Genomic DNA, 92740 nt, shown 5'->3' with positions numbered 1-92740 from the left:
TGATAGGTCGGGTGTGTAAGTGTAGCGATACATTGAGCTAACCGATACTAATGAACCGTGAGGCTTAACCTTACAACGCCGAAGCTGTTTTGGCGGAGAGACAGACATCAATATCAGCTTGAACCAGATACATCATCACGCGGAATGCGGGGTGATAACAGAATTTGCCTGGCGGCAACAGCGCGGTGGTCCCACCTGACCCCATGCCGAACTCAGAAGTGAAACGCCGTAGCGCCGATGGTAGTGTGGGGTCTCCCCATGTGAGAGTAGGGAACTGCCAGGCATCAAATTAAGAACGCAGTCACAGTAATGCTGTGAAGGGTTCAAGAAATAAAGTGTGCTGATATGGCTCAGTTGGTAGAGCGCACCCTTGGTAAGGGTGAGGTCCCCAGTTCGACTCTGGGTATCAGCACCAGTTTTAAAGGTTAAAGTTCGGCAGATAGAAAAGAATTTGTCTGGCGGCAAAAGCGCGGTGGTCCCACCTGACCCCATGCCGAACTCAGAAGTGAAACGCCGTAGCGCCGATGGTAGTGTGGGGTCTCCCCATGTGAGAGTAGGGAACTGCCAGACATCAATTAAAACAAAAGGCCCAGTCTTGCGACTGGGCCTTTTGTTTTATCTGTTGTTTGTCGGTGAACACTCTCCTGAGAGTAGGACAAATTCGTCGGGAACGAATTTGCACAGCACGCAGTGCTGCCCGGAGGGTGGCGGGCAGGAAGCCCGGCATATAACTGCCAGACATCAGAAAAGCAAAAAGCCCAGTCTATGACTGGGCTTTTTGCTTTTCTGCATTCTGAAATCTGAATATTGAACCTAATGCAGGCCCGGTAGCGTATCGCTACCGGGCAATGAGCTAGTGGATAACCTGAGAAAGAAACGCGCGAGTTCGTTCAGATTTAGGGTTGGCGAAGAACTGATCCGGTGGTGCCTGTTCCACGATCTCCCCGCGATCCATGAAGATAACTCTGTCTGCGACGGTTCTGGCAAATCCCATTTCATGAGTCACACACAGCATCGTCATACCGGATTGAGCCAGACCAATCATGGTATCCAGTACTTCTTTAACCATCTCCGGGTCGAGCGCAGAGGTTGGCTCATCGAATAACATGATTTTCGGCTTCATACACAGTGAACGAGCGATGGCGACGCGCTGTTGCTGTCCACCTGAAATCTGCCCTGGGAACTTATGCGCGTGCTCCGCGATGCGCACTCGTTCGAGGTAGTGCATGGCCAGTGCTTCTGCTTCTTTCTTCGGCATTTTCCTGACCCATATCGGTGCCAGTGTACAGTTTTGCAGAACGGTAAGATGTGGGAACAAGTTAAAGTGCTGGAACACCATCCCGACTTCCTGACGTACGCGCTCAATGTTGCGGATATCTTCGTTGAGCTCGATCCCATCGACTACGATCCGCCCCTGTTGATGTTCTTCCAGGTGATTGATGCAGCGTATGGTTGTTGATTTTCCTGAACCCGAGGGCCCGCATAACACAATGCGCTCGCCTTGTTTTACATTCAGGTTGATGTCTTTGAGCACATGGAACTGCCCGTACCATTTATTGACGTTTTCCAGCGTAATCATCGCATCCGCCGGTTGTAGTAATGTTTGACTCATAGTTTCCTCAATGCGGCGTACGCCCGGTGTTAAAGCGCTTTTCCAGATGTTGGCTGTAGCGCGACATGCTAAAGCAGAAGATCCAGTAGATCAGAGCGGCAAAGACATAGCCCTCGGTCGACATGCCGAGCCAGGCAGGATCGACGGTTGCCTGCTGAACACTACTGAACAGATCGAACAGACCGATGATGATCACCAGACTGGTATCCTTAAAGAGCGCGATAATGGTGTTAACCAACCCAGGTATTACCAGCTTCAGAGCCTGAGGCAGGATGACCAGTGCCTGTGTTTTCCAGTATCCCAGGGCAAGAGATTCTGCGGCTTCATACTGCCCTTTTGGCAAGGCCTGCAGTCCGCCACGAACCACTTCAGCGACATAGGCGGACTGGAACAGAATGACCCCAACCAGGGCCCTGATTAATTTGTCGATGCTGGTGCCTTCCGCCATAAACAACGGCAACATCACCGATGACATGAACAAAACGGTAATAAGCGGAACGCCGCGCCAAAACTCGATAAAGATTACTGATAGGATGCGCACGACAGGCATCGTCGAACGGCGCCCTAGCGCGAGCAGTATGCCGAGAGGCAATGCACCCGCAATCCCAACGGAGGCAATGATCAGCGTCAGCGTGAGTCCACCCCACTGCCGGGTTTCAACACGATCCAGCCCAAGAAAACCGCCATACAGCAGGAACCACACAACGATCGGATAGATAATTGCCCAGCAGGCGATATAGCGTCCACGGCGAGGCATGGCGTTCCAGAACATCGGCACGATACTGAACAAACCAATGACTAGTGCCAGGTTTATCCGCCAGCGCTGGTCGTGTGGGTACAGGCCATACATGAATTGCCCGAAACGCTGGTGAATGAAGACCCAGCAGGCCCCGGCTTTTGTACAGTCAGCTCGTGTAGTGCCTATCCAGTTTGCCTGCAGGAAAGCCCAGTTAATCAGAGGTGGGATGACCTCCCACAGCACCCAGATGCAAAACAGCGTCAATAGGGTGTTCGACCAACTTGAGAACAGGTTTTTGCGGACCCAGTTAATTGCCCGCCCTGAGCCGACACTGGCAGGGCGAGGAGGATGTGACAGAAGAGCTTTTGTCATCGTGACTCCTTAGCGCTCGATCAGTGCCATTCGGCGGTTATAGATATTCATCAGCAGCGAAATTGTCAGGCTGATAATGAGGTACACCGACATGGTTATCGCAATCGTTTCAATAGCCTGACCGGTCTGATTCAATACTGTTCCGGCAAAGAGCGACACCATATCCGGATAGCCAATTGCCGCTGCGAGCGACGAGTTTTTGACGATATTCAGGTATTGGCTGGTGAGGGGGGGAATGATCACCCGCAGAGCCTGAGGAATGATGACCTGGCGTAATGTGACCGGGTTCGGCAGGCCTAACGAGCGTGCCGCTTCATGTTGACCATAAGGTACGGCCTGAATGCCCGCGCGTATGATTTCGGCGATAAAGGCAGAGGTGTAGACGGAAAGTGCCAGTGTCAGCGCGGCCAGTTCCGGGATCAGCGCCATACCACCGCGGAAGTTAAATCCACGCAGTTCAGGGACATCCCAGTGTATCGCTGCGCCGAAAATCCAGTGCGCCAGAAGTGGCAAACATACAATCAGTCCGATCGCGACAGGCCAGGTTCTCCGTATCTGCCCAGTTTTGATTTGCAGGTTTTTGTTATAGCGGTAAAGCCCTGCGGAAATCATGACGGCGAGCAGAATCGCACCGGCAAAGGCCAACAATCCTTCCCCTAATTGAGGGGCAGGAATGTACAAGCCACGGTTGCTGAGAAAAACAAGATCGAAGGCATTAACCGCCTGGCGAGGCCCGGGAAGGTTACGCAGAACCGCGAAGTACCAGAAAAAGATCTGCAACAGCGGTGGGATGTTGCGGAAAATTTCGATGTACAGCGTGGAGAGCTTACGCAGCAGCCAGTTCTCTGAAAGGCGGGCAAGGCCAAGGAAAAAGCCGATGACCGAGGCGAAAACAATACAGAGCGCCGAGACCAGCAGAGTGTTCAGCAGCCCTACGATAAAGACGCGGCCGTACGTGTCTCCTTGTTGATAATCAATCAGATGCTGAACAATGCCGAACCCGGCGCTGCGATCGAGAAAGGCAAATCCTGACGTGATGCCGCGGTTGTTCAGGTTAGTAATGGTGTTGTGGATAAGATAGATAGCAATTACAGCAACCGCCACCACTGCGATTATCTGAAATAGCCAGGCACGAACCGTGGGGTTGGAAAAGGAAAGCTGTCCTTTTACGGTCAGGCGGCGATGAGACATAGTGAAACCTCAATAACCAGACTCTGGAGAGGGCATCGCCGAAGCGATGCCCGTTACTGCTCAACAATCAACGAACTGGCGGAGCGTATTGAATTCCGCCGTTGTTCCAGAGGTTGTTCTGACCACGTTTGATCTTCAGCGCGCTGCCTTCACCGACGTTGCGATCGAAGACTTCAGCGTAGTTGCCGACCTGTTTCACGATGTTGTAGGCCCACTTGTTATCGAGCTTCAGGTCTTTGCCAAAATCGCCCTCTTTGCCCAGCAGATGTGACATGTCCGGGGTTGAAGGATTCGCAAATTTCTCATCGACGTTTTTCGAGTTGATGCCCATTTCTTCAGCGTTGAGCATCGCGAACAATGTCCAGCGAACGATAGAGAACCATTCGTCATCGCCACGACGTACAACGGGTCCCAGAGGTTCTTTAGAAATGACTTCAGGCAGGACAATCCAGTCGCCCGGTTTGCTCAGCTTGATGCGCAGGGCGTAAAGCTGTGACTGGTCAGACGCCAGCGTATCGCAGCGACCAGATTCGAGCGCTTTTGCAGATTCGTCGGAGCGGTCAAAGGTTACCGGGGTGTACTTCATATTATTGGCTTTGAAGTAATCCGCCACGTTCAGCTCAGTATCTGTTCCCGCCTGAATACATACAGTCGCGCCATCAAGTTCTTTTGCACTTTTCAGACCCGCTTTATCGTGAGTCAGGAAGCCGATACCGTCGTAATAAGTCACGCCAGTGAAAGAAAGCCCCATGCCCGCATCGCGAGAAGAGGTCCAGGTGGTATTACGTGATAACAGGTCGACTTCGCCCGATTGCAGCGCGGTGAAACGTTCTTTCGCGGTCAGCGGGGTGTATTTCACTTTATTGGCATCACCAAACACCGCTGCAGCCACACCACGGCAAACGTCGACATCAATACCGGTAAATTTACCGTCGGCATCTGCATAGGAGAAACCCGGCAACCCATCACTGATACCACATTGCACAAAGCCTTTCTTTTTAACAGCATCGAAAGTGGTACCCGCATGTGCCTGAGTTGAGAGTGCAAACAGTACGCCCGCCGCAGTGAGGCTGGCGATCATCATCTTTTTCATAAAGCATCCTGTGTGGCGAAAAATTTATCGTTATAAATAATGACGTCCGGGAGAACGTCGAAACCTGTCTGTGGCCATGGCCATTTCCTCTAAAGCAAAGGGAATGCCAGAATTGCAACCACCGGCGAGTGGGTCGCTGCGGCGCAATAAAGTGAGTGTAGTCAGGAAAGAAAAAAGTAAGCGCCCCGGGATGGTGCAAAATTGAAACCTGTGCCACAAATCAGAGCGAAAAAGTTTCAGGATTGAGAGCAAAAAGGGAAATGATTTCGGAGGTTAATATTGGCGTGAAAATGAATGAGGGAATTAGTGTGAAATCGCTCACGAGTATTTATGTGAGTAATAAGTTTTCATGATGATAACGATGAATTAAAAAACGAAATTATTCTTTTTAAGAACGATGATCGCGCGATTTATTTACGTTCACCGGAGAGAATGCACCATGTTGAAGCAAAAGCGCGGGAAGCCCCGCGCTTCGGTGAAACTATTTGGTTAAGGCGACGATACCCAGTGTCAGCCCGGCCAGTGCTGCTGCACCACCGGCGATGGCGCCCGCCGTTTCCCAGTTATCCTGCGTGGTACCTTTCACACAGGTATTGGTATGAACCAGCCGCCCCTGATCGTCATAAACCGGCACGCAAGGTGAATCATGTGCGCAGCCTGCAAGCAGAGCGGTCAGCAATGCAACTGAAATCAATCTTTTCATCATAGTACCTCGATATCACGCCGCAGTAATGAACCTGTTGTTTTGCGGAATTGCGGCTATTTTATCACCGCGATGTTGACCCACCGAGGCGCAAATAGTCTCAATTTATTTGAACTGTAAACATCGTGGAGGATTTGTCGAATATCCCGCTAATTATGTAGAAAATATGCAGAACAAAATTCTATTCTGCGATTGAGTTATTAAACTAAAACACCAGCCAAAAGAAAAAAGGCGCGTTAAGCGCCTTTTAGCTAAGTTATCCTTTCGAGCCACTAAATCGTCTTCGGACCACCACAAAAAAGACAGGCACAAAGAAGATAGCGAGCAACGTTGCCGTTAGCATGCCACCCATCACACCCGTGCCAACCGCGTTTTGAGCACCACTCCCCGCGCCATCGCTGATAACCAGCGGCATAACGCCAAGGATAAATGCCAGTGAAGTCATGAGGATGGGGCGTAATCGCATACGCGACGCTTCAAGTGTGGCTTCAATCACGCCTTTGCCTTCTTTGTCCATCAGGTCTTTAGCAAACTCGACTATCAGGATGGCATTCTTCGCGGAGAGACCAATGGTGGTCAGCAGCCCCACCTGGAAGTAAACGTCGTTGTTCATTCCACGCAAAGATGCGGCAAGCAATGCACCTACAACACCCAATGGCACAACCAGCATGACGGAGAACGGTATCGACCAGCTCTCATACAGCGCAGCAAGGCACAGGAACACCACGATCAGCGAGATAGCATAAAGCGCAGGCGCCTGGTTGCCTGAAAGCCTTTCCTGATAGGACATGCCCGTCCAGTCATAGCCGATGCCTGACGGTAATTTGCCCGCGAACTCTTCCAGTAAGGTCATGGCCTCCCCGGTACTTTTGCCGGGAGCCGGTTCACCGATGATTTCCATCGAAGGTAAGCCGTTATAGCGTTCCAGGCGAGGAGAGCCATAAACCCAGCGCGCCGTTGTGAAAGCGGAGAAGGGAACCATCTCGCCGTTTGCACTGCGGGCGTACAGGCTGTTGATGTCATTCGGCAGCATACGGAATGGGGCATCGGACTGAACGTACACCTTTTTCACCCGGCCGCGATCGATAAAGTCATTAACGTAACTGCCACCAAGAGAAGCCGAGATAGTCTGGTTAATGTCTGATAACGACACGCCAAGCGCCTGTGCTTTTTCCTGATCGACGTCCAGCTTGTACTGTGGCATATCTTCCAGGCCGTTCGGTCTGACGCGAACAAACACGTCCGGATGCTCTTTCAGCATGCCAAGAAGCTGATTACGAGCCTGAGTTAACCCGGTATGTCCGAGTCCTGCCTGGTCGGTAAGCTCAAAGTCAAAACCGGTTGCCGTCCCGAGTTCAATGATGGCCGGCAGGTTAAACGGCATCACGACAGCGTCCTTAATCTGACCAAAGGCGGCCGTTGCCCGTTTAATGACGGCTTCTGCAGAATTCTCTTCCCCTTTACGTTCATCCCACGGTTTAAGGCTGATAAACGCCATCCCTGAGTTTTGTCCTTGCCCGCTGAAACTAAAGCCGTTAACGGTAAAGACACTGGCGACGTTGTCTTTTTCGTTTTCCAGATAGTAATGCGAGAGTGTTTCCAGGACCTTCTCAGTGCGTTGTTGCGTTGCGCCTGCGGGAAGCTGAACCATGGTCATAAAGACACCCTGGTCTTCTTCTGGCAGGAAGGAGGTCGGCAAACGGAGGAACAAAAGTGCCATGCCTATCACGATCACCACGTAGAGAATTAAATAGCGGCCAGTGCCGCGCAAAATCTTGCTGATGCTGCCCGTATAGTGATTAACGCTTTGGTCAAATTTGGTATTAAACCAGCCAAAAAAGCCACTTTTGGGTTGATGCGCCTCTTCAGAGTTTGCTTTTAACAACGTGGCACAGAGGGCTGGTGTCAATATCAGGGCGACCAGCACCGACAGCGTCATAGACGACACAATGGTAATGGAGAATTGGCGGTAGATAGCGCCGGTTGAACCGCCGAAAAACGCCATCGGGATAAAGACCGCCGACAGCACCATCGCGATCCCTACCAGCGCCCCCTGAATTTGATCCATCGATTTCTCGGTGGCTTCTTTCGGGGAAAGATTGTCTTCTGCCATCACGCGTTCAACGTTTTCGACCACTACGATGGCATCATCCACTAGCAGGCCTATCGCCAGTACCATGCCAAACATCGTCAACGTGTTGATGGAGTAGCCGAAGGCTGCCAGCACCGCAAATGTCCCCAGTAAGACGACAGGCACGGCGATGGTTGGGATAAGTGTTGCGCGAAGGCTTTGCAGGAACAGGTACATCACCAGGAAGACCAGCACGATGGCTTCAAGCAGAGTCTTCACCACTTCATGAATAGAAATTTTCACAAAGGGGGTGGTGTCATAGGGGTAGACGACTTTCATGCCCGCAGGGAAAAACACCTGCAGTTCTGCGAGCTTGGTTTTGATTGCCTCAGCGGTGTCCAGTGCGTTAGCGCCGGTGGCGAGTTTAATCCCAAGACCTGTTGCAGGCTGGCCGTTGATCCTCGTCATCATGTTGTAGTTTTCGCCGCCCAGCTCGATTCGGGCAACATCTCTTAAGTGCACTCTTGAGCCGTCCTGATTGACTCTTAATGTGACGTTGCCGAATTCTTGCGGATCTTTGAGTCGCGTCTGGGCAATGATTGAGGCGTTAAGCTGTTGGTTGGGAAGTGATGGCACTCCGCCGAGTTGCCCGGCAGCAATCTGGTTGTTCTGCACTTTCAACTGATTAATGACATCGACTGGCGTCATCTGAAATTTGTTGAGAAGGGTGTCATTAAGCCAGATACGCATTGCGTACTGAGCACCAAACAGTTGGGTGTCTCCCACACCATTAAGCCGACTAACGGCATCTTTAACATTCGAAGCCACGTAATCGGAAATATCATCCTGGCTCATGGCTTTGTTATCAGTGACAAACCCTGCGACCAGCAAGTAGTTGCTGCTGGACTTCTTCACACTGATACCTTGCTGCTGAACTTCTTGTGGCAGTAACGGTGTGGCGAGCTGAAGCTTGTTTTGCGCCTGTACCTGGGCAATGTCCGGGTCGGTCCCCGACTGGAACGTCAGGGTTATCGTGACGCCGCCCGCTGAATCGCTGGTGGAGGACATATACATCAGGTTATCGATACCATTCATGTTCTGTTCGATAACCTGGGTCACCGTATCCTGCACCGTTTGTGCATCGGCTCCCGGATAGGTTGCCGAAATGGCGACGGCTGGTGGGGCAATCGTTGGGTATTGCGCGACCGGCAATTGCATAATCGCAAGGGCACCGGCCATCATCATAATGATTGCCAAAACCCAGGCGAAAATCGGGCGCTGAATAAAGAATCTGGACATTGTGGCCCCTGATTATTTCGCGGTGGCGAGTGTGGCTTCAGATTCCGCGTTTACCGCCGTGCCTGGATGGACCTTTTGCAAGCCGCTGATAATGACTTTTTCGCCAGGATTAAGCCCTTCGGTGACCAGCCATTGATCGCCAATCGCCTGAGTGGCCGTAATGGCTCGCGTTTCAGCCTCGTTTTTATCATTGACGATCATTACCGTGGCATCGCCACGTGGGGTGCGAGTGACGCCTTGTTGTGGCACCAGAATGGCGGCAGGCTGGACTCCTTCATCAATGCGTGCACGAACAAACATGCCAGGCAGCAATGCGTGATCGGGGTTCGGGAAAATAGCGCGTAGCGTAATCGAGCCGGTACTCTCATCGACGGTCACATCGGAAAATTGCAGGCTGCCTTTCTGTGCGTAAGGCTGGCCGTTTTCCATCACCAACTGAACGCTGTTGGTGTCACTGCCGTTCTGCAGGCTTTCCTGCTTAAGGCGCATAAAGTCATTACTGGATTGCGTAACATCGACATAAATGGGGTCGAGTTGCTGAACGGTTGCCAGCGCCTGTGCCTGTCCGTTGGTGACCAGCGCACCTTCTGTCACCGTCGATTTGCCGATACGCCCGGTGATAGGCGACGACACTTTGGTGTACGCCAGATTAATTCGGGCGCTCTCAACGGCGGCTTTGCCCGCGATCACGCTGGCATCCGCCTGGCGTGCGTTGGCAACGGCCTGATCGTAATCCTGACGGCTCACGTATTGAGTGCCGAGCAAAGGCAAATAGCGTTTTACCGTCAGATGCGCGATGGCCGCTGCGGCAGACGCTTTGGCTTCGTCCGCTTTCGCACTTTCCCAGGCTGCCTGATAGGTGGCGGGGTCAATCTGGTAAAGCGAGTCGCCAGCCTGAATATCGCCGCCTTCTGTGAAGTTGCGTTTCAGAATGATGCCGCTGACTTGTGGCCGCACTTCTGCAATGCGAAAGGCTGTTGTTCTGCCGGGTAATTCGGTCACGACGGAAAGCGGTGCGCGGGTGACCACGTGAACCACAACTTGGGGTGTCTGGTTGAGAGACTGTTTGTCCCCGGAATCATCGCAACCGTTAAGAAATAAAGTTGAGGTCAGCAAACTGAATAAAAGCGTAACCCTGGCGTGAGTCTTCATTGCAAGTCCTTAATAACTGATGGAGCGAAATCGCCGGAGACCGGTGAAAAAAAATTAAAAATAAGCGCGGTATAATACAAATAAAAACTTCGCTATGTCAGCCAGTAGAATTCTGGAAAGAAGAGCAACAGCACGCATACATAAAACACAGCGATGAAAACATTCATTGCCCGTTAGGATAATCCTTGATTCATTTTTTTGATCAATGATTGTGGGAATATTATATTTTAAAGTTATTGGTCTTAACTGGCTGGATATCCAAATCTGGAAAACAAATTGCTATGTGAAACGACATAATGCAAATATATTGCGTGTCCAGAGAGCAAAATGTCATGCAGGAACAAACCATGGTGAGGAAGACTAAAGCCGATGCGCTCATCACGCGCCAGAAGCTGATTGATGCGGCAATCGAACAATTTGCCAGGCGCGGTGTATCAGAGACAACGCTAACTGATATTGCTGATGCAGCAGGGGTAACACGTGGTGCGGTATACTGGCATTTTGCGAGCAAGGCCGAGATATTTAATGAAATATGGGCCCAGCAGTTTCCGTTGCGTGACATTATTAAACACAAATTGACACATGACGAAAATGAAAACCCTTTAGCTTTCATGCAGGAAAGTTTTACGGCTGCCTTGCAATATATTTCTCGCTCACCCAAACAGCAGGCATTAATGCAGATCTTGTTTCATAAATGTGAATTTAATTCAGACATGATAACAGAGACAGAGATACGTCACAGGATTGGGTTTAGCTATGAGATTTTGCACACGTTGCTTCGTAAATGTATAAGCAACGGCAGTCTGCCTGCAGAAACAAATATTGATCTGTCATTAGTTATTCTGCACAGTTTTTTCTCGGGCGTGCTGAAGAATTGGCTGCTGTCGCCAGAGCGACTTGATCTTTATCATCAGGCCCCTGAGTTGGTCGAAAGCATTATGAGTACGCTTCTCCCTCACCCTGCGATGCCAGTGATGAATATCAACACTCCATCGATGTACCACGCTCAGGTTGGGTGATTATCCTGCCTTTTGTTCGCGGGCAACAATCTCACTGGCACTGACAGGTTTACCTAATAGATATCCTTGCAGGGTGTTGCAGCCAAGCTGTGTCAGAAACTCCCGTTGAGCCGGTGTCTCAACCCCTTCCGCCACAACCCGCAAATTAAGCGTTCTCGCCAGAGCCACAATCGCCGAGACAATCGTGGCATCTTCACCCTCGCCATTCAGCTCCTGAACAAAGGCCCGGTCAATTTTCAGTTCGCATGCAGGCAGTCGTTTAAGATAGAGGAGGCTGGAATAACCTGTGCCAAAATCGTCGATAGACGCTTTCACGCCAAGCTCTGTCAGGCGAGTTAAGACTTCTACACTCTGCTCCGGATTGTTCATGGCCGTGGTTTCTGTCACTTCCAGAATGAGCATTTCAGGGGGAATGTGATGACGTGCAAGATTCGCCATGACGGTGTCTATCAGCTGCGGCTGTTCAAACTGTAATGCCGACAAATTGACCGCCATAGACCAGTTCAATTGGCCTTCTGCGCGCCACTCGGCTAACTGGCGACAGGCCTCATTAATGACCCAGTTGCCCATCGGAATGATGATCCCGGTTTTTTCCGCCAACGGCAGAAAGAGATCCGGAGAGAGCAATCCCTTGGTGGGATGCTCCCAGCGCAGCAGCGCTTCAAAGCCCATGATAGAGCCGCTGGAAGCATGAAACTTAGGTTGGTAATGCAGGCGCAACTCTTCACGCTCAACAGCGGCCCACAGATCGTTCATCAACTGCAACTGCTGTTGAGCAAACGTATTCATCGAAGGCTGGAAGAAATGATAGCCGTTCCGTCCGGTATGTTTGGTGTGATACATGGCCGCATCGGCGTTAAACATCAGTTCTCGATCGTTTTGCCCGTCGTGAGGATACAGCGCGATGCCAACGCTAAGCGTGACCACCAGTTCATAGGGCTCAATCATAAACGGTTTGTCGATAGCCAGAACCAGACTGCTGGCGAGGCGAGCTGCATCATCCGGAGCCGAAATTTCTGCCAGCAGGACAAATTCATCTCCACCGATACGTGCGAGGGTGAACTGTCCGTCCAGAGGGTGTTGCAGGCGCTCTGTCACGGCAATCAGCAGCTTGTCACCGACATCATGACCGAAGGCATCATTCACCGCCTTAAAGCCGTCCAGATCCATAAACATCAAGGCAAAGGGGCGATCTTCCCGAGTGGCTTTGCTAATGGCTTGTTCAAGGCGGTCTTCAAACAACACCCGGTTTGGCAGGCGGGTTAATGTATCCTGCAAAGCGAGTTGAGCGAGTTCCCGATTTGCTTCGGCGAGGGAAGAGGCCAGCAATGAAGTACGGGCCTGAAGTCGGGCATCAAGCATTGAAATCAGCAGGGTGATCCCGAGGATAAAGAGCGTCACAACGCTCACCAGTACTGCCAGCCAGTTACCGTCTACACCATGGTGAGCCATCTTGACCTGGTGGGGGAATGTGGCCGCCATCATGCCGGTGTAGTGCATGCCGGCAATGGCAATGCCCATCAATACGGCCGCGCCAAAACGCATGAGTGCGACTTGAGCGGCTTCTTGCCGCAAACGGAATGTGAGCCAAAGGGCAGCAAATGAGGCAAGAAGCGCGATGATGACGGATAGCGCGACCCAGCGATAATCCCAGACGATAGAAGGATCCACGTCCATGGCCGCCATACCGGTGTAGTGCATCAGCGCCACGCCGGTTCCCATCACTATTGCGCCTGGAATCAACCGTTTCAGCCTTAATTGATCAACGCTCACCAGCCACAAGGCAAACAGTGAAGAGGCCATCGCTACGACCATAGAGAGTGCGGTTAGCGCTGGGTCGTAGCTTATTGCCATGGCGGTATCCATGGCCAGCATACCGATGAAATGCATCGCCCATACGCCAATGCCCATCGCAATTCCGCCGCCGCTTAACCATAACCCAGCCGCCCGGCCCTGGCTTGTCGATACACGGCCCGCCATATTCAGCGCAGTCCAGGCGGCGAGAATGGCAATCACAAAGGAAATGGCGACCAGAATGGGGTCGTAATGGCTGGGCAGCATGGTGTCATCAACTCATTCACGGGATGTGAGGGCTGTGACATTACCATCGACCTTAAGGGACTCAAAGGGATTTAAAACCCTTATTTTAGCGTGGAATATCAGCATGTTCGCCGACGTTGTCGGCAAATTTTTATTCCAGACTGGAGCAGTTAACCAGCTTGAGGGGATTCACGGAATTCATGTTGCGGCATTTTTCACTTTCGGTTGATAACAGCTCTATCCACTGCATCAGCAGTCCATCGAACAGAAACATAAAGAGGGCGAAAACAACCAACCAGCCGTACTTACGAAGCATACCTGCACCTGAGAAGAGATTGCGTGAATGGCTGGCAATATACACGAAAAGCAACGTCTGGGAAGGGGGGAAAAGCGAGGGAATTTCAGGCATTAAAAAAGGCGCTTCCCCATGCCGAAGAGCGCCTTTTTAACCGTCATGAACGAAACTTAGTTCATGCCGTATTTTTTCAGTTTCTTACGCAGAGTACCACGGTTGATACCCATCATCAGGGCAGCGCGGGTCTGGTTGCCACGGGTGTATTGCATCACCATGTCCAACAGGGGCTGTTCTACTTCAGCCAGTACCAGCTCATAGAGATCATTCACATCCTGACCATTCAATTGAGCAAAATAGTTCTTCAGTGCCTGTTTAACCGAGTCACGGAGAGGCTTTTGAGTCACCTGATCCTGAGAGTTAACGGTAGAAACGGTCAGTACGTCAGAATTTACGCGTTGTTCGAACATAGTTCTGTCAGCTCTTTATTTCTGTTTACGCAAAATTTTCGAAGTATGCCTCCAACGCCTCCAGCTGTACGCTGGCATCCTCTATGGCGTTGAATGTGCGCCGAAACTGGTCATCTGGAGCGTGCTCCTGAAGGTACCAGGAGACATGTTTGCGCGCAATTCGGTACCCCTTTGCCTGACCGTAAAAGTCATGCAATTCCCGAACGTGTGCACAAAGTATGCGTTTCACCTCTGCCAGAGGCAGAGAGGGCAGCATCTCCCCAGTGTCCAGATAGTGCTGGATTTCCCGAAAGATCCAGGGTCTTCCCTGAGCCGCGCGTCCTATCATCAGGGCATCCGCCCCCGTATAGTCGAGCACAGCTCTGGCTTTAAGCGGGTCAGTAATGTCGCCATTCGCGATAATCGGAATGGAAACTGTCTGCTTAACTGCCCGAATACTGTCGTACTCAGCTTCTCCGTTAAACAAGCAGGCGCGAGTGCGTCCGTGAATAGTCAGAGCCTGAATGCCACAATCTTCAGCCAGTTTGGCAATCTCTACACAGTTACGGTGTTCCGGCGCCCAGCCAGTGCGAATCTTGAGAGTGACAGGAACGTCCACTGCTTTCACCACCGCGGTCAGGATAGACTGCACCAAATCCGGGTGTTGCAAGAGGGCTGAACCTGCAAGCTTGCGATTCACTTTTTTCGCCGGACAACCCATATTGATATCAATAATTTGGGCGCCACTTTCAACGTTAATACGTGCGGCTTCCGCCATTTCTTCAGGAACGCTGCCGGCAATTTGCACGGTGCGGATCCCGGGCTCGTCAATGTGCACCATCCGTAAACGGGATTTGTCGCTCTCCCACACTTGCGGGTTGGAGGACAGCATCTCAGAAACGGTTAAACCTGCTCCCATCTCGTAGCACAACGTCCGGAATGGTCTGTCAGTAATGCCAGCCATGGGCGCTGCGATCAGGCGATTTCTGAGCTGGTGGTGTCCGATGCGCATGAGTTAAGAAATGACCATACTGTGACTGCAAGGCGGCGTATATTACGCATTTTTTGCACGAGATGAAAGGCCAAACTTTGAGCAATCCTCTGTCGTAGATCAAGGAATCGCCAGTCGGTGGAAAGTGAAAAAATTAATCGCTATTTAAATCATTGCGTTATGCATAAATGGTGAATTTACATACAGACGCAATTTTGCGTAACTTCTCAATTTTTCCTGCAAGAAGGGGAGCAGAAAAGGGATAAGCTGCTGCATTAATCAGCAGATTATCCCGAATAGTGTGGGCCAGATCTCATTTCGTTGCTGGGCAGTGACGGCGTATTTCATCACTCACCCAGCGGAGAAAATCAGTTTTTACGCCCGGTAATCCGACACCATTCTTCCTTCTCCACCACCGGGTCGAGAGTGAAAAGCGGCGCATAAGCTTCGCAGACACTTTCTGCCTGGCTTGCGAGGATACCGGAAAGGCCCAACAGACCGCCCTCAACGGGCAGCACGCTGATTAACGGTGCCAGTTCACGTAATGGGCCTGCCAGAATGTTAGCGACCACCACATCGGCTTTCATGGCCTCTGGCTGGTCTTGTGGCAGATAGAGCTCCAGCTTGTCGGACACCCCATTACGTTCTGCGTTATCACGGCTGGCCTGAATGGCCTGCGGATCGATGTCGATCCCAATCGCTTTGGCCGCGCCCAGTTTCAGGGCGGCAATGGCGAGGATCCCGGAACCACAACCGAAGTCGATAACCGTCTTACCGTCAAGATCCAGACCATCCAGCCATTGCAGGCACAGGGACGTTGTCGGGTGAGTGCCGGTACCAAACGCCAGACCCGGATCGAGCATCACATTGACCGCGTTTACGTCCGGCACATCGCGCCAGCTTGGGCAAATCCACAGACGTTTGCCGAACTGCATCGGGTGGAAGTTATCCATCCACTCACGTTCCCAATCTTTGTCTTCAAGCTGTTCGATTTTGTGGACAAAGCCGACACCCAGCAGCGGATGGTTTTCAAGGATGGCCACCACTTCTTTCATGTCGGTTTCAGCATCGAACAGACCGATGACATCGGTATCGCCCCACAGGCGGGTTTCACCCGGCAGCGGTTCAAACACTGGCGTGTCATGGGTGTCCTGGAAGGTGATGGAGACGGAGCCCGCTTCCATCAACGCATCGCTCAGTTCCTCAGCGTTCGCGCCGGTGGTGTTTAATTTCAGTTGGATCCATGGCATGGCAAAACTCTTTTAATGATTAACAGTGATAGTCGGGGCTTGCGCCGCAGGACGACCAAAAAGGTTGCCGACAACAAAAGCCAGTAAACTTAGCAGCAGCGCCGGGACAATCGGGTGGAAGCCCAGGTACTGAATTTTCAGGGTGGCGAGCATGGCATAAACCACGCCGCCGACGATCATGGCGCTTAATGCCCCGGCGGCATTAGCACGCTCCCAATACAGACCCAGCACCAACGGCCAAAGGAACACGGCTTCCAGCCCGCCAAACGCGAGCAGGTTCAGCCAGATGATCATCTCGGGTGGACGCCAGGCCGCCAGCAGCAGCAGGGCGCCAAGTACCAGGGTAATCAGCGCAGACATACGTTTCAGACGCTTTTCATTCTGGAGCTGTTCTGGATGCAGGCTCAAATAGAGATCTTTGATGATCGTAGCGGAACTCTGCAACAACTGCGCGTTGATCGTCGACATGATCGCCGCCATCGGAGCAGCAAGGAAGATCCCGGCCGCAACCGGTGGCAGCACTTTTACCATCAGCGTAGGGATCACGAGATCCGGAACGGTGAGATCAGGAATCACCGCGCGACCCAGCGCACCCGCCAGATGCATACCCAGCATCAGTATCGCGACCACAATCGTGCCGATAATGATGCCCCGGTGTACCGCTTTGCTGTCTTTGTAGGAGATACAACGGACGGCGGTGTGTGGCAGGCCAATGACCCCGAAGCAAACCAGCACCCAGAAAGAGGTCATAAATGTCGGGGAAAGAATATCGTCTGCACCCTGCGGTGAAATTAGCTTCGGATCGATTTGCTCCAGCGTCTGAACCGCATGACCCAATCCTCCCGCTGCATGCACGACACCAATCAGCAACACGATGGTGCCAATCAGCATCACCAGCCCTTGCATGGAGTCGTTGAGCACGCTGGCGCGGAAGCCGCCAAAAGCTGTGTAGAGCGCAATGCTCACGCCGAAAATCAGCAAGCCTGTTTCGTAAGGAATGCCCGCAGCGGTTTCCAGCAGGCGCGCGCCGCCAATGAATTGCACGGTCATCGCACCGACAAAGGCGACTAACAAACTGAGACTGGCAAGCCACACCAGCAAGCGGCTCTGATAGCGAGCAAACAACATGTCGTTCAATGTGACGGCGTTATAGCGTCTCGCAAGAATCGCGAATTTTTTCCCCAGCACACCGAGAGACAACCAGACTGCCGGGAGCTGGATCATCGCCAGCAATACCCAACCCAGGCCGTATTTGTATGCCGCGCCTGGCCCGCCGATAAACGAACTGGCGCTGATGTATGTGGCCACCAGCGTCATCGCCAGCACAAAACCGCCCATTGAACGGCTGCCCAGGAAGTACTCATTCAGGAAGGTGCCGGTGGAGCGTTTCCGCATGGCATAGACCGACAAACCAAAGACCACTAACAGATAAGCGATAAGCGGCAGGATCACTTCAAGCTGCATCGTCGTCCTCCAGAGGAATCTCGCGATAGATGACTTTCACCATCGCCCAGCACAGCACGATAAACAGCAACGGCACTAACAAACAGGCCATCTCAAACCAGTGCGGCAGGCCCGTAAAGCCGATGAGTGAATTTGGTATGTAAGCACTCGCTAACCATGCGGCGAGATAGAGGAGGGTTAGCCACAACGCCCAGCGGGCTTCTTTGTGTGCCTGAACAAAACGCGCGTCCATAAGGCTCCCAGGGTCAATGTAAAGCGGGGATTGTACCTTAAGGGACTGGTTTTTTCAGGACATAAAAAAGGCCGGAGGATCCGGCCTTTTACGCTGAGCGGAGAATTACTTCTCGTACATACCGAGTTTTTTCTCCAGATAGTGGATGTTTGTCCCACCATGCTGGAAGTTCTCGTCGCTCATAATGCGCATTTGCAGATCAACGTTGGTTTTAATGCCGTCGATGATCAGCTCCTGCAGGGCGTTCTTCATGCGAGAAATCGCCACGTCACGGGTTTCCCCGTAGCAAATCAGCTTGCCGATCATTGAGTCATAGTACGGTGGCACAGTGTAGCCAGCGTAAATATGAGATTCCCAACGCACACCAAAACCACCTGGCGCGTGGAAACGGGTGATTTTACCCGGGCTCGGCAGGAAGGTGTTCGGATCTTCGGCGTTAATACGGCATTCCACCGCATGGCCACGAACCTGAACTTCTTCTTGCTTGATAGACAGCGGCTGGCCTGCAGCAATGCGCAGCTGTTCTTTGATCAGGTCAACACCGGTGATCATTTCGGTTACCGGGTGCTCTACCTGAATACGGGTGTTCATTTCGATGAAATAGAACTCGCCGTTTTCAAACAGGAACTCGAAGGTACCCGCACCACGATAGCCGATATCCACACAGGCTTTAGAGCAACGCTCGCCGATGTAGCGACGCAGTTCCGGGGTAATGCCCGGTGCTGGTGCTTCTTCGACGACTTTCTGGTGACGGCGCTGCATGGAGCAGTCACGTTCAGCCAGATAGATAGCGTTACCCTGGCCGTCTGCCAGCACCTGGATCTCGATGTGACGAGGATTTTCCAGGTATTTTTCCATGTACACCATGTCATTGTTGAACGCGGCTTTCGCTTCAGCTTTGGTCATGGAGATGGATTGAGCCAGTTCAGCGTCGCTGCGCACAACGCGCATACCACGACCGCCGCCGCCGCCAGACGCTTTGATGATAACCGGATAGCCAATGCGTTTAGCATGAGCACGGTTAGCATCCATATCGTCGCCCAGCGGGCCGTCAGAACCTGGTACGGTTGGGACGCCAGCTTTCTTCATTGCGGTGATAGCAGACACTTTGTCGCCCATCAGGCGGATGGTGTCAGCTTTCGGGCCGATGAAGATAAAGCCAGAGCGCTCAACCTGCTCAGCAAAGTTAGCGTTCTCAGACAGGAAGCCGTAACCCGGATGGATTGCCACCGCGCCAGTGATTTCAGCGGCGCTGATGATAGCCGGGATATTCAGATAGCTTTTTACGGAAGGAGCCGGGCCGATACAGACCGTCTCATCCGCCAGCAATACGTGTTTTAAATCGCGATCCGCAGTGGAGTGCACAGCCACAGTCTTGATGCCCAGTTCTTTACAGGCACGAAGAATACGCAGTGCAATCTCGCCACGGTTAGCGATGACAATTTTATCCAGCATGTTCGCCTCGTTACTCGATGACGACCAGCGGCTCGTCAAATTCTACCGGTTGACCACTTTCGACCAGGATAGCCTTCACGGTGCCTGCTTTGTCGGCTTCGATCTGGTTCATCATTTTCATGGCTTCAACGATGCACAGGGTATCACCCACGTTCACCTTCTGACCCACTTCGATGAATGCTTTCGCGTCCGGGCTAGGGGTGCGATAGAAGGTACCTACCATCGGGGAGCGTACGATGTGACCACTGATTTCAGCTTTTGCTGCTGGCGCTTCAGCTGCTGCTGGTGCGGCGACAGCCGGTGCAGCCTGCTGCTGCATCATTGGCGCAGCGTAAGCCTGTTGCATAACCGGGTAGCTGCCTGCTGGCGCTGCACGGCTGATGCGTACAGACTCTTCGCCTTCAGAAATTTCCAGTTCGGAGATGCCTGATTCTTCAACCAGCTCGATCAGTTTTTTAATCTTACGAATATCCATGAGTGGGTTCCGTACTCTTTGTTTAGTGTGATTGTGACAGGCGTTTGACCGCCGTCTGTAAAGCGTATGAATAGCCGTCAGCGCCTAATCCGCAGATGACGCCGGCAGCGATATCAGAGAGATATGAGTGATGGCGGAACGGCTCGCGAGCGTGCACGTTGCTCAGATGAATCTCGATAAACGGGATACTGACCGCCAACAGCGCATCGCGAATCGCCACGCTGGTGTGCGTGAAAGCGGCCGGATTGATCAGGATATAGTCAATCTTGTCTTTAGCCTGATGAATACGGTCGATAATCGCGAACTCCGCGTTGGATTGCAGATGGTCCAGCGACACATTCAGAGCGTCGGCCTCTGCGGTCAGTCGGTTAACAATTTCCGCTAACGTCAGGGTGCCATACTTCTCAGGCTCACGGGTGCCGAGCATATTCAGGTTCGGTCCGTTTAAAAGCAAAATGCGTAACTTGTCGGCCATTGTGCTGCTATCTCCTGCAATTCTCCGGTAAAAAACAAAATATACCTTCGATGCGCGCTTGTCACCTTTTCAGAGGCCTAAAACCCCCGTCAGGAAAACCAAAGTCGCACATTATAACGATTTCGTAGCAATTGGCAGCTAAATACTGGTCTTATCAGGGAAGATAATCAACCTCAGCCACGAAAAAGTCAGGCGTAGTGCGGGAAAACTGCGGGAAACTGCACATAATCGTGAATTAACGCCACCACATGCGGAACTTCTTATATCGGCATGCTAAAAGCACAAAAGCAGCCACCGCGTACAGAATCGGTTGAGGCGACAGGATCTTCACCGACCACAGATAATGAATCGGGGCGAGGATCGCCACCAGATAGACGAAGTTGTGCAACTTCTGCCAACGCGAACCCAGCTTTCGCTGCGCATACTGGAAAGAGGTGACGGCCAATGCCAGCAAAATGACCCAACTTATCAACCCTAACGTCAGATAAGGGCGGTTCACGACTTCCTGCCAGAGCAAACCCAGATTGTTAATCCCCAGTTCCAGCAAGGCGTAGCTGGTGAGATGCAGCGTCGCCCAGGCAAAACACCATACGCCCAACAGACGACGAGTACGAATCAAAAGGGGTTGTTTAGCGTAGCGCGCCAATGGGGAGACCAGCAAGGTAGCCAGTAGCAGTTTCAGAGCCATCTTACCTGTAAAGTGTTGAATGTCCTTGGCAGGGTCAGCGCTGAAATACCCCTGCGACCCGGCCCAAAACAGCCAGACAAAGGGTAAAAAGGCGGCGAGATGCAGAATGACCTTCAGCCACGTTATCTGTTTTGCTGTTAAACGCACTCAGAAATACTCCCGTAAGTTAAGACCGCGATACAGCGAAGCAACTTGATCCGCGTAACCGTTAAACAACAGCGTCGGCTGACGTTTCACATCCAGCACACCACCAGAACCGATGAAACGTTCAGAGGCCTGGGACCAGCGAGGGTGATCGACATGCGGGTTCACGTTGGCATAGAAGCCATACTCATCCGGCGCGGCCATATTCCAGGTACAAGGCGGCTGTTCCCTGGTCAGCGTAATGCTGACGATGGACTTAATCCCTTTGAAACCATATTTCCACGGTACTGTCAGGCGAATGGGGGCCCCGTTTTGTGGCGGCAGCGCTTTGCCGTACACGCCAGTGGTCAGCAACGTCAGAGGATGCATCGCTTCATCTATACGTAATCCTTCAACATAAGGATAAGCAAGCCCGCCGCCGATAAAGCGGTCTTTTTGCCCGGGCATTTGTTCAGGCGCATAAATGGTTTTGAAGGCGACAAATTTGGCCTCGCTGGTGGGTTCAACCAGGGCAAGCAGTTTATGCAGTGGAAAACCAATCCACGGCACGACCATCGACCAGGCCTCAACGCAGCGCATCCGGTAAATTCGCTGCTCCAGCGGAAAGCGTTTGGTTAAATCGTCGTGATCGAGCGTGATTGGCTTTGCCACCTCGCCATCAATCGTCAGCTTCCACGGGTCAGTAATCAGGCTTCCTGCATTGGCGGCAGGGTCGGCTTTATCGAGACCAAACTCATAGAAGTTGTTGTAACCGCTAACTTTGTCTTCGGGCGTCAGCGCGAGTTGATTTTGCCATTCAGCGGGGCGGGAAAATTCGAGCGGCTTGCCCGGAGGCGCAGGAGGACGATCGTTGCCTTTAAACCAGCTCAGCAAATCGGCGTGTGCCACAGAGGGAAGGGAAAGTGCAGTAGCGCTAATGCCCAACATCTTTAGCACCTGGCGGCGCTTAAGCATAAATACGGATTCTGCCGTGACATCGGCTTCCGTCAGTTTTTTCAATTTCATGGCATCCTCCATCATGCATTTTCCTAAGCATGATGGAGGCGGCCGATTAACGCGAATATGTCACGAAAATTTGAAGATTAGGCCACTTTTACCAGCGTGCGGCCCTGGATTTGGTTGTTCATGATTTTATCGGCATACTCCGGAGCCTGAGCCAGACTGATTTCCGTCGCGCTTTGGCTATAGAAGGAAGAAGGCAAATCTGCCACCAGACGCTTCCAGGCTTCAGCACGGCGCGCCGCTGGTGTCATGACCGAATCCACGCCCTGCAAACGGACGTTACGCAGAATAAAAGGCATCACGGTCGTTGGCAGCGCAAAACCGCCCGCCAGCCCACACGCCGCCACGCAGCCACCGTAATTCATTTGCGCCAGAACCTTCGCCAGCACTTTGTCGCCAACCGTATCGACTGCACCAGCCCAAAGCTGTTTTTCCAGCGGGCGAGTTTCGGCGAATTCGTCACGGCCCAGAATACGGCTAGCCCCCAGAGTGCGCAGATACTCGTGAGTACTTTCACGACCGGAAACAGCGACAACCTGATAACCCAGCTTGTGCAGCAGAGCAATAGCGGTACTGCCTACACCACCGCTCGCGCCGGTGACGACAATCTCGCCATCCTCAGGTTTAATGCCTGCGTCTTCCAGCGCCATTACGCACAGCATAGCGGTGAAACCCGCTGTGCCGATAATCATCGCCTGACGCGCATCCATCCCTTCAGGCTGCGGCACCAGCCAGTCGCCTTTCACGCGCGCACGCTGTGCCAAACCGCCCCAGTGATTTTCACCCACGCCCCAGCCCGTCAGCAGCACCTTTTGACCTGCGTGAAAGCGCGGATCTTCGCTGTGGTGAACAACACCGGCAAAGTCGATACCGGGAATCATCGGAAAATTGCGAATAATTTTCCCCTTCCCGGTGATGGCGAGGGCATCTTTAAAGTTCAGGCTGGACCACTGAATATCCACGGTAACCTCGCCCTGCGGGAGCTGGCTCTCTTCGATATCCTGGACCGATGCGAGGGTTTTACCGTCGTGCTGTTCTAAGATTAACGCCTGCATAATCCTTCCTCGGTTGCTGAATGATTGGAAAAAATTTTTTGATGACTATACTCGCTAACGGAAACACGATGCCGACTTATCGCAATAAATTGCCAGTTTCACTCACTCTGGTAGTATGCATGGTCCTTTTGACGTGCTAGTTAGTACTTACTCATTGTAGGGCGTCACAGCGGGTGTCCGGCTTGGTCGGGCTGTTTTTCATCAACGGAGTTAATACAGGGATGCGATTAACGACGAAATTTTCAGCTTTTGTGACACTGCTGACGGGCCTGACTATCTTTGTCACCCTGATAGGCTGCTCACTGAGCTTCTATAACGGTATTCAGTATAAAGTGGATTACCGCGCCCGTGCTGTGGCGACGGTAGTCGATTCCCGCCTGGTCAATACCCCTTTCAATCAGCTCGACAGTCAACTGGACGAAATTCTGGTGCCTGTGGACATTGTGCGTATCGATTTCGTCGTCAACGACAAAACGGTTTTTAGCCATTCGCGCAAAAGCAGCTATCGCCCGATGGGCAGTAATTATCAGTATCGCGAGCTCAGCGTGGAGTCGGTGAAGCACCCAGGCATGACCATTCATATGGTCTATCTCGACCCGATGGTGAACTACTTCCACTCGCTGTTAACGACGGCACCACTGACCATCGCCATAGGCTTTATGGTCCTGATTATCTTTTTCTCCGTGCGCTGGCTGCGAAATCAACTGTCCGGCCAGGAGCTTCTGGAGCAGCGTTCAACGCGAATTCTCAATGGTGAACGCGGCAATCAGGTGTACGGTTCCGTGCATGAGTGGCCAGCTCGAACCAGCAGTGCGTTGGACGCATTGCTCTCTGAAATTCAGTTTGCCGGTGAACAGCGTACGCGCCTCGATACCTTAATTCGTTCGTACGCCGCCCAGGACACCAAGACGGGTCTCAGCAATCGGATGTTCTTTGATAACCAGCTAGCCACGCTTCTCGACGATCAAGAGAAAGTGGGGGCTCACGGTATCGTCATGTTAATTCGCCTGCCGGAATTCGATCTGGTGAGAGACCATTTCGGAAGAAGTGCAGCAGAAGAACACTTCTTCACCCTCATTAATATGCTTTCCACTTTTATGATGCGCTATCCCGGTGCGCTGCTGGCTCGCTACCATCGCAGCGACTATGCCGTGCTGCTCCCGCATCGCACGTTGAAAGAAGCGGACAGCATTGCCTCCGGATTGCTGAAGTCGCTCGATGCCTTGCCAGCCACAAAAATTCTCGATCAGGATGACATGATGCACATTGGCATCTGCGCCTGGCGTAGTGGGCAAAGCACCGATCAGGTGATGGAACATGCGGATGCCGCCGTGCGTAACGCCGTACTTCAGGGCAGTAATAGCTGGGCTGTGTATGACGACACCTTGCCGGAAAAAGGGCGCGGCAACGTGCGCTGGCGAACCTTGATTGAACAGATGCTCAGCCGTGGCGGCCCACGTTTCTATCAAAAACCCGCCATTCACTACGATGGGCGAGTCCATCACCGCGAGCTAATGTGCCGCATTTACGATGGTAAAGAAGAAGTGATTGCCGCCGAATACATGCCGATGGTGCTGGAGTTCGGGCTGGCGGAAGAATATGACCGACTACAGATAACCCGTCTGCTACCTTTCCTCTCTTTCTGGCCTGAAGAAAACCTGGCATTGCAGGTCACGGTAGAATCCTTAATTCGTCCCCGATTCCAGCGCTGGCTGCGCGATACGTTGATGCAATGTGAAAAATCGCAGCGAAAACGGATTATTTTTGAACTTGCAGAGGCGGATGTTTGTCAACATATCAGCCGTTTACAGCCCGTCATGCGTTTGATTAATGCGTTAGGGGTGAGAGTCGTGGTGATTCAGGCTGGTTTGACGTTAGTCAGCACCAGTTGGATCAAGGAACTGTCGGTGGAACTCGTCAAGCTCCATCCGGGCCTGGTTCGAAATATCGAAAAACGCAGTGAGAACCAATTGTTAGTGCAAAGTCTCGTCGAAGCCTGTAAAGGTACTACGACGCAGGTCTTTGCGACCGGACTGCGCAGCCGAAGTGAATGGCAAGTGCTCAGAGAGTGTGGTGTGTTAGGTGGACAGGGCGATTTTTTTGCTTCGTCACAACCACTTGACACTAGCGTAAAAAAATATTCGCAAAGATACTCTGTTTGATCTGCCGTTTGCTGTGTTTTCACGTAGAATAACGCGCGCTGTTTCTCCCGGGGGTGTGCATGACTGCCCGCCGAAATGTTACAGACAACAAGCCAGTGATCGTCCTTTGAAAGGTTACAATGCAGGCGAGGAGTGCTGCGGTCCTGACGCTGTCAGGTCGAAATTGTAACAAAGGAAACGAACTGCACTAATTTTCACCGTAGCAGATGATTTTTGCGCCTTGTCGCTGCTGCGTGTGGTTGGTAAAGTAAGCGGATTTTGTTTCCGCCCCAGCTTTCAGGATTATCCCTTAGTATGTTGAAAAAATTTCGTGGCATGTTTTCCAATGACCTGTCCATTGACCTGGGTACTGCGAATACCCTGATTTACGTAAAAGGACAAGGCATCGTACTGAATGAGCCTTCCGTTGTGGCCATTCGCCAGGATCGTGCCGGTTCACCAAAAAGTGTGGCTGCCGTCGGTCATGAAGCGAAGCAGATGCTGGGTCGTACGCCTGGCAATATCGCGGCTATCCGTCCAATGAAAGACGGCGTTATCGCCGACTTCTTCGTGACCGAGAAGATGCTGCAGCACTTCATCAAGCAGGTTCACAGCAACAGCTTCATGCGTCCAAGCCCGCGTGTGCTGGTGTGTGTGCCGGTTGGCGCAACGCAGGTTGAACGTCGTGCCATTCGTGAATCCGCTCAGGGCGCTGGCGCTCGTGAAGTGTTCCTGATTGAGGAGCCAATGGCGGCAGCAATCGGTGCAGGTCTGCCGGTTTCTGAAGCAACCGGTTCTATGGTTGTCGATATCGGTGGTGGTACCACTGAAGTCGCGGTTATCTCCCTGAACGGCGTAGTGTATTCCTCCTCCGTACGTATCGGGGGTGACCGTTTCGACGAAGCCATCATTAATTATGTTCGTCGTAACTACGGTTCTCTTATCGGTGAAGCGACGGCTGAGCGTATCAAGCACGAAATCGGTTCTGCCTACCCTGGCGACGAAGTGCGTGAAATTGAAGTTCGCGGCCGTAACCTGGCTGAAGGTGTGCCACGTGGCTTCACCCTGAACTCCAATGAAATCCTCGAAGCCTTGCAGGAACCGCTGACCGGTATCGTCAGCGCGGTGATGGTTGCACTGGAACAGTGCCCGCCAGAACTGGCTTCCGATATCTCCGAGCGCGGCATGGTGCTGACCGGTGGTGGTGCGCTGCTGCGTAACCTCGACCGCCTGTTAATGGAAGAGACAGGAATTCCTGTCGTAGTTGCAGAAGATCCACTGACCTGTGTTGCCCGTGGCGGCGGCAAGGCACTGGAAATGATCGACATGCACGGCGGCGACTTGTTTAGCGAAGAGTAGTCAGCCTGAAGTCTGGGGCAGCGGTCGTGCTGCCCTTTGATTTCACTGACACGAGAATACGCATAGCCTATGAAGCCCATTTTTAGCCGTGGCCCGTCGCTACAGATTCGCCTTATCCTGGCGGTGCTGGTGGCGCTTGGCGTGATTATTGCCGACAGCCGCCTCGGTACGTTCAGTCAAATCCGAACGTACATGGATACCGCCGTTAGCCCTTTCTACTTTATTTCCAACGGTCCTCGTGAATTACTGGACGGCATCTCGCAGACTTTGGCTTCCCGTGACCAGCTTGAGCTGGAAAACCGTGCGCTGCGCCAGGAACTGCTGCTGAAAAACAGTGATTTGCTGATGATGGGCCAGTACAAGCAGGAAAACGCCCGTCTGCGTGAACTGCTGGGTTCTCCGCTGCGTCAGGACGAGCAGAAGATGGTCACTCAGGTGATCTCCACGGTGAACGACCCTTATAGCGATCAGGTGGTTATCGACAAAGGTAGCGTCAATGGCGTCTACGAAGGTCAGCCTGTGATCAGCGATAAAGGCGTTGTCGGCCAGGTGGTTGCGGTCGCGAAGTTGACCAGCCGCGTGTTGCTGATTTGCGATGCTACGCATGCGCTGCCGATTCAGGTACTGCGTAATGATATTCGTGTCATTGCTGCCGGTAACGGCTGTACTGACGATCTGCAACTGGAACATCTGCCAGCCAATACTGATATTCGCGTGGGCGATGTACTGGTGACGTCTGGGTTGGGTGGCCGTTTCCCTGAAGGCTATCCTGTTGCCGTTGTTTCCTCTGTGAAACTCGATACTCAGCGTGCTTACACCGTGATTCAGGCGCGTCCGACTGCGGGTCTCCAGCGTCTGCGCTATTTGCTGCTGTTGTGGGGAGCGGACCGTAATGGCGCTAACCCAATGACGCCAGAAGAAGTGCATCGCGTGGCCAATGAACGTCTGATGCAGATGATGCCACAAGTGTTGCCAGCTGCCGATTCGATGGGGCCGCCAGCACCTGTACCGCCGCCAGCAACAGGTATTACTCAGCCTGCACCTGCTGCCGCACCTGTTCCGCCTTCTTCAGGAGGGCAGTAGTGGCAAGTTATCGAAGCCAGGGTCGCTGGGTTATCTGGCTGTCGTTTCTGGTCGCCCTCTTGTTACAAGTGATGCCCTGGCCGGATGATCTGTTGGTCTACCGGCCAAACTGGGTTCTGCTTATTCTGCTCTACTGGATCTTAGCGTTACCGCATCGGGTCAATGTTGGCACAGGTTTCATTATGGGTGCCATACTGGATCTGATTAGCGGCTCTACGCTGGGCGTCCGCGCATTGTCCCTCAGCATCATTGCCTACCTGGTTGCACTGAAATATCAGCTGTTCCGCAACCTCGCGCTCTGGCAACAGGCGTTGGTGGTGATGATGTTGTCCCTTGCGGTGGATATCGTTGTTTTCTGGGCAGAGTTTTTAGTGATCAACGTCTCTTTCCGACCGGAAGTGTTCTGGAGTAGTGTTGTTAACGGTGTACTCTGGCCGTGGATATTCTTGCTGATGCGCAAGATCCGTCAGCAATTCGCTGTACAATAAAGGTTTCTATGACAATGCTTTATCTTGCTTCCGGCTCACCGCGTCGTCAGGAGTTGTTGACTCAGTTAGGTGTGCGTTTCGAACGTCTGCTGCCCGGCATTGAAGAGCAGCGTCAGCCGCAGGAAAGCGCTCAGCATTATGTGGTCCGCCTGGCGCGTGAAAAAGCACAGGCAGGTGTGGCGCTGGCGGCGAAGGATTTACCGGTACTTGGCTCAGACACCATTGTGGTGCTCAACGGTGAAGTGCTGGAAAAGCCTCGCGATGCCGAACATGCTGCCACCATGCTACGCCAGCTTTCCGGTCAAACGCATCAGGTGATGACCGCCGTCGCGCTGGCCGATCGCCTGCAAACCATTGATTGTCTGGTGACCACGGAAGTGACGTTCAGAGTATTGTCAGAAGACGATATCGTCGGGTATATCGCCAGCGGCGAACCGATGGATAAAGCAGGTGCATACGGTATTCAAGGGCTGGGTGGCTGTTTTGTCAGGAAGATAAAGGGCAGTTACCACGCCGTAGTCGGCTTACCGCTGGTGGAAACGTATGAGTTGCTGAGCAATTTTAACTCACTGCGTGAGCAAAGGGATAAACATGACGGCTGAATTATTAGTGAACGTAACGCCCTCGGAAACCCGCGTGGCTTACATTGATGGCGGTATTTTGCAAGAGATCCACATTGAGCGCGAAGCGCGCCGTGGGATCGTAGGCAATATCTACAAAGGTCGGGTGAGCCGTGTCCTTCCCGGAATGCAGGCGGCATTTGTAGATATTGGCCTGGACAAGGCCGCATTTCTTCACGCCTCAGACATCATGCCCCACACCGAATGCGTCGCCGGTGAAGAGCAGAAACAATTCACCGTTCGGGACATCTCGGAACTGGTGCGTCAGGGTCAGGATCTGATGGTGCAGGTGGTGAAAGATCCGCTGGGTACCAAAGGCGCGCGCCTGACCACTGACATCACTTTGCCTTCCCGTTATCTGGTTTTCATGCCTGGCGCTTCTCACGTCGGGGTTTCGCAACGAATCGAAAGTGAAGTTGAGCGCGAACGCCTGAAAAACGTGGTGACCGAATACTGTGATGAGCAGGGCGGTTTTATCATTCGTACCGCAGCGGAAGGCGTGTGTGAAGAAGATTTGGCTTCCGATGCCGCTTATCTCAAGCGCGTCTGGACGAAAGTCATGGAGCGTAAAAAACGCCCGCAGACGCGCTATCAGATGTACGGCGAGTTAGCGCTTGCCCAGCGTGTGCTTCGCGATTTTGCGGATGCCCAGTTGGATCGCATCCGCGTAGACTCCCGTCTGACCTTCGAATCGCTGATGGAATTCACGGCGGAGTATATGCCGGAGATGACCAGCAAGCTGGAGCATTACAGCGGTCGTCAGCCCATCTTTGATCTCTTTGATGTTGAGAATGAAATTCAGCGCGCGCTGGAGCGTAAAGTCGAGCTCAAATCGGGCGGTTATCTGGTTATCGATCAGACTGAAGCCATGACAACGGTCGATATCAACACCGGCGCCTTTGTTGGGCACCGTAATCTCGACGACACCATTTTCAACACCAATATCGAAGCGACCCAGGCCATCGCCCGCCAGCTTCGTCTGCGTAATCTCGGCGGGATCATCATTATCGACTTCATCGATATGAACAACGAAGATCACCGCCGCCGGGTGCTGCACTCGCTGGAGCAGGCCCTGAACAAAGATCGCGTAAAAACCAGTATTAACGGTTTTTCACAACTGGGTCTGGTCGAAATGACCCGTAAACGGACGCGCGAAAGTGTTGAGCATGTCCTTTGTAATGAATGCCCAACCTGCCACGGACGTGGCACCGTGAAAACTGTCGAAACCGTCTGCTATGAAATCATGCGTGAAATCGTGCGTGTGCATCATGCCTATGACTCCGATCGCTTCCTGGTCTACGCTTCTGCTGCAGTGGCGGAAACCTTAAAAGGCGAAGAGTCACATGCGCTGGCAGAAGTGGAAATCTTCGTGGGCAAACAGGTAAAAGTTCAGATTGAGCCGCTCTACAATCAGGAACAATTCGACGTAGTGATGATGTAGTTTGCTGGCTGCGACAAGGAGAGAAGCGTGAGGCGCTTGCCTGGAATCTTACTGATCACGGTGGCAACATTGATTGTTATCGTCGCGCTACTGGTCAGTGGCCTGCGTCTCGTATTGCCGCAGCTGGACAAATGGCGTCCGGAACTGCTCGAAAAAATTGCCCAATCCACCGGCCATCCGGTCGATGCCTCTCAGATTAAAGCCAGTTGGGAAAATTACGGCCCAACGCTTGAAGTCCGCGATATCAAAGCCGGTCTTCGTGATAACGGCCAGCTTTCCATTAAACGCGTCACCCTGGCGCTGGATGTGTGGCAAAGCCTGCTGCATTTCCGCTGGCAGTTCCGCGAGCTGACCTTCTGGCAGCTGCAAATCCGTACCAACACCCCACTGCAACATAATGACGGCAGCGGCAAGCTGAAAACGGACCGCATCGGCGATCTGTTCCTGCGCCAGTTCGACCAGTTCACGCTTCGCGACAGCCATCTCAGCTTCCTCACGCTTTCCGGGCAACGCGCCGAACTGGCGATCCCTCAACTGACCTGGCTCAATGGCAAGAACCGCCACCGCGCCGAAGGGGAACTCAGCCTCTCAAGTCTCACCGGGCAGCACGGTGTGATGAAAGTGCGAATGGATTTGCGCGATGAAAACGGTCTGCTGAACGAAGGGCGTTTATGGGTTCAGGCGGATGACATCGATGTTAAGCCCTGGTTAGGCCGTTGGATGCAGGACAACATTGCGCTCACTTCAGCGCGGTTTAGCCTTGAAGGCTGGATGACGCTCGATAAAGGCGACATCGCCAGTGGGGATGTGTGGCTGAAGAAAGGCGGCGCGAGCTGGGAAGGTGATAAACACCCGCATGACCTTTCGGTCGATAACCTGACCGCCCACTTATCCCGCGAAAAATCAGGCTGGTCCTTCCATGTGCCGGACACTCGCATTGCCATCGATGGCAAACGCTGGCCTCAGGGCGCGCTTGCCATGGCCTGGATACCCGATCAGGATGTGGGCGGCAAAGATAACGTGCGCAGCGATGAGTTACGCATCCGCGCGAGCAACCTGGAACTCAGCGGTCTTTCCGGGCTGCTGCCGATAGCGGAGAAACTCTCCCCTTCATTCGGTGACATCTGGGAAACCACACAACCTGCCGGGCAAATTGATTCTCTGGCGCTGGATATTCCTCTTCAGGCGACCGAAAAGACCCGTTTCCAGGCCGCATGGAGCAATCTTGGCTGGAAACAGTGGAAGCTATTGCCGGGTGCTGAACATTTTTCTGGCCGCGCGGAAGGTAGCGTAGAAAACGGTCAGGTTAACGTCAGCATGGAAAACGCCAAAATGCCGTACGAAACGGTGTTCCGTGCGCCGCTTGAAATCGCCAAAGGCGTGGCGAATTTGTCGTGGGTGAAGAATGACAAAGGCTTCATGCTGGATGGCCGTGATATCGACGTGCAGGCCAAAGCGGTGCATGCCCGGGGCGGTTTCCGCTGGCTGCAGCCTGAGGGCGATGAACCCTGGCTGGGTATTCTGGCGGGGATCAGCACTGATGATGGCAGCCAGGCCTGGCGCTACTTCCCGGAAAACCTGATGGGCAAAGAACTGGTCGATTACCTCAGTTCGGCCATCAAAGGCGGGCAGTCCGACAACGCGACGCTGGTCTACGGCGGTAACCCGCATTTGTTCCCGTATAAGCATAACGAAGGCCAGTTCCAGGTATGGGTGCCGCTGCATAACGCGACTTTCGCTTTCCAGCCGGACTGGCCTGCGCTGACCAACCTGAATATCGACCTCAACTTCCTCAACGACGGATTGTGGATGCAGGCCGACAAAGTGGCACTGGGCGGCGTGACAGCTTACAACCTCAATGCCGCCATTCCGGATTACTCGAAAGAGAAGCTGATTATCGACTCGCAAATCAGCGGGCCGGGCAAAGCTGTTGGCCCGTATTTTAAAGATACGCCGTTGAAAGATTCCCTCGGTGCAACGCTTGATGAGTTGCAGCTGGATGGCGATGTGAACGCTCGCTTACATCTCGATATCCCGCTTAATGGCACTCAGGTGTTAGCGAAAGGCGATGTGAAGCTCAATAACAACAGCTTGTTTATTAAGCCGCTCGACAGCACCTTAAAAAACCTCAGCGGGGGATTCAGCTTTGAGAACGGCGACCTGAAAAGTGGGCCAATGACGGCCAACTGGTTTAATCAGCCGTTAAAAGTCGATTTCTCCACGACGGAAGGGGCGAAAGCTTACCAGGTCGCGGTGAACATGGATGCCAACTGGCAGCCGACCAAAATGGGGGTTTTGCCCAAGCAGATAAACGATGCCGTCAGTGGCAGCATTCCGTGGCAAGGCAAAGTGGCCATCGAGTTGCCGTACAAAGGCAATGCCAGTTACAAAGTCGATTTAACGGGTGACCTGAAGAATGTGAGCAGTCGCTTACCTGCGCCTGTCGATAAAAAAGCGGGCGAACCGCTGCCGGTGAAATTAAACGTTGAAGGGGGATTAACCCGCTTTGATTTGACCGGCAGTGTCGGTGCTAAAGATCATCTCAATAGCCGCTGGCTGCTGAATAAGAAACTTACGCTGGACCGCGCTATCTGGGCTTCCGACAGCCGTAGCGTGCCGCCTTTGCCAGACACCGCTGGCGTAGAATTAAATCTGCCGCCGATGGACGGCGCGCAATGGCTGGCGTTGTTCCGTCAGGGCGCGGCCGATAGCGTGGGCAGTGCTGCCGCTTTCCCTGAACGGGTCACGCTGCGCACCCCTGCGCTGACCATGGCAGGACAAAAATGGAATAACCTCAGCCTCGTTTCCCAGCCAGTCCTGGGCGGAACGCAGATTGATGCTCAGGGGCGGGAGATTAATGCTTCGCTGACGTTACGCGACCACTTGCCGTGGCTGGCCGCCATTCGCTATCTCTACTATAACCCGTCGTCAACGACCTCAACGGGTGCGCCAGTAGGCAGCAATTTGTACAGCAAGAATCGTGTCGACTTCCAGGGCTGGCCTGATCTGCAATTGCGCTGTGCAGAGTGCTGGCTGTGGGGGCAAAAATACGGCCGTATCGACGGCGATTTTGCGATTAAAGGCAACACGTTATCGCTGGCAAATGGTCTGGTGGATACCGGGTTTGCTCGTCTGACCATGGACGGTGAATGGGTCAATGTGCCTGGCAGTGAACGTACTTCGATGAAGGGCAAACTGCACGGAGACAAGATTGATTCCGCGGTGAATTTCTTTGGCGTGTCGACCCCGGCGAAGGGCTCTTCTTTTGACTTCGACTATGACCTGCACTGGCGAGATGAGCCGTGGACGCCAGATGTCGCTTCCCTGAATGGCATTCTGAAAGCGCATCTGGGCAAAGGCGAATTTACCGATATCAGCACCGGTCATGCGGGCCAGTTGTTACGTCTGTTAAGTGTGGATGCGCTGTTACGCAAGCTGCGCTTCGACTTCAGCGATACCTTCAGTGAAGGCTTCTATTACGATTCCATTCGCAGTACCGCCTGGATTAAAGACGGTACCTTGCACACCGACGACACGCTGGTGGACGGTCTTGAAGCCGACATTGGCATGAAAGGGTCAGTGAACCTGGTGCGCCGCGAGCTGGATCTGGAAGCCATCGTGGCACCGGAAATCTCAGCCACGGTAGGGGTTGCCACCGCTTTTGTCATCAACCCGATTGTGGGGGCGGCGGTGTTTGCTGCCAGCAAAGTGTTGGGGCCGCTGTGGAGCAAAGTCTCCATTCTGCGCTACCACATCTCGGGTCCTATCGATCAGCCGCAAATCAATGAAGTCCTGCGCCAGGCGCGCGGGGATAAAAAGCAATGATTTGACGGGCGTTACAATTTACCTCACTCTCAATAGATAAAACTGATTTTCCGCGACCTTCGCGGCAACTAACGAGTAGCAAAACGATGAGTCTTAACCTGGTAAGTGAACATCTGCTGTCGGCGAATGGCCTGAGTCATCAGGACTTGTTTGCCATACTTGGCCAACTGACCGAGCGCCGTCTTGATTATGGCGATCTCTATTTCCAGTCGAGCTATCACGAATCCTGGGTGTTAGAAGACAGCATTATCAAAGACGGCTCGTACAACATCGATCAGGGTGTTGGCGTACGTGCCGTTAGCGGCGAAAAAACAGGTTTCGCCTATGCCGATCAGATTAGCCTGCTGGCTCTTGAGCAGAGCGCTCAGGCAGCGCGCACCATCGTGCGTGATAACGGCGATGGCAAAGTTCATGCGCTCGGCGCGAAAGAGCACACTTCGCTGTATACCAGCATCGATCCGCTGCAAAGCATGAGCCGCGAAGAGAAGCTCGACATTCTGCGTCGTGTGGATAAAGCGGCACGTGCAGCAGACAAGCGTGTGCAGGAAGTGTCCGCCAGCCTGACCGGCGTTTACGAACTGATTCTGGTCGCGGCGACAGACGGTACTTTAGCAGCGGATGTTCGCCCGCTGGTTCGTCTGTCGGTCAGCGTGCTGGTGGAAGAGGACGGCAAACGCGAGCGCGGCTCCAGCGGCGGCGGCGGTCGTTTTGGTTACGACTATTTCCTGGCCGATGAAAATGGCGACGTGCGTGCCGATGCGTGGGCAAAAGAAGCCGTGCGCATGGCGATGGTTAATCTCTCCGCCGTGGCTGCACCAGCCGGAACGCTGCCAGTGGTTCTGGGCGCAGGCTGGCCGGGCGTGCTGCTGCACGAAGCGGTAGGTCACGGTCTGGAAGGCGATTTCAACCGTCGCGGCACCTCCGTATTCAGCGGTCAGATGGGGCAACTGGTTGCCTCAGAACTTTGTACGGTTGTCGATGATGGCACCATGAGCGATCGCCGTGGTTCTGTGTCCATCGATGATGAAGGGACGCCGGGTCAGTACAACGTGCTGATCGAAAATGGCGTGCTGAAAGGCTACATGCAGGACAAACTGAACGCGCGCCTGATGGGCGTGAATCCTACCGGGAACGGCCGTCGTGAATCTTATGCGCACCTGCCAATGCCGCGTATGACCAACACTTATATGCTGGCCGGGAAATCGACCCCGCAGGAAATCATCGAATCTGTTGATTACGGCATCTACGCGCCAAACTTTGGTGGCGGCCAGGTCGATATCACTTCGGGTAAATTTGTGTTCTCAACCTCCGAGGCGTACCTCATCGAGAAAGGCAAAGTGACCAAAGCTGTGAAAGGCGCGACGCTGATTGGTTCCGGCATTGAAGCGATGCAGCAGATTTCCATGGTCGGCAATGACCTGAAACTCGATAACGGCGTCGGTGTGTGCGGTAAAGAAGGCCAGAGCCTGCCGGTTGGCGTAGGCCAGCCGACGCTGAAGGTCGACAACCTGACCGTCGGCGGCACAGCGTAATATCCCGTGCGGGCTTGCAGTGACTTGCAAGCCCGCTGGCTTTTTTTGACGGAGACCGAAGATGAAGGTCGTTCGCCATCAGCAAATTGTCACCCTTCTCGAACAAACCCAGACGCTCACGACAGATGAGCTGGCGGTTGCCCTCAGCGTCAGTAAAGAAACGGTACGTCGTGATTTAAGTGAACTGCAACAGCAGGGCAAAATCCAGCGTAGCCACGGGCGTGCACGTATTATTCGTCGCAATAATCAGGGAAATGAATCCCCGTTCCACACCCGTCTCAAAAGCCATTATGCCCACAAATCGGACATCGCCCGGCATGCGTTAGCCTGGATTGATGAAGGGATGACGATTGCGCTGGATGCCAGCTCGACCTGTTGGTTTCTGGCCCGCCAGCTTCCGGATATCGACCTGACTGTTTTCACCAACAGCCATTTAGTGTGCACTGAACTGGGTAAACGCGAACATATCAGGCTTATCAGCTCTGGTGGGCAGCTCCAGCGTGAATATGGTTACTACGTGAACCCGGCGCTGGTTCCGCAGATCAAAACGCTGGATATCGATCTGTTTATCTTTTCCTGTGAAGGCGTTGATCGTAGCGGGGTGATGTGGGATTCCAGTGCGCATAACGCCAGCTATAAATCGTTGCTGCTCAAGCGGGCATCACAATCTTTACTGCTGATGGACAAGAGCAAATTTAATCGCTCCAGCGAAGTGCGCATTGGCGCACTCGGTGAAGTGACGCACCTGATTTCAGATGTCGAGCCGGAACAGGTGCCCTAAGATTTTCCCCGACCGCTGATGCCCTGGAACTGTTTGGCGACGTCGACGAAATAGTCCGTCAGATAGTTGATACAGACCTGAACCTTGAGCGGCAGCTTATCTTTCTCGGTGTAGACAGCATAAACCGGGCGTGGGTCAGACTGATAGCGCGGCAGCAAGATCTCCAGCTCGCCACGATTGATCTCATTGATCACCCACATCAGCGGCACGAAGGCGATCCCGGCTCCGGCGGTCAGCCAGCGGTTGAGCGTCATCGGATCGTTGGTCACAAAACGGCCCTGAGGGATGAGCTTCGTGGAAAGGCCTTCCGGCGCAATAAGCTCAAACTCATTGTGCGGACGGATGCTGTATTCCAGCCAGGAATGGCTGGCGAGATCAGCCGGTTTTTCCGGTGTGCCGGCCTGTTGCAGATAACTTTTTGCCGCGCAAAGCACCATGGGCATGGAGCCCAGGCGGCGGGAGAATAACCCGGAGTCCTGAAGTGCGCCGACGCGAATCACCAAATCCAGGCCATCGGCAATTAAATCCGGCGCGGGGATGCCCGTGACCAAATTGACAGACAATTCTGGGTACTCTTTCAGCATTTCGGCAGTAATTTTTGCCAGCACATTTTGTGCCATGGTTGAAGAACAGCCAACCCGCAGCGTGCCAATCGGTGTGTTGTTAAAGGCATACAGCTGTTCGTGAACATCCTGAACTTCATGCAGCATTCGACGACAGCCCTGATAATAAATCTTACCGGCTTCTGTCAGCCCGATGCTGCGCGTGCTGCGGTTCAGCAGCTTAACTTGTAACTCATCTTCCAGCTTGGATACAGTCTGGCTTATTGAGCTAACGCTCATTTCCAGCTGTCTTGCAGCCGCGGTAAAAGAGCCCAGTTCCACCACTTTGGCGAAAACCGACATGCGTTTTAGTCGTTCCATTGTTCACTCTGACTTAAAAGTGATTTAGATCACATAATATAGATCACGTGATAACAGTTACGTTAATATACTGTTAGTTGAATAATTAAAGCTTCACTACTCTCACCTGCACTCTCTACATCAAGGTCAACATGAGTCTGTTTCCCGTCATCGTGATTTTCGGTCTCTCGTTTCCGCCGATCTTCTTCGAGTTGCTATTGTCGTTAGCCATTTTTTGGCTGCTTCGCCGGGTGCTTGTCCCTACCGGGATCTATGATTTTGTCTGGCATCCTGCGCTTTTTAATACTGCGCTGTACTGCTGTTTGTTCTATCTGATATCGCGCTTGTTCGTCTGAGGTCGCTGTGAAAACACTAACAAGAAAAATTACCCGTACGGCCATCACGCTGATTATGGTGGTGTTGGCCTTCATCGCTATTTTCCACGCCTGGGTCTATTACACCGAATCGCCGTGGACACGAGACGCCCGCTTCAGTGCGGACGTGGTGGCTATCGCGCCGGATGTCGCTGGGCTTATCACCGAAGTGAACGTCAAGGATAACCAACTGGTTAAGAAAAACCAGGTGTTGTTCACTATCGACCAGCCGCGCTACCAGAAAGCGCTGGAAGAAGCGGATGCTGATGTCGCCTATTATCAGGCGCTGGCTGCTGAAAAACGCCGTGAAGCGGGCCGTCGTAACCAGTTGGGGACCATGGCGATGTCTCGTGAAGAGATAGACCAGGCCAACAACATTTTGCAGACCGTTGAGCATCAACTGGCGAAAGCCCAGGCAACACGCGAGCTGGCACGCCTTGATCTCGAACGTACTGTCATTCGCGCGCCTGCCGACGGTTGGGTGACCAACCTTAACGTTTACACCGGTGAGTTCATCACCCGTGGTTCCACTGCCGTCGCGTTAGTGCAAAAGGGCAGCTTCTATGTGATGGCCTACATGGAAGAAACCAAACTCGAAGGCGTTCGTCCGGGTTACCGCGCTGAAATCACCCCGCTTGGCAGCACCAAAGTCATCAAAGGCACCGTCGATAGCGTGGCCGCTGGGGTAACTAACGCCAGCAGCAGCAGCGATGCCAAAGGCATGGCGACCATTGACTCTAACCTGGAGTGGGTGCGTCTGGCGCAACGTGTGCCGGTGCGTATTCATCTCGATGAACAGCAGGGCAATTTGTGGCCTGCAGGGACAACCGCCACAGTGATCATCACCGGCGCGAAAGACAGAGACACGAGCCAGATGTCTTTCTTCCAGAAGCTTGGTATGCGTCTGCGTGAGTTCGGTTAATCGTTATGGGCATTTTCTCCATTGCCAACCAGCACATTCGCTTTGCGGTCAAACTGGCCTGCGCGATTGTACTGGCGCTGTTTGTCGGCTTTCACTTTGAGCTTGAAACCCCACGCTGGGCCGTTCTGACTGCGGCCATTGTCGCGGCGGGCCCTGCGTTCGCCGCAGGCGGTGAACCGTATTCCGGTGCGATTCGCTACCGTGGCATGCTGCGTATCTGCGGAACGTTTATCGGCTGTATCGCGGCATTAACCATCATCATCCTGATGATCCGCGCCCCGTTGTTGATGGTGATGGTGTGCTGCCTGTGGGCCGGTTTCTGCACCTGGGTTTCCTCTCTCGTTAAAGTTGAAAACTCCTATGCCTGGGGCCTCGCAGGCTACACGGCGTTGATCATCGTGATCACCATTCAGAATCAACCTTTGCTCTCCCCACAGTTTGCCGTTGAGCGCTGTAGCGAGATAGTTATCGGGATTGTCTGTGCGATCGTCGCCGATCTGCTGTTTTCCCCGCGTTCCATTAAGCAAGAGATTGACCGTGAGTTGGATGCGCTGCTGGTGGCGCAATTTCAGCTTATGCAACTGTGCATCCGCCACGGCGACAGTGAAGAAGTGGATGCCGCATGGGCCGCACTGGTGCGCAGAACTCAGGCGCTGGAAGGCATGCGCAGCAACCTGCACATGGAATCCTCCCGTTGGGCGCGTGCCAATCGCCGTCTTAAAGCTCTGAATACTCTGTCGTTAACGCTGATCACTCAGGCGTGTGAAACCTACCTGATCCAGAACACCCGTCCGGAGTTTATTACTGAGGAATGGCGTGAGATGTTCGAAGTGCCGGTAGAAAACGTGCAGGATGTTCACAAGCAGCTCAAACGGATGCGTCGCATACTCGCCTGGACGGGTCAGCATGACACGCCCATTACGCTTTATACCTGGATTGGTGCGGCGACTCGCTATCAATTGCTGAAACGCGGCGTCGTGGGGAATGCCAGAATCAACGCGCGTGAAGAAGAAATTTTGCAGGGTGAAGCCGTGGTGAAAGTCGAATCTGCCGAACGTCACCATGCGATGGTTAACTTCTGGCGCACCACGCTTGCCTGCGCTTTGGGAACGCTCTTCTGGCTGTGGACAGGCTGGACGTCGGGCAGCGGCGCAATGGTGATGATTGCAGTGGTGACTGCACTGGCGATGCGCTTGCCGAACCCGCGAATGGTGGCAATAGATTTTCTGCTTGGCACCCTTGCTGCACTGCCGCTGGGGGCGCTCTATTTCCTGGTGATCATTCCTTCCACACAGCAAAGCATGCTGCTGTTGTGTATCAGTCTCGCAGTATTGGCGTTCTTCATTGGGATTGAAGTACAGAAACGTCGGCTGGGGTCGCTCGGCGCACTGGCCAGTACCATCAATATTCTGGTGTTAGACAACCCGATGACCTTCCACTTCAGTCAGTTCCTGGACAGTGCTCTGGGTCAGCTGGTGGGCTGTTTCCTCGCCTTTATGGTGATTTTGCTGGTGCGTGATAACTCTCAAGCACGCACGGGTCGGGTACTGCTGAATCAGTTTGTGTCCGCCGCCATTTCGTCGCTGACCACCAACAAAGCAAGACGTAAGGAAAACCATCTGCCCGCGCTGTATCAGCAGCTGTTTATGCTGTTGAACAAATTCCCCGGGGATCTGGCGAAGTATCGTCTGGCGCTGAACCTGATCATTGCTCATCAACGTCTGCGCGATGCTCCCGTCCCGGTGAACGATGATTTATCGGCGTTCCACCGTCAGCTACGACGGACTGCGGATAAAGTCATTTCGGCCAGCAGTGATGACAAACGCAGCCGGTATTTCGGGCGACTGCTGGAGGAGCTGGATATCTACCAGCAGAAGCTGGAGGTCTGGGAAGCGCCGCTACAGGTCACGGAGCCGGTGAAAAGACTCACCGGGATGCTGCGAAAATATCAGCATGCATTGACGGTGAATTAACGCCCGGTGGCGCTTTGCTTACCAGGCTACAGAATAGCCCTTGTAGGCCAGCGCAAACGAAGTGCCGCCGGGCAATGCTTCGCTCTGCAATCTGACCGACGCCAAAAGCGTCGGTTTTTTTATGGCTATACTTAACTGTTATCACAGGACACCACGGTCGGAGGAATCATGACAACGCAGGCACTCCAGGATAACGAACTTTTTCAAACGGGTTTTTTTGTTGATGGCGTATGGAAACCCCTCGAGACGACATTCGACGTCGTTAACCCGGCAACAGGAGAAGTGATAGCCAAAGTAGCGAAAGCAGGTAAGAAAGAAACCGAAGCCGCGATTGCTGCAGCAAGTAAAGCTTTCCCACTCTGGCGAGCGAAAACGGCGAAAGAGCGCTCTGAAATCCTCTCTCGCTGGTATCAGTTAATCATCGAGAACAAAGCCTGGCTGGGCAGATTGATGACCACCGAGCAGGGCAAGCCGATAAAAGAAGCGGAAGGCGAAGTAGAATACGCCGCAAGCTTTATTCAGTGGTTTGCCGAACAAGGCAAACGCGCAAACGGCGAAATCATTCCGCCTGTCAAACCCGGTTCCCGAATTCTGGCGACTCGCGAACCTGTGGGTGTCGTCGCGGCCATCACGCCGTGGAATTTCCCGATGGCAATGCTGACGCGCAAACTTGGTCCGGCGTTGGCTGCGGGGTGTACCGGGGTTATCAAGCCTGCCAACAATACGCCGCTTAGTGCCTTCGCCCTCCTGCAGTTAGCCAAAAAAGCAGGTGTTCCTGACGGTGTGCTGAATGCCGTGGCGGGTAATACCTCTGAGATCAGTGACGCCATCATGGCCAGTCACGAAGTGCGCAAGATTTCTTTCACCGGTTCGACGGCTGTGGGCAAAACGCTGGTGCGAAACGCGGCAGAGACAATGAAGAAAGTGTCGATGGAGTTGGGCGGCAATGCGCCTTACATCGTCTTTGAAGATGCGGACATTGATGCTGCAGTGAAAGGCGCGATTGCCAACAAGTTCCGAAATGCCGGACAGGTGTGCGTCAGTGTTAACCGCTTCTACATTCAGGAAAAGGTCTACGACGAATTTACCCGCAAGCTGGCAGACGCCGTGAATGGCCTGAAAGTGGGGAACGGAGCGGAAGAGGGCGTTGTGGTTGGCCCGTTGATCGAACCCGCTGCCGTCAAGAAAGTGCGTGAACACGTTGAAGATGCCGTTGCCAAAGGGGCTAATGTGCTCGCCGGGGGCAAAGCCCATGCGTTGGGCGGCAATTTCTGGCAACCAACCGTTTTAGGCGATTGCAGCGATAACATGCAGTTAGCTCAGGAAGAAACCTTTGGCCCGGTAGCAGCCTGCTTCCGTTTCACCAGTGAGGAAGAAGTTATCCAGCGTGCGAACAACACGCCGTTTGGCCTCGCCGCTTATTTCTATACTCAGAATTTACAGCGGGTCTTCCGGGTCTCACAGGCGCTGGAAAGCGGCATGATCGGGATTAATGAGTGTGCCGTATCCACAGAGCTGGGGCCTTTTGGTGGCGTGAAGGAGTCCGGGCTTGGCCGTGAGGGATCGGTGTTAGGGCTGGATGAGTTTTTGGAAGTCAAAACCCTGCATCTTGGGGGATTATAAGCGAATACAAAGGGCGGCCTGCGCCGCCCGTCTGGGGCGAGGCGGGGCATGCATGAAAAGCTATACCTTTGATTTCAACCATATCGGCAATCAAAACGATTTTTACCGTGAGTTTACCCGCACGTTTTCCCTTGCCGGGGTGCCGATTCGCGATCTTGATTCACTCTGGGAAGCCGTGACCAACAGTCAGTTACCGCTGCCACTGGAGATAGAGTTTATCCATCTTGACGAGGCACAGCACCGACGCTACGGCGCGCTCATATTGCTGTTTGATGAAGCGGAAGAAGAGCTGGAAGGGATGCTGCGTTTTAACGTCCGGCATAAATAAAAAAGCCCCCGACAGGCGGGGGCAAGTCGTCAGTAAGACGACGAGGGTTTATTTGTACAGCTCAGCTGTAGCGTGCCAGGTATCGCCTGAACGCGCTTCGATAATGCGGTAGGAGGAAGCCCCTTCTTTTTCAGCTTTAGCAGCCAGTTCATGACGCATGTCCATTGGCGCGCTACCCACCTGAGAAACAGAGACGGTACCCATGGATTGCAGGTTTTGTGCCTGCTCTGCGCTAACCTGATGAACAGCTGCACCGGCGCTGAAAGAAAGAACAGATGCCAGACCCAGGGATGCGATAATCATTGCGTTTTTCATAATCTTTACCTCAATTCATTGATACGCGGCGAGAAGGTTTGAACTGCTTTTTTTATGCCTGGTGCCGCGGGTTTACATTCGGATTTTGCTTCTGACTATAAAGAAAACTTATTTGTACAGCTCTGCAGTGGCGTGCCAGCTTTTACCGGTGCGTGCTTCGATGATGCGGTAAGAAGAAGCACCTTGTTCCTGGGCTTTTTGATCCAACATCTGATGCATGTCCATCGGAGAAGAACCAACGGCACCGACAGAAACAGTCCCCATCGCCTGGCGATTAGCGGCCTGATCTGCATTGATAGAATCTGCTGCAAAAGCGCCGAAAGAGAGAACAGAAAGGATGGTCAATGCGCTTACAGTGGTTTTGATTTTCATAATATTCACCTCGTCGAATTTTTTATCAGGGTCTTGTTTCGTGACCCTCATCACAAAATCAAGTATACACTAATCACTCAAAAAATTAATACCAGGCTAATGATTGCCCGTGTAATTAAATGTCAAAAAACGTCATTTTTATAACTAAAAGGCATTAAAAATGGCAGGGAATGCAAAAGTGACCCTATTAAAAATAAGAAAATCATAGAGATAGATAGATTTGATATTTCGTGCGATTTTGCTAACGAGATTCACTGGATGAATACATTAAGGCAGTGAAACGCACTTAATGTTAAAGAAAAGGGAGTTTTATGTAGCGTTTCGGTGCGTTGGGAAGGACGGAGACTCTCCGGCGCTAACCGGAGAGGGGCACTTAAAGTTCTTGCTCGAACAACACCAGAATGGCTTCGTACAGATCTTTTACGGTGAAGCCGCGTGCGGGGGTGGTGAAGATAGTGTCATCGCCAGCGATGCTACCCAAAATGCCTTCTGCTTTACCCAAAGAATCCAGCAGACGGGCAATCAATTGTGCAGCGCCCGGGCTTGTGTGGATGACCACTACGGCATCGTTATAGTCGATGTCCAGCACCAGGTTTTTCAGCGGGCTGGAAGTGGTTGGAACGCCCAGCTCAGCGGGCAGGCAATAAACCATCTCCATTTTGGCGTTGCGGGTGCGGACTGCGCCGAACTTCGTCAGCATGCGGGAGACTTTAGACTGATTGATATTATCAAAGCCTTCTTCCTGCAATGCCTGGACGATTTCGCCCTGAGAACTGAATTTTTCTTCTTTAAGCAGCGCTTTAAACGCTTTGACTAATTCTTCTTGCTTAGACGAGCTTCGCATAAGTCACCCATTTCATGGCGGTAAAAACAACATTATTATGCATATGAATGAATTTTTATGCAAATTATCTGCCATCAACAAGGCTGAAATAATGTTATGAAAGGGAACGATTTTATCAAAAATCGTTATCAAGAAACATGCTTTCGTCACGGCGCGATAATAAGGGTAAAAGTAAATCAATTGTTATCAAAATGATGTTGTTTTGCCCAACTTGCTGGGTGTATTGTAACCAGTAGTCGACTGGTTACGCCGTCGCGTAAAGCCTGATTCAGGCGGTAAAGTGAGCGATAACAACGCAATGCTGCGGGGAACGCCGCATTCTGTCACACCGCTTGTTGTTATTGTTTACCTTGTGAATTAAGGTTGCCGCAACGGAGTTTCGGTAGATGAAACTAACCATAATAAGGAGTTTAGGATGAAAGTCGCAGTCCTCGGCGCAGCTGGCGGTATCGGCCAGGCGCTTGCCCTACTACTTAAGACCCAACTGCCTTCCGGCTCAGAACTCTCCCTGTATGATATCGCGCCAGTCACACCTGGTGTGGCGGTAGATCTCAGCCATATCCCGACAGCGGTCAAGATCAAAGGCTTTTCCGGCGAAGACGCAACACCTGCGCTGGAAGGTGCGGATGTGGTGCTGATTTCTGCCGGTGTCGCGCGTAAACCAGGGATGGATCGTTCCGATCTGTTTAACGTCAACGCTGGCATCGTGAAGAATCTCGTGCAGCAGGTTGCTAAAACTTGCCCGAAAGCCTGCATTGGGATCATTACCAACCCGGTCAACACCACGGTCGCGATTGCAGCAGAAGTGCTGAAGAAAGCGGGCGTTTACGACAAAAACAAACTGTTTGGCGTCACCACGCTGGATATCATCCGCTCAAATACTTTTGTGGCGGAACTGAAAGGCAAACAACCAACCGACGTTGAAGTGCCGGTTATTGGCGGTCACTCAGGTGTGACTATTCTGCCGCTGCTGTCGCAAATTCCAGGTGTGAGCTTCTCCGAACAGGAAGTGGCAGACCTGACTAAGCGTATCCAGAATGCAGGCACCGAAGTGGTGGAAGCAAAAGCCGGTGGCGGCTCCGCGACACTGTCTATGGGTCAGGCGGCTGCTCGCTTTGGTCTTTCCCTGGTGCGTGCACTGCAGGGTGAGAAAGGCGTCGTTGAGTGTGCTTATGTTGAAGGTGACGGTGAACATGCTCGTTTCTTCTCACAGCCGCTGCTGCTGGGTAAAAACGGGGTGGAAGAGCGTCAATCTATCGGCAAGCTGAGCGCGTTTGAACAACACGCGATGGAAGGCATGCTCGATACCCTGAAGAAAGATATCGTGCTGGGCGAAGAGTTTGTGAACAAATAAGCCTTTTGCCAGTAAAGAAGAACCGGAGCCTGTGCTCCGGTGAGAGTGATGACAAACCTCTAACGAATGAGATTCGTCATAGGGTACCGAATAAAAAACAAGGAAAATCAATTTATTGATTTTCGGCTGATAACCACAAAGAAGGAAAAACCACGCTTTTTCCTTCTTTGTCAGCAGTCTGACCGGAGCCTGTGCTCCGGTTTTTTTATGGCTGTTAGTTGGTTGCGGGATATTCCTGAATGGTGACTTTGAGCGTCAGCTTCTTATCATCGCGCATGACCACAACAGGGATAACGGAGCCAGGGCGAATTTCGGCCACCTGATCCATTGTCTCCAGCGCCGATACAGCCGGTTTGTCATTTACAGTGACAATCACATCGTTCACCTGAATGCCCGCTTCTGCCGCCGGGCCACCTGCTGCGACTTCATTCACCACAATGCCCTGAATCTGATCCAGTGCGCCACCCTGAGCGTGGAGCGGGGCAATTTCACGCCCGCTAATTCCGATATAACCACGAATGACGCGCCCATCACGAATCAGCTTATCCATGATTTTTGTCGCCAGCTGGAAAGGAATGGCGAAACCAATGCCTTCCGGTGTTTCGCCATCGTTGCTCTTATCAAAGGAAAGGGTGTTGATACCCATCAGTTCGCCGAGCGAATTGACCAGCGCACCACCGGAGTTGCCGTGGTTGATGGAGGCATCCGTTTGCAGGAAATTCTGCCGACCTGATGGGTTCAGGCCGATGCGCCCGGTGGCGCTGATAATGCCCTGAGTGATGGTTTGGCCCAGGTTATACGGGTTACCAATCGCCAGCACGACATCACCGATATGCGGAGTACGTTTGGGATTGATGGGAATAACGGGCAAACCGCCGTTGGCAGTGATTTTCAGGACTGCCAAATCAGTCAGAGTATCAGAACCGACCAGCAACGCTTCAAACACTCGTCCGTCCTGCAACGCGACGATGATCTGGTCGGCATCGTTAATCACGTGCTTGTTAGTAATGATGTACCCGCGCTCGTCCATAATCACACCCGACCCCAGGGTCAACATATTATGGCTGGTGTTATTTAACGCACGGTTGTAGACGTTCACCACGGCAGGTGCTGCACGTTTCACCGCTTGATTGTAGCTGGCAGGGGACTCGTCCGTACTGTCATACGGCGCTGTGGACAGCGGATTAAATTGACGCAATGACGGCATGGCGGCCAACAGAATGCCACCCACAATACAACCAATCGCGACGGAGCGTAGGAGCTTTACAAGCATGATGCCTTTATCACTGGTAAGGAAACAGGCGCAGCATACCATGAGTTTTTCGGGCATCACCCAGAGGATGCCCGAAAAATTTCACTTAACGCAGCAACAGATAGATACTTTCATTGCCGCGCATCACGTTGAGCGCAATGATCGCGGGTTTTGACTCCAGAACTTTGCGCATTTCGGCAATCGACTGAACTCGCTCACGGTTGATGCCGATGATGACATCATCTTTATGCAACCCAACCTGGGCCGCCGCGCTGCCTTTCACTACGTCATCAAGCACGATACCTTTAGTGCCATCTTTCATCTGGCCATCGCTCAATGACGCACCTTGCAGAGCAGGGGTGATCAGTTCGGCACTGGCGGTAGAGGAGGTGCTTTTATCCAGCGTGACTTCCACATCCAGTGGTTTGCCTGCGCGCAGTAAGCCCAGTTTAACCTTTGTACCCGGTTCGGTGGTGGCAATCCTTGAGCGCAATTCTGCGAAGCTATTTAGCGGTTTACCGTTCAGGCTGACTATTACGTCACCTGATTTAATGCCTGCTTTAGCTGAACCAGAACCTGGCAGGACTTCACTGACAAACGCCCCGCGCTGAATATCCAGATTGAAGGCTTTCGCGATATCAGCGGTCATTTCCATGCCTTTGATACCAAGCAGGCCACGCTTAATTTCGCCAAACTGAATCAGCTGTTTTGCCAGAGTAATGGCCATGTTGCTGGGAATGGCAAAGCCGATGCCGACACTGCCACCGGCGGGGGCCAGGATCGCGGTATTGATACCGACCAGTTCGCCATTAAGATTCAGCAGCGCGCCGCCGGAGTTGCCGCGGTTAATGGAGGCGTCGGTCTGAATGAAGTTTTCCAGACCTTCCAGATTGAGGCCGCTGCGCCCTAAAGCAGAAATAATGCCTGAAGTGGCAGTCTGGCCCAGGCCAAACGGGTTGCCGACCGCAACGGCAAAATCACCGACGCGAAGTTTGTCGGAATCGGCAATAGCGATTTGTGTCAGATGATCGGCTTTTTGCAGTTGCAGCAGCGCGATATCGCTTTGATCGTCGCTTCCCACCAGTTTGGCCTCAAACTCTCGCCCGTCGTTCAGCTGTACGCTGATTTTCTGCGCCTGATTCACGACGTGATTGTTGGTCAGCACATAGCCTTTTGCCGCATCAATAATGACGCCTGAGCCCAGACCTTCAAACGGTTGAGGCTGATCGGTTGGTGCGTCATCACCAAAATATTTCTTCAGTTCATCAGGAACTTGACCGCCAGGGGCGGGTGATGCGGTGCCTTCAACCTGCACGCTGACCACCGCAGGAAGCACTTTCTCCAGCATCGGCGCAAGGCTCGGTGGTTGGCCTTGTCCCGGGACCACGGCAGGCAGAGAGGCAGACACGGGCGCAGCAGCGCCAAGAGACAGTCCAACACTTAACGCTAACGCACTCAATAATAAGGTTTGTTTTTTCATTGATGCTGGCTCTCATTACCTGAGGAGGAGAAAGAAAAAATGCCCATAAACAGCCCGATGTTATTGAATTTTCGGACGCCTAACAATGAGGTGATGACTAAATAATAGCTGGGAAGGGGGGGAAGAGGCGGGCGCAGGAGTCGCGCCCGTAAAAAATAGTCAGAAAGGCGGTGATCAGTCGCGTTTAACGCCGCTGCGCAACAGACCGGATGCGCCATCTGAGTAATCGCGTGGCATCTGAACCGGCGCCTGATCGTTGCTGGCTTCAGATTCCGCCAGACGATTGCGGAATGGATTTTCCTCTGCGCTCATTTCCGGCAGCAGGTTGCTGGAGCTTTTCGCCATGTGCTGATACAGCTGGCGGTAATCATGCGCCATATTGTCGAGCAGCTCGGCGCTGCGGGCAAAGTGGCTGACTAACTCTTCACGATATTCGTCCAGCTCTGCTTTGTTCTTTTCCAGTTCGTATTGCAGGGCTTGTTGCTGGCGTAACTTGCGGTTGCCAAAGCGCATTGCGACGGCGCCAATGATGATACCGACGACTAAACCAATTAGCGCATATTCCCAGGTCATGAACTTCTCCCGTTGTTTTGTGGTTCCGTAGGGTGGCAAAAAGGCTCCTCGCCTGCGCCCGATAGTGCCACTATAACCGCTATTTCCTTAGAAGTGGAATCCTGGCGTATCATCGCGTAGTGTAGAACGGCCTTTTTTTCGACAACCGTGAACTGCGGCACGTTGCTTTTCAGGAAATAACAACAACTTATGCAAAGCATGACCCCCACATCGCGATACCTTCAGGCGCTCTCAGAGGGCTCCCATCAGCCGGACGATGTCCAGCGCGAGGCCGTCTCCCGGCTCGATGTTATCTACCAGGAATTGATGACCCGACCTTCCACCACGCCAGCAGCCAGCAGCGGCGGTTTACGTGCGAAATTCGGAAAGCTCCTGGGGAAACGAGACTCGACGACAACCGTCACGCCGGTTCGTGGCTTATATATGTGGGGAGGCGTCGGGCGCGGCAAAACCTGGCTGATGGACATGTTTTACCTGAGCCTGCCAGGTGAGCGTAAGCAGCGTCTGCACTTTCATCGCTTTATGCTGCGAGTGCATGAGGAACTCACGGCGCTACAAGGGCATAGCGATCCGCTGGAAATTGTGGCCGACCGATTTAAAGCCGAAACTGACGTGCTCTGTTTTGATGAGTTTTTTGTCTCAGACATTACCGATGCGATGCTGCTTGGCGGGTTAATGAAAGCCCTGTTCTCCCGCGGCATTACGTTGGTGGCGACCTCCAATATTCCGCCAGACGATTTATACCGTAATGGTCTGCAGCGCGTGCGTTTCCTGCCTGCCATCGACGCCATCAAAGAGCATTGCGACATCATGAATGTGGATGCGGGTATCGATTACCGTCTGCGCACGCTGACTCAGGCGCATCTGTGGCTTTCGCCGCTGAACGACGACACGCGCCAGCAAATGGACAAACTGTGGCTGGCTTTGGCGGGGGCTAAGCGTGAAAACGCGCCAACGCTGGAAATCAATCATCGGCCACTGGCAACGCTTGGGGCGGAAAACCAGACGCTGGCGGTTTCGTTCGCTACCCTTTGCGTTGATGCCCGCAGCCAACATGACTACATCGCGCTTTCACGGTTGTTCCACACGGTCATGTTAATTGACGTACCGGTGATGACGCCGCTGATGGAAAGCGAGGCCCGCCGCTTCATTGCGCTGGTGGATGAATTCTACGAACGCCACGTCAAACTGGTGGTGAGCGCAGAGGTGCCTTTACATCACATCTACCAGGGCGAGCGCCTGAAATTTGAGTTCCAGCGCTGCCTTTCACGCCTGCAAGAGATGCAGAGTGAGGAATACCTGAAGCGTGAGCATCAGCCTTAGTGCGCCACCCTCTCCTTATGGGAGAGGGGCTGGGAGTGGGGGCATCAGGCCGCACAAATCAAATGGTCGAAAACCTTGCGACTATTCGCATTTAGGGGTCGATCTTTGACCGTGACTTCTCTATAATCTTGCGACCCCACGTTACGAGAAGGTTTTTTTCCCAAAACTTTCTATGTGCTGGCATAGGCTATTCGAAGGGGTAGGTTTGCCGGACTTTGTCGTGTGAGCCTCAACTTTTAAACGTTTGGGTGTTCACCAACGTGTAACTTATTTATTTGGGTAAGCTTTTAATGAAAACTTTTACAGCTAAACCAGAAACCGTACAGCGTGACTGGTATGTTGTTGACGCGACCGGTAAAACTCTGGGCCGTCTGGCTTCCGAACTGGCTCGTCGCCTGCGCGGTAAGCATAAAGCGGAATATACTCCGCACGTAGATACTGGTGATTACATCATCGTTCTGAACGCAGAAAAAGTTGCTGTAACCGGCAACAAGCGCGAAGACAAAGTGTATTACCATCACACCGGTCACATCGGTGGTATCAAAGAAGCGACCTTTGAAGAGATGATTGCCCGCCGTCCTGAGCGTGTGATTGAAATCGCGGTTAAAGGCATGCTGCCAAAAGGCCCGCTGGGTCGTGCGATGTTCCGTAAACTGAAAGTTTACGCGGGTAACGAGCACAACCACGCGGCACAGCAACCGCAAGTTCTTGACATCTAATCGGGATTATAGGCAATGGCTGAAAATCAATACTACGGCACTGGTCGCCGCAAAAGTTCCGCAGCTCGCGTGTTTATCAAACCGGGCAGCGGCAAAATCGTTATCAACCAACGTTCTCTGGAACAGTACTTCGGTCGTGAAACTGCCCGCATGGTAGTTCGTCAGCCGCTGGAACTGGTCGACATGGTTGAGAAACTGGATCTGTACATCACTGTTAAAGGTGGTGGTATCTCTGGTCAGGCTGGTGCGATCCGTCACGGTATCACCCGCGCTCTGATGGAGTACGATGAGTCCCTGCGTGGCGAACTGCGTAAAGCTGGCTTCGTTACTCGTGATGCTCGTCAGGTTGAACGTAAGAAAGTCGGCCTGCGTAAAGCACGTCGTCGTCCTCAGTTCTCCAAGCGTTAATTGTTTTCTGCTCAGGCAGAACAATTGGCGAAAAAACCCGCTTCGGCGGGTTTTTTTATGGATAAAACAGGCGTTATCCACAATGGTTGTCGTTCTTTTCCGGCCTTTTTAAGCATTTCCAGAATCCCCTCACCACAAAGCCTGCAAAATCTGGTAAACTATCATCCAATTTTCTGCCCAAATGCGGGTGATTGGTCATTTTTTGTTTTGTTCGTGAACAGGAATGTCGTTCGACGCTTACAGGGCTTCACATCTGGCTGGCCGCGTGTTGTGGCTGGTAGCAGTAAAAATTCTTACTATACCTGGAGGTTTTCATGGCTGTCGCTGCCAACAAACGTTCGGTAATGACGCTGTTTTCTGGTCCTACTGACATCTATAGCCATCAGGTCCGCATTGTGCTGGCCGAAAAAGGTGTCAGCTTCGAGATTGAGCACGTGGAAAAGGACAATCCACCTCAGGATCTGATTGACCTCAACCCGAATCAAAGCGTCCCGACACTGGTAGATCGCGAGCTGACCCTTTGGGAATCTCGCATCATTATGGAATATCTGGATGAGCGTTTCCCCCATCCGCCGTTAATGCCGGTTTATCCGGTGGCGCGTGGTGAAAGCCGTCTGTACATGCACCGCATCGAGAAAGACTGGTATTCGCTGATGAATACCGTCATGAACGGTTCTGCGGCGCAGGCTGATGCTGCCCGTAAACAACTGCGTGAAGAGCTGCTGGCGATTGCGCCGGTCTTCACTCAGAAGCCGTACTTCCTGAGCGATGAGTTCAGCCTGGTCGATTGCTATCTGGCTCCGCTGCTGTGGCGTCTGCCGGTCATGGGCATCGAACTGGTCGGTGCGGGTTCCAAAGAGATGAAAGCGTATATGACTCGCGTCTTCGAGCGTGATTCCTTCCTCGCTTCCTTAACTGAACCCGAGCGTGAAATGCGCCTCGGTCGGGGCTAACTGAATGGATGTGTCACAACTGACACCGCGCCGTCCTTATCTGTTGCGGGCATTCTATGAATGGCTGCTGGATAACCAACTGACGCCACATCTGGTGGTCGACGTGACGTTGCCGGGTGTTCGCGTACCGATGGAGTACGCGCGTGACGGACAAATCGTTCTGAATATTGCACCACGAGCCGTGGGCAACCTGGAACTGGCGAACGACGGAGTGAGCTTTAACGCTCGCTTCGGCGGGGTGCCACGTCAGGTTGAAGTGCCTCTGGCAGCAGTGCTGGCGATTTATGCTCGTGAAAACGGTGCGGGAACCATGTTCGAGCCGGAAGCGGCGTACGACGAAGAGGCTCCCCACGTGAATGACGACGCTGAAATCGGTACTGAAGGTGAAACGGTGATGTCAGTGATCGACGGCGATAAGCCTGATCACGACGATGACAACGATCCTGATGACACGCCTCCACCGCGTGGTGGGCGTCCGGCGCTTCGCGTCGTGAAGTAATCTACTCTAACAGGCCCGTTTGGGCCTGTTAGATTGCTGACAAAGAAGGAAAAAGCGTGGTTTTTCCTTCTTTGTGGTGAGCAGCCGAAAATCAATGAATTGATTTTCCTTTTTTTTTGTTCTGCCACCCATGACAAAACGGTACTCGTTAGAGGTTTGTCATCAGTCTCACAGGCCCGTTTGGGCCTGTTTTGTTTTGTGCCTCATTTCACCTGCCTAAAAATCCTGTGTTACTATCACTTTGTTGTCACTTACTGTCACCTGGCGCCAGGAACCGCAATGAACGCATTTGATCCTCAGGAAGAAGAGACCTCTGAAACCATCGGCCGCAGTCTGAGCCGACGTCCGTTGGCGCGTAAAAAGCTGTCGGAGATGGTCGAAGAAGAGCTGGAGCAAATGATCCGCCGTCGTGAGTTTGCCGAAGGTGAGCAGCTTCCTTCCGAGCGTGAGCTGATGACTTTTTTCAATGTGGGGCGTCCTTCCGTGCGTGAGGCCTTAGCCGCGCTCAAACGTAAAGGTCTGGTGCAGATCAACAATGGTGAACGCGCCCGCGTGTCGCGACCTTCGGCTGATACCATCATCAGCGAGCTGTCCGGCATGGCGAAAGATTTTCTCGCGCACCCTGGTGGCATTGCCCATTTCGAACAGCTGCGTCTGTTTTTTGAATCAAGCCTCGTGCGTTATGCCGCTGAACACGCCAGTGACGAGCAGGTAGAGCGTCTGGCCAAAGCACTTGAACTCAACAGCCAGTCACTGGATGACAATGCGTTGTTCATCCGTTCAGACGTTGAATTTCACCGCGTGCTGGCGGAAATCCCCGGTAATCCTATCTTCATGGCAATCCACGTAGCATTGCTCGACTGGCTGATTGCCGCCCGTCCGAAAGTCTCCGATCAAGAACTCTATCAGCACAATAACGTCAGCTATCAGCAGCACATTGCGATCGTCGAGGCTATCCGCCAGCGAGATCCAGAAGAAGCTGATCGCGCTTTGCAAACCCATCTGAATAGCGTTTCTGCCACCTGGCACGCCTTCGGCCAAAACAAAAAGAAAAAGTAGCCCAACGATCCTGACGATCGTTTAGTGAAGCAGATCGCAATATAAGCGTTCTGTATAAGGTGCTGCATAAATGATCTGGTATAACAGGTATAAAGGTATATCGTAAAAACACTCCAGTCATTCATTGAGGTATCTATGGCAAAGCAATTACGTGGCGTAATGGCCGCACTCCTGACCCCGTTCAACACCCAGCAGGCACTGGACAAAGAGAGCCTGCGCCGCCTTGTGCGGTTCAACATTCAGCAGGGAATTGATGGGCTTTACGTGGGAGGATCGACGGGCGAGGCCTTTGTACAGAGCCTGGCCGAGCGTGAACAGGTGATGGAAGTTGTGGCTGAAGAGGCGAAAGGCAAAATCACCTTAATCGCCCATGTGGGTTGTGTCAGCACGGCGGAAAGTCAGCAACTGGCAGTGACCGCGAGCCGTCTGGGCTTTGATGCTGTGTCGGCCGTCACACCGTTTTACTATCCCTTCAGTTTTGAAGAACACTGCGACCACTACCGTGCAATTATTGATTCGGCTGATGGATTGCCGATGGTGGTGTACAACATTCCGGCGCTGAGTGGCGTGAAATTATCGCTCGAACAGATCAACACCCTGGTGACCTTACCTGGCGTGGGTGCGCTCAAGCAAACCTCGGGCGATCTCTTCCAGATGGAGCAGATCCGCCGTGAACATCCGGATCTGGTGCTTTACAACGGTTACGACGAGATCTTCGCTTCTGGCCTGCTGGCGGGTGCTGACGGTGGGATCGGCAGTACCTACAACATTATGGGCTGGCGCTATCAGGCCATCGCGAAGGCAGTTCGCGAAGGCGATAACGCCACAGCGCATCGTCTGCAAAGTGAGTGTAACAAGGTAATCGACCTGCTCATCAAAGTCGGCGTGTTCCGTGGCCTGAAAACCGTTCTGCACTATATGGACGTCCTCTCTGTTCCGTTGTGCCGCAAGCCTTTTGCCCCGGTGGCGGAGCAGTATCTGCCGGAGCTGAAAGCCCTCGCAGAGCAACTGATGGCTGAAAAGCGCTAATTCATTGCCGGATGGCGCTTCGCTTATCCGGCCTACCAGACATGGCACGTAGGCCGGATAAGGCGCAGCCGTCATCCGGCAATACAACAAAGAATTCGTCGGGAGAGTGTTATGAGTATCCCTACCCAAAGCATCCCGTGGTACCGCCATCTTACGCGCCCTCAGTGGCGAGCATTCTCGGCCGCCTGGTTGGGCTATCTGCTTGATGGCTTTGATTTTGTGTTAATTGCATTAGTGCTGACAGAAATAAAAAGTGAATTTGGCTTAACCACCGTCGAGGCGGCAAGCCTTATCTCGGCAGCATTTATCTCGCGCTGGTTTGGCGGATTGTTGCTGGGTGCCATGGGCGATCGATACGGACGTAAGCTTGCGATGATCACCAGTATCGTGCTGTTTTCCTGCGGCACGCTGGCGTGTGGCTTTGCGCCTGGCTACATCACCCTGTTTATTGCCCGCATGGTGATTGGCATGGGCATGGCGGGGGAGTATGGCTCCAGCGCGACCTATGTGATTGAAAGCTGGCCAAAACACCTGCGTAACAAAGCCAGCGGGTTTCTTATCTCCGGCTTCTCGGTTGGCGCGGTGATTGCTGCGCAGGTATACAGTCTTGTCGTGCCCGTCTGGGGTTGGCGTGCCTTGTTCTTCCTCGGCATTATCCCGATTGTGTTCGCGCTGTGGTTGCGTAAAAACATCCCTGAAGCGGAAGACTGGAAAGCGAAGCATGAAGGCAAAGCGCCGGTACGCACGATGGTCGATATTCTTTATCGCGGCAAATATCGCGTGATCAACATCGTCATGACTCTGTTTGCAGGAACGGCGCTGTGGTTCTGCTTTGCCGGAGAGCTCAACAATGCCGGACTGGTGGTGATCCTGGGTCTGCTTTGTGCCTGCGTATTCATCAGCTTTATGGTGCAAAGCAGCGGTAAGCGCTGGCCGACGGGCGTCACACTGATGGTGGTGGTTCTGTTTGCGTTCCTCTATTCATGGCCGATTCAGGCACTGCTGCCGACCTATTTGAAAACTGATCTGGCGTATGATCCGGCGATGGTCGCTCGGGTGCTGTTCTTTAGTGGCTTTGGCGCAGCGGTTGGCTGTTGTGTAGGCGGTTTCCTCGGCGACTGGCTGGGTACACGAAAAGCCTACGTTTGCAGCTTGTTGGTTTCGCAGTTGCTCATCATCCCGGTTTTTGCCATCGGTGGCGGCAATATCTGGGCGTTGGGTCTTCTTCTCTTCTTCCAGCAGATGCTGGGTCAGGGGATTTCCGGGATCTTACCGAAACTCATCGGCGGCTATTTCGATACCGATCAGCGCGCGGCCGGGCTTGGGTTTACCTATAACGTCGGCGCATTAGGTGGCGCGATGGCTCCGGTAATCGGTGCTCTGCTGGCACAACGTCTTGAACTGGGTACCGCGCTGGGCTCGCTCTCCTTTGGTCTGACGTTTGTCGTCATCCTGTTGATTGGTCTGGATATGCCGACGCGCGTCCAGCGCTGGATCCGCCCAGAAGCGCTGCGTACCCATGATTCGATTGATGGTAAGCCGTTCAGTGGTGCAGTGCCGTTTGGTGGGATTAAACACAAACAAGAGGCGCTGAAATGACCACGCTGGCTATTGATATTGGCGGGACAAAGCTGGCCGCGGCCCTCGTCGATGACTTACTGCAAGTGCGCGAACGGCGGGAAATACCCACGCCAGCCAGCCAAACGCCGGATGCTCTGGATGCCGCTTTAGCAGAACTGGTCGCGCCGATAGCCAAACAGGCGGAGCGTGTTGCCATCGCCTCTACGGGGATTATTCGGGAAGGGACGCTGCTGGCGATCAACCCTCATAACCTTGGTGGCTTGCTGCATTATCCGTTGGTGCAACGGCTTGAGAAACTCACTGGCCTTCCAACAATCGCCATCAACGATGCTCAGGCTGCGGCCTGGGCGGAGTATCAGGCATCAGGGATGCAGAATGAAGATATGGTGTTCATCACCGTGTCGACAGGCGTGGGGGGCGGTGTCATTAGTGGTGGCAACTTACAGACAGGAGCGGGTGGTCTTGCCGGGCATCTGGGGCATACGCTGGCTGATCCAACTGGCGCAGTCTGTGGTTGTGGACGTGTCGGATGCGTCGAAGCTATCGCTTCCGGAAGAGGCATTTCGGCGCATGCGTCTGGTGATTTATCCGGGCTGGATGCCAAAACGATTTTCGCCCATGCAGCACAGGGACACGTCCAGGCACAGGCACTGGTTAATCGCTCAGCGCAAGTCCTTGCCCGGCTGATTGCTGACGTGAAGGCCATTACAGATTGCCAGCGCGTTGTGATAGGCGGCAGCGTCGGGTTGGCTGATGGCTATCTGGACGCTGTACGGCGCTTTCTTGCACAAGAGCCACCTGTCTATCACGTAGAGGTGACGGCGGCTCATTACCGACATGATGCGGGATTATTAGGGGCCGCGATGCTGGCTCAAAGGAGCAATGATGATTGCAGGTGAAGTCGAAAGTCTGTCGCGTGCGGGTATGCATCCTCTGTTGGTGAATGCGCTGTTGCTGGCGCAGCAGGCTTGGCCACAGGATAAAGCGCCCGGGCGTTACGAGCTACAGGGTGACGATGTGTTTATGAATGTGATGCAGTTTGCCACCCAGGCACCGGAGTTGAAAAAAGCCGAGTTGCATGTGCAGTACATTGATATCCAGCTTCTTTTAGCCGGTGAAGAACGTATTTTGTATGGCGTTGCGGATTCTGCGCGTGAAGGTGAAGCGAGGCACATTGAAGAGGATTATCAGCTTTGCTGTCGCATTGAAGAAGAGCAGAGCATTAGCATGAAGCCTGGCATGTTTGCGGTCTTCATGCCGGGTGAACCTCATAAGCCAGGTTGTGTGGTCACAGATGAAGCCGAAATCAAAAAGGTGGTCATCAAGGTCCGCGCCAGTTTGCTTAGCGCATAAAAAAAGCCGGAGGGTGCAGACCCTCCGGCTTACTTTTCTGAACGATTACACTTCCAGCCAGTTCATGATGCCATCAGCAGCCTTACGGCCTTCGGCAATCGCAGTAACCACCAGATCTGAACCACGCACGATGTCGCCACCGGCAAAGATTTTCGGGTTGCTGGTCTGGAAGGCATTTTCGGTGCCTTCTGGCGCAATAATACGGCCCTGAGAATCCAGTTCGACGCTGTGTTTCGCCAGCCATTCCATGCTGTGAGGACGGAAACCAAACGCCATCACGACAGCATCAGCAGGCACAACGTGCTCTGAACCCGCAACGATTTCAGCACGGCGACGGCCTTTGGCATCTGGTGCGCCCATCTCGGTGCGCGCCATTTTCACGCCGCTCACTTTACCGTTTGCGTTCACTTCCACGCCCAGTGGCTGGACGTTGAACTGGAACTCCACGCCTTCTTCACGCGCGTTTTTCACTTCGCGTTTAGAACCTGGCATGTTCTCTTCGTCACGACGATAAGCACAGGTGACGTGCGTTGCGCCCTGACGAATGGAGGTACGCACGCAGTCCATCGCGGTATCGCCACCGCCCAGAACTACAACGCGTTTGCCTTCCATCGACACGTACGGCTCTTCGGTTGTCTCGCCGTAGCCCATCATCTGTTTGGTGTTGGCAATCAGGAACGGAAGTGCATCAAACACGCCATTCGCATCTTCGTTTTCCAGGCCGCCACGCATTGACTGGTAAGTGCCCACGCCGAGGAACACCGCATCGTACTCGCCCAGCAGATCGTCGAGCTGAACATCACGGCCCACTTCGACGTTGAGTTTGAACTCAATGCCCATGTCGGTGAAAATTTCACGACGACGGGTCATGACTTCTTTTTCCAGTTTGAACGCCGGAATACCAAAGGTCAGCAGGCCACCGATTTCCGGATGGCGGTCGAAGACCACTGCTTTGACGCCGTTACGGGTCAGTACGTCGGCACAGGCGAGGCCTGCAGGGCCTGCACCAATGATCGCCACTTTCTTACCGGTTTGTTTCACGCCGGTCATGTCCGGACGCCAGCCCATTTCGAACGCTTTATCGTTGATATAGCGCTCGATGTTGCCGATGGTTACCGCACCGAACTCGTCGTTCAGGGTACAGGAACCTTCGCACAGGCGGTCCTGTGGGCACACTCGGCCGCAGACTTCCGGCAAAGTGTTGGTCTGATGCGACAGTTCTGCCGCTTCAAAAATCCGCCCTTCGTTAGCGAGCTTCAGCCAGTTCGGGATGTAGTTATGAACCGGACATTTCCACTCGCAGTACGGATTACCGCAGGACAGGCAGCGGTCTGCCTGTGCTTTGGCCTGGCCTTCGGAGAACGTTTCGTAGATCTCAACAAATTCAATTTTACGGATCTTCAGCGGCTTCTTCGGTGGGTCAACACGCTGCAAGTCGATAAACTGGTAAACATTCTGACTCATCTGAATTCCTTACTGCGCCTGCACGCGCAACTCAGCGGCGCTACGACTACGGTGACCCAACAGTGCTTTGACATCGCTGGACTTCGGTTTAACCAGAGCGAATTTCGCGGAGAACGCTGGCCAGTTCGCCAGGATCTCTTCGCCACGCGAAGAACCGGTCAACTGAACGTGCTCGGTGATAAGCCCACGCAGATGCTCTTCGTGGATAGCGAGAGTTTCAACGTCCAGCACTTCCACCAGTTCCGGGTTCACGCGTTTGCGGAAATCACCGTCTTCATCCAGCACATAAGCGAAGCCGCCAGTCATGCCCGCGCCAAAGTTGACGCCGGTTTTACCAAGCACACAGACGATGCCGCCGGTCATGTATTCACAGCCGTTGTCACCAATGCCTTCGACCACGGTGATGGCACCGGAGTTACGCACGCCGAAACGCTCACCCGCACGGCCTGCGGCATATAAACGACCGCCCGTTGCGCCGTACAGACAGGTGTTGCCGATGATGCTTGCTTCGTGGCTGCGGAAGGCAGAACCCACCGGAGGACGAATGGCCAGCAGACCGCCCGCCATGCCTTTGCCGACGTAGTCGTTGGCATCGCCGGTCAGGTGCAGTTCCACGCCACCTGCGTTCCACACGCCGAAGCTCTGGCCTGCGGTACCGCTGAAGTGCGCTTTAATCGGGTCAGAGGCTAAGCCCTGATCGCCGTGCGTCTGAGCGATATAGCCCGACAGCGATGCGCCCACGGAACGGTCAGTGTTGCGAATATCAAACCAGAACGTTTTGCTCTGCTTGTCGTCGACAAACGGTTTTGCCTGTTGCAGCAGCTGCGCGTTCAGCACGCCGTTATCGAACGGCGGGTTGTTCTCGGTGCAGTACAGCGCTTTGCCAGGATGCGGCTCTGCGGTTTCCAGCAGTTTCGCCAGATCCAGTTTCTGCTGCTTGGCGGTGAAACCGTCCAGCTCTTTGAGCAGGTCGGTACGGCCAATCAGGTCTACCAGGCGTTTCACGCCGAGCTGCGCCATTAATTCACGGACTTCACGGGCGATAAATTCAAAGTAGTTGGTCACTTTGAACGGCAGGCCGTGGTAGTGATTCTTACGCAGTTTGTCGTCCTGAGTTGCCACACCGGTTGCACAGTTGTTCAGGTGGCAAATACGCAGGTATTTACAGCCGAGCGCGACCATCGGGCCGGTACCAAAGCCAAAGCTTTCAGCCCCGAGGATCGCCGCTTTGATAATATCCAGGCCGGTTTTCAGACCGCCGTCGACCTGCAGACGAATCTTATGACGCAGACCGTTAGCCACCAGTGCCTGTTGGGTTTCCACCAGACCGAGTTCCCACGGACAGCCCGCGTATTTCACGGAGGACAGTGGGCTTGCGCCGGTACCGCCGTCATAACCCGCGATGGTGATCAGGTCTGCATATGCTTTTGCTACACCGGTGGCGATGGTGCCGACGCCTGGTTCTGACACCAGCTTCACGGAGATCATCGCTTTCGGGTTGACCTGTTTCAGGTCGAAAATCAGCTGCGCCAGATCCTCGATAGAGTAGATATCATGGTGCGGCGGTGGCGAAATCAGGGTCACGCCAGGGACGGAATAGCGCAGTTTGGCGATATACGGCGTGACTTTATCACCCGGCAACTGACCGCCTTCACCCGGTTTAGCACCCTGAGCAACTTTAATCTGAATGACGTCGGCATTGACCAGATAGGCTGGTGTCACACCAAAGCGACCAGAAGCGACCTGCTTGATGCGCGACACTTTATTGGTGCCGTAACGCGCAGGATCTTCACCGCCTTCGCCGGAGTTCGAGTTACCGCCGATGCTGTTCATCGCTTCAGCCAGCGCTTCGTGCGCTTCAGGGCTCAGTGCGCCGATGGACATTGCCGCAGTATCAAAGCGTTTGAACAGCTCTTTCGCCGGTTCTACTTCGTTGATGCTAACTGCTTCATCACCTGGATTCAGCGCCAGCAGGTCACGCAGCGTTGCCGCCGGGCGTTCGTTAACGAGCTGAGCATAACGCTGATAGTCGCTGTACTCGCCGCTCTGCACCGCTTCTTGCAGGGTGCGAACCACGTCCGGGTTATAGGCATGATATTCGCCGCCGTGAACGTATTTCAGCAAACCGCCCTGATCCAGAGGCTTACGCGCCAGCCAGGCACGTTTGGACAGATTCAGCAGGTCCTGCTGGAAGTCATCAAACCCGGCACCACCGATACGGCTGACCACACCCTGGAAGCAGGTATTGGCCACGGTATCGTGCAGACCGACGGCTTCAAACAGCTTGGAGCAACGGTAAGAGGCGATGGTCGAGATGCCCATTTTGGACATGATTTTGTACAGGCCTTTGTTGATGCCGTTACGGTAGTTCAGCATCACATGGCGATAGTCTTTTTCGATGGCTTTGTTATCAACCAGCTTCGCCAGGGTTTCATAGGCGAGGTACGGGTAGATAGCCGTCGCGCCGAAGCCCAGCAGCACCGCAAAGTGGTGCGGGTCACGGGCGCTTGCGGTCTCAACGATGATGTTGGCGTCGCAGCGCAGGCTCTTATCGACCAGACGCGTCTGAATCGCCCCGACCGCCATTGGCGCAGGGACAGGCAGACGGTTTTTGGCGATGTTACGGTCAGAAAGCACCAGCAGTACGGTGCCGTTACGGACCATTTGCTCGGCTTTATCGCACAGCGCGTTAACGGTTTCTTCAAGCGTAGCTTCACTCACATCGAAAGTAATATCGAGCGTATCGGCGCGATAATGATCTTCCTGCATGGTGGTCAGCTGTTTGAAATCGGAGTACAGCAGAATCGGCGATTTGAAGCTCAGGCGGTGCGCCTGGCCTTCTGCTTCACAGAAGACGTTCATTTCACGGCCAATGCTGGTGGCGAGTGACATCACATGCGCTTCACGCAGCGGATCGATTGGCGGGTTGGTGACCTGCGCAAACTGCTGGCGGAAGTAGTCGTAAATGATGCGCGGCTGGCTGGAAAGTACGGCAAACGGGGTATCGTCACCCATTGAGCCAACCGCTTCCTGGCCATTTTCGCCCAGCACCCGAATCACTGAATCCAGCTCTTCGGCGCTGTAGTTAAACTGTTTCTGGTAGCTGGCGAGCGAGTCGTCGTCCATTTCGCGGCTGCCCACTTCTTCGTCCGGCAGATCTTCGAACGGCACCAGACGGCGGACGTTTTTCTCCATCCACTCTTTATACGGATGGCGGATTTTCAGGTCGTGGTCAGTTTCCGCAGAATGCAGAATGCGGCCAGCACGGGTGTCGATAACCATCAACTCGCCCGGGCCCACGCGGCCTTTCTCGACCACTTCATCAGGCTGGTAATCCCAGATCCCGACTTCCGAGGCGCAGGTGATGAGCTTGTCTTTAGTTATGACGTAGCGTGCCGGGCGCAGACCGTTACGGTCGAGGTTACAGGCAGCATAACGACCATCGGACATTACGATACCCGCCGGACCATCCCACGGCTCCATGTGCATGGAGTTAAAGTCGAAGAAGGCGCGCAGGTCTGGGTCCATGTCCGGGTTGTTCTGCCAGGCTGGCGGAACGAGCAAACGCATCGCACGCACGATATCCATCCCGCCTGCCAACAGCAGTTCGAGCATGTTATCCATCGAGCTGGAGTCAGAACCGGTTTCGTTAACGAACGGCGCGGCATCGTGCAGATCGGGAATCAATGGCGTCTGGAATTTGTAGGTACGCGCACGCGCCCACTGACGGTTGCCGGTAATGGTGTTGATTTCACCGTTGTGCGCCAGATAGCGGAACGGCTGTGCCAGCGGCCAGCGAGGCACGGTATTGGTGGAGAAGCGCTGGTGGAACAGGCAGATGGCCGACTCCAGACGCAGGTCCGCAAGGTCCAGGTAGAAGCGCGGCAAATCCGCCGGCATACACAGACCTTTATAAATGTTGATCAGGTTCGACAGGCTACAAACGTAGAAGTCTTTGTCTTCCTGCAGGCGTTTTTCGATACGGCGACGCGCGATGAACAGGCGACGTTCCATATCTCGTGGACGCCAGCCAGCCGGGGCGTTCACGAAAATTTGTTCGATACGTGGCAGCGAGGAGAGGGCGATTTCACCGAGCACCCCTTCGTTGGTTGGCACATCGCGCCAGCCGACAATCGACAGGGTTTCACGCTGAAGCTCTTCTTCAACGACGCGACGTGAAGCCGCCGCAAGCTCAGGATCTTTGTTCAGGAACAGCATACCGACGGCGTAGTTTTTGGCTAAACGCCAGCCGCGCTCTTCGGCGACCAGACGGAAGAAACGGTCCGGTTTCTGCAAAAGCAGACCACAGCCGTCACCGGTTTTACCGTCGGCAAGGATAGCACCACGGTGCTGCATGCGGGCCAGTGCGTGGATCGCGGTACGCACTACCTTGTGGCTAGGTTCGCCTTCTATGTGGGCGATCAGGCCGAAACCACAGTTATCCCTCTCAAGGGATTTATCGTACAACATATCAGTGAACCTCCCCAGGCTCTACGGAATCACTCCGGACCGTTGCGCGCAGGCACAGTTCGAGCAAGGCGGCGGGGCACAGGCCACGCATTCGCCCTCTCAACATCCTTTCGCATCGGTAAACAAGTATTGCGGACTTGCTTCAGAGGGAATCTCAATTACTGCATAAATATGATGAGCAGACCGCTCATCGAGAAAGCTTCCAGCGGATCCTCAAGTTATCGGGAATCCGCACACAGGTCAAATGGCAATCTTATTTATACAAAAATGTGCTATAGAGCTGTTAATGCGATGATATATAAGCGTATTTGTGCTTTTTTACATTGCATTTACCTACCTGAATACACCTGGTGAATGTGATCTCTCTCACTATCTGTAAGCGGTATAATCTCGGATCTGTGCTGAATGCTCTTTTTATCGCAGTAGAATATTCTACCGAGGGGCGTGAATGCCCATGATGACACTGTTTTTAATCTGTGACGGCAATCGTGAAAATTGAGGGGGGAACATAAGGAAAAGTAATCACCCAGAGGGTGAATGAAATTGCAGTTATCTTGATTGTTTATGCAATAGATGTAAGGTCTCCGGGGCGCTTGATCCAGGTCATCGCCGAAAGAGACTAAAAATGGCAGGCTTTGCACCTCTTTGAAAGGCGCGGTCTATCAGATTATGCAGTTACAGAAATTAGTCAATATGTTTGGTGGGGATCTTTCACGCCGCTATGGCGAAAAGGTTCATAAGCTCACGCTGCACGGCGGTTTCAGCTGCCCAAACCGCGATGGCACCCTTGGACGTGGCGGCTGTACGTTCTGTAATGTCGCCTCGTTTGCCGATGAAACTCAGCAGCACAAATCCATTGCCGATCAGCTGGCGCATCAGGCGCACCTCGTCAATCGCGCCAAACGCTATCTGGCCTACTTCCAGGCCTATACCAGCACCTTCGCTGAAGTCCAGGTGCTTCGGTCGATGTATCAACAGGCGGTCAGCCAGGCTAATATTGTTGGCCTGTGTGTGGGCACTAGGCCGGACTGCGTGCCGGAAGCGGTGCTGGATTTACTCAGTGAATATAAAGATCAGGGTTACGAAGTGTGGCTGGAGCTGGGCCTGCAAAGCGCAAAGGATAAAACTCTGCATCGCATTAACCGTGGTCACGATTTTGCCTGCTATCAGGCAACCACACGCTTAGCGCGCGAGCGCGGGTTGAAAGTGTGTACGCACCTGATTGTAGGCTTGCCTGGCGAAGGGCAAACAGAGTGCCTGGAGACGCTGAATAAAGTGGTCGATACCGGCGCAGACGGCATCAAGCTGCATCCTCTGCATATCGTGGCTGGCAGCATTATGGCGAAAGCGTGGGAAGCCGGACGGCTTCAGGGCATTGAGCTCGACGAGTACACCATCACGGCAGGGGAAATGATTCGCCATACGCCGCCGGAAATCGTCTATCACCGAATCTCGGCCAACGCCCGCCGCCCGACGTTATTGGCCCCGCTATGGTGTGAGAACCGTTGGACCGGGATGCTGGAACTGGACAAATATCTCAATGAACACGGCGTTCAGGGGTCCGCATTAGGTCAGGGTTGGATTGCCCCCTCTCCCTAGCCCTCTCTCGGCGGGAGAGGGAATCCGACCGAGCAGAATGTCACCGCAGCGGGTATCAGACCGCACCTGATCCCAATCTTCCCCGCATTTTTCGCACAACCTTCAACGCGTTGCTCAGAATTGGGTATTATTGAGCGACGTTGTGGTGAAGGAAATCCCTATGAAGCAAATTCGAATGCTTGCGCAGTACTATGTCGACCTGATGATGAAGCTCGGCCTGGTACGCTTCTCAATGCTGCTCGCACTGGCGCTGGTGGTGCTGGCAATTGTGGTGCAGATGGCTGTCACCATGGTTCTGCATGGTCAGGTTGAAAGCATTGATGTCATCCGCTCCATCTTCTTTGGTTTGTTGATTACGCCCTGGGCGGTCTATTTTCTGTCGGTAGTGGTGGAGCAACTGGAGGAGTCTCGCCAGCGTCTGTCAAAGCTGGTGGAGAAACTGGAGGAGATGCGCGACCGCGACCTGAAGCTCAATGTGCAGCTTAAAGACAACATTGCGCAGCTCAACCAGGAAATCAGCGATCGTGAGAAAGCAGAGGCTGAGCGCCAGACCACGCTGGAGCAGCTCAAAATTGAGATGAAAGAGCGCGAAGAAACCCAGATCCAGCTAGAGCAGCAATCATCCTTCCTGCGCTCGTTCCTCGATGCGTCCCCGGATTTGGTCTTCTACCGCAACGAAGACAAAGAATTTTCCGGCTGTAACCGCGCAATGGAATTGCTCACCGGGAAAAGTGAAAAGCAGCTGATTCACCTGAAGCCCGCCGATGTGTATTCCGAGGAAGCGGCGGCGAAAGTGATTGAAACCGACGAGAAAGTCTTCCGCCACAACGTTTCGCTGACCTATGAACAATGGCTTGATTACCCGGACGGGCGTAAAGCCTGCTTCGAAATCCGTAAAGTGCCGTACTACGACCGCGTCGGCAAACGCCATGGCTTGATGGGCTTTGGCCGTGATATTACCGAACGTAAGCGCTATCAGGACGCCCTTGAACGTGCCAGCCGTGACAAGACCACCTTCATTTCGACCATCAGCCACGAACTGCGTACTCCGCTGAACGGTATTGTCGGCCTGAGCCGTATTCTGCTCGACACGGAGTTAACCTCCGAGCAGGAGAAGTATCTGAAAACCATCCACGTTTCTGCCGTGACGTTGGGGAATATCTTCAACGATATTATCGATATGGATAAGATGGAACGCCGTAAAGTCCAGTTGGATAACCAGCCGGTCGACTTCACGGGCTTCCTTGCGGATTTAGAAAATCTGTCGGGGCTGCAGGCGCAGCAGAAAGGACTGCGCTTCGTGATGGAACCGACCTTGCCACTGCCGCATAAAGTCACGACGGACGGGACTCGTCTGCGGCAGATCCTCTGGAACCTGATCAGCAATGCGGTCAAGTTTACCCAGCAGGGCACTGTCGCTGTACGGATTCGCTATGGTGAAGGTGAAATGCTGCACTTCGAGGTGGAAGATTCCGGCATGGGCATCCCACAGGAAGAGCAGGACAAGATTTTCGCCATGTATTATCAGGTCAAAGACAGCCAGGGCGGGAAACCTGCGACGGGCACCGGGATTGGTCTCGCTGTTTCACGTCGTCTGGCGAAGAGCATGGGCGGCGATATCACCGTGGTCAGCCAGCCAGGGCAGGGTTCCATCTTTACCTTGACGGTTCATGCGCCTGCTGTGGCCGAAGAAGTCGAAGATACGCTGGATGACGATGAGATGCCGCTGCCAGCGCTGCACGTGCTGTTGGTTGAAGACATCGAGCTGAACGTGATTGTTGCACGCTCGGTGCTTGAAAAGCTGGGTAATAGCGTGGATGTGGCGATGACCGGCACCGCTGCGCTGGAAATGTTCTCTCCTGCTGACTACGACCTGGTGCTGCTGGATATTCAGCTGCCGGATATGACCGGGCTGGATATCTCGCGTGAGCTGAAGCAGCGTTATCACGCCGATGAATTACCGCCGCTGGTGGCGCTGACGGCCAACGTGCTGAAAGACAAAAAAGAGTACCTCGATGCGGGCATGGATGACGTGCTTAGCAAACCGCTGGCGGTGCCTGCGCTGACCGCCATGATTAAAAAATTCTGGGACACCCCTGACGATGAGGAGAACCGCGTGACGACATCTGACAACAGCAAATCATCTGCCGTACTCGATACCGATATGCTTGAGCAATATATCGAGCTGGTGGGACCCAAACTGATTACCGACGGACTGGCTGTGTTTGAGAAGATGATGCCGGGCTATCTGGCGGTGCTGGAATCTAACCTGACGGCTCGTGACCAGAAAGGCATTGTTGAGGAAGGGCATAAAATCAAAGGGGCAGCAGGATCGATTGGTTTGCGCCATATCCAGCAGTTGGGGCAGCAAATTCAAACCCCAGATTTACCCGCCTGGTGGGATAACGTGGGTGAATGGATTGAAGAGATGAAAACCGAGTGGCAACAGGATGTGGCGACGCTGAAAGCCTGGGTGGCGAACCGATAAAAAAATGACCCCGGTCTAGCCGGGGTGCGCGAATACTGCGCCAACACCAGGGAAAACGTGGCTGCGCCTTTGGAGTTTTCATGTGTTGAACAGACGCAACCTGAGAATGGGATTGCACGTTCATTAAGATAGCAAAACTTAAATTATTTGTTACGTAAATCAGTAAAATGTGTGAAGCATGGCGGTTAAATCAAAATTATTCATGGGCTTCAGACAGTTGCCTTAAAGGAAACGCGAGATGAAAAAAATTGGCGTAGTGCTGAGCGGCTGCGGTGTGTATGACGGTAGCGAAATTCATGAAGCGGTGATTACCTTGTTGGCCATTGCGCGTAACGGTGCACAGGCGGTCTGTTTCGCGCCGGATAAAGGGCAATCAGATGTCATTAACCATTTGACTGGTGAATCAATGGCCGAGAGCCGCAATGTGCTGATTGAAGCCGCCCGTCTTGCTCGCGGCGATATTCAGCCGTTATCGCAGGCCAGTGTGGAAACGCTGGATGCGTTGATTGTCCCTGGTGGGTTTGGTGCGGCCAAAAACCTCAGCAATTTCGCTTCCCAGGGCAGTGATTGCCATGTCGATGCGGAGTTAAAAGCGCTCACGCTCGCGATGCATCAGGCGGGGAAACCGCTCGGTTTCATGTGTATTGCCCCAGCGATGCTACCGAAGATTTTTGACTTCCCACTGCGCATCACTATCGGCACCGATATCGATACGGCGGAGGTGCTGGAAGCGATGGGCGCAGAACATGTGCCTTGTCCGGTGGACGATATTGTGGTCGATGAAGAGAACAAAGTTGTCACCACCCCAGCATATATGCTGGCGCAGGATATTGCTGAAGCGGCCACCGGGATAGAAAAGCTGGTGTCACGCGTACTGGCGCTTAGCGAATGAGTCGGCGGCGTTCCCCGATGGCCTGGCTAAAACGCATATTGCTCAGGGTTGTGTTGGTGCTGGTGGTATTTTGGGGCGGCGGTATCGCGCTTTTCAGCGTGTTGCCGGTGCCGTTTTCAGCCGTGATGGTTGAGCGTCAGCTAGGCGCGATCTTCAGCGGCAATTTCCACTATCTCGCGCACTCTGATTGGGTGAGCATGGATGAGATGACACCGTGGATGGGGCTGGCGGTCATCGCCGCAGAAGATCAGAAATTCCCTGATCACTGGGGCTTTGATGTAGGCGCAATAGAAAAAGCGCTGGCCCATAACGAACGCAACGAAAACCGCATTCGCGGGGCTTCCACGCTGTCACAGCAAACCGCTAAAAATCTGTTTCTGTGGGATGGCCGAAGCTGGTTGCGCAAAGGACTGGAAGCGGGTCTGACGGTGGGCATTGAAACCGTCTGGAGTAAAAAGCGCATTCTGACCGTCTACCTGAACATTGCCGAATTTGGCGAGGGCACTTTTGGCGTTGAAGCGGCCTCGCAGCGCTATTTTCATAAGCCAGCAAGCAAGCTGACGATGTCCGAGGCGGCACTTCTGGCTGCCGTTTTGCCAAACCCGATTAAATTCCGCGCCGATGCGCCTTCAGGTTATATCCGCAGCCGACAGGCGTGGATTTTACGCCAGATGCGTCAATTGGGCGGGGAAGAGTTTATGCGGGATAACAAGCTATATTAAGCCGGGCATCTGGCTTTGAGATCTCCCCCTCTCCCTAACCCTCTCCCTCAGGGAGAGGGGACAGTTGTGTGCAGTTTGATAGCCCGCGCCTCAGGGAGAGGGGACTGTTTGGCCTGGCTTTCTCCCTCTCCCTTGAGGGAGAGGGCAGGGGAGAGGGGGTAATGCTAAGGGAGAAGCAAATCAGGCTGAATCAGTCTTCATCAAACCCGGCATTAAACAGCGCGATGACTGCTGCGAGGGCTTCTTCTTCCTGTGGGCCGCTGGCTTCTATCTCAATCTGACGGCCTTTCGCGGAATCCAGCATCAGCAGCGCGATAACGCTGCTGGCTTCCGCTTCAGTGCCTTCGTCATTACGCAGCAGCACTTCGGCATCAAACGTCTGCACCAGTTCAAACAGCTTCATCGCCGGGCGGGCGTGCATGCCCAGCTTATTCGTGATTTCAACGGTTTGCTTTACGCTCATGTTTTACGTTTTTCCAGCGTCCTGTGACGTGACTGAACGTTCTTGCCGCGCGAGCGGAAGTAGTCAGCAAGCTGCTCGGCAATATATACCGAACGATGTTTACCGCCGGTACAACCAATCGCCACTGTCAGATAGCTACGATTGTTGGTTTCCAGCATAGGTAACCATAGCTCAAGATAACTGCGCGTTTGATAGATAAAATTGTGAACTTCTGTGTGCCTGTCGAGGAACGCCGCCACCGGTTTATCGAGGCCGGTCATTGGGCGGAGTTTTGGGTCCCAGTGCGGGTTTGGCAGGAAACGCACGTCAAACACATAATCCGCATCGATGGGGATACCGTGTTTAAAGCCGAACGATTCAAACACCATTGTCAGCTCACGCTCACGCTTGCCCAGCAGGCGAGTACGCAGCATTTCTGCCAGCTCATGGACTGACATTTCTGAGGTGTCGACAATCAGGTCTGCGCGGGAACGCAGAGGTTCCAGCAGATCGCTTTCCTGATCGATGGCGCTTTCCAGTGACAAATTCTTGCTTGAGAGCGGATGCAGGCGACGCGTATCGCTGTAGCGACGAATCAACGTGTTGCGGTCAGCATCAAGGAACAGCAACTGCGGAGAGAATGTCTCCGGCAGGTTTTGCATTGCCTGTTCGAAAATCTCCGGGGATTCCGGCATGTTACGGACATCAATGCTGACCGCTGCAGAAATCTGCCGGTCAGCAAGGCTTTTCGCCAGTTCGGGCAACAGCACTACTGGCAGGTTATCCACGCAGTAAAAGCCCATATCTTCCAGCGCGCGCAGGGCAACAGATTTACCTGAGCCCGAGCGGCCGCTGACGATCATCAGTACCATCAGCCGTTTCTCCTTACGACAACCACGCTCCCGTTAGGCATCATCATCACTGACCTCTTCGCCAGTGATAATTTCATACAGTTCCTGATCGCTTTGCGCGCTGCGCAGGCGACGGCAGATAGTCTTATCCGCCAGGCGTTTGGCCACCAGAGAGAGAGTATGCAAATGGGTTTTGGTTTGATCGGCTGGCACCAGCAGGGCAAACAGCAGATCGACCGGCTGATTATCAATCGCATCAAAGGCGATAGGCGTATCAAGTTGCACGAACACGCCGACAGCGCGGAGCGTATCCTCTTCCAGCTTACCGTGAGGAATGGCGATACCGTTACCAATGCCTGTACTGCCCATTTTTTCACGGGTCAGGATCGCTTCGAATACCACCTGTGGCGGTAAGCTCAGCTGTTTTGCGGCCAGTTCACTGATAATTTCCAGCGCGCGCTTCTTACTTTGGCAGTGAACTGCACTGCGGGTACATTCCTGGTTAAGGACATTGCTCAATTGCAGAGCCGAATCGTTGTTCATCATAATTTCACCTGCGTACCGCCTGACCCGAAGGACCGGGACAGGCGTACGCCCGGACAATTAGTGTTGTTTCAGTTTATCTTTATGTTTGGTCAACTGGCGTGCCAGCTTATCAATCAGGCCGTCGATGGCGGCATACATATCCTGCCCTTCCGCACTGGCATGAATTTCGCCCCCGTTCACATGCAGGGTGGCGTCCGAGATATGAGTCACTTTTTCCACTTTTAACACAATATAGACCTGATTGATCCGTTCGAAAAACTGCTCAAGCTTCGCAAATTTTGCATTCACAAACTCGCGCAGAGCGTCAGTGATTTCGACGTTGTGTCCTGTGATATTGAGCTGCATAGTGTCTTCCTTATCGGTTGTGTCAGACCAGCTGTTTACGCTGGTTGGACGGCGGAATGGATAAAGACTCTCGGTACTTTGCAACGGTGCGGCGTGCCACCATGATACCCTGTTCGGACAGCATGGAGGTCAGCTTACTGTCACTCAGTGGTTTCGCGGGATTTTCCGCGGCAATTAACTTCTTCACCAACGCTCGAATGGCCGTGGACGAGGCTTCGCCGCCGCCTTCGGTGTTCACATGGCTGGAGAAGAAATACTTAAGCTCAAAAATGCCTCGTGGGCTGTGAAGATACTTTTGCGTCGTCACGCGTGAAATCGTGGATTCATGCATTTCCACAGCCTGGGCGATATCCGCCAGCACCATGGGTTTCATGAACTCTTCGCCTTGCTCGAAAAACGCCTGCTGTTGCTCAACGATGCAACGGCTCACCCGCAGCAGCGTGTCATTGCGGCTTTCCAGGCTTTTAATGAGCCATTTGGCTTCCTGCAAATTACTGCGAATGAACTGGTTGTCAGCCTCGTTTTTAGCGGTATTGCACATCCCGGCATAGTGCTGGTTAATCTGCAGGCGCGGAATGCTGTCAGAATTGAGCTCGACAGTCCAGCGGCCGCTGATTTTACGGACCAGCACATCAGGAATGACATACTCTGGCTCGCCGGTCTGAATAGACTGACCAGGGCGCGGGTCCAGCGATTGTATCAGCGTGACGGCTTCTTTCAGCACGTCTTCTTTGAGACGTGTGACGCGCATCAGAGAACGAAAATCGTGATTCGCCAGCAGATCGAGGTGATCGCTGATGATCTTTCGCGCTTCTTCAAGCCACGGCGTCTCTTTGGCAAACTGAGAAAGCTGGATCAACAGGCAATCGCGTAAATCTTTCGCGGCGACACCGACAGGATCGAAGCGCTGAATGCGCTTGAGCACCGCTTCCACTTCATCAAGATCCAACTCGTCGTTGCCGATGCTTTCGAGGATCTCTTCGACGGTGGCCGTGAGATAACCTGTGTCATCAACGGCATTGACGATAGAGGTGGCGATGGCGCGATCGGTGTCGGAAAAAGGGGTCAGCTCCACTTGCCACATCAGATAGTCCTGAAGCGATTGCGTGGTTTCACCCTGATAGACAGGTAATTCGTCGTCCTGATAATCAGTACCGGTGCCGGAAGGGGTACCCGCGGTGTAGATTTCGTCCCAACTGGCATCGAGCGGCAGCTCGTCCGGCATCTCTTTTTGTTCGAGTGCATCGACGGTGTCGAAGGCTTCGTTGTCAGTTTCTTCTTGCGAATCAACTTCTTCGTGAAGATCGGTTTGCTCAAGCAGGGGATTACTCTCCAGCGCTTGCTGGAGTTCCTGTTGCAGCTCGAGCGTAGAAAGCTGCAACAAGCGAATAGCCTGTTGCAGTTGCGGCGTCATGGCGAGCTGTTGACTGAGCCTTAATTGCAAACCTTGCTTCATAATCAGGGCAAATATCTCCGACCAGAAATGTCTGTAGTCACTACCCTATCAGAGTCTGAAGTCTTCCCCAAGATACACACGCTTAACATGTTCGTCTTGAAGGATTTGTTCTGGCGTGCCGTGGGCAATCAGATGCCCCTGGCTTACGATGTAAGCACGTTCACAAACCGCTAACGTTTCACGAACGTTGTGGTCGGTGATGAGCACACCAAGACCGCTGTCGCGCAGATGCTCAATGATGCGTTTGATGTCGATGACCGAGATAGGGTCAACACCGGCAAACGGTTCATCGAGCAGGATAAATTTCGGATTTGCCGCAAGCGCACGGGCAATTTCGACACGGCGGCGCTCGCCCCCGGACAGGGCCTGACCGAGGCTGTCACGCAGATGTTCGATGTGAAACTCTTCCATCAGCTCGTTGGCACGATCAACACGTTGCTCATTGGTGAGGTCATCACGGATTTGCAACACAGCCATCAGGTTGTCGAACACGCTCAGACGGCGGAAAATAGAGGCTTCCTGCGGCAGGTAGCCGATACCCCGGCGTGCACGTGCATGCAGCGGCAGCAGGCTGATGTCTTCATCATCAATAATGATGTTGCCCGCATCGCGGGACACAATGCCGACCACCATGTAGAAGGTGGTGGTTTTGCCTGCACCGTTAGGCCCCAACAGGCCAACGATTTCACCCGAATTGACCGTCAGGCTGACGTCTTCAACCACCCGACGTCCCTTATAGGCTTTCGCAAGATTCTTCGCAGTTAATGTTGCCATAACGTATTAGTTACTCTTCTTTTGCTCAGCCGGTTTGTTGGCGCCGCTCTTATCCTGCAGCTGCGACGGTACCAGAACGGTTGTTACGCGCTTACCTTTGTCGCTAAACGCCTGCATTTTTTGCTCTTTCACCAGATAGGTAATTTTGTCACCGGTGATATTGCTGTCGAGCTGTTCCAGATAAGCCTTGCCGGTCAGGACGACCAGATCGCTGGCAACTTCATAATGCATTTTGGAGGCGTGACCTTTAACAGGTTTTCCGCTGTCCTGCATCTGATAGAAGGTGGCCGGATTACCGTAGCCATCAATCGTCTCTTTGCCTTTTTCGCCCGCAGGACGAGTTACCACGACTTTATCGGCATTAATCTTGATGCTGCCCTGAGTCACGATGACGTTGCCGGTAAACGTTGCCACGTTGCCCTGCATGTCGAGGGATTGCTGATCGGACTCAATGTGAATCGGCTGATCGGTATCGCCCGTCAACGCCAGCGCTGGCAGACTGGCGGCCAGCAAAGCACTGGCGAGAGCAAGCTTGAGGCTGAATTTATTTGTTTTGAATTTCATAAGAGGTTCTCACCTTTTCAATCAGCTCGGCGTTTTTGCTGCGTAAGTTGCCGCGCATTTTAAGGCCGCTGGAATTAAATGTTGTACCGTACAAAGTCACCAGATCGTCTGAACTCACATCTTGAGTGACCAGATTCACAATGGCATTGTCCGTCGTGACTTTGCGAAGTTGAGAGTCGGGCGTCAACGCGTTGATCTCAACGTGTCCGTAAAGATACAGCATACGGTCATTTGTCAGTTTGGCCTTATCGGCCCTGATGGACCACGTCGGCACTTTATTGACGTCAAAAGTGGTTAAGAACGGTCGGGTGAACCAGGAAATGGCCTGATCGGAAAAATACTCGACATGCTCTGCGATTAACCGGTAGTTCAGCGCACCTTCAGGGCTGTAAACCACCGTATCAGTGTGCTCACTTTTGTACGTCGGATCGTTATTGCTGACCACGGCCTGCGTGGTGTCGTCTTTATCGACCAGGTTAAAGCCAATCAGCACCAGCGCCAGCAGTGAAAGCAGAATGATAACCCAACGTCTGGTTTTACTCATATTGATTGCCCTTTGGCTTCATCCAGTTTGCCCTGAGCCAGCAGCAGCAGGTCGCAGACTTCACGAACCGCGCCACGTCCGCCATCAATGCGGGTCACATAATCCGCGCGTGGTGGCAACAGCGGATGGGCATCTGCAACGGCGACACTCAGGCCAACGTCAGCCATCACTGGCCAGTCAATCAGGTCGTCACCGACATAAGCCACTTCATCCGGACGTAAAGATAACGTCTTCAGGAGCTCGCGGTAAGCAATGAGCTTATCCGACTGCCCTTGCCACAGATGGGTAATGCCCAGCGTTTTGCAGCGGTCTTCTACCAGTTTAGCTTTTCGCCCGGTGATGATTGCAACTTCTATGCCTGAAGTCAGCGCACAACGTATCCCGTAGCCATCGCGAACGTTAAAGGCTTTCAGCTCTTCACCGTTGTTGCCCATATAAATCAAACCGTCAGACAGGACGCCATCGACATCAAGGATCAGCAGACGGATTTTCTCCGCCCGCTCGATAACCTGCGTACTGACCGGGCCATAGCAGGTCGTTACCGACGCGCCAGCATTACTCATTGTTTTTTCCTTACTTACACTACGCCAGCGCGCAGCAGATCATGCATATGTAACACACCCAGCAGATGGTCGCCATCAGCAACCATCACGCAGGTGATATGACGGGACTGCATCAGGTTCAGGGCATCTACCGCCAGAATGCCCGGACGAACACGAACGCCACCGTGCGTCATGACATCGGCAATACTGAGATCGCGCACATCAACGCCCATATCGAATACCCGACGCAGGTCGCCATCGGTGAAAATACCTTCGATTTGCATTTGATCGTCGCAGATAACGGTCATGCCCAGATTTTTGCGCGTGATCTCCAGCAACGCATCGCGAAGGGAGGCGTCTTTGCTGACCTGGGGAATTTCGTCACCAGTGTGCATGATGTCATTGACGCGTAAAAGCAATTTGCGCCCAAGTGCGCCGCCTGGGTGCGAAAGCGCGAAGTCTTCAGCGGTGAAACCACGAGCTTTCAGTAAAGCAACGGCAAGGGCATCGCCCATCACCAACGCCGCCGTGGTGCTGGACGTTGGGGCAAGCCCGAGCGGGCAGGCTTCTTTGGGGACGCTGACACAAAGATGAATGTCGGCGGCTTTCGCCATGCTGCTCTCAGGGCGGCTGGTCATGCAGATAAGCGGCACATGAAGGCGTTTGAGCACAGGAATGAGCGCCAGAATTTCGTTTGATTCGCCAGAGTTGGATAAGGCGATGACCACATCCTGTGGCGTGACCATCCCCAGATCACCGTGTGCGGCCTCGCCAGGATGCACAAAGAAAGAGGAAGTGCCGGTGCTGGCGAACGTAGCAGCCATCTTGCGGCCAATGTGCCCGGATTTGCCCATGCCCATCACCACAACTTTACCGCCGCAGTCGGCTATTTTCTCGCAGGCGAGGGCGAAGTCCTGATTAATGTATTGATCGAGCTGAGCCAGACCTTCACGTTCAATCTCCAGCACCTCAAGGCCTGCCTGCTGAAAGTCAAAATCCGGTTGCAAATCTATTTGCGACATAATGTTATCCCGATTCACTCTGCGAAAAACGGCGTGCCCCACCAAAGGAACGCCAGCCAAACGATAAAGCAGCCCGTCAACAACGCGCCTGCGCCTTTACCAATTTGCGGTTTTCGGCGCCAGCACAGCAGGGCAAAAATCACGCTGACCAGCACCATCACCCCGTAATCACGGCTAAACGCCAACGGGTTGAACTCTCCTGGCGCAATGAACGCCGGAATGCCCATCACGATGGCGATATTAAAAATGTTGGAGCCGATGATATTACCGATGGCGATATCGTCTTCTCCTTTCCGTGCGCCGGCTATCGCCGTCGCAAGCTCCGGCAGGCTGGTGCCGATAGCAATAACGGTCAGGCCGATGGTCAGTTCGCTCATCGCAAAATAGTTCGCCAGCACGGTGGCGTTATCCACCACCATACGGGTCGCCATCGGCATGATAATCAGCGCCACACCAAGCCACAGACAGGCGACGGGCAAAGAACCTTCTCTCGGCAGCTCGGCAAGCTGTTCTCGCGTCAGGCTGTCATTGCCTTGTCGCTCGGCGAGCCGGGCGATTTTCACAATATAAAACAACCACAAGGCGGCGAGAGCAAACAGGAAGCAGCCATCCATTCTGGTGAGCTGCCCATCATACAGCACAAAACCTGCGAAAAGACTTACGACTAACATTAGCGGCAATTCGCGGCGCAGGATATCGGAATGGACGGTAAATGAATGAAGCAGCGCAGCCAGGCCGAGGATCAGCAGAATGTTAATGATATTCGAGCCGATAGCTGTGCCAATAGCGAGATCGATTTGCCCGTGAAAAGAAGCGGTGACAGAGACAATAATCTCGGGTAACGAGGTGCCGACACTGACCACCGTCATGCCAATGATCAGCGGCGGAAGATTCATTGCGCGGCAAAGTATCGAGGCTGCGAAGACCAGACGATCGGCACTGTAGACCACCAGAAGTAAACCAATTATTAACAGAGCCGTCGCTAAAAGCATCTAAAGTCCTTTCTTCAGGTATAATCGCCAACCAACTTGCACCCTACGCAAGGCGTGGACGAATTCTTAATTTTGACTTTATGCGTTGAAAAAGTAAAACAAATGCCTGCTTTCGCTAACCACGGCGGGTAAGATTCTGTAAAAATGATGGGTTAGTGGCGTCATAACACGCCATGCTTAACCTGATGAGGTTTTTCCAGGGATAACCTATGAACCAGAAACCGGATAATTTGGTCGACGTCCGTGGTGTCAGTTTTACTCGCGGTACGCGAACAATTTTCGACAACATCTCTTTGTCGGTACCGCGTGGGAAGATTACAGCCATCATGGGGCCGTCAGGGATCGGCAAAACAACACTGCTGCGTCTTATTGGCGGGCAAATTCCGCCTGACGGCGGTGAAATTCTTTTCGACGGCGAAGACGTGCCAAAGATGTCTCGCTCGCGCCTGTATGCAGTCCGTAAGCGGATGAGCATGCTGTTTCAGTCCGGCGCGTTGTTTACCGATATGAATGTTTTCGATAACGTCGCTTATCCGCTGCGCGAACACACGCGTCTGCCTGCGGCGTTACTGAAAAGCACGGTGATGATGAAGCTTGAAGCGGTCGGATTGCGCGGTGCGGCTAAACTGATGCCTTCTGAGCTGTCTGGCGGGATGGCGCGGCGCGCGGCGCTGGCCCGTGCGATTGCACTTGAGCCCGATCTCATCATGTTCGATGAGCCCTTTGTTGGCCAGGACCCCATCACCATGGGCGTGCTGGTAAAACTGATTTCAGAGCTCAACAGCGCACTGGGCGTGACTTGCATCGTGGTGTCTCATGATGTGCCGGAAGTGCTGAGCATCGCGGATTACGCCTATATCGTTGCCGATAAAAAAATCGTCGCTCATGGCAGCGCGCAATCGCTACAGGACAACAGCGATCCGCGTGTGCGTCAGTTCCTCGATGGTATCGCCGACGGCCCGGTGCCGTTCCGCTATCCGGCGGGCGAGTATCGTCACGATCTTCTCGGAACAGGGAGTTAAGTTACTCATGCTGTTAAATGCACTGGCTTCGCTGGGTCATCGGGGGATTAAAACCCTGAGGACTTTTGGGCGGGCTGGGTTGATGTTATTCAACGCCATCGTTGGCAAGCCCGAGTTTCGTAAGCATGCGCCGTTATTAGTGCGTCAGCTCTATAACGTTGGCGTGCTGTCGATGCTGATCATTCTGGTCTCGGGCGTGTTCATCGGTATGGTGCTGGGCCTTCAGGGCTATCTGGTGCTGACGACCTACAGCGCAGAAACCAGTCTTGGCATGCTGGTGGCGCTGTCGCTGCTGCGTGAACTGGGGCCGGTGGTTGCGGCTTTGCTGTTTGCGGGGCGCGCAGGGTCTGCGCTGACGGCTGAAATTGGCCTGATGCGCGCCACCGAACAGCTCTCCAGCATGGAGATGATGGCGGTGGACCCGCTGCGCCGCGTGATTGCCCCACGTTTTTGGGCGGGTGTTATTTCGCTCCCGCTGCTGACTATCATCTTTGTTGCCGTTGGCATCTGGGGTGGTTCTTTGGTGGGCGTGAGCTGGAAAGGTATTGATGCGGGGTTCTTCTGGTCGGCGATGCAAAATGCCGTGGACTGGCGAATGGACCTGGTGAACTGCGTGATTAAAAGCGTGGTCTTCGCCATTACCGTAACGTGGATTGCGTTGTTCAACGGGTATGATGCGATCCCCACTTCCGCCGGGATCAGCCGTGCAACGACCCGCACCGTGGTGCACTCGTCGCTGGCGGTGCTGGGGCTGGATTTTGTGCTGACTGCACTGATGTTTGGGAATTGAGTTCATGCAAACGAAAAAAAGTGAAATCTGGGTAGGCGTATTTCTGTTAGTGGCATTTCTGGCGGCGCTGTTTGTGTGCCTGAAAGCGGCAGACGTCACCTCTTTACGGACTGAACCGACTTATCAGGTGTATGCCACTTTCGATAATATCGGTGGCCTGAAAGCGCGTTCACCGGTACGTATCGGGGGCGTTGTCGTAGGCCGTGTGGCCGATATTACGCTCGATCCAAAAACATACCTGCCGCGCGTGACGCTGGATATCGAAGAGAAATACAACCAGATCCCGGATACCAGTTCGCTGGCTATCCGCACTTCAGGGCTGCTGGGTGAGCAGTATCTGGCGCTGAATGTCGGTTTTGACGATCCGGAAATGGGGACGTCTATGCTTAAAGAAGGCAGCACTATCCAGGACACGAAATCAGCCATGGTGTTGGAAGACCTCATTGGCCAGTTCCTTTACAACAGCAAAGGTAGCGACACTAAGACGACAGGCGATGCGCAAAGCCCGGCGGAAGACCATACTGATGCAGCCGCGCCGGCTGGAGCGACGCACTAATTTCAGGAGACTTACTTCATGTTTAAACGTGTACTCATGATTGCCATGCTGGTGATTGCCCCACTGACGGCGGCAACGGCAGCCGATCAGTCAAATCCTTATAAACTGATGAACGAAGCGGCGCAGAAAACCTTTGACCGCCTCAAAAACGAGCAGCCAAAAATTCGTTCCAACCCGGATTACCTGCGTCAGATAGTCGACCAGGAATTGATGCCGTATGTTCAGGTGAAGTATGCCGGAGCGCTGGTATTGGGCCGCTACTACCGTGATGCGACGCCAGCTCAGCGTGAAGCCTATTTTGCGGCGTTCCACGAATACCTGAAGCAGGCTTACGGCCAGGCACTGGCGATGTACCATGGTCAGACTTACCAGATTGCACCGGAACAACCGCTGGGCGATGCGACGATTTTACCGATTCGCGTGACCATCATTGACCCCAATGGCCGCCCACCGGTTCGCCTTGATTTCCAGTGGCGTAAAAATACCCAAACGGGCAACTGGCAGGCGTTTGACATGATTGCCGAAGGGGTCAGCATGATCACCACCAAACAGAATGAGTGGAGCGATCTGCTGCGTACCAAAGGCATCGATGGCCTGACCGCGCAGTTGCAGTCTATTGCTAAGCAGCCCATCACGCTGGATCAGAAAAAGTAATGGCCGATTCGCTTCGCTGGACGCGGGAAGCCGGGCAATTACGCCTGCAAGGGGAACTTGATCAGGATTTTCTGGTTCCTCTTTGGGACGCTCGCGAAGAGGCCACTCTGGGCGTCGACACGATTGACCTCAGTCAGATTAGCCGTGTGGACACCGCAGGTGTTGCGCTGCTTATCCATCTGGTGGCGCTCATTCGCGCTCAGGGCAATCAGGTGACTATCGTCGGCAAAAGCGAAAAGATGAATACGCTGGTGCAACTTTACAACCTTCCCGTCGACCTGATCCCTTAACGTATTCAATGCATTATTCTTAAAAGCCTCAACGTTTTGTGCGTCGGGGCTTTTTGTCTGTTTAAGACCGCTTCACTTTCCTCTAAGATATTGGGCTGTTTTCACTATCAGATGAAATTACCCCATGGAAAATCATGAAATTCAGACGGTGCTCATGAATGCACTCTCCCTTCAGGAAGCCCACGTCACTGGCGACGGCAGTCACTTTCAGGTTATTGCCGTGGGCAGTCTGTTTGATGGTATGAGCCGGGTAAAGAAACAGCAGGCCGTTTATGCCCCGCTGATGGAATACATTGCTGATAACCGCATTCATGCCCTGTCGATCAAGGCGTATACCCCGACCGAATGGGAACGCGATCGCAAGCTCAACGGTTTTTGAGCGACGGGCAGCCGCCCTTCGCGCAGGTGAATTTTAAAAGAGATATCAACGAATGGATAAATTTCGTGTACAGGGGCCAACGCGTCTTCAGGGCGAAGTGAGCATCTCCGGCGCTAAAAATGCTGCGCTGCCGATCCTCTTCGCGGCACTGTTGGCGGAAGAGCCAGTAGAAATTCAGAACGTGCCGAAGCTGAAAGACATCGACACCACCATGAAGCTGCTGAGCCAGTTGGGCACCAAAGTCGATCGCAACGGATCTGTCTGGATCGATGCCAGCAACGTGAACGTGTTCTGCGCTCCTTATGAGCTGGTGAAAACCATGCGTGCTTCTATCTGGGCGCTGGGTCCGCTGGTGGCTCGTTTTGGTCAGGGCCAGGTTTCTCTGCCGGGTGGTTGCGCTATTGGCGCACGTCCAGTCGATTTGCATATCACCGGCCTTGAGCAACTGGGCGCGGAGATCAAACTGGAAGAAGGTTACGTTAAAGCTTCCGTGAATGGCCGCCTGAAAGGTGCCCATATCGTGATGGACAAAGTGAGCGTAGGCGCCACTGTCACCATCATGAGTGCCGCGACGCTTGCCGAAGGGACGACCATCATCGAAAACGCCGCGCGCGAGCCGGAAATCGTTGATACGGCTAACTTCCTCAACACGCTGGGCGCGAAAATCACTGGCCAGGGTTCCGACCGTATTACCATCGAAGGCGTGCCGCGTCTGGGTGGCGGTGTGTACCGTGTTCTGCCAGACCGTATCGAAACCGGTACGTTCCTGGTGGCTGCTGCTATCTCTGGCGGGAAAATTGTTTGTCGTCATGCTCAGCCGGATACGCTTGATGCGGTACTGGCGAAACTGCGTGAAGCAGGGGCAGATATCGAAGTCGGTGAAGACTGGATCAGCCTTGACATGCACGGTAAACGCCCGAAAGCGGTCAACGTGCGCACCGCTCCACATCCTGGTTTCCCAACGGACATGCAGGCTCAGTTCACTCTGTTGAACCTGGTGGCGGAAGGAACGGGTGTGGTAACAGAAACCATCTTCGAAAACCGCTTCATGCACTTACCGGAACTGATCCGTATGGGTGCACATGCAGAAATCGAAAGTAATACCGCGATTTGCCACGGCGTTGAGAAACTTTCTGGCGCTCAGGTGATGGCGACCGATCTGCGTGCTTCTGCAAGCCTGGTGCTGGCTGGCTGTATTGCAGAAGGAACAACGGTTGTAGAACGTATTTACCACATCGATCGTGGCTACGAGCGTATCGAAGATAAACTTCGTGCGTTGGGCGCTAACATCGAACGTATCAAAGGCGAGTAATCTCGCTTTTCAGTCTGGCATCCCCCCGTCTTAACCGACGCGGGGGTTGCTGGATTGACTCACTTCTCTTTCAGTTGTCTTCTCTGCTGCGTTCTGTCGATAAATTCGTGAGTGATAGGATCGTGGTAACGCGATGGCCAGATAATCCATGGGTCAGTGCCCAATGCTGTGGCAATGATCATCTCACCTTTCGGCCAGGGTCGGGTAAGCGCATTAGCCAGTGTTGATGAGCTAAGGCCATTCTTACGGGATTCTGCCGCTAACGATGTTCCTTTCTTGCGCAGTCCGGCAATAATATCTGCAGGATGCCAGTCGATAAATTTATCCATACTTTCTCCCTGTTGATAAACCAATAACCCCTTTCTGGTGGGGGTTGTACTATAGCGCTGAAAGCGATGTAGTTCTAAAAAGTTCAAGTAAAGGGAAAGGATATTCGGATTAAATTAAGATGTTGCCAGGCGCGGACAGGAGAGGGTGCTTTAATAGAACTTTCCCGCGCAGAGCGCGGGAACAGATTAGTGGTCGCGTTGTACTGCGATGTGCGCGAGGGCAATCAATGCTTCACGCCATGGCGTATCGGGAAGAGATTGCAGGGAGTCGATAGCTTTGTCTGCTTCTTCTTCAGCGCGTTGACGGGTCCATTCCAGAGAACCGCAGGCGGCCATGGCTTCCAATACAGGTTCGAGTAAATGGCGACCGTTGCCTTCCTCGATAGCCTGGCGGATCATCGCAGCTTGCTCTGGCGTACCGTTGCGCATGGCATGCAGCAGAGGCAGCGTTGGCTTGCCTTCGTTAAGATCGTCACCGACATTTTTACCCAGCGTTTCGCCGTCTGCGCTGTAGTCGAGCAGATCGTCAATCAACTGGAAGGCAGTGCCAAGATAACGGCCATAATCCTGCAGCCCTTTCTCTTGTTCGGTGGTGCAGCCCGCAAGAAGCCCTGAACACTGCGCGGCGGCTTCAAACAGACGTGCGGTTTTGCTGTAGATAACCCGCATGTAGTTCTCTTCCGTAATGTTCGGATCGTTAACGTTCATCAATTGCAGCACTTCACCCTCTGCAATCACGTTAACGGCTTCGGACATCACTTCCAGGATCTTCAACGATCCGAGACTGGTCATCATCTGGAATGCGCGAGTATAGATAAAATCGCCCACCAGAACGCTGGCAGCATTGCCAAACGCGGCGTTGGCGGTGGCTTTACCTCGACGCATGTCAGATTCATCCACAACGTCATCATGCAGTAGGGTGGCGGTGTGGATAAACTCGATCAGTGCAGCGATAGTGACGTGTGCATTTCCCTCATAGCCGACAGCGCGTGCTGCCAGAACTGCGATCATTGGACGAATGCGTTTCCCGCCTCCGCTGACGATGTAGTAGCCTAACTGGTTGATCAGTTGGACGTCAGAATTGAGCTGCTCAAGGATTGCCGCATTCACTCCCGCCATATCTTGCGCGGTTAACTCATTGATTTTTTCTAAATTCATCGCAAAAGCCGGGCTTAATGTCCTGTTTACCGCTTATCCATAAGGGATAACGAAGAGATTGGTTTACAATTGTAGCCCTGATTGTACTGAAAAAACGGCGCAGATAAACGTTACCGTGCGGGTTGTATTTTTTTTCTGCATGGAACGACAAACACTCTTGTCAAAGGCTCTCGTTTTGCGTAATATTCGCGCCCTATTGTGAATATTTATAGCGCACTCTGAATCACACGAGGATGTGCGCGGAAGCGGAGTTTTATATGTACGCGGTTTTCCAAAGTGGTGGTAAACAACACCGAGTAAGCGAAGGTCAGACCGTTCGCCTGGAAAAGCTGGACATCGCAACTGGCGAAACTGTTGAGTTCGCTGAAGTTCTGATGATCGCAAACGGTGAAGAAGTCAAAATCGGCGTTCCTTTCGTTGATGGCGGCGTAATCAAAGCTGAAGTTGTTGCTCACGGTCGTGGCGAGAAAGTTAAAATCGTTAAGTTTCGTCGTCGTAAACACTATCGTAAGCAGCAGGGCCATCGTCAGTGGTTCACTGATGTGAAAATTACTGGCATCAGCGCCTAAGACCTGAGGAGTAGATTAAATGGCACATAAAAAGGCTGGCGGCTCAACTCGTAACGGTCGCGACTCAGAAGCTAAACGTCTGGGTGTAAAACGTTTCGGTGGCGAAACTGTTCTGGCAGGTAGCATCATCGTTCGTCAACGTGGTACCAAATTCCACGCTGGCAACAACGTTGGTTGCGGCCGTGACCACACTCTGTTTGCTAAAGCAGACGGTAAAGTGAAATTCGAAGTTAAAGGTCCGAACAACCGTAAATTCATCAGCATCGTTGCTGAGTAAGTTTTTCGGTCCGGTAACGGATGAAAGCCCCGCAACGTGTTGCGGGGCTTTTTACATTGAGAGTCCGGAAAATTTCTGACAGGGATAACGGGCATGAAGCAGCAAGCGGGCATTGGTATTCTTTTGGCGCTCACCACCGCGATGTGTTGGGGTGCGTTGCCGATTGCAATGAAGCAGGTGCTGGAGGTGATGGAACCTCCTACCATCGTGTTCTACCGCTTCCTGATGGCGAGTCTCGGTCTGGGGACCATTCTTGCTATCAAAGGCAAACTTCCGCAGTTGCATCTTTTTCGCAAGCCGCGTTGGCTGGTGCTGTTGGCCATCGCCACGGGTGGGCTGTTTGGTAACTTCATTCTGTTCAGTTCGTCCCTGCAGTATTTGAGCCCTACGGCATCGCAGGTGATAGGACAACTCTCGCCTGTGGGGATGATGGTGGCGAGCGTCGTCATCCTGAAAGAGAAAATGCGTGGCACCCAGATAATCGGTGCCGCAATGTTGCTTTGTGGGCTGATGCTCTTCTTCAACACCAGCCTGATTGAGATTTTCACACGCCTGACGGATTACACCTGGGGTGTCATTTTCGGTGTTGGCGCGGCAACGGTCTGGGTGAGTTATGGGGTCGCGCAAAAGGTGTTATTGCGCCGTCTGGCCTCACAGCAGATCCTGTTTTTGCTGTACACTTTATGTACGATAGCGTTATTGCCGTTAGCCAGGCCGGGCGTAATTGCTCAGTTGAGTGACTGGCAACTGGCGTGCCTGATTTTTTGCGGGCTCAACACCCTGGTGGGTTATGGGGCACTGGCGGAAGCCATGGCCCGTTGGCAGGCGGCGCAGGTCAGCGCTCTGATTACGCTGACCCCGCTGTTTACACTGTTATTTTCAGATTTGTTATCAATGGCCTGGCCCGATTTCTTCGCCAGACCGATGTTAAACCTTTTAGGTTATCTCGGTGCGTTTGTCGTGGTTGCGGGCGCGATGTATTCCGCCATTGGTCATCGTCTATGGGGACGGTGGCGTAAGCGTGAAGCGGTAGTCCCGTTACCCCGCTCAGGCGAATGATTTACGGAGAGTAAAATGAAGTTTGTTGATGAAGCAACGATCCTGGTCGTAGCAGGGGATGGTGGCAACGGTTGCGTAAGCTTCCGTCGCGAAAAATATATCCCACGAGGCGGCCCGGACGGCGGTGACGGCGGTGATGGTGGTGACGTTTGGCTCGAAGCTGACGAAAACCTCAACACCCTGATCGATTACCGTTTTGAAAAATCTTTCCGCGCGGAACGTGGTCAGAATGGCCAAAGCCGTGACTGTACGGGTAAACGTGGCAAAGACGTCACCGTAAAAGTCCCTGTGGGCACCCGTGTGATTGACCAGGGCACTGGCGAGACGATGGGCGACATGACTAAGCATGGTCAGCGTCTGATGGTCGCTAAGGGCGGCTGGCACGGTCTGGGCAACACCCGCTTTAAGTCTTCCGTTAACCGTACTCCACGTCAAAAGACCATGGGTACGCCGGGTGACAAGCGTGACCTGCAGCTCGAATTGATGCTGTTGGCAGATGTTGGGATGTTGGGGATGCCGAACGCCGGTAAATCTACCTTTATTCGCGCCGTTTCTGCCGCTAAGCCGAAAGTAGCGGATTATCCCTTCACCACGCTGGTGCCAAGCCTTGGTGTTGTTCGTATGGACAACGAAAAGAGCTTTGTGGTCGCCGACATCCCTGGCCTGATTGAAGGCGCAGCGGAAGGCGCTGGCCTGGGCATTCGCTTCCTTAAACACCTTGAGCGTTGCCGCGTACTGCTTCATCTGATCGATATCGATCCGATTGACGGTTCCGATCCAGTGGAAAACGCCCGCATCATCATCGGCGAACTGGAAAAATACAGCGAGAAGCTGGCTGAAAAACCACGCTGGTTGGTGTTCAACAAAATCGACCTGATGGACAAAGCCGAGGCAGAAGCCAAAGCGAAAGCCATTGCTGAAGCGCTGGGCTGGGAAGACAAGTTCTACCTGATCTCCGCGGCAAGCCAGCAGGGCGTGAAAGATCTTTGCTGGGATGTGATGACCTTCATCATCGAAAACCCGGTCGCGAAAGCGGAAGAAGAGAAACAGCCAGAGAAAGTCGAGTTCATGTGGGACGATTATCATCGCGAGCAGCTTGAAGGCGCTGACGTTGAAGATGATGATGACTGGGACGACGACTGGGATGAAGACGACGAAGAAGGCGTTGAGTTCATCTACAAGCACTAAGTTCTGTTGCCCGACGGCACTTCGTTTGTCGGGCCTGCAAGAACAGCAGGTCGGGTAAGCGCAGCGCCACCCGGCACTAAAAAGGCTCCCATCGGGAGCCTTTCTGCTTTAATTGTTCTGGTAAATGTCTTTATACAAGCGGCTTTCGAAACGAACCAATGGAATGCGGCGATTACGCTGGTCCGCAGGTTCAACCGCGTAGCCCGACAGGTACTGTACAAACGCCATGCGTTGGCCACTGGCCGTCGTAATAAAGCCTGCCAGGTTATATACGCCCTGCAATGAGCCTGTCTTGGCCGAAACCTTTCCATCCACACCCGCCTGATGTAGACCCGCACGATATTGCAGGGAGCCGTCATAACCCGCTAGCGGCAACATAGAGATGAAATTCAACTCGGTGTCGTGCTGCGCAATGTACTGCAGCACCTGCATCATGGTCGCTGGAGCGATCAGGTTGTGGCGAGAAAGCCCGGAACCGTCGGCAATAATGGTGTTGCCTAAATCAACACCAGCCTGCTGACGGAGGATCTGACGGACGGCGTCTGATCCCGCACGCCAGGTCCCCGGCACGCCGAAACGAGCATGACCAATCATACGAAAGACGGTATCGGCTATCATGTTGTCGGATTTTTTCAGCATGATCTTCAACAGATCGTGCAGCGGTGCCGACTGCTTACTGGCGATAACGGTGCCCGGATCGTTGGTCAGCGTCTGGCGTAATAATGTGCCCGAATAGGTTATCCCGGCTTGCTTGAGCTCATCCTTAAGGATTGCTCCAGCGTAGCTTGCGCCATCCTGAATGGCGAACGCCAGCGGTAAAGGCTCTGAACGCTGTGGCAGGCAGCCTGTCAGCGTGTAGCGGTTCAGATCGCCCGGAACAACATCCAGCTCGCAGTATTGCGCTTCACCAGACCCTTTTTGCAGGGTACGAACCTGACTGAACATCGTCACTGGATAGTAGGATGCGACGCGAATAAACGCTAAATCGCCGGGTTTTTGTGCGCTATAAAGTGAGACAGAGAAGCAGTTACGATCGACAATCGCTGCTGCAGGAGGGGCGCTGAAGCACTGTGTGAGATCGTTCCAGGGCCAACCCGGGGCTTTATCGTGGCTGGCAAAAATGGAGGTGTCGATCAGCACATTGCCTTCAATTTGCTGGACACCTGATTTTTTCAGAACCGCCACCATATTGCGGATATCCTGCCGTTTTAACGTAGGATCGCCGCCAAATCGTGCAATTAAGTCACCTTTCAGAATGCCGTTATCAACGCTACCTTTACTTTCCAGTGTGGTGGTAAAGCGAAAATCGGGACCCAGTTGCAGCAATGCCGCCAGGGCGGTAATCACTTTTTGGGTACTTGCCGGCAGGGCCATCTGCTGGCTGTGATAATCAATGTCGGGAGCCTGTGCGCCGACTTTTTGTACCATAAGAGCAAGATTAGCGCCGGCGGGGAGCTGAGTGACGTACTGCTCAACGTTCGCGGCCTGGACGCTAAATGCTAAACTGGTGGTCAATCCGATGATAAATCTGGAAAATCGCATATTCTCGCGCTAACAACCTGGAAACAAACCGTCATACTACGGCGCAAAGCCCTGTAAAGTAAACGATGACCCATAGTGAACTTCAGGGTAAAATACGCATCAAACAGAAAAATTGCCGCTGGCCTGGAAATTTTGTTCCGGGTCAGTTTTCTTTTTGCTTTTCTCCTGGTAAGCCCGTGGGTTGAAGGAGAAAGTACAGGGGCGCAGCGCAAGCTGTACCTCAAGGAATGATGAAGAGGTAAAACCCATGCAAGCTATTCCGATGACCTTACGTGGTGCTGAAAAACTGCGCGAAGAGCTGGAGTACCTGAAATCCGTTCGTCGCCCTGAAATCATTGCGGCCATTGCCGATGCTCGCGAACATGGCGATCTGAAAGAGAACGCTGAGTATCATGCCGCGCGTGAGCAGCAGGGCTTCTGCGAAGGGCGTATCAAGGATATTGAAGCGAAACTTTCCAACGCTCAGGTTATCGATATCACCAAAATGCCGAACACTGGCCGCGTGATTTTTGGCGCGACCGTACAGGTGCTGAATCTGGATAACGATGAAGAGACAAGCTGGCGTATCGTCGGCGATGATGAGGCTGATTTTAAGCAGAACCTTATCTCGGTAAACTCGCCTATCGCACGGGGTCTGATCGGTAAAGAGCAGGACGACGTGGTGACCATTCAGACGCCAGGTGGCGAAGTTGAATATGAGATAGTCAAAGTGGATTACCTGTAATTCCACTTTGTTGATGCAATGTAAAGATAAGAAAAAGGCCGCATAGCGGCCTTTTATCAACGTTGAGAGCGTGGCATTTTGCTCACCTGCCCGCGAAAACCCCTCGTTTTACACATCACATGTGTTCAATTCAGGTTACTCTTAACGTGGCAGCGAGATTTTACGCTCTGCTGTTGGGCGATACAGAACCAGCGTTTTACCGATGACCTGTACGTTACAGGCGCCGGTTTCGCGAACGATAGCTTCCACGATAAGGACTTTAGTCTCGCGATCTTCCGAGGCGATTTTCACCTTGATGAGTTCGTGGTGCTGCAACGCTTGTTCAATCTCGGCCAGTACCCCTTCGGTCAAACCATTGTTGCCAAGCATAACTACCGGCTTGAGCGGATGTGCCAGACCTTTCAGGTGCTGTTTTTGTTTAGTACTCAGATTCATCGTATATTTTTGCTTACGTTGGGATTGAAAACGGTTCATTCTACCGCCATCTCCCAAGTATCACCAAATCGGCCGTTAAAATTTACGCAGCCGGATATGATGAACCGTCCCAATGGGAAAGTTAAATGACAGGTAAAAAGCGTTCTGCCAGTTCCAGCCGCTGGCTTCAGGAACACTTTAGCGATAAATATGTTCAGCAGGCACAGAAAAAGGGGTTACGTTCCCGTGCCTGGTTTAAACTTGATGAAATACAGCAAAGTGACAAACTTTTTAAGCCGGGAATGACGGTAGTCGATCTCGGTGCAGCGCCCGGCGGATGGTCACAGTATGCCGTTACGCAGATAGGCGGTCAGGGTCGCATCATTGCTTGCGATCTTTTGCCGATGGATCCCATCGTCGGTGTCGACTTCCTTCAGGGCGATTTTCGTGATGAATTAGTGCTGAAAGCGTTACTTGAACGCGTAGGTGACAGTAAAGTCCAGGTTGTCATGTCCGATATGGCTCCAAACATGTGCGGAACACCAGCGGTGGATATTCCCCGTGCCATGTATCTGGTGGAGCTGGCGCTTGAGATGAGCCGTGATGTTTTGGCTCCAGGCGGCAGTTTTTTAGTGAAGGTGTTTCAGGGCGAAGGTTTCGAGGAGTACCTTAAGGAAATTCGCTCCCTGTTTACGAAAGTGAAAGTTCGTAAGCCGGACTCTTCGCGCGCTCGTTCGCGTGAAGTGTACATTGTAGCGACCGGGCGAAAACCATAACCCGACGATTTTGCACCAATGCCGGTACGGCGGCGGTATGAAATGTGAAGGATGTATAGTAACCTGACGCTGTTATTAACACAGTTGTAATAAGAGGTTAATCCCTTGAGTGACATGGCGAAAAACCTAATACTCTGGCTGGTCATCGCAGTGGTGCTGATGTCTGTGTTCCAGAGCTTTGGGCCCAGCGAGTCAAATGGCCGTAAGGTGGATTACTCTACCTTCCTGCAAGAGGTCAATCAGGACCAGGTTCGCGAAGCGCGTATCAACGGACGTGAGATCAACGTTACCAAGAAAGATAGTAACCGTTACACGACTTACATTCCGGTTAACGATCCTAAACTGCTTGATAACCTGCTGACCAAAAACGTGAAAGTTGTGGGTGAACCGCCTGAAGAACCAAGCCTGCTGGCTTCTATCTTCATTTCCTGGTTCCCGATGCTTCTGCTGATTGGTGTCTGGATCTTCTTCATGCGCCAGATGCAGGGCGGCGGCGGTAAAGGCGCCATGTCGTTTGGTAAGAGCAAAGCGCGCATGCTGACGGAAGACCAGATCAAGACCACTTTTGCTGACGTCGCAGGCTGTGACGAAGCGAAAGAAGAAGTCGCTGAGCTGGTTGAATACCTGCGTGAGCCAAGCCGATTCCAGAAGCTGGGCGGTAAAATTCCAAAAGGCGTCCTGATGGTGGGGCCACCGGGTACCGGTAAAACGCTGCTGGCGAAAGCTATCGCCGGTGAAGCGAAAGTGCCTTTCTTCACCATTTCCGGTTCTGACTTCGTCGAAATGTTCGTCGGTGTGGGTGCATCCCGTGTGCGCGACATGTTCGAACAAGCGAAGAAAGCGGCGCCGTGCATTATCTTCATCGATGAAATCGACGCCGTAGGCCGCCAACGTGGTGCAGGTCTGGGCGGTGGTCACGATGAACGTGAGCAGACGCTGAACCAGATGCTGGTTGAGATGGATGGTTTCGAAGGTAACGAAGGTATTATCGTTATCGCGGCAACTAACCGTCCTGACGTACTTGACCCTGCGCTGCTGCGTCCAGGCCGTTTCGACCGTCAGGTTGTGGTCGGTCTGCCAGACGTACGTGGTCGCGAACAGATCCTGAAAGTCCATATGCGTCGCGTTCCACTGGCGCCAGATATCGATGCGGCAATCATTGCGCGCGGTACTCCGGGCTTCTCTGGTGCGGATCTCGCTAACCTCGTCAACGAAGCGGCTCTGTTCGCTGCTCGCGGCAACAAGCGCGTCGTGTCGATGGTCGAGTTCGAAAAAGCGAAAGACAAAATCATGATGGGTGCGGAACGTCGCTCCATGGTGATGACGGAAGCACAGAAAGAGTCCACGGCGTATCACGAAGCGGGTCACGCGATTATCGGCCGCCTGGTACCGGAACACGATCCGGTGCATAAAGTGACGATTATTCCGCGCGGTCGTGCTCTGGGTGTGACTTTCTTCCTGCCTGAAGGCGACGCGATCAGCGCCAGCCGTCAGAAGCTGGAAAGCCAAATCTCTACGCTGTACGGTGGTCGTCTGGCTGAAGAAATCATCTACGGTGCGGAGCATGTGTCTACCGGGGCGTCCAACGATATTAAAGTTGCGACAAACCTGGCGCGTAACATGGTCACTCAGTGGGGCTTCTCTGAAAAACTCGGTCCACTGCTGTACGCAGAGGAAGAGGGTGAAGTGTTCCTCGGCCGTTCTGTTGCGAAAGCCAAGCATATGTCCGATGAGACAGCCCGTATCATCGACCAGGAAGTGAAGCTGCTGATCGAGCGTAACTATGCTCGTGCTCGTCAGCTTCTGAACGATAACCTGGACATTCTGCATACCATGAAAGATGCGTTGATGAAGTACGAAACCATCGATGCACCGCAGATTGATGACCTGATGGCTCGTCGTGATGTTCGCCCGCCAGCTGGCTGGGAAGACAGCAACGGCAGCAGCAACAACTCTGACAGCAATGGCACCCCGAAGGCACCACGTCCGGTTGATGAACCACGCACGCCAAATCCGGGTAACACCATGTCAGAGCAACTGGGCGACAAGTAAGTCTTCCGTTGTTGAACATGTTGTTTATGATTGAAACCCTGGGGCTTGCCCCGGGGTTTTTCTTTTTCTGTTAATTACCGTAAGGCCAGGACTCCGCCATGAAACTCTTTGCCCAGGGCAGTATGCTCGATCTTTCGCATCCTCACGTGATGGGTATCCTTAATGTC

At 53.3% G+C, this 92740-nt stretch carries 89 protein-coding genes, 1 tRNA gene and 2 rRNA genes (1 of these 92 running past the window's edge); 48 read left to right on the top strand and 44 right to left on the bottom strand.

Annotated features, from left to right (window positions below; all coding sequences use genetic code 11):
• Window positions 1-167 precede the first annotated feature (167 nt).
• From rrf (ACI2I2_RS09105) to rrf (ACI2I2_RS09095), 3 genes are all read left to right on the top strand, one after another.
• Window positions 168-283: ribosomal RNA gene (rrf, locus tag ACI2I2_RS09105) — 5S ribosomal RNA — on the top strand.
• A gap of 56 nt (window positions 284-339) precedes the next feature.
• Window positions 340-415, top strand: a tRNA-Thr gene (locus tag ACI2I2_RS09100).
• A 39-nt stretch (window positions 416-454) separates the two neighbouring features.
• A 5S ribosomal RNA gene (rrf, locus tag ACI2I2_RS09095) occupies window positions 455-570 on the top strand.
• 283 nt (window positions 571-853) lie between these two features.
• On the opposite strand, the gene ACI2I2_RS09090 is transcribed toward rrf (ACI2I2_RS09095), so the two are convergent.
• The 7 genes from ACI2I2_RS09090 to ACI2I2_RS09060 form a co-directional block, all read right to left on the bottom strand.
• Window positions 854-1612 (bottom strand): amino acid ABC transporter ATP-binding protein, encoded by a 759-nt coding sequence (locus ACI2I2_RS09090; protein WP_330984059.1) that lies wholly within the window; start codon window positions 1610-1612, stop codon window positions 854-856.
• A 7-nt stretch (window positions 1613-1619) separates the two neighbouring features.
• On the bottom strand, window positions 1620-2723 hold the full coding sequence (locus ACI2I2_RS09085; RefSeq protein ID WP_404657615.1) for an amino acid ABC transporter permease: 1104 nt from the start codon (window positions 2721-2723) through the stop codon (window positions 1620-1622).
• A gap of 9 nt (window positions 2724-2732) precedes the next feature.
• Complete coding sequence (locus ACI2I2_RS09080; protein ID WP_404657614.1) at window positions 2733-3914, bottom strand: amino acid ABC transporter permease; 1182 nt, start codon at window positions 3912-3914, stop codon at window positions 2733-2735.
• A 67-nt stretch (window positions 3915-3981) separates the two neighbouring features.
• Window positions 3982-5007 (bottom strand): amino acid ABC transporter substrate-binding protein, encoded by a 1026-nt coding sequence (locus ACI2I2_RS09075; protein ID WP_330984056.1) that lies wholly within the window; start codon window positions 5005-5007, stop codon window positions 3982-3984.
• 481 nt (window positions 5008-5488) lie between these two features.
• Window positions 5489-5710, bottom strand: a complete 222-nt coding sequence (locus tag ACI2I2_RS09070) for a lipoprotein (RefSeq protein ID WP_330984055.1) — start codon at window positions 5708-5710, stop codon at window positions 5489-5491.
• Between the two features lie 256 nt (window positions 5711-5966).
• The gene (locus ACI2I2_RS09065) at window positions 5967-9080 is read right to left on the bottom strand and encodes an efflux RND transporter permease subunit (protein ID WP_404657613.1); all 3114 of its coding nucleotides are present in this window, start codon (window positions 9078-9080) and stop codon (window positions 5967-5969) included.
• Between the two features lie 12 nt (window positions 9081-9092).
• Window positions 9093-10232, bottom strand: a complete 1140-nt coding sequence (locus tag ACI2I2_RS09060) for an efflux RND transporter periplasmic adaptor subunit (protein WP_404657612.1) — start codon at window positions 10230-10232, stop codon at window positions 9093-9095.
• Between the two features lie 347 nt (window positions 10233-10579).
• Here ACI2I2_RS09060 and envR point away from each other — a divergent pair, with 347 nt between their 5' ends.
• A complete protein-coding gene (gene envR, locus ACI2I2_RS09055; protein ID WP_404657619.1) occupies window positions 10580-11251 on the top strand; it encodes an acrEF/envCD operon transcriptional regulator in 672 nt (223 codons plus the stop codon).
• Here envR and ACI2I2_RS09050 read toward each other — a convergent pair whose 3' ends face one another.
• From ACI2I2_RS09050 to ACI2I2_RS08990, 13 genes are all read right to left on the bottom strand, one after another.
• A complete protein-coding gene (locus ACI2I2_RS09050) occupies window positions 11252-13312 on the bottom strand; it encodes a putative bifunctional diguanylate cyclase/phosphodiesterase (RefSeq protein ID WP_404657611.1) in 2061 nt (686 codons plus the stop codon).
• Window positions 13313-13442: 130 nt separating this feature from the next.
• Complete coding sequence (locus ACI2I2_RS09045; RefSeq protein WP_404657610.1) at window positions 13443-13607, bottom strand: DUF2556 family protein; 165 nt, start codon at window positions 13605-13607, stop codon at window positions 13443-13445.
• A 149-nt stretch (window positions 13608-13756) separates the two neighbouring features.
• Complete coding sequence (gene fis, locus ACI2I2_RS09040; protein ID WP_000462905.1) at window positions 13757-14053, bottom strand: DNA-binding transcriptional regulator Fis; 297 nt, start codon at window positions 14051-14053, stop codon at window positions 13757-13759.
• Between the two features lie 25 nt (window positions 14054-14078).
• Window positions 14079-15044: a tRNA dihydrouridine synthase DusB gene (dusB, locus tag ACI2I2_RS09035; RefSeq protein ID WP_404657609.1), complete on the bottom strand. Its 966-nt coding sequence runs from the start codon at window positions 15042-15044 to the stop codon at window positions 14079-14081.
• Between the two features lie 347 nt (window positions 15045-15391).
• Complete coding sequence (gene prmA / locus ACI2I2_RS09030) at window positions 15392-16273, bottom strand: 50S ribosomal protein L11 methyltransferase (protein ID WP_404657608.1); 882 nt, start codon at window positions 16271-16273, stop codon at window positions 15392-15394.
• Window positions 16274-16285: 12 nt separating this feature from the next.
• Window positions 16286-17737, bottom strand: a complete 1452-nt coding sequence (gene panF, locus ACI2I2_RS09025; RefSeq protein ID WP_404657607.1) for a sodium/pantothenate symporter — start codon at window positions 17735-17737, stop codon at window positions 16286-16288.
• Window positions 17727-17969 carry a YhdT family protein gene (locus tag ACI2I2_RS09020; protein WP_404657606.1) on the bottom strand — a complete coding sequence of 81 codons (243 nt, stop codon included), beginning with the start codon at window positions 17967-17969 and terminating at the stop codon, window positions 17727-17729. Before ACI2I2_RS09020 ends, panF begins: the two co-directional genes overlap by 11 nt.
• A gap of 105 nt (window positions 17970-18074) precedes the next feature.
• Window positions 18075-19424: an acetyl-CoA carboxylase biotin carboxylase subunit gene (gene accC, locus ACI2I2_RS09015; RefSeq protein WP_404657605.1), complete on the bottom strand. Its 1350-nt coding sequence runs from the start codon at window positions 19422-19424 to the stop codon at window positions 18075-18077.
• A 10-nt stretch (window positions 19425-19434) separates the two neighbouring features.
• Window positions 19435-19899, bottom strand: coding sequence for an acetyl-CoA carboxylase biotin carboxyl carrier protein (accB, locus tag ACI2I2_RS09010; protein ID WP_330984037.1), 465 nt, complete (start codon window positions 19897-19899; stop codon window positions 19435-19437).
• Window positions 19900-19921: 22 nt separating this feature from the next.
• Complete coding sequence (gene aroQ, locus ACI2I2_RS09005) at window positions 19922-20374, bottom strand: type II 3-dehydroquinate dehydratase (RefSeq protein ID WP_404657604.1); 453 nt, start codon at window positions 20372-20374, stop codon at window positions 19922-19924.
• A gap of 235 nt (window positions 20375-20609) precedes the next feature.
• Window positions 20610-21209 carry a protein-methionine-sulfoxide reductase heme-binding subunit MsrQ gene (gene msrQ, locus ACI2I2_RS09000; RefSeq protein WP_404657603.1) on the bottom strand — a complete coding sequence of 200 codons (600 nt, stop codon included), beginning with the start codon at window positions 21207-21209 and terminating at the stop codon, window positions 20610-20612.
• A complete protein-coding gene (gene msrP / locus ACI2I2_RS08995) occupies window positions 21210-22211 on the bottom strand; it encodes a protein-methionine-sulfoxide reductase catalytic subunit MsrP (protein ID WP_404657602.1) in 1002 nt (333 codons plus the stop codon).
• Between the two features lie 77 nt (window positions 22212-22288).
• Window positions 22289-23263, bottom strand: a complete 975-nt coding sequence (locus ACI2I2_RS08990; protein WP_404657601.1) for an MDR family oxidoreductase — start codon at window positions 23261-23263, stop codon at window positions 22289-22291.
• A gap of 221 nt (window positions 23264-23484) precedes the next feature.
• Between ACI2I2_RS08990 and csrD the strand changes: the two genes are divergently transcribed.
• From csrD to fucR, 9 genes are all read left to right on the top strand, one after another.
• Window positions 23485-25425 (top strand): RNase E specificity factor CsrD, encoded by a 1941-nt coding sequence (gene csrD, locus ACI2I2_RS08985; RefSeq protein ID WP_404657600.1) that lies wholly within the window; start codon window positions 23485-23487, stop codon window positions 25423-25425.
• Between the two features lie 294 nt (window positions 25426-25719).
• A complete protein-coding gene (mreB, locus tag ACI2I2_RS08980) occupies window positions 25720-26763 on the top strand; it encodes a rod shape-determining protein MreB (protein WP_006818047.1) in 1044 nt (347 codons plus the stop codon).
• A 69-nt stretch (window positions 26764-26832) separates the two neighbouring features.
• Window positions 26833-27846 (top strand): rod shape-determining protein MreC, encoded by a 1014-nt coding sequence (gene mreC / locus ACI2I2_RS08975; RefSeq protein WP_404657599.1) that lies wholly within the window; start codon window positions 26833-26835, stop codon window positions 27844-27846.
• Complete coding sequence (gene mreD / locus ACI2I2_RS08970) at window positions 27846-28334, top strand: rod shape-determining protein MreD (RefSeq protein ID WP_330984030.1); 489 nt, start codon at window positions 27846-27848, stop codon at window positions 28332-28334. The genes mreC and mreD overlap by 1 nt, the downstream gene beginning before the upstream one ends.
• Before the next feature lie 8 nt (window positions 28335-28342).
• Window positions 28343-28936 carry a Maf family protein gene (locus ACI2I2_RS08965; RefSeq protein ID WP_404657598.1) on the top strand — a complete coding sequence of 198 codons (594 nt, stop codon included), beginning with the start codon at window positions 28343-28345 and terminating at the stop codon, window positions 28934-28936.
• On the top strand, window positions 28926-30395 hold the full coding sequence (rng, locus tag ACI2I2_RS08960) for a ribonuclease G (protein WP_404657597.1): 1470 nt from the start codon (window positions 28926-28928) through the stop codon (window positions 30393-30395). The genes ACI2I2_RS08965 and rng overlap by 11 nt, the downstream gene beginning before the upstream one ends.
• 27 nt (window positions 30396-30422) lie before the next feature.
• The gene (yhdP, locus tag ACI2I2_RS08955; protein ID WP_404657596.1) at window positions 30423-34220 is read left to right on the top strand and encodes an AsmA2 domain-containing protein YhdP; all 3798 of its coding nucleotides are present in this window, start codon (window positions 30423-30425) and stop codon (window positions 34218-34220) included.
• Between the two features lie 86 nt (window positions 34221-34306).
• On the top strand, window positions 34307-35752 hold the full coding sequence (gene tldD, locus ACI2I2_RS08950; RefSeq protein ID WP_404657595.1) for a metalloprotease TldD: 1446 nt from the start codon (window positions 34307-34309) through the stop codon (window positions 35750-35752).
• A 61-nt stretch (window positions 35753-35813) separates the two neighbouring features.
• Complete coding sequence (gene fucR, locus ACI2I2_RS08945; protein WP_404657594.1) at window positions 35814-36533, top strand: L-fucose operon activator; 720 nt, start codon at window positions 35814-35816, stop codon at window positions 36531-36533.
• On the opposite strand, the gene aaeR is transcribed toward fucR, so the two are convergent.
• Window positions 36530-37456, bottom strand: coding sequence for an HTH-type transcriptional activator AaeR (aaeR, locus tag ACI2I2_RS08940; protein WP_404657593.1), 927 nt, complete (start codon window positions 37454-37456; stop codon window positions 36530-36532). The two genes, fucR and aaeR, sit on opposite strands and share 4 nt — an antisense overlap.
• 131 nt (window positions 37457-37587) lie before the next feature.
• Between aaeR and aaeX the strand changes: the two genes are divergently transcribed.
• The 5 genes from aaeX (at window position 37588) to ACI2I2_RS08915 (ending at window position 42655) form a co-directional block, all read left to right on the top strand.
• Window positions 37588-37791: a p-hydroxybenzoic acid efflux pump operon protein AaeX gene (gene aaeX / locus ACI2I2_RS08935; protein WP_154158984.1), complete on the top strand. Its 204-nt coding sequence runs from the start codon at window positions 37588-37590 to the stop codon at window positions 37789-37791.
• A gap of 7 nt (window positions 37792-37798) precedes the next feature.
• A complete protein-coding gene (gene aaeA, locus ACI2I2_RS08930; protein ID WP_404657592.1) occupies window positions 37799-38731 on the top strand; it encodes a p-hydroxybenzoic acid efflux pump subunit AaeA in 933 nt (310 codons plus the stop codon).
• Between the two features lie 5 nt (window positions 38732-38736).
• Window positions 38737-40704 (top strand): p-hydroxybenzoic acid efflux pump subunit AaeB, encoded by a 1968-nt coding sequence (gene aaeB / locus ACI2I2_RS08925; protein WP_404657591.1) that lies wholly within the window; start codon window positions 38737-38739, stop codon window positions 40702-40704.
• A 168-nt stretch (window positions 40705-40872) separates the two neighbouring features.
• Window positions 40873-42327, top strand: coding sequence for an NAD-dependent succinate-semialdehyde dehydrogenase (locus ACI2I2_RS08920; RefSeq protein WP_404657590.1), 1455 nt, complete (start codon window positions 40873-40875; stop codon window positions 42325-42327).
• A gap of 52 nt (window positions 42328-42379) precedes the next feature.
• Window positions 42380-42655, top strand: coding sequence for a hypothetical protein (locus tag ACI2I2_RS08915; protein WP_404657589.1), 276 nt, complete (start codon window positions 42380-42382; stop codon window positions 42653-42655).
• Between the two features lie 48 nt (window positions 42656-42703).
• Here the strand turns inward: ACI2I2_RS08915 and yhcN-B are convergent, their stop codons facing one another.
• From yhcN-B to argR, 3 genes are all read right to left on the bottom strand, one after another.
• Entirely contained in the window at window positions 42704-42970 is a 267-nt protein-coding gene (yhcN-B, locus tag ACI2I2_RS08910) for a DUF1471 family stress response protein YhcN-B (RefSeq protein WP_330984018.1), read from the bottom strand.
• A gap of 108 nt (window positions 42971-43078) precedes the next feature.
• Window positions 43079-43342 (bottom strand): peroxide/acid stress response protein YhcN, encoded by a 264-nt coding sequence (gene yhcN, locus ACI2I2_RS08905; RefSeq protein WP_404657588.1) that lies wholly within the window; start codon window positions 43340-43342, stop codon window positions 43079-43081.
• Window positions 43343-43715: 373 nt separating this feature from the next.
• Window positions 43716-44186, bottom strand: coding sequence for a transcriptional regulator ArgR (gene argR / locus ACI2I2_RS08900; RefSeq protein WP_330984016.1), 471 nt, complete (start codon window positions 44184-44186; stop codon window positions 43716-43718).
• A 415-nt stretch (window positions 44187-44601) separates the two neighbouring features.
• On the opposite strand from argR, the gene mdh reads away from it, so the two are divergent.
• The gene (gene mdh, locus ACI2I2_RS08895) at window positions 44602-45540 is read left to right on the top strand and encodes a malate dehydrogenase (protein ID WP_330984015.1); all 939 of its coding nucleotides are present in this window, start codon (window positions 44602-44604) and stop codon (window positions 45538-45540) included.
• A gap of 214 nt (window positions 45541-45754) precedes the next feature.
• Here mdh and degS read toward each other — a convergent pair whose 3' ends face one another.
• The 3 genes from degS to zapG all read right to left on the bottom strand — a co-directional run bounded on the left by degS (window position 45755) and on the right by zapG (window position 48845).
• Window positions 45755-46813 (bottom strand): outer membrane-stress sensor serine endopeptidase DegS, encoded by a 1059-nt coding sequence (gene degS / locus ACI2I2_RS08890; RefSeq protein ID WP_404657587.1) that lies wholly within the window; start codon window positions 46811-46813, stop codon window positions 45755-45757.
• A gap of 85 nt (window positions 46814-46898) precedes the next feature.
• On the bottom strand, window positions 46899-48272 hold the full coding sequence (degQ, locus tag ACI2I2_RS08885) for a serine endoprotease DegQ (RefSeq protein WP_404657586.1): 1374 nt from the start codon (window positions 48270-48272) through the stop codon (window positions 46899-46901).
• Between the two features lie 174 nt (window positions 48273-48446).
• Entirely contained in the window at window positions 48447-48845 is a 399-nt protein-coding gene (zapG, locus tag ACI2I2_RS08880; protein ID WP_330984012.1) for a Z-ring associated protein ZapG, read from the bottom strand.
• A 189-nt stretch (window positions 48846-49034) separates the two neighbouring features.
• Between zapG and zapE the strand changes: the two genes are divergently transcribed.
• From zapE to nanQ, 10 genes are all read left to right on the top strand, one after another.
• Window positions 49035-50168: a cell division protein ZapE gene (gene zapE, locus ACI2I2_RS08875; RefSeq protein ID WP_404657585.1), complete on the top strand. Its 1134-nt coding sequence runs from the start codon at window positions 49035-49037 to the stop codon at window positions 50166-50168.
• A 290-nt stretch (window positions 50169-50458) separates the two neighbouring features.
• Window positions 50459-50887, top strand: coding sequence for a 50S ribosomal protein L13 (gene rplM / locus ACI2I2_RS08870; RefSeq protein ID WP_182062705.1), 429 nt, complete (start codon window positions 50459-50461; stop codon window positions 50885-50887).
• 15 nt (window positions 50888-50902) lie between these two features.
• Window positions 50903-51295, top strand: a complete 393-nt coding sequence (gene rpsI, locus ACI2I2_RS08865) for a 30S ribosomal protein S9 (RefSeq protein ID WP_003025138.1) — start codon at window positions 50903-50905, stop codon at window positions 51293-51295.
• Window positions 51296-51609: 314 nt separating this feature from the next.
• Complete coding sequence (gene sspA / locus ACI2I2_RS08860) at window positions 51610-52248, top strand: stringent starvation protein SspA (RefSeq protein ID WP_404657584.1); 639 nt, start codon at window positions 51610-51612, stop codon at window positions 52246-52248.
• Window positions 52249-52252: 4 nt separating this feature from the next.
• Window positions 52253-52747, top strand: a complete 495-nt coding sequence (sspB, locus tag ACI2I2_RS08855) for a ClpXP protease specificity-enhancing factor (RefSeq protein ID WP_404657583.1) — start codon at window positions 52253-52255, stop codon at window positions 52745-52747.
• Between the two features lie 279 nt (window positions 52748-53026).
• On the top strand, window positions 53027-53806 hold the full coding sequence (nanR, locus tag ACI2I2_RS08850) for a transcriptional regulator NanR (protein WP_330984006.1): 780 nt from the start codon (window positions 53027-53029) through the stop codon (window positions 53804-53806).
• A gap of 135 nt (window positions 53807-53941) precedes the next feature.
• Complete coding sequence (gene nanA, locus ACI2I2_RS08845) at window positions 53942-54835, top strand: N-acetylneuraminate lyase (RefSeq protein ID WP_404657582.1); 894 nt, start codon at window positions 53942-53944, stop codon at window positions 54833-54835.
• A 111-nt stretch (window positions 54836-54946) separates the two neighbouring features.
• Complete coding sequence (locus tag ACI2I2_RS08840) at window positions 54947-56434, top strand: MFS transporter (protein WP_404657581.1); 1488 nt, start codon at window positions 54947-54949, stop codon at window positions 56432-56434.
• The gene (locus tag ACI2I2_RS08835) at window positions 56431-57315 is read left to right on the top strand and encodes an N-acetylmannosamine kinase (protein WP_404657580.1); all 885 of its coding nucleotides are present in this window, start codon (window positions 56431-56433) and stop codon (window positions 57313-57315) included. Before ACI2I2_RS08840 ends, ACI2I2_RS08835 begins: the two co-directional genes overlap by 4 nt.
• Window positions 57302-57769: an N-acetylneuraminate anomerase gene (gene nanQ, locus ACI2I2_RS08830; protein ID WP_404657618.1), complete on the top strand. Its 468-nt coding sequence runs from the start codon at window positions 57302-57304 to the stop codon at window positions 57767-57769. Before ACI2I2_RS08835 ends, nanQ begins: the two co-directional genes overlap by 14 nt.
• A 45-nt stretch (window positions 57770-57814) precedes the next feature.
• Here nanQ and gltD read toward each other — a convergent pair whose 3' ends face one another.
• Window positions 57815-59233, bottom strand: a complete 1419-nt coding sequence (gene gltD / locus ACI2I2_RS08825) for a glutamate synthase subunit GltD (protein WP_404657579.1) — start codon at window positions 59231-59233, stop codon at window positions 57815-57817.
• A gap of 9 nt (window positions 59234-59242) precedes the next feature.
• A complete protein-coding gene (gltB, locus tag ACI2I2_RS08820; protein WP_404657578.1) occupies window positions 59243-63703 on the bottom strand; it encodes a glutamate synthase large subunit in 4461 nt (1486 codons plus the stop codon).
• Between the two features lie 669 nt (window positions 63704-64372).
• On the opposite strand from gltB, the gene ACI2I2_RS08815 reads away from it, so the two are divergent.
• From ACI2I2_RS08815 to mtgA, 4 genes are all read left to right on the top strand, one after another.
• Window positions 64373-65302, top strand: coding sequence for a TIGR01212 family radical SAM protein (locus ACI2I2_RS08815; protein ID WP_404657577.1), 930 nt, complete (start codon window positions 64373-64375; stop codon window positions 65300-65302).
• A 160-nt stretch (window positions 65303-65462) separates the two neighbouring features.
• The gene (gene arcB, locus ACI2I2_RS08810) at window positions 65463-67790 is read left to right on the top strand and encodes an aerobic respiration two-component sensor histidine kinase ArcB (protein WP_404657576.1); all 2328 of its coding nucleotides are present in this window, start codon (window positions 65463-65465) and stop codon (window positions 67788-67790) included.
• 238 nt (window positions 67791-68028) lie between these two features.
• Window positions 68029-68682 (top strand): isoprenoid biosynthesis glyoxalase ElbB, encoded by a 654-nt coding sequence (gene elbB / locus ACI2I2_RS08805; protein WP_404657575.1) that lies wholly within the window; start codon window positions 68029-68031, stop codon window positions 68680-68682.
• Window positions 68679-69404: a monofunctional biosynthetic peptidoglycan transglycosylase gene (gene mtgA / locus ACI2I2_RS08800; protein WP_404657573.1), complete on the top strand. Its 726-nt coding sequence runs from the start codon at window positions 68679-68681 to the stop codon at window positions 69402-69404. Before elbB ends, mtgA begins: the two co-directional genes overlap by 4 nt.
• Window positions 69405-69594: 190 nt before the next feature.
• Here mtgA and npr read toward each other — a convergent pair whose 3' ends face one another.
• From npr to ACI2I2_RS08745, 11 genes are read right to left on the bottom strand one after another with little or no spacing between them, the layout of a single operon-like run.
• The gene (gene npr, locus ACI2I2_RS08795) at window positions 69595-69867 is read right to left on the bottom strand and encodes a PTS phosphocarrier protein NPr (RefSeq protein ID WP_330983995.1); all 273 of its coding nucleotides are present in this window, start codon (window positions 69865-69867) and stop codon (window positions 69595-69597) included.
• Window positions 69864-70718 carry an RNase adapter RapZ gene (gene rapZ / locus ACI2I2_RS08790; RefSeq protein ID WP_404657572.1) on the bottom strand — a complete coding sequence of 285 codons (855 nt, stop codon included), beginning with the start codon at window positions 70716-70718 and terminating at the stop codon, window positions 69864-69866. The genes npr and rapZ overlap by 4 nt, the downstream gene beginning before the upstream one ends.
• Before the next feature lie 33 nt (window positions 70719-70751).
• Window positions 70752-71243 carry a PTS IIA-like nitrogen regulatory protein PtsN gene (gene ptsN / locus ACI2I2_RS08785; RefSeq protein ID WP_404657571.1) on the bottom strand — a complete coding sequence of 164 codons (492 nt, stop codon included), beginning with the start codon at window positions 71241-71243 and terminating at the stop codon, window positions 70752-70754.
• A 57-nt stretch (window positions 71244-71300) separates the two neighbouring features.
• The gene (hpf, locus tag ACI2I2_RS08780; RefSeq protein ID WP_330983992.1) at window positions 71301-71588 is read right to left on the bottom strand and encodes a ribosome hibernation promoting factor; all 288 of its coding nucleotides are present in this window, start codon (window positions 71586-71588) and stop codon (window positions 71301-71303) included.
• Between the two features lie 22 nt (window positions 71589-71610).
• Complete coding sequence (gene rpoN / locus ACI2I2_RS08775; protein WP_404657570.1) at window positions 71611-73044, bottom strand: RNA polymerase factor sigma-54; 1434 nt, start codon at window positions 73042-73044, stop codon at window positions 71611-71613.
• A gap of 48 nt (window positions 73045-73092) precedes the next feature.
• Entirely contained in the window at window positions 73093-73818 is a 726-nt protein-coding gene (gene lptB / locus ACI2I2_RS08770) for an LPS export ABC transporter ATP-binding protein (protein ID WP_330983990.1), read from the bottom strand.
• A 6-nt stretch (window positions 73819-73824) separates the two neighbouring features.
• The gene (lptA, locus tag ACI2I2_RS08765; protein ID WP_404657569.1) at window positions 73825-74382 is read right to left on the bottom strand and encodes a lipopolysaccharide ABC transporter substrate-binding protein LptA; all 558 of its coding nucleotides are present in this window, start codon (window positions 74380-74382) and stop codon (window positions 73825-73827) included.
• Window positions 74363-74926 carry an LPS export ABC transporter periplasmic protein LptC gene (gene lptC, locus ACI2I2_RS08760; protein WP_404657568.1) on the bottom strand — a complete coding sequence of 188 codons (564 nt, stop codon included), beginning with the start codon at window positions 74924-74926 and terminating at the stop codon, window positions 74363-74365. Before lptC ends, lptA begins: the two co-directional genes overlap by 20 nt.
• Window positions 74923-75489 carry a 3-deoxy-manno-octulosonate-8-phosphatase KdsC gene (gene kdsC / locus ACI2I2_RS08755; protein WP_330983987.1) on the bottom strand — a complete coding sequence of 189 codons (567 nt, stop codon included), beginning with the start codon at window positions 75487-75489 and terminating at the stop codon, window positions 74923-74925. Before kdsC ends, lptC begins: the two co-directional genes overlap by 4 nt.
• Before the next feature lie 14 nt (window positions 75490-75503).
• Entirely contained in the window at window positions 75504-76490 is a 987-nt protein-coding gene (gene kdsD, locus ACI2I2_RS08750; RefSeq protein ID WP_404657567.1) for an arabinose-5-phosphate isomerase KdsD, read from the bottom strand.
• A gap of 14 nt (window positions 76491-76504) precedes the next feature.
• Window positions 76505-77482 carry a calcium/sodium antiporter gene (locus ACI2I2_RS08745; protein WP_404657566.1) on the bottom strand — a complete coding sequence of 326 codons (978 nt, stop codon included), beginning with the start codon at window positions 77480-77482 and terminating at the stop codon, window positions 76505-76507.
• A gap of 209 nt (window positions 77483-77691) precedes the next feature.
• On the opposite strand from ACI2I2_RS08745, the gene mlaF reads away from it, so the two are divergent.
• The 7 genes from mlaF to murA all read left to right on the top strand — a co-directional run bounded on the left by mlaF (window position 77692) and on the right by murA (window position 82485).
• Window positions 77692-78504 (top strand): phospholipid ABC transporter ATP-binding protein MlaF, encoded by an 813-nt coding sequence (gene mlaF, locus ACI2I2_RS08740; protein ID WP_404657565.1) that lies wholly within the window; start codon window positions 77692-77694, stop codon window positions 78502-78504.
• A 7-nt stretch (window positions 78505-78511) separates the two neighbouring features.
• Complete coding sequence (gene mlaE / locus ACI2I2_RS08735) at window positions 78512-79294, top strand: lipid asymmetry maintenance ABC transporter permease subunit MlaE (protein WP_330983983.1); 783 nt, start codon at window positions 78512-78514, stop codon at window positions 79292-79294.
• Between the two features lie 4 nt (window positions 79295-79298).
• Window positions 79299-79850 carry an outer membrane lipid asymmetry maintenance protein MlaD gene (gene mlaD, locus ACI2I2_RS08730; protein ID WP_404657564.1) on the top strand — a complete coding sequence of 184 codons (552 nt, stop codon included), beginning with the start codon at window positions 79299-79301 and terminating at the stop codon, window positions 79848-79850.
• Between the two features lie 18 nt (window positions 79851-79868).
• Window positions 79869-80504, top strand: a complete 636-nt coding sequence (gene mlaC / locus ACI2I2_RS08725) for a phospholipid-binding protein MlaC (protein ID WP_404657563.1) — start codon at window positions 79869-79871, stop codon at window positions 80502-80504.
• Window positions 80504-80794: a lipid asymmetry maintenance protein MlaB gene (gene mlaB, locus ACI2I2_RS08720; protein ID WP_404657562.1), complete on the top strand. Its 291-nt coding sequence runs from the start codon at window positions 80504-80506 to the stop codon at window positions 80792-80794. The genes mlaC and mlaB overlap by 1 nt, the downstream gene beginning before the upstream one ends.
• A gap of 124 nt (window positions 80795-80918) precedes the next feature.
• A complete protein-coding gene (gene ibaG, locus ACI2I2_RS08715; RefSeq protein WP_404657561.1) occupies window positions 80919-81173 on the top strand; it encodes a BolA family iron metabolism protein IbaG in 255 nt (84 codons plus the stop codon).
• Between the two features lie 52 nt (window positions 81174-81225).
• Entirely contained in the window at window positions 81226-82485 is a 1260-nt protein-coding gene (murA, locus tag ACI2I2_RS08710; RefSeq protein WP_404657560.1) for a UDP-N-acetylglucosamine 1-carboxyvinyltransferase, read from the top strand.
• Between the two features lie 59 nt (window positions 82486-82544).
• On the opposite strand, the gene sfsB is transcribed toward murA, so the two are convergent.
• A complete protein-coding gene (gene sfsB / locus ACI2I2_RS08705; protein ID WP_404657559.1) occupies window positions 82545-82814 on the bottom strand; it encodes a DNA-binding transcriptional regulator SfsB in 270 nt (89 codons plus the stop codon).
• 186 nt (window positions 82815-83000) lie between these two features.
• Window positions 83001-83972: an octaprenyl diphosphate synthase gene (ispB, locus tag ACI2I2_RS08700; protein ID WP_404657558.1), complete on the bottom strand. Its 972-nt coding sequence runs from the start codon at window positions 83970-83972 to the stop codon at window positions 83001-83003.
• A gap of 257 nt (window positions 83973-84229) precedes the next feature.
• Between ispB and rplU the strand changes: the two genes are divergently transcribed.
• The 4 genes from rplU (at window position 84230) to cgtA (ending at window position 87065) form a co-directional block, all read left to right on the top strand.
• Window positions 84230-84541 (top strand): 50S ribosomal protein L21, encoded by a 312-nt coding sequence (rplU, locus tag ACI2I2_RS08695; RefSeq protein ID WP_000271401.1) that lies wholly within the window; start codon window positions 84230-84232, stop codon window positions 84539-84541.
• 19 nt (window positions 84542-84560) lie between these two features.
• Window positions 84561-84818 (top strand): 50S ribosomal protein L27, encoded by a 258-nt coding sequence (rpmA, locus tag ACI2I2_RS08690; RefSeq protein ID WP_097164196.1) that lies wholly within the window; start codon window positions 84561-84563, stop codon window positions 84816-84818.
• 93 nt (window positions 84819-84911) lie between these two features.
• Window positions 84912-85877, top strand: coding sequence for a DMT family transporter (locus ACI2I2_RS08685; protein WP_404657557.1), 966 nt, complete (start codon window positions 84912-84914; stop codon window positions 85875-85877).
• A gap of 15 nt (window positions 85878-85892) precedes the next feature.
• On the top strand, window positions 85893-87065 hold the full coding sequence (gene cgtA, locus ACI2I2_RS08680) for an Obg family GTPase CgtA (RefSeq protein WP_404657556.1): 1173 nt from the start codon (window positions 85893-85895) through the stop codon (window positions 87063-87065).
• 108 nt (window positions 87066-87173) lie between these two features.
• Here cgtA and dacB read toward each other — a convergent pair whose 3' ends face one another.
• Window positions 87174-88607, bottom strand: a complete 1434-nt coding sequence (gene dacB, locus ACI2I2_RS08675) for a serine-type D-Ala-D-Ala carboxypeptidase (protein ID WP_404657555.1) — start codon at window positions 88605-88607, stop codon at window positions 87174-87176.
• Window positions 88608-88854: 247 nt separating this feature from the next.
• Here dacB and greA point away from each other — a divergent pair, with 247 nt between their 5' ends.
• Window positions 88855-89331 (top strand): transcription elongation factor GreA, encoded by a 477-nt coding sequence (greA, locus tag ACI2I2_RS08670; protein ID WP_330983972.1) that lies wholly within the window; start codon window positions 88855-88857, stop codon window positions 89329-89331.
• Between the two features lie 141 nt (window positions 89332-89472).
• Here greA and yhbY read toward each other — a convergent pair whose 3' ends face one another.
• On the bottom strand, window positions 89473-89766 hold the full coding sequence (yhbY, locus tag ACI2I2_RS08665) for a ribosome assembly RNA-binding protein YhbY (protein WP_330983971.1): 294 nt from the start codon (window positions 89764-89766) through the stop codon (window positions 89473-89475).
• A gap of 125 nt (window positions 89767-89891) precedes the next feature.
• On the opposite strand from yhbY, the gene rlmE reads away from it, so the two are divergent.
• From rlmE to folP, 3 genes are all read left to right on the top strand, one after another.
• A complete protein-coding gene (rlmE, locus tag ACI2I2_RS08660; RefSeq protein ID WP_330983970.1) occupies window positions 89892-90521 on the top strand; it encodes a 23S rRNA (uridine(2552)-2'-O)-methyltransferase RlmE in 630 nt (209 codons plus the stop codon).
• Between the two features lie 114 nt (window positions 90522-90635).
• Window positions 90636-92573: an ATP-dependent zinc metalloprotease FtsH gene (ftsH, locus tag ACI2I2_RS08655; protein WP_404657554.1), complete on the top strand. Its 1938-nt coding sequence runs from the start codon at window positions 90636-90638 to the stop codon at window positions 92571-92573.
• A gap of 98 nt (window positions 92574-92671) precedes the next feature.
• Window positions 92672-92740, top strand: partial view of a dihydropteroate synthase gene (folP, locus tag ACI2I2_RS08650; RefSeq protein ID WP_404657553.1) — the 5' end (the start) only. 780 nt of this gene lie beyond the right edge of the window; 69 of the gene's 849 nt are visible here — the first part of the coding sequence; it begins with the start codon at window positions 92672-92674; its stop codon lies off the right edge, out of view.

Source organism: Scandinavium sp. NPDC088450, assembly GCF_044900545.1.
Lineage (GTDB): Bacteria > Pseudomonadota > Gammaproteobacteria > Enterobacterales > Enterobacteriaceae > Scandinavium.
Note: the sequence above shows the minus strand (reverse complement) of the source record. Positions and strands in the feature narration are given on the sequence as shown.

Bases quoted from the DNA above. Each gene is read 5' to 3' on its own strand.
- ACI2I2_RS09090 (WP_330984059.1), bottom strand. From the start codon at position 1,612: ATGAGTCAAACATTACTACAACCGGCGGATGCGATGATTACGCTGGAA.
- ACI2I2_RS09085 (WP_404657615.1), bottom strand. From the start codon at position 2,723: ATGACAAAAGCTCTTCTGTCACATCCTCCTCGCCCTGCCAGTGTCGGC.
- ACI2I2_RS09080 (WP_404657614.1), bottom strand. From the start codon at position 3,914: ATGTCTCATCGCCGCCTGACCGTAAAAGGACAGCTTTCCTTTTCCAAC.
- ACI2I2_RS09075 (WP_330984056.1), bottom strand. From the start codon at position 5,007: ATGAAAAAGATGATGATCGCCAGCCTCACTGCGGCGGGCGTACTGTTT.
- ACI2I2_RS09070 (WP_330984055.1), bottom strand. From the start codon at position 5,710: ATGAAAAGATTGATTTCAGTTGCATTGCTGACCGCTCTGCTTGCAGGC.
- ACI2I2_RS09065 (WP_404657613.1), bottom strand. From the start codon at position 9,080: ATGTCCAGATTCTTTATTCAGCGCCCGATTTTCGCCTGGGTTTTGGCA.
- ACI2I2_RS09060 (WP_404657612.1), bottom strand. From the start codon at position 10,232: ATGAAGACTCACGCCAGGGTTACGCTTTTATTCAGTTTGCTGACCTCA.
- envR (WP_404657619.1), top strand. From the start codon at position 10,580: ATGGTGAGGAAGACTAAAGCCGATGCGCTCATCACGCGCCAGAAGCTG.
- ACI2I2_RS09050 (WP_404657611.1), bottom strand. From the start codon at position 13,312: ATGCTGCCCAGCCATTACGACCCCATTCTGGTCGCCATTTCCTTTGTG.
- ACI2I2_RS09045 (WP_404657610.1), bottom strand. From the start codon at position 13,607: ATGCTTCGTAAGTACGGCTGGTTGGTTGTTTTCGCCCTCTTTATGTTT.
- fis (WP_000462905.1), bottom strand. From the start codon at position 14,053: ATGTTCGAACAACGCGTAAATTCTGACGTACTGACCGTTTCTACCGTT.
- dusB (WP_404657609.1), bottom strand. From the start codon at position 15,044: ATGCGCATCGGACACCACCAGCTCAGAAATCGCCTGATCGCAGCGCCC.
- prmA (WP_404657608.1), bottom strand. From the start codon at position 16,273: ATGCCATGGATCCAACTGAAATTAAACACCACCGGCGCGAACGCTGAG.
- panF (WP_404657607.1), bottom strand. From the start codon at position 17,737: ATGCAGCTTGAAGTGATCCTGCCGCTTATCGCTTATCTGTTAGTGGTC.
- ACI2I2_RS09020 (WP_404657606.1), bottom strand. From the start codon at position 17,969: ATGGACGCGCGTTTTGTTCAGGCACACAAAGAAGCCCGCTGGGCGTTG.
- accC (WP_404657605.1), bottom strand. From the start codon at position 19,424: ATGCTGGATAAAATTGTCATCGCTAACCGTGGCGAGATTGCACTGCGT.
- accB (WP_330984037.1), bottom strand. From the start codon at position 19,899: ATGGATATTCGTAAGATTAAAAAACTGATCGAGCTGGTTGAAGAATCA.
- aroQ (WP_404657604.1), bottom strand. From the start codon at position 20,374: ATGGCCGACAAGTTACGCATTTTGCTTTTAAACGGACCGAACCTGAAT.
- msrP (WP_404657602.1), bottom strand. From the start codon at position 22,211: ATGAAATTGAAAAAACTGACGGAAGCCGATGTCACGGCAGAATCCGTA.
- ACI2I2_RS08990 (WP_404657601.1), bottom strand. From the start codon at position 23,263: ATGCAGGCGTTAATCTTAGAACAGCACGACGGTAAAACCCTCGCATCG.
- csrD (WP_404657600.1), top strand. From the start codon at position 23,485: ATGCGATTAACGACGAAATTTTCAGCTTTTGTGACACTGCTGACGGGC.
- mreB (WP_006818047.1), top strand. From the start codon at position 25,720: ATGTTGAAAAAATTTCGTGGCATGTTTTCCAATGACCTGTCCATTGAC.
- mreC (WP_404657599.1), top strand. From the start codon at position 26,833: ATGAAGCCCATTTTTAGCCGTGGCCCGTCGCTACAGATTCGCCTTATC.
- ACI2I2_RS08965 (WP_404657598.1), top strand. From the start codon at position 28,343: ATGACAATGCTTTATCTTGCTTCCGGCTCACCGCGTCGTCAGGAGTTG.
- rng (WP_404657597.1), top strand. From the start codon at position 28,926: ATGACGGCTGAATTATTAGTGAACGTAACGCCCTCGGAAACCCGCGTG.
- tldD (WP_404657595.1), top strand. From the start codon at position 34,307: ATGAGTCTTAACCTGGTAAGTGAACATCTGCTGTCGGCGAATGGCCTG.
- fucR (WP_404657594.1), top strand. From the start codon at position 35,814: ATGAAGGTCGTTCGCCATCAGCAAATTGTCACCCTTCTCGAACAAACC.
- aaeR (WP_404657593.1), bottom strand. From the start codon at position 37,456: ATGGAACGACTAAAACGCATGTCGGTTTTCGCCAAAGTGGTGGAACTG.
- aaeX (WP_154158984.1), top strand. From the start codon at position 37,588: ATGAGTCTGTTTCCCGTCATCGTGATTTTCGGTCTCTCGTTTCCGCCG.
- aaeB (WP_404657591.1), top strand. From the start codon at position 38,737: ATGGGCATTTTCTCCATTGCCAACCAGCACATTCGCTTTGCGGTCAAA.
- ACI2I2_RS08920 (WP_404657590.1), top strand. From the start codon at position 40,873: ATGACAACGCAGGCACTCCAGGATAACGAACTTTTTCAAACGGGTTTT.
- ACI2I2_RS08915 (WP_404657589.1), top strand. From the start codon at position 42,380: ATGAAAAGCTATACCTTTGATTTCAACCATATCGGCAATCAAAACGAT.
- yhcN-B (WP_330984018.1), bottom strand. From the start codon at position 42,970: ATGAAAAACGCAATGATTATCGCATCCCTGGGTCTGGCATCTGTTCTT.
- yhcN (WP_404657588.1), bottom strand. From the start codon at position 43,342: ATGAAAATCAAAACCACTGTAAGCGCATTGACCATCCTTTCTGTTCTC.
- argR (WP_330984016.1), bottom strand. From the start codon at position 44,186: ATGCGAAGCTCGTCTAAGCAAGAAGAATTAGTCAAAGCGTTTAAAGCG.
- mdh (WP_330984015.1), top strand. From the start codon at position 44,602: ATGAAAGTCGCAGTCCTCGGCGCAGCTGGCGGTATCGGCCAGGCGCTT.
- degS (WP_404657587.1), bottom strand. From the start codon at position 46,813: ATGCTTGTAAAGCTCCTACGCTCCGTCGCGATTGGTTGTATTGTGGGT.
- degQ (WP_404657586.1), bottom strand. From the start codon at position 48,272: ATGAAAAAACAAACCTTATTATTGAGTGCGTTAGCGTTAAGTGTTGGA.
- zapG (WP_330984012.1), bottom strand. From the start codon at position 48,845: ATGACCTGGGAATATGCGCTAATTGGTTTAGTCGTCGGTATCATCATT.
- zapE (WP_404657585.1), top strand. From the start codon at position 49,035: ATGCAAAGCATGACCCCCACATCGCGATACCTTCAGGCGCTCTCAGAG.
- rplM (WP_182062705.1), top strand. From the start codon at position 50,459: ATGAAAACTTTTACAGCTAAACCAGAAACCGTACAGCGTGACTGGTAT.
- rpsI (WP_003025138.1), top strand. From the start codon at position 50,903: ATGGCTGAAAATCAATACTACGGCACTGGTCGCCGCAAAAGTTCCGCA.
- sspA (WP_404657584.1), top strand. From the start codon at position 51,610: ATGGCTGTCGCTGCCAACAAACGTTCGGTAATGACGCTGTTTTCTGGT.
- sspB (WP_404657583.1), top strand. From the start codon at position 52,253: ATGGATGTGTCACAACTGACACCGCGCCGTCCTTATCTGTTGCGGGCA.
- nanR (WP_330984006.1), top strand. From the start codon at position 53,027: ATGAACGCATTTGATCCTCAGGAAGAAGAGACCTCTGAAACCATCGGC.
- nanA (WP_404657582.1), top strand. From the start codon at position 53,942: ATGGCAAAGCAATTACGTGGCGTAATGGCCGCACTCCTGACCCCGTTC.
- ACI2I2_RS08840 (WP_404657581.1), top strand. From the start codon at position 54,947: ATGAGTATCCCTACCCAAAGCATCCCGTGGTACCGCCATCTTACGCGC.
- ACI2I2_RS08835 (WP_404657580.1), top strand. From the start codon at position 56,431: ATGACCACGCTGGCTATTGATATTGGCGGGACAAAGCTGGCCGCGGCC.
- nanQ (WP_404657618.1), top strand. From the start codon at position 57,302: ATGATTGCAGGTGAAGTCGAAAGTCTGTCGCGTGCGGGTATGCATCCT.
- gltD (WP_404657579.1), bottom strand. From the start codon at position 59,233: ATGAGTCAGAATGTTTACCAGTTTATCGACTTGCAGCGTGTTGACCCA.
- gltB (WP_404657578.1), bottom strand. From the start codon at position 63,703: ATGTTGTACGATAAATCCCTTGAGAGGGATAACTGTGGTTTCGGCCTG.
- ACI2I2_RS08815 (WP_404657577.1), top strand. From the start codon at position 64,373: ATGCAGTTACAGAAATTAGTCAATATGTTTGGTGGGGATCTTTCACGC.
- arcB (WP_404657576.1), top strand. From the start codon at position 65,463: ATGAAGCAAATTCGAATGCTTGCGCAGTACTATGTCGACCTGATGATG.
- elbB (WP_404657575.1), top strand. From the start codon at position 68,029: ATGAAAAAAATTGGCGTAGTGCTGAGCGGCTGCGGTGTGTATGACGGT.
- mtgA (WP_404657573.1), top strand. From the start codon at position 68,679: ATGAGTCGGCGGCGTTCCCCGATGGCCTGGCTAAAACGCATATTGCTC.
- npr (WP_330983995.1), bottom strand. From the start codon at position 69,867: ATGAGCGTAAAGCAAACCGTTGAAATCACGAATAAGCTGGGCATGCAC.
- rapZ (WP_404657572.1), bottom strand. From the start codon at position 70,718: ATGGTACTGATGATCGTCAGCGGCCGCTCGGGCTCAGGTAAATCTGTT.
- ptsN (WP_404657571.1), bottom strand. From the start codon at position 71,243: ATGATGAACAACGATTCGGCTCTGCAATTGAGCAATGTCCTTAACCAG.
- hpf (WP_330983992.1), bottom strand. From the start codon at position 71,588: ATGCAGCTCAATATCACAGGACACAACGTCGAAATCACTGACGCTCTG.
- rpoN (WP_404657570.1), bottom strand. From the start codon at position 73,044: ATGAAGCAAGGTTTGCAATTAAGGCTCAGTCAACAGCTCGCCATGACG.
- lptB (WP_330983990.1), bottom strand. From the start codon at position 73,818: ATGGCAACATTAACTGCGAAGAATCTTGCGAAAGCCTATAAGGGACGT.
- lptA (WP_404657569.1), bottom strand. From the start codon at position 74,382: ATGAAATTCAAAACAAATAAATTCAGCCTCAAGCTTGCTCTCGCCAGT.
- lptC (WP_404657568.1), bottom strand. From the start codon at position 74,926: ATGAGTAAAACCAGACGTTGGGTTATCATTCTGCTTTCACTGCTGGCG.
- kdsC (WP_330983987.1), bottom strand. From the start codon at position 75,489: ATGAGTAATGCTGGCGCGTCGGTAACGACCTGCTATGGCCCGGTCAGT.
- kdsD (WP_404657567.1), bottom strand. From the start codon at position 76,490: ATGTCGCAAATAGATTTGCAACCGGATTTTGACTTTCAGCAGGCAGGC.
- ACI2I2_RS08745 (WP_404657566.1), bottom strand. From the start codon at position 77,482: ATGCTTTTAGCGACGGCTCTGTTAATAATTGGTTTACTTCTGGTGGTC.
- mlaF (WP_404657565.1), top strand. From the start codon at position 77,692: ATGAACCAGAAACCGGATAATTTGGTCGACGTCCGTGGTGTCAGTTTT.
- mlaE (WP_330983983.1), top strand. From the start codon at position 78,512: ATGCTGTTAAATGCACTGGCTTCGCTGGGTCATCGGGGGATTAAAACC.
- mlaD (WP_404657564.1), top strand. From the start codon at position 79,299: ATGCAAACGAAAAAAAGTGAAATCTGGGTAGGCGTATTTCTGTTAGTG.
- mlaC (WP_404657563.1), top strand. From the start codon at position 79,869: ATGTTTAAACGTGTACTCATGATTGCCATGCTGGTGATTGCCCCACTG.
- mlaB (WP_404657562.1), top strand. From the start codon at position 80,504: ATGGCCGATTCGCTTCGCTGGACGCGGGAAGCCGGGCAATTACGCCTG.
- ibaG (WP_404657561.1), top strand. From the start codon at position 80,919: ATGGAAAATCATGAAATTCAGACGGTGCTCATGAATGCACTCTCCCTT.
- murA (WP_404657560.1), top strand. From the start codon at position 81,226: ATGGATAAATTTCGTGTACAGGGGCCAACGCGTCTTCAGGGCGAAGTG.
- sfsB (WP_404657559.1), bottom strand. From the start codon at position 82,814: ATGGATAAATTTATCGACTGGCATCCTGCAGATATTATTGCCGGACTG.
- ispB (WP_404657558.1), bottom strand. From the start codon at position 83,972: ATGAATTTAGAAAAAATCAATGAGTTAACCGCGCAAGATATGGCGGGA.
- rplU (WP_000271401.1), top strand. From the start codon at position 84,230: ATGTACGCGGTTTTCCAAAGTGGTGGTAAACAACACCGAGTAAGCGAA.
- rpmA (WP_097164196.1), top strand. From the start codon at position 84,561: ATGGCACATAAAAAGGCTGGCGGCTCAACTCGTAACGGTCGCGACTCA.
- ACI2I2_RS08685 (WP_404657557.1), top strand. From the start codon at position 84,912: ATGAAGCAGCAAGCGGGCATTGGTATTCTTTTGGCGCTCACCACCGCG.
- cgtA (WP_404657556.1), top strand. From the start codon at position 85,893: ATGAAGTTTGTTGATGAAGCAACGATCCTGGTCGTAGCAGGGGATGGT.
- dacB (WP_404657555.1), bottom strand. From the start codon at position 88,607: ATGCGATTTTCCAGATTTATCATCGGATTGACCACCAGTTTAGCATTT.
- greA (WP_330983972.1), top strand. From the start codon at position 88,855: ATGCAAGCTATTCCGATGACCTTACGTGGTGCTGAAAAACTGCGCGAA.
- yhbY (WP_330983971.1), bottom strand. From the start codon at position 89,766: ATGAATCTGAGTACTAAACAAAAACAGCACCTGAAAGGTCTGGCACAT.
- rlmE (WP_330983970.1), top strand. From the start codon at position 89,892: ATGACAGGTAAAAAGCGTTCTGCCAGTTCCAGCCGCTGGCTTCAGGAA.
- ftsH (WP_404657554.1), top strand. From the start codon at position 90,636: ATGGCGAAAAACCTAATACTCTGGCTGGTCATCGCAGTGGTGCTGATG.